The following is a 115,343-nucleotide window of genomic DNA, read 5'->3' as shown; positions in this document are numbered from 1 at the left end:
AGCCCGTTTTAAGTGTTGGATAAATGTAATCACTTACCATTTCATCTTTTAAATCAACTACGTAACATTCTGAAGCACCTGAAGCGATTGCTTTAGCTTCTACGCCTTCAAGTTCTTCTGCGCCTTGACCTACATCCGCTACAAACGCAACAACTTCACAACCGTAGTTTTCTTTTAACCATGGCACGATAGCCGATGTATCAAGACCACCTGAATAGGCTAAAACGACTTTTTTAATTGAACTCATAGGTGTTCCTTAACAAAATTTGGATTTAGTAATGTAACTAGCAAAGCATTTTGCGCGTGCATGCGATTCTCTGCTTGTTGAATAATTTTCGATGCTGGACCATCCATTACCTCAGAGGTAATTTCAAATTCACGGTGTGCCGGTTGGCAATGTAATACCGTAGTTGCACCTGTTTGATCTAGCAATGCCTGATTTAATTGATAAGGCATATATTTTTCTTTAACTTGCTCAAGCGGTGTTGTATCACCCATTGATACCCATGTATCTGCATATACTACGTTTGCACCCACAGCCGCTTCAACACGGTCACTTACCATCACTGATGCGCCATTCATTGCCGCTATTTGCTCTGCCTTTTTAAGGATTTGCGAATCAGGCGAGCTACCTTTTGGCGTTACAGCAACAAAATCAGTGCCAAGCGTTGCAGCTAAAAGCATTAATGAATGAGTTACATTGTTGCCCTCACCTAAGTAAGCCACTTTAAGCTCGCTCACATCGCCGTGAACTTCTTGAAGCGTTAAAAAATCAGCAAGAGCTTGGCATGGGTGGTATAAATCACACAAACTATTTACTACCGGTACTGATGCGTATTCACCTAATGTAGTTAATGTGCTGTGCTGATTTACGCGTGCAACAATACCATCAGCCCAAGTAGAAATATTAAGTGCGAAATCTTTAATTGATTCACGTGCACCCATAGCGCCATTTTGCTGATCTAAATAAACTGCATGGCCACCAAGACGGTTAATACCTATATCAAACGATAAGCGAGTACGTAAACTTTGTTTTTCAAACAATGTTACGATTGATTTTCCCGCTAATACATTGCTGTATTTTTCTGGTTTTGCTTTTATATCTTGCGCTAACTTTAATAAATTAAGTGCGCCTTCTTGGTCTAACTCTAAACCCGTTAAAAAATTCTCAAACATAATAAACCTATGGTGTAATCTTAGTTCCGACATGCTCGCCTTGTAGCAGAGCAGTTAAATTTTCTGGCTTTTGCCAGCTGGAAATATACACACCGCGTCGTAAATGTTGGGCAGCGTGAAGGCTGGTCTTAACTTTGACCTCCATCCCGCCCACAATTACTCCATTTGTAATTAAAGTATCAATGTGTTTTGTGTCAAGTTGATGTAACGGCTGTTTATTTTCGTCAAGCACTGCTTCAACATCCGTCATAAAAATAAGCTCAGCATTTAAGTTACTAGCAATAGCCGCTGCTGCTTCATCTGCATTTACGTTGTACCAAAGCCCTTGCTCATCAAAGCCTATAGAGCTAACAATGGGTAGGCGACCGATTTTAAGTAAATCATTAACAATAGAATCGTCGTTGCTTTTACATTTACCCACCAAGCAAAGCGCTTTTAGCTTTTGAGTGGCAGTAACACCTGCCTCAAAAAGGCTTAAGCCGACAGGCTTGTGCCCAGCACTAATAGCTTGAGTCATTAATTGTTTATTAGCGCAACCTGCAAGCGCACCCACTATATAAGGCATTTGCTCTGCTGGGCTAATACGTAATCCTTGGTGTTTAGCACTGGCAAAACCCGCTTGTTTTAACCATGTATCAACTAAAGCGCCACCGCCATGTACAATGACAAATTCATCATTTGTTTGCTCATTTAATACATCAAACAACGCTTTTGCTGCATTTTCTGTATTAAGTACTGCACCACCTAGTTTAATTACCCACGTTTTTTTACTCATTTAAAACGCTCCTTTTAATCCAGTGGTATGATCTAAATTCATAGAAATATTAATACACTGCAAAGCTTGTCCAGCAGCGCCTTTTAATAAGTTATCAATAGCAGACATAACAATTAACTGCGTTCCTTGTTGCTGCCAGCCAATATCAACAAATGGCTGCTTAGCTACACCTTTAATTGAAGGTACTTTATCGCCTAATAAACGAATTAATGGCTCGCTCGAAAGTACTTGATAAGCCGATGCAACGTTTTCCTTGGTAACGCCTGGCTTAAGCTGTACATAAATAGTTTCTAAAATACCGCGCGGAAAATTACCTAAGTGCGGTGTAAACAACACTTTGTGGCCAAGGTGTTGTTCAATTTCAGGGCCGTGGCGATGGTTAAACAAACCATAAGGTGCAAGCGACACTTCACAAAAATGCGTTCCTACACTGGCTTTACGCCCTGCGCCTGTAACGCCCGAAACCGCATTAATAATAATACTTTCGCTGCTCAATAAGCCTGCTTGCTTAAGCGGTTTTAGCGCATTAAGCGCTGCTGTTGGGTAACAGCCTGCAACAGCAATTAGCTTTGCATTAGCGATAGCATCATGGTTCCACTCAGCTAGACCGTAAGCCGCTTCATTTAAAAGCTCTGGATGTTGATGCTCAAAACCATAGTAAGTAACGTAGTCGTCATTGCTTGCTAAACGATAGCCACCAGATAAATCAAATACCTTTTTACCCATAGCTAAAAATTGCGGAGCTAGATCAACACTTACTTTGTGATCGGTACATAAGCATACGTAATCAGCATCACTTTGAATGTCATCAAAAGCTGATACGCTAAGAGGAAGTAAAGGACAGTCTAGTAAGCCAAGGTGCTCTGGGTATAAATCACTTAGCAATTTATTTTTATCTAAGCTACCCTCAGATACGTAACAGCCTGTTAAAGTTAAGTTTGGATGCTTAGCAACTAAACTTGCTAACTCTGCGCCGCTGTATCCGCTTGCGCCAATAATCACTACATTCATTTGTTACTCGTTATCTTAAAATTAATTACTACTTATCTATAATGTTCGCTTAAACTAGCTTAGACGCTAATTAAGTCTTTTTTATTAATGAATTTTGATTATCGTCGCATTATTTTCATGGCGTTACTTTTAATATATTTATGCTTAAAAAGTGAATTGATATTCATCATAAATACTTTTATATTGTTATGCAATTAAATTGAATAATAATTTTGGATTTTTTTATGCCTTTGCCTTCGTTTATTTCCATGTACCAACAATTGATTGCAGCCCCTTCTATTAGTGCTATTGAAGACGACCTGTGTATGAGCAATAAAAACGTAATTGAACTCCTAGCCAGTTGGTGCGAAACAATCGGTTTTACGTGTGAAATTATAGAATTAGAAGGAGGTAAAGGACGCTATAATTTATTAGCAAAACGCGGAGAAGGTGATGGCGGATTAATGCTAGCAGGTCATACCGACACAGTGCCTTTTGATGACAGTCGTTGGAACCATAATCCATTTAAACTTACCGAACTCGATAACAAATTGTATGGGCTAGGAAGTATTGATATGAAAGGCTTTTTTGCTTTTGTATTACAAGCGATTAGTGAACTTGATGAAAAGCAGCAAACTCAGCCTATTTTAATCCTTGCCACCGCCGACGAAGAAACAACGATGGCTGGTGCACAACAAATATGTAAGCACCCGAATTTAAAACCTGCGCGCTGTATAATAGGCGAACCTACTGATATGACGCCAGTATTTATGCACAAAGGCCATATGAGTACAGCAATAAGAGTGGTTGGTCGCTCTGGGCATAGCTCCGATCCCGAACGTGGTCTTAACGCCATTGAAGTAATGCATAAAGTGATTACAAAATTGATGATCTTAAAAGAACAATTAAAGCATAAGTATTCAATAAACCACTTCGAAATCCCTTATCCAACATTAAACTTAGGTAATATTCATGGCGGCGATAACGCGAATAGAATTTGTGGTTGCTGTGAAATGCATATAGATATGCGCCCATTACCAGGTTTAAGTGTACAAGAACTACAAGCATTAGTACTCGATGCAACGAAAGAGATAAATCAGCAATACCCAAATGCGGTGAGCGTTATTGATTTACATGAACCAATACCGGCATTTAGTGGGAGCACCGACAGTGCTTTAGTAAAAATGGCTGAAAAAATAGCGGGGCAAAAAGCGGTCGCGGTAAATTACTGCACTGAAGCGCCGTTTATCCAGCAACTCGGTTGTGAAACGATTGTAATGGGCCCAGGCTCAATTAACCAAGCACATCAGCCTGATGAATTTTTAGCGATGGAAAAAATAAAATCATCACAACAAATAATCACTGATCTTATAAAAGCAAATTGCTTTAGCTAATAAGATTACAATAAAGGCGCCAATTGGCGCCTTTATTAATACAGAACTAAGGCCTAATCACCTTTAACTTCTAAGTTAATAAACTTAACTAGTTCTTCAGGTTGCCCTACTAGCATCATAACTTGTTGGTTAATTTCCATCATAGTTTTACCTTCAGGTAGCTTTGCAGACACACTGAATGAATTTAAACCTTTCGCAAAGCTAGTTAAAGCCTCTGCAATATCTTCAGTTACAGGAGCTTGTTGTAACTGTTGTTCTAGCGTCATTTCCATTTGCTCAAGCGTCATACCTTGCTTTTCAAGCTCGCTTGATAGTAAATCTTTTAATTTACCTTGGTTATTTAAGGCAAAGCTAACATTACGCGGCTCTAATTTACTCATTGCTTGCATAACAAGTGTTTGCTGCTGTAATTCTTGTTCATACGTCAGCGGTTGATCACCCGCTTCTTGCTGCGCCTTGCTAATAGCCAATGAAGCATCCATTAACGCTTTTGAATTAGCTAAACCCATATCCATATTAAAACTAACAATGTCTTTTGCATCAAGCTTAACTACTACATCACTATTGCCAGACTCTTCATCGTAATCAAGTGATGAATGTAAGTCGTAACTTGCCGACGCTAACATTTCATTTTTATCAGCTGGTAATTTTGATACGAAGCTTTTATCAAACTGAAAGCTTTTTACATCAAATGATGTATGTGATGATATTTTATCCGGCTCGTAGCCAGTTATTTCAATGCTTTGAATATTAGCAACATTGTCACCTTCAGGGCTTATTACTTCCATGTTTGTTATTTCTACACTCTTTGAAATAACACTTGCCGATAAACCAGCGTATTTAAATGTAGCGCCAGTTTGCTCGCTTACTAAAGCAAGTTGCTTATCTACTTCTGCACGCACTTCTTGAGTTGCTACGTAGTTTGCGTAACTAACACCACCCACGCCTGCGGCCACAAGAGCTGCCACTATAACTAATTTTTTCATGTCATTTCCTTATTTAATTCTTTCTATAAAGTGTCTCAACTTAAGAGTAACACTGAAGAACATCACCGATAAGTGTTAATTAATCAAACTAAGTAACTCATGTACAGTTTTTACAGGGGTAATTTTAGCGCCTAGCCCCTCCATCGATTTATGGTAATTGCGAAATGGAATATATATTTCTGTAAAACCATGTTGTGCAGCCTCTTTAACACGCGGTACACCACTGTCTATTGGGCGTACATCACCGTTTAAGCTAAGTTCTCCCATAATACACGTGGTACGAGGTACAACAAATTCGTTTAAACTGCTAAGTAACGCGGTTACTAATGCTAAATCGATGCAGGTTTCTGTCTCATCAATTCTTAAACCACCCACAATATTAAAAAACGTATCGTGAAATATTTTAGTTTTAGTATGCTTACGTAATATACCGGTCAGCATTTTTATACGATTCATATTTAAACCAACACAAACACGCTGCGGAAATTCAGCTTCTGTTTCGGTAGTTAAACATTGAATCTCAAGCAATAAATTACGATTCCCTTTACGAATACAGGTAATAGTAGAGCCAGGTGAGTCAGTGGTTGAACCCGATAAAAATATTTCACTTGGATTATCAACACTTAACATCCCACGTTCACACATTTTAAAAATGCCAACAGTATCAATATCACCAAAGCGGTTTTTATTTGCCCTAAGGGTTCGTATTTGCCCATCGTTGGTATCTATGTGTAAAAGCGCATCAACAATATGTACAAGTGTTTGAGGGCCTGCTATTTCGTTATTTTTATTTACGTGAGCAATAATGAACATGGTTACATCATTTTGCTTACAGTACTGAGTTAATGCTTGGGCGGCGCTTTTTACTTGCGAAGGCGAACCTGGGCTACCATTTGCCGTATCGGTTACAACAGCTTGAATAGAGTCAATAACAGCAAACTTAATTTTATTTTTCTCGAGCTCTTCGATGATGGTTTCAACGCTCGTTTCTGAAAGTAAATAAAGCTCTTCCGGGTTATAGTTTAACTTTAAACGATTTACCCTGTTTTTAAACTGCGATAAAGATTCTTCTGCCGTACAGTAAAGTGACGGCATCCGTTGTGACATTCTCGCAACTAAGTCAGATAGCAAAGTTGTCTTACCCGCCCCCGGATCGCCCGAAATTATATTAACAGAGCCAGTAGTCACCCCGCCGCTTAGTACGCGATCAAGCTCGCCGATTTCAGTTAGCTGCTTTTCAGCCTCTGATGTAGCAATATCATTGATTTTTTTAGAGCCACCACCAACACCACCAGCATAACCACCAACGTTCGCTCGTATTGATGCTTTTTTACTGTGCCCTGCTGAAGGCTTAAATTCCGCTAATGTGTTCCACGCACCGCAGCGACATTGACCCTGCCAACGTTGATAGTTCATGCCACATTCGGTACAAACAAATTCTACTTTTGCCGCTTTAGCCATTGATAACTTTACCTACTATTCTTTAATTAAAAAAATTCTTACTATGAAGCGCTTATTTTGCCATTTCAGGCATTTACTTAGCAACAAACTCTTGCCTGCTTAAAAATCTAGCGTCACAATCAATAAATACACATGGTGTTTCTTTTTAGCTATAATTTAGGGCATACTTTTTGCTTTGTAATAGTTTAAAGTAACTTGCCAATAAAATGGCAAATAACACATACATAACAAGAGCTAAACAGTAGTAACTCAAATAATCGTACCTATATTAATAACATAGCGCGATTTAACGTTTATTGAACTTCTAATAAATGGACTTAACAGTATACCTACTTTTTCAATTAGACGGTGATGGTTTTATAAATGGCTGATGACATAATGCTCAAACACGAAGACCTCGTGAATGAGTTAAAAACATATTTAGGCAACGCTAAATTTGATCTAATTTTCAAATCAAAAACCGCAGGGTTAACTAAACCTGAGCAATTTTTAATGAAAATGGAAATGTCGCGTTTATCTCAGCCAGTGGCACGTTTTGTTGATCTTCGTGGATTAGTGACAGGCCAAGTAAAACCATATGAGCATAACGGCAAGCAACACTTTATGGATGACACAGCCATTGAAGTGTTTGAAAAAGCGCTTAAACAACATGGTGAATACACCTTAGCTGTTTACGAAGCCGTAATGAATACAGAAAATAACCACCGCGTATTACAAAAACAAGCAGCCGAAAAATCAGAGTTACAAGAGTTAGAAAATAACTTAAACACTGAAGTAATTAAGTTTGCCTCTTACGAGAGCCGCCGTGAAGAACGGATGAATTACTCAATAAAAGTAACGATTGATTACAAAGATAAAAAGAACATTGCTGCTAGCACCTCAGATATATCTTTAAGCGGTTGTAAAGTTAAGCTTGCAACGCGCTACTCTATAAAAAAAGGTGAGCTCATCGCAATGCGCTTAGTAGGCCTTGAGCAAGACTTTGAACTTGGCCTAAAAAACGGTATTCAATACGAAGTTGTTGCAGTAGAAAATATCTCTCGTGAATTTAATCACATCCGCTTAAAGCGCACTTATATAGAAAACAACGATGCCTTTAATGACTTTTTAGAAAGTTTTATTCATGGTAATAAGCGTCGTTATAAAGTAAATCTAGATAATACGCTCGATGCTGTAGTATCAAAGGGGTATGAGCAGTACTACATTCCTCGCGTAACGTCTTTATATGTATTTTTAAGTAAAAAAGATGAGCAATATTACCCAAGCCTTAGCCTTACCACTGAAAATAATATTTTTATTCAGCGCTACTTTACCGATGAAAGAAAAATACCGTGTTTGTACAATATACTTAATCATCAGCGTATTACACAATTACTAACTCAAATTACCGCAGTAAAAGAAGATTACCTCTATACATTTACACATATATCATCAGGTAAAATTTATTACTACTCAGCGACGCGTACAGAGTTAAATAACAACCCTAAATTACGTGATCTATTTTTAGGTTTTGGTAGCCAAAAAGAGAGCTGGCAGTGCTTTAAAATACAAATAATGCCAAGTCATCCAGATGATTCTTTTATACCGCTTTCACTACCTAATAGTGCCGGTGAAAACATAGAAAAATTAAATAAGCCACCTTCACCTCGTGTAAAAGGCCTTATAAAGGATGTTAAGTATATTGTTGTACTTACAAATATTGGCAATAAAACTGAACAAGCAAATTATAAACAACTTACTTTTGATAAAGCATTAGTAAATCAGCTTAAGCACTTTGGCCACGCAAAACACAAAACACCACCCTACTTAGATATTGTGCCACTTGAATACGTAAATTTACGCTCGCATAAGCGCTATCTTTATAAAACACCAGTTAGTGTTACTATTAATGATGAGGTATTTAACGGCTATACACGTGACTTTTCGGTAATGGGTTTACAGTTAGAGTGCGAACAAACTGCCACATTTAAAAAAGGCGATATAGTACTTTTAGCATTCCCTGAACTTCAAAAAATAACTAAAAAGCATAAGCTTAGTGAACTAAAGTACGAAGTAATGGCCATCAGTAAGTCATTTACTACTATTAACCTAAAAGCAAATCGTATTGCTGATTTACCCCATGCTGGCGTGACCTTTTTCACTCAGCTAATAGAAGGTAATAAAGACAAACTTAAAGTATCTGAAGAAGCACCTAAAGTAGAAGGCTTATCTACCGCACTTAGAAATATGGTAACAAAAAGCGTTTGCCAATTTCCGCTATATTTACACAAAGAAGCCGCACACTTTAAAACGGGTGCAATTGGATATGGGTTATACGCCAGCCCTATGCACGTAATTTTGCAAAACTTTGGTTTATTAAGTAACAAAACTGACTTTTCGAGCATTCTGACTGAAGAGCAAATTATTAATGTAATAACACCAAATATCAAAGATCGCAGCCGCCAAGATGCACCACTTGCTTTTACACTTGCTATTAACTTCGACCCTCGAAAAGGCAGTATTGAAGAGGCTATTGTTAGCCAATGCGCTTTAGGTGAAGACTACTCAAGCTTTTATAAACAAATTAGTAAAGGTATTACATCGCAACTTATATTCGTAATGCGTTTGTATATATCGCGCACAGGTCGCCCCGATACTGATTACCTTTCTAATGAGCTAAAATACGTAAGTCAGTACGCAATGCACAAAGCTAAAGATTTAGAAGAAGCCTTATGGGCCGTAGCTGGTGTGGGTGATGTAGTAGATATAACTGAAGAAGCGCTAAGCCATTTAGAACTTAAAAAAGAGCAAGTTGCACAAATGAGCCGCCGTAAGCTAATTTGGTTAAACCGCTTACGTTAAGCGGTTTAACTTAATTTATTTTAAAGTGTTGGTTGTTTTTCTAACGGAATAGCCAACATATACAACAATTGCAATAATGACCCTTCACAAATAGCCGCTTGTGCTTGCTCAACCACTTTAGGCTTACCATGCACGGCCACACCTAGGCCTGCTTTTGCCATCATCACTAAATCATTTGCGCCATCTCCAATAGCTACAGTTTGTGCTTTTTTAAGCCCTAGCTTTTGCTGAAGCACCTCTAAAACGACCGCTTTTTGCTGCGCATCGACAATCGTACCCAGTACTTTACCTGTTAGCTTGTCGTCTTTAAATTCGAGCACATTAGCGTGCACTTCATCTAAATTAATCAGCTCTTGTACACGCTCTGCAAAAGGCACAAAACCACCTGAGGCAATCGCCAAATACCAGTTATGTTGCTTTAAAATTTGGCACAGTATTTTAATACCAGGCATCAATGGTAATGAACTTTTCAGTTCTTCAATTAAGCTTTTTTCAATACCTTCAAGCTTAGCTACACGCTGATATAAACTCTCACTAAAATCAAGTTTACCCGCCATTGCAAGTGCAGTTACAGAGGCAACTTCATCGTATACGTTCGCAAGGCGTGCTATTTCGTCTATGCACTCAATAGTTATTGCAGTTGAATCCATATCCATAACCAATAAACCAGGCTCATATAAATTAGGCGGAGTAGTAACTTGCACTAATTGACAATCAAGCGTGTTTGAAAATTCTTGTAGTACTAACGGGTTTATAGTTTTATCTGCATTTTGCGCGTAAAAACACAGTGCTGGTGCAAGCCCTAAATCAGGTTGGTATTGGCATATAGCGGTGACTTTTTGGTTATGTGTCGCTAAAAAGTCAACAATATTGGCAATGTGTTTTTCTGCAAAATCACCTGCAAATGCGATGCTAAATAACCCTAATGCTTTGTTTGGAATATAATCGAGAGGTGTAGATACACCACCACTATAGCTAAACCATTTATTTAGAGTTAAGTGTTGTAATGGTTGCTCAGCAGCTTGCTGTGCCATGTTGATTTGCGACATGGGATCTCCGTGTTTATTTTTATTTTCCTGATAGTTGGCATCTCAAAACTGCTATTCTCAACACTAAATTCGCCATCAGGTGGGGTTTAAGGTTATAGTTAGTGTAGTTGTAACATCAAATCAAAATGCTGTCAGTAGCATAAACGGTGACTATGAAAAATAACCATATTAAAAACCCTATAAGCGCATCCCAAAGAAAGCGACTCGTTCGCTTAATTCTTGCGGCTGGCTGTTTTGTATTACTAAGCTGGGTGGGTGTTAATAGTAGTTTTCAGAGTCACCAGTTACTTTACGATAGCGCCGACAGCACCGCAAAAAGCCTCACTCAGTTTATGGCTTTAAATGTTAAAACACCTTTAATCGAAAAAAATAAACCCCAGCTCAATGCAATTTGTAACGATATAAGTAAAGATGAGTTCGTGCTTTCGGCCACTATTTACGATCAACAGGGTATTTTATTAGCCAGTAGCGACAATTGGCAGTCACACCATATTTATGGTCAACTTTCTGATTCTACCCCCGGAATAAGTAAGTTAAAAACACCTTTTATGGAACCTGTTATAAGCGATGATGACCGCCCTATAGGTTTTGTATCTATTACTTATTTAACTCGCGCTGCAATATCCGATAGCCATAATCATTTTCATGACTTAGGCAGGCAGGTTTTACTAATGCTAGTGATTGCTTGTATTTTTACGTGGCAGTTAGGCCGTGGATTAAAGCGCTGGCAGGTAAATCGTTATATGCAAAAAACATCTGAACAAGAATCATAAAGCTGCTTTGCAAGCGTCTCTTTTTCGCTGTGTGGCTTTAAATCACATAGTGCGTCAAACACATCAGGTAAATGCAATGGCGTGTTAACCTCCCCTTGGTAGCCACTTAACGGCATTGAAGGTGAATCCGTTTCAAGCACTAAGTGCTCGGGCTCAATAGCGGCAATAACAGCACGGGTTTTAGCTGCACGTTCATAGGTAATAACACCGCCTACGCCAAGCTTAAAGCCCTGTTTGATATAATACTTCGCTTGTTGGATTGAACCTGAAAATGCATGAATAACTCCCCCATTTTTTGGCTTACAACGTTTAAACGCTTGCGCAATTAAATCATGGCTTTGCCTGTGATGTACAATGAGCGGTAAGCTTAGCTCGTTAGAAAGCTTTATTTGCTGTTCAAATAAATAAGTTTGTTTAGAGAGGTTTTCAATGTTTCTATCAAGCCCACACTCACCAATGGCCACTAACTGATGCTTATTTGTAGTTGCAAACTCGAATAATGCTTCTATGTGCGATTCTTTATGTTGATCTAAGAAGTAAGGATGTAGCCCTGCCGCTATTTTTATACTTGGATAGGTTGCTTTGAGCTCTATAAGAGTATGCGATTGAGCAAGCGTAATACCCGGTACAACAAACTGATTAACTCCCTTTGCTACACACTCGGTTATGAGCGATTCACGACTTGAATCAAACTCACTAAAATCGAGGTGGCAATGAGAGTCAATAAATTGCACGGTTACTTACTCATCTATTTATTAAGGGTTTAAGCGTGTAATTTGCCAGCTGTTATCTGCTTGGCGCTGATACATAAAACGGTCATGTAAACGATGCGCCCCACCTTGCCAAAACTCAATTTTAGTGGGCACTACACAATAACCGCCCCAAAAATCAGGTAATGGAATTTCACCTTTAGCAAACTTGTTTTTCATATTAGCAAAGGTTTCCATGAGTACTTTACGTGATGACACCGGACGACTTTGCGCTGATGCCCACGCTGCTAATTGGCTTTCTTTAGGACGAGATAAAAAGTACTTTGCCACAGCAGAAGTTGGTAATGGTTTAGCCTCGCCATAAACAATAACTTGGCGTTCCATGTGATGCCACGGAAAGTGCAAGGAAATTTTGTTATTGCCTTTAAGCTCCTGCGCTTTACGCGAACCTGTATTGGTAAAAAATACAAAGCCGTTATCATCCAGATGCTTTAAAAGCACTATACGCTGTGAAGGCTGACCGGTTTCATCAACAGTTGCTACAACCATCGCTGTTGGATCGGGTAATTGGCTTGCTACAGCATGCTCAAGCCATGTTTCAAACTGCTTGAATGGGTCATCTTGCAAGTTATCTTCGCTTAACGCGTCTTGCAGGTATTCACGGCGGATATCTTCGAGTTTCATAACAAATCCTTTAAATAAAGACTTAGAAAAGAGCTTAGAGTAGCGAGCTTAAAACAATAGATATTGAGTAGTAACAAGTATTAAGATTCAGGTATATGTGATAGCAATAACACCGAGTCTCGAGTGTATTCGATAGCAATAAACACAGAGCCTCAGTGTATCGTTGGGTTTCGTTTCACTCAACCCAACCTACAACGCAAACTACACAGCTCAGATATCTGCAAGTGTAGGAGTGCTAGCAAGGCGGTAAAACTATTTATGCCAAGGAGCATACGGTTTGTATGTGACTTAGGCTAAATAGTTTTACCAACGCAGCTAGAGCGAACTACACGCAGCAGACGGTTCACCTAAGTAGTTTTGCCTAAGACAAGGCATCCACCCCGACTTATCCCTATGAGCATACGGTTTGTATGTGATTAGGGTAAGTCGGGGTGGATAAAGCAGTATTAGGTTAAAATACGACGGTGATTACATTTGCTCCATAACTTCAATGCCAAGTAAGTCTAATCCCGTTTCTAATGTTCTTGAAACCAAATTACACAACACTAAACGGCTATCGCGCACGCTTGGCTCTACGCCTTCTTTAAGTACTGGGCAGGCTTCGTAAAATGTCATGTATAAGCTTGCAAGCTCGTATAAGTAACCACATAGTACGTGCGGTGTTGCTTCGCTGATCATTAAATCAAGTACTTCTTCGAGCTGTAGTAGCTTAAGTGCAAGTGCTTTTTCTTGAGGCTCAACAATTGCAACGTCTGAATTTAATGTAGCAGCATCAACGCCTGACTTACGGAAAATACTGCGTACGCGTGTATAAGCATATTGTAAGTAAGGAGCTGTTGCGCCTTCAAAACTTAGCATGCTGTCCCAGTTAAAAATGTAATCACTGGTACGGTGCTTAGAAAGGTCGGCATATTTAACTGCGCCAATACCTACTTTACGGGCAATTTCGCTGCGATCGCTATCACTTAAATCAGACTCACGTTCAGCTAATTTTGCTGCTGCGCGGTTAATTGACTCTTCTAATAAATCAGCAAGTTTTACTGTGCCACCAGTACGTGTTTTAAATGGTTTATTATCGGCGCCCATCATGGTGCCAAACGGGCAAAACTCGTAGCTTGTTTCGTCTCTTAATAAACCAGCTTTACGCGCTGTTAGCTCTACTTGGTTAAAGTGTAGATTTTGACGTGCATCTACAAAAATTAAGATGCGATCAGCACCTAATTTATTTGAACGGTAGTCACATGCCGCTAAGTCTGTTGTTGCATATAAAAAACCACCGCCAGATTTTTGTACGATAAACGCTGATGGCTCGCCATCTTTATTAGCTAGCTCATCTAAAAACACCACTTGCGCGCCTTGCGACTCTACGGCAATGTTTTTATCTTTAAGTAGGCTAATAATATCGTTAAGCTCTGCATTGTATGCGCTTTCAGCCATAATATCGGCTTGGGTAAGCGTTACATTTAAACGCTTGTATACTTCTTCAGAGTGTTTAACTGAGGTGGCTATAAATAGTTTCCAAAGTTTTTCACAGTGCGCATCGCCGCCTTGTAATTTAACAACGTAGTCACGTGCTTTATCTGCAAAGCCTTCTTCGTCGTCAAAGCGTTTTTTAGCATCGCGGTAAAAAGTTTCTAAATCAGCAAGCGCAACAGTATCTAAGTCAACGCCTTGACTAATTTGATCTTCTAAATGCGCGATTAACATACCAAATTGCGTACCCCAATCACCCATATGATTTTGGCGCACAACCGTATCGCCTCTAAATTCAAGCGCACGTACAATTGAGTCACCAATAATAGTTGAACGTAAATGACCTACGTGCATTTCTTTAGCTAGGTTTGGTGATGAATAATCAACAACAACTTTTTGTGGCTTAGCGTGCTCGTTTACAGCTAGTTTTGCATCATTGTTAGCCGCTTTAACGCTTTGCGCTAAAAACTCAGGCTTTAAATGGATATTAATAAAACCAGGACCCGCAATTTCAGTCTTTTGTGCAATATCGCTTACATCAAGGTTATCAATAATTTTTTGTGCAAGCTCACGCGGGTTGCTTTTCATTTTTTTAGCTGCGCCCATGGCTGCATTAATTTGGTAATCACCAAATTGTGGACGCGTGCTTTGCGTTACTGCCGGGTTTGTGTCTTCAGGTAAGCCTGCACCGACCATAGCTGCAATGGCTTTTTCAATTAAAATAGTACGAATATTCATATTTTTTTACCTTTATAAACCCGCCAAAGCAGGTTTTCTTTTAATTCTTGTAAATGGGCTCTAGTTTTCGCGTGTATGGCTAAACGTTACTTCTGGGTAACGCTCTACCGATAAGTTAAGGTTTACACGGCTCGGTGCAATGTAAGTTAAGTTATCACCGCCATCGAGAGCTAAATTGCTTTCGCATTTACGTTTAAATTCTTCAAACTTTTTAACGTCATCACTGCTTACCCAGCGTGCCGTATTCACGTTTACGCCTTCATAAATAGCATCAACGTTATATTCTGCTTTTAAACGCGCTACAACCACATCAAACTGAAGTACGCCTACCGCGCCTACTATTAAGTCGTTATTAATAAGTGGTCTAAATACCTGTACAGCCCCTTCTTCAGAAAGCTGTACTAAACCTTTTAGCAATTGCTTTTGCTTAAGCGGATCGCGAAGGCGAATACGACGAAATAGTTCAGGGGCGAAGTTAGGAATACCACTAAATTTAAGTTTTTCGCCTTGCGTGAACGTATCACCAATTTGAATTGTACCGTGGTTATGCAAGCCAATAATGTCGCCAGCGAAAGCATCTGCGGCACGTTCACGATCGCCCGCCATAAAGGTTACCGCATCAGAAATGCTCACTTGCTTGCCAATTCGCACGTGATTCATTTTCATGCCTTGGCTGTACTTACCCGATACAATACGCATAAATGCAATACGGTCACGGTGTTTAGGGTCCATGTTGGCCTGAATTTTAAATACAAACCCGGTAAAGTTTTCTTCAGTTGCAACAATTAGTCTGTCTTCGGTTTCACGTGGTAATGGCGTTGGCGCCCACTTAGTTAAACCATCTAACACGTGATCAACACCAAAGTTACCAAGTGCGGTACCGTAATAAACTGGCGAAAGCTCACCGGCTAAAAACAGATCTAAATCAAATTCGTTTGATGCACCAATAACAAGCTCAAGCTCATCACGTAACTGCGCAGCTAAGTCTTCACCAATGGCTATATCTAACTCTGGATTATCAAGGCCTTTAATTGTGCGAACATCTTGAATTTTATGACCTTGGCCCGTTTTATATAAAACAGCTTCATCATTATGAATGTGATAAACACCTTTGAACTCTTTACCACAACCAATTGGCCAAGTAATGGGTGCACAGGCAATATTTAGCTCTGTTTCAACTTCGTCCAGCACTTCCATTGGGTCGCGAATATCACGGTCACATTTGTTCATAAATGTAACAATAGGTGTGGTACGCAGGCGTGTAACTTCCATTAGCTTACGGGTACGGTCTTCTACACCTTTAGCCGCATCAATAACCATTAAGCACGAATCTACTGCTGTTAATGTACGGTACGTATCTTCAGAGAAATCTTCGTGTCCTGGCGTATCAAGTAAATTAACAAGTGCGTCGTTATATGGAAATTGCATTACAGACGTAGTAACTGATATACCACGCTCTTTTTCCATTTCCATCCAGTCAGATTTAGCATGCTGGTTAGAGCCGCGACCTTTTACAGTACCAGCTCTTTGAATAGCTTGTCCGAATAACAATACTTTTTCGGTAATCGTTGTTTTACCAGCATCCGGGTGAGAGATGATAGCAAAGGTCCTTCGCTTGCTGATTTCATTGATAATAGTCTGGTCTGCCATTGATAAATTCTTTTAGTTTATATGCGGGGTTGAATGCATTTTAATAAGCGTCTGCGAGTAAACCCGTTATGTTGATCGTAATTAACTACTATTCTCGCTGATTTTCACGTTGCAAACAGCTGACAATAAAGCGTCAATAGTTGATTTTTTAATAATGGCAATTGTAACAGGAGTCGGTATAAAAGTGTGCTATCTACTTAAAAATATCTTAGCTTTAAAATAAATGTGTACAGCAAGCGATATTTAAACGACCTACAATTTAGTCGTAGATCGTTTAAATAAAAATGAGTAGTTACTTAACAACATCAATAGTAGGTACAACCGACATTCCAACACGTAGTTGACTAAGTAAAGGCTGCTTAGCATCTAAACTAATCTTTACCGGTAGGCGCTGCGCTATTTTAGTAAAGTTGCCTGTTGCATTATGCGCACCAATAGTGGAGTAACTTACACCACTTGCTGGACTTAGACTGTCAACGTGTCCTTTTGATGTCACGCCTGGCAATGCATCAACTTTAGTTATTGACTTTAAAAGATGTAAAACTATGTAAGTTTTTAAACACTGAATTGATATTATTCAGTGTGATTTGTTAAATTGAAATAACTTAAATATAAAAAAAGAGCTAAAGATCATGCAACTAATGATTGTAATTTAGCCACCAAGACCGCTATAAGCTTGTGTAATCAGGTCGTAACGCATATTATTGGCAGATTGCATGGAGGATAAGTCGTTTGGTCATGAAAACCAGTAAGTTAAGTATAAGATTATTATGGTATATAACACCTCTTGTTATTCTACCACTGCTATTTTTAGGTGGCTTTACGCTCACCAATGTCACTAATTCAACACAAAAACAAGCTGATTTAATAATGAGCCGTTTTGTTGAGCAACAACAGCAAAAAATATTCAACTATATCGACTCTTTTCACTCTACTGCAAAACTACTTTCAAATTCGCCAGTACTTAGTGACTTTTTAGCAAACGATATTAGTGCCAACGGTAATTACACCCGAAAACTTGGCGCGCTTATGGATGTATTTGCCAGTTACAGCGAAGCTTATCCAGATATAATTAGCATTAATTTGGTTTCAGCAAGTGGGAAAAGTGATGCCTACTACTCTAATAACCTAACAACAGCACCTAAAAGCTATCCATTTTTTAATCAAGTATTGCAAAGTAATTTAAGTACACAGCAATTTATGATTCAAAAGGACGATGGCACCACGAGCTTATATTTCATTCAACGAATTGACAGCGTTGATTACTACTTGAAACGTCCACAGCAGCTTGGTTTTATTGTAATACATATAGAGCCTTCAATACTCAACTCCAGTATTTTAGAAGCGCCATATAACAACACACTTAATTTAATGTTGACCAAAGACGGGAAAATTTTATTTAGCTCCGACTACAACATGCGCGGCCAATACATAAGCGAATATGAACTTAACCAAGTACACGATCTTGCCGATATAGGCATGCTTTCTACCATTGAACTCTCAAGCATAGATAAAATAGAGCGTATGATTTTTGCCGTACAAATGCCCGGTGGATATTATTACGTTTCAACCATTCCCAAAGGTGTGCTTTATCAATCTGGTAAAGCCATAAGCTTAATAACAGGCTTAATTGTTATTATTTCGATAATCACCCTGCCAATATTAATTTTTATAGTGGTACGTAATTTATTACTTAACCCAATTGAATTATTAGGTGCTGCAAGCCACCGTGTTGGTGATGGCGATTTGTCGGTGCACTTACCAGCTCATACAAATGACGAAGTGGGTGTTTTGTTTAACGACTTTAACCACATGGTTAATCAAATTAGACACTACCAGCAGCAGCTTGAAGAATATAAACACCACCTTGAAGATAAAGTAGAAAGTCGTACTAAAGCACTTGAAGCCATGAACAGCCAACTAGAGCTTGCAATTGGCCAAGCCGAGCAAGCTAATCAGCTTAAAAGTCGTTTTTTAGCTAATATGAGTCACGAAATACGAACGCCACTTACGGCTATTATGGGCTTTACAGAGCAATTACTCCACAACGACAAAGTAGCCAACGACAAACAACATCTAAGCACTATTTTACGTAATTCAAAACACTTACTAGAGTTAATAAATAACATACTCGACTTATCTAAAATTGAAGCTGAAAAGCTAGCTGTCGATTTGTCTGCGTTAAACGTAGTGCAGCTTGTGCATGACATTGAATCAATTATTCAACCACTGGCACAAGAAAAACAATTAACCCTTAATATTGATTACCAACTGCCGCTACCTCGCACAATTTATAGTGATGTGACCCGCTTAAAACAAATACTTATAAATATTGCAAATAACGCTGTTAAATTTACCGAAAATGGCAGTGTGTCTATTTGCGTGCATTATTTACAAGCAAGTCAAAAGCTAGAATTTGTAATTAAAGATACCGGCATTGGTATGTCTGAGCATCAAATAGAGCGTGTGTTTAAACCGTTTGAGCAAGCCGATGCCACAACCACACGTCGTTTTGGTGGTACAGGCCTTGGGTTGTGTATTTCTAAAAATTTAGCACTGTTACTTGGTGGCGATGTAACGCTTGAAAGTGAAGTTGGCGTTGGTAGCCGCTTTACAATTAGGGTGTCGTGTCAGTTATCTGATGATCAACCAATGCTTGAGTTTTTAACGCAAGAAAGCCAGTTAATACCAGAGAAAGACCCTCTCTTATCGTTTGCGACCAATAACTTTGAGGCTAATATTTTAGTCGCTGAGGATAACCCTGATAACCAACTATTAATTAAATTATTACTGCAAACTTGGGGCCTTGAACCCGATATTGCTAGTAATGGCGCACAAGCTGTAGAAATGGCACTCGTTAATGACTACCAGCTTATTATAATGGATATGCAAATGCCTGTAATGGGCGGATTAGAAGCGACTAAAATGCTTCGTCATGCAGCATACGATGGCCCCATTATTGCCCTTACTGCTAATGTTATGAACCACGATATAGGTACTTACCTAGAAGCTGGTTGCAACAAAGCACTCGCTAAACCCATTGATAAAGATGCTCTGGAAAATGTACTCGTAAGCTACCTACATCTTGAAAAGGATAATCAAAATAAGTGGGACAGCTTATTAAAAAGCGAAAAGTTTCAGCAAATTACTGATAACTATTTAGCCAACTTACCTACTTATTTAGAAGAAGTTAAAACTCTGCAACATTGTAATGACTGGGAAGCATTAAGAAGTATAGCGCACAGTATTAAAGGTAGTTCTGGGTGCTTTAATTTTGATGAAATTTATCACAGCGCTGCGGCACTTGAAGAAAATTTAAAAAGTAACAATAAAGTGCCAAGAGACGAGCTAGTAAATAAATTAATAGCAGCCATTGAGCAAGCAATTAGTGGCAAAGTAACCTAAAAGAAAACTTACAAAATAGTACAAGTTCGGTGTGTTAGTGCTCTATGCTTAAAACGCTAACCACCGACTTTAATTATGAAAAGTTCAAACCTAATGCCATGCCCATTAAAATAGCGTCTTCAAAGCCATTTTTGGCCGGATTATCACTTGGATAGTAGTTTTTACGCACTGACATCTCTGTAAAGCCAGCGTTCTCGTATAGCGCAATAGCCCGCGTATTAGATTCACGTACTTCTAAAAAGAGGTTTTCAGCATTTTGCTGTTCACCATATTCAATAAACTGGGCTAACAACTGCCTTGCAATACCCTTACCCTGCTGGCTTGGTGTTACACAAATATCCATAAGCGTAAAATCAGGCCCTGCTTTTTCACCAATATAAAAACCAATCATGCTCACCTCATCAAATGCGGCAACATTAAAATAGCGCCCGCCTATACATGAACTCATTGTATTTAAAGTCCACGGATGGCTATGACATGCTGTTTCGATGGCCATTAATTGAGGTATTGCAGTTTCATCTACTGATTTAAAGTTTATCAAGGTGTTCACTCATTAAAGCCCATAAAGCACGCTTCTCAGAGGCGTTGAGCTGTGGGGTTGGCAATGTAAGCTGATTGTCGTTTAATTGCATCTCACTACCCTGTACAACGCTATTTATAATAATAGCCCCTGCACTGAACTTAATGTCTGCAAATAGTTGCTCATTTAGCGTTAAAGAACTAGCTATCGTGCTTTGCGATAAAGTATTAGCTTGATCATTTGCTTGAGAACAATAATGCTGATTGAGTTCAAGATTTTCTATATCAAAAATAGCTGCGTAACGTGGATGCATAACAACTCAGTAGATTAGACATTTGAACAATATAAGAAGTAATAAAAACGATGTAAAGAAGAAATGGCAGGGGCGGAGAGATTCGAACTCCCAACCATCGGTTTTGGAGACCGCTGTTCTACCAATTGGAACTACGCCCCTGCAATGACGACGAATTATAGAGAAGTTTCGCCAAAGGTAAAGAGAAAAATCACTCTTTTAGTTCAACTGCTTTTTAAATAAACAAAACGGCGAATTAGCATGCTAATTCGCCGTTTTTTAATCACTTAAAATTAGTTAATTAAAACTAAAATTAATTATTCCCATTCGATAGTTGCAGGTGGTTTACCTGAAATATCGTAAACTACACGAGAAATACCATCTATTTCGTTAATGATACGGTTTGAAACCACACCTAAAAACTCATATGGTAAATGTGACCAGCGTGCTGTCATAAAGTCGATTGTTTCTACACAACGAAGTGATACAACCCAATCGTACTTACGTGCATCGCCCATAACCCCTACCGATTTAACTGGTAAGAATACAGTAAACGCTTGGCTTACTTTATGATAAAGCTCAGCTTTGTGTAGCTCTTCGATGAAAATCGCATCTGCGCGGCGTAGTAAATCACAGTACTCTTTTTTGATTTCGCCAAGCACACGTACACCTAAACCTGGTCCAGGGAAAGGATGACGGTAAAGCATGTCGTACGGTAAACCTAGCTCTAGACCAATTTTACGTACTTCATCTTTGAATAATTCACGCAATGGCTCAACAAGGCCCATTTTCATGTCATCTGGTAATCCGCCCACATTGTGGTGAGATTTAATAACATGCGCTTTACCTGTGGCAGATGCCGCAGATTCAATGACGTCAGGATAAATTGTACCTTGTGCTAACCATTTCGCATTTTTAAGCTTTTTGGCTTGCTCATCAAATACATTAATAAACGTGTGACCAATGGCTTTACGTTTATCTTCTGGGTCTGATTTACCAGCTAAATCATTTAAAAACTGCTCTTCAGCTTCAACTTTAACAATGTTTAAGCCAAATTTATTACCAAACATGTCCATCACTTGCTGGCCTTCGTTTAAACGAAGTAAACCATTGTCAACAAATACACATGTTAGCTTTGCGCCAATTGCACGGTGAATAAGCATAGCCACAACTGATGAATCAACACCACCAGATAGACCTAAAATAACTTCGTCATCACCTACAGTTTCTTTAATACGCTCAATAGCATCATCAATGATTTTTGCAGGAGTCCATAATTTTTCACAGCCACAAATATCAATAGCGAAACGCTCAAGCAAACGTAACCCTTGATGAGTATGCGTTACTTCTGGGTGAAATTGTACGCCGTAAAAACGCTTTTCTTCGTTAGACATTGCAGCATGTGGACAAGTAGATGTTTTAGCTGTTGTTGTAAAATCAGCTGGAATGTCCATTACTTTATCGCCATGGCTCATCCATACGTCAAGTATGCCGTTGCCGCCATCAGTAATATGGTCTTCAATTGCATCAAATAATGCACAGCTGCCTACTTTTTCAACTTGTGCGTAGCCAAACTCTTTTTTATCAGAGCTGTGTACACTTCCACCAAGTTGAGCTGCCATTGTTTGCATACCGTAGCAAATACCTAGCACAGGCACGCCTGCATTAAATACATACTCAGGAGCGCGCGGGCTGTTTTCAAGTGTTGTTGATTCTGGGCCACCAGAAAGAATAATACCTTGTGGGTTGAACTCGCGGATTTGCTCTTCAGTCACATCCCATGCCCAAAGTTCACAGTAAACACCAATTTCACGCACACGACGGGCGATTAATTGAGTGTATTGTGAACCAAAGTCTAAAATGAGAATTCGTGAATCGTGAATATCTTTGCTCATGGAGTATCTCGTAAAGTCTGATGCTAAATGCCGTTTGTTAATGTAAACGACTAAAAAGAGGGCTTGCAAAGCAAGCCCAGTATATTAAATTAATTACGCTGCTTAACCTAAGCGGTAATTTGGTGCTTCTTTAGTGATTTGCACATCATGAACATGCGACTCACCCATACCTGCTGAAGTAACACGGACAAATTGTGGTTTTGTATTTAGCTCTTCAATTGTTGCACAACCCGTTAAGCCCATAGCACTACGTAAGCCACCTACTTGCTGATGAATAATCGTTGCAATAGGACCTTTGTAAGCTACGCGACCTTCAATACCTTCAGGTACTAACTTGTCTGCTTCGTTTGATTTTTGGAAGTAACGATCTGATGAACCTTCTTTTTGATCCATCGCGCCCAATGAGCCCATACCACGGTAAGATTTGTAATAACGGCCTTGGTACAATTCAACTTCACCTGGTGCTTCTTCTGTACCAGCAAGAAGAGAACCCACCATTACACACGATGCACCAGCAACAAGTGCTTTAACAATATCACCAGAAAAACGAATGCCACCATCAGCAATAACAGGAATGTCGCGACCTTTTAAGCCTTCAACAGCATCTGAAATAGCGGTAATTTGTGGAACGCCACAACCGGTAACAATACGTGTAGTACAGATAGAACCAGGGCCGATACCTACTTTAACTGCATCCGCTCCGGCATCAGCTAGTGCAATCGCACCTTCAGCCGTTGCAATGTTACCTGCAATAATTTGTAAGTCTGGGTACTCTTTGCGAGTTTTAGTAACACGGTCAATAACGCCTTGAGAGTGACCATGCGATGTATCGATAAGTAAAACATCAATACCCGCTTCTACTAATGCAGCAATACGCTCATCAGTACCTGCGCCAACACTTACAGCAGCACCTACACGTAAACGACCTTGGTCATCTTTACATGCGTCAGGTTTGTCTTGGGCTTTTTGGTAATCTTTTACTGTGATCATGCCTTTGAGTTTAAATTCATCATCAACAACAAGGATTTTTTCAATGCGGTGTTCGTGCATTAAGCCTAAAATTTCTTCGCGTGCTGCGCCCTCTTTAACGGTAACAAGCTTTTCTTTTTTGGTCATAACGGTAGAAACAGGCTGTTCAAGCTTAGTTTCAAAACGCATATCACGACTAGTAACAATGCCTACAAGCACATTATTGCTGTCGGTAACCGGAAAGCCTGAAAAACCTTTGTCGTGCGAAAGCTCAATTGCATCTGCAATTGTTAAATCGGCAGTGACCGTTACAGGGTATGAAACAATACCTGCTTCGAAGGTTTTAACTTTACGTACGTTTTTCGCTTGTTCTTCAATAGTCATGTTTTTATGAATAAAACCAAGACCACCTTCTTGCGCAAGGGCAATAGCTAAACGAGCTTCTGTAACAGTATCCATAGATGCTGAAATAAGCGGCAAGTTAAGTTTGATACCACGCGTTAAGCGAGTTGAAATATTTGCCGTGTGTGGCAAAACAGTAGAATGACCAGGTACTAAAAGTACGTCATCAAAGGTAAGAGCTTCTTTAGCGATTCTAAGCATTTTGGCAACTTCTCACATGTGGATCTAAGATAAGGAATTGCGGCCAAATTTTAACAGCGTTGTTGGCATGAGTAAATAATATTTCGCAAATATTTATGATAATATAGGGTCTATTAGCCTTTCAAGGTTAAATTTGCAGCAGTTTGTTAGGTATTTAGGCAAGGCAGAGCCTATGCAGTGTGGTTATTCCCCATAAATAGGCGATAACGTAGCATCAATTCCAAACAAGCGCTGCCCAAAGGGTTCAGCCTAGGGGCGATTAACTCTTTGTTACTCGGTTTTTACTTAGCCCACTAGGTTACAAACCTCGCGCCGCGATTAAATCGCCCCTAGTTTGAACAAATTTTAATCTACAAAGGTCAATAGACCCTTGCTTTATAAATAGTTTTAGGTTGTTTTTTATGTTTTCGAAGCCTTCGCAGGCGGTTTACACCGTTTCACGCCTTAATAGAGAAATTCGCACAATTCTTGAGCAAGGTTTTGCATCTTTAGTGCTCACGGGCGAAATTTCTAACTTTATTACCCCTGCATCTGGACATTGGTACTTTTCGTTAAAAGACGATAAAGCACAAATTAAAGCCGCTATGTGGCGTGGGAATAATCGCAACCAAAGCTATCGCCCTGCAAATGGCGCGCAAGTTACAGTAAAAGCGCGTGTATCACTTTATGAACCTCGCGGTGACTACCAGCTTATTGTTGAGCATATGGAACCGGCCGGCGAAGGTCAGCTAAAACAAGAATTCGATGCACTTAAAATGCGTTTGGCCGCCGAAGGATTATTTAGCTCTGCGTATAAAAAACCACTTCCGCAAAACATTAATCGTATTGGTGTTATTACCTCTGCAACCGGCGCTGCTATAAAAGATATTTTAACGGTACTTAAACGCCGTGCGCCGCAGCTAGAGGTAATCATTTACCCTGCTATGGTACAAGGCAAAGAAGCACACCTACATTTAATTAATCAAATTGAATTAGCTAATGCTCGTGATGAAGTTGACGTACTTATTTTAGGACGAGGCGGCGGATCACTTGAAGATTTATGGTGTTTTAATCACGAACAGCTCGCACGAGCTATTTTTGAAAGTGAATTACCGATAGTAAGTGCAGTAGGCCATGAAATAGATACAACCATTAGCGATTACGTTGCTGATGTTCGTGCAGCCACTCCATCAGCCGCATCTGAGCTTGTAAGCCCAAATACGCAAGAGTTACACAACAAAGTAACACAATTAGTTAATCGTTTATCTAACGCGTTTAAGCACGGTATTGCCGATAAACGCGCATTAGCAACGCAGTTACAACACCGCCTTAATTTGTGTCATCCGCGTAATCAGCTTAGTCAAAAATCACAACGTTTGGATGAGCTAAGCATTGCGCTGCAACAAGCTATGCGTAATCGTTTTTACCAACAAGAACGCACACTCAATAACTTAACGCCGCGTTTGATGCGCCAATCACCTGATAAAAAACTCGCTTCAGCAAGCCATCAACTCTCGCAATTACAAGCTAGGCTAAACCAAGCTATACAGCATCAGTTACAACAAGCGAATAATAGCTTAGCACTGCAAGCAAGCAGGTTAGATTCAGTAAGTCCGCTTAATGTTTTAGCGCGCGGTTATAGCATCACTAAAACACAGCAAGGAAAAGTAGTTAAATCTGTGGGGCAAATTAAAACAGGCGATGTGTTAATTACAGAGCTCGTTGATGGCTCTGTAGAATCGCAGGTCATACCTATTACTTAATACTGATACAGTTTAAAGCTCTGTACTTAGCAACATTTTAAGTTCGCTATCGCTCGATGTGGAGGTAGTGCTTTTAAATTGTTGCCAAAACTCTTGTTCCATCAACTTATCGTTTAGCTCTCGCCATTGAGCATTACCAAATGTGTCGTTATCAGTAGGAGCGGCAAGTTCAAATTCACATACTGTTTTTTTACATTTTGCACTAACAACGTCAGGAATAATTGATAAATCAGCTGTTAATAAAAAATCTTGTAATGCCATTTCAGTACGATAAGCCCATTCTTCGTCGCGCGTTTGATTTTCAAATTTATCACGTAAAATCTGCTCAAAATCTGAAGGGCTCCTCATTTTCTTTAAAACACTTTTGAGCGCCGCTTTCTGTTCGGCGAGTTGCTGCTTAAGCTGAGTTACTTGCTCTTCTAAAGGTAGTTCATCAAGCATTTGGGTTTCTGAATTGGTTGTAGGCGTGTCTTCAGTGGGCTCTATACTAGCGACTTGCTCAGGTACTGCAGAGTCTGCATTACTCAATACCTCATTACTTTGTTGTTCAGTATGAAGCTTTTGCTGTTTTTCATAACTTGGCTGCGACTTAACAGATTCTGGATGACTTGAAGCTGCATTAAAGTAGCTCCAAGTTAAACCTACACCCGCAATAAACCCAATCCCTAGAGCCAATAAACTATTTTTGTTCATGTTAATTCCTTTTAAGTTTTATTATTTTTAATTACCTATAGCATTGCACTCGTGTGCGATTCGTTTTCAGGCTCAGGATTTGCTAAAAAGTTTTGGTTCATACTTTGCGCCGGACACTCACAATCCGGTCGACCAATAATTTTAGCGGGTACGCCAACAGCGGTTGTGTGTGGTGGAACATTGCTAAGTACAACTGAGCCCGCGCCAATTCGTGCGCCCTCACCTACTTCAATATTACCAAGTACTTTAGCGCCGGCGCCAATTAATACGCCCGCTCTAATTTTGGGATGACGATCGCCCTGCTCATTGCCTGTACCGCCAAGCGTTACAGATTGCAAAATTGATACGTTATCTTCAATTACCGCTGTTTCACCAATAACAATACCGGTTGCGTGGTCAAACATAATGCCTTTACCCACTTTACATGCTGGGTGAATATCGACCCCAAACACTTCAGAGTTACGGCTTTGGATAAAGCGCGCTAGCTCTTTGCGATTTTGTTGCCACAAACAATTAGCCAAACGGTGCGCCTGAATAGCATGAAAACCTTTTAGATTTAATATAACCGTAAGATAGGTTTCTGATGCAGGGTCGCGGTCTTTTACCGCTTTAATATCCTCAGCAACAAAAGATAGCATACGGTCACATTTTACAAATGCTTGATCGAACAGCTCTCGGATAGTGAATGCAGATACCACCGCATCAGCCAACTTATTAGCAACAATAAAGCTCAATGCCGAACCTAAACAATCATGATTTAAAACACATGAATAAACATGACTTGCTAATAATGGTTCACGTTTTACTACATCGTTAGCTTCGTCGCGAAGCTGTTGCCAAATTGCATGACGCATAATACTGCACTGCCTTAAGTTGATATAAAATAGCCTTTTCCCAAGTCTAACGGATTTAGCCACAAAGGTGTTAATCCCTTAGTTATTTGTTCTGGTTATTAGATATAACTAGTACTCAGAAATGATATTTTAAACACTTACCTATTTTTTAGATTAAGTTATACGACAGTAGCTAAAATGAACAATACAGACTTAAAATATAATAAATTAATAAAAATCAAAAGCTAACAACATATGACAGTTCATCTGTCATATGCCAAAATACATACTGGCGTACAGCTGACGGCGTAAATAACAAAAACAAACGCTAAATTAGCATCATCAACTCAACAAGGATAACGATGATGAAAAACGATATATTAAATACAAAAAAATTAGGTTACAAATTTTACTTTCAAGATGGCGACAACCAAATAGCCTGTTTTGGAAGCTACTTTACAGGCAAAGAAGAAATCTACGTTAACGATGATTTAGTTAGTAGTAAGCGTAGCGTTGGTAGAAAAAGCACGCATACATTTGAGTTTAAAGAACATAACTACCAAGTTAAATATCACATGCTAAATATCATCACTGGCAAGCTTGAATGTACTTTTTTTAAGAATAATGAGCAAATAAAGCAGCAAGAACAAACTGTACTTCCTTTTATTAAAGATCCGAAAAGAGCTGTCCTCTTTTTTTCTGCCTGTGTACTTGCCGGATACTTAGGTGGGTATTCAACCTTCATGCTAATTGACTTAGTGATGGGTAAATAAACGCATGCAACTTAACTCTAAAACAATAAAAAAACTTAGGCAGCAATTTAATTGGACGCAGCAGCAACTTGCCGATGCCTGCGGTGTAAGCTTACGTACCGTTCAGCGTGTAGAAAAAGAAGGTGCGGCATCAAAAGAAACCACAATGGCTTTATGCGCAGTATTTGAAGTGCGACAAGGCGAGCTTATAAAATTGGACGACTTAGAAGTAGATGAAACGGTTAAAGCCCAATCAACGCAAAAGTTTATTGTAGCTATTGCTATAAGCTCTTTAATTAGCTTTACACTTGGAGTTAGCTGTATGCTATTAATAACGAGCTTATGATATTAATAACAAGCCTATGCTTTGGCTTAGAGTATTAATATAAAATGCCCCAGAGCTTTAAGCACTGGGGCATTTTTTATACATTTAAAGATAGTTTAAAAACACTTAAATTATTGAAATACTTTATCGACTTTCATCACTTCAATATTTTTTGCAGGAATTGCCAGTTTATAATCAGCAATCACTTTATCCTCAGCAACCAACTCAGCAGGTTTATTAGTGTTGTAAACCATTGGTGAGGTTTGCTGCGATGCTAAACGTTTTTGCATATCAGCGCCGTCACCAGTAATAAATACATAGTGAACATTGTCTGTTTGTAAGTTTTCTTTAATAACGCGATTAACATCAGCAAGCGTTAGCGTTTTAAGTTTATTAGTTACGTAACTTACAAAGTTATCAGTGTTGTAAAATTCGCTATCAAGCGCGTAACCTAATTGGCGATTTTGACTTGCAACCATTTGCGGCACAAAGTTAATTAAAAAATTACGCGTAGCTTCAAAGTCATCTTCGCTCATACCATTTTTAATTAGCTTATCTAGCTCAAACAAGGCGGTACGTGTTGCAAAGTGCGCATCGTTATTAGAGCGAAGTGGGCGTAACCACACTTGAAATATTTGCTCTGAGCGCCCTAGGTTTGCATCTGGCTTGGTTTGAAACATACCACGTGGAAAGTATTCAATATATGCGTAATCGCCATAGTTCATGCCGCGAGTTTCACGAATGCGCTCATATAAAAAGCTGTTAGAACTACGGTGCTCACCAAAGTACGAACGCACAAGCCAAAGGGCTGTCCAGTCTTCGCTACTTCTAATTGTATCAATAGGGAAACCAAACGATACCGCTGTCGATTGCGCTGACTTTTCTACAATAGTTGCATGATGACCTTTAAGCGCTGGCGCATCAGGAATACTTAAACGGCTTTGCTCACCCTTTGGTAGCGTTGCAAAATCGCTCATCATTTTAGCTTTAAGGTTTGCAGGCACAGCCCCAATTAAGCCAACCGTGAGTTTAGATTGCGTAAGCTCGCTGTTATAAAACGCTTTAACATCATCTAGCGTCAACGCTTCTAAATCCGAAATATCACCGTAGTTGTAACTTTCGTAAGGGTGATTTTTGTAAAGTGCACTGTATAGCACTTCTTTGCCTAGCTCTTCATCGTTAGATGCTTTTAAGCCTGATTTAATACCATCGATCATTTCTTTTTTAAGGCGTTTAAAGTCATCGTCTCTAAAGCCTGGGTTTAATAATTGATCGCTCACAAGTGAATACCACTGCGCTGCATTGTCTTTATGAATACGCCCTTGAAACGACAGCATTTCTTTATCTATTTGATAACCAAAGCTACCTGCAAGCGGATAAAGTGCTTTTTGAATATCTTTATAGCTTGTCGCCTCTGAGCCACCTTGTGCAAGCATAGCCGCAGTGAGCGCAGCAACACCTTTTTTGCCTTGAGGGTCGGCAGCCGCGCCGGTATTGAATAAAAAGTTAACATCGATTAACGGCGAGCTATTGGTTTTATCAAGTACTTTAAATGCAGGCTTCGCAGGTGCTTGTTCAAGCTTTGCAGTAAGCGCATTTAAATTAACTTCTTGCTCAAAACCTGGGGCTTTATCAAGTGCCGACATTGTTAATGTGGTACGTGCCTTATCAGTAAAGTATTTATTAGCAACGGCTTTAATATCTGCGCTGGTGATGTTATCTGCCGATTTATACAGCTGGTTTATAACCTCAGGATCGCGCTCAAAATGCATGTAGCTGGCAAGGGTTGATGCAATCGCTTGCGACGAATCTAAGCCATTAATAAAGCTGTATTTAAGATTCGATTTTAAATCACTGAGCTTTTGCTCATCAACAAGCTCAGTGCGTGCTTTTGCATAAGTTCGATTAATGGCATCGCGCGCAGTGGCTAAATCGTCTGCGTTTTCTACTTTAACAAATACGTGTAATAAACCCGGATCTTTAGTCTCTGGGTTATAGGTAAACATTTGGCTGGCAATTTGTTTGTCGACCACTAGCTCTTGATATAAATCTGAATTATTTGAAAAATAAAGCTGTGAGATTAAATCGAGTGCCGCTCTGTCTTTTTTAGCAGGCTCCCACGCAGCGCCTTTGTACGATACAAGTAACCAATGCCCTGGTAGCGCTTCATCTTGCTGGTGCAAATATTTTGGTGCTTGTTGAACAGGTTCTGCTTTAATGTCAGCAACATAGTTACCCTTTTCCCAGCTGCCCCAATGCTTTTTAACCATTGCCATTGTTGCTTGTGGGTCTACATCGCCCACGATGACAAGTGACACATACTCAGGCTTATAAAACTTAGCAAAAAACTCTTTACCATAGGCCATTTGATCAGGCATGGCTTCTATGTCTTTAAAAAAGCCCATAGTGGTGTGTTTATACGTGTGCTTATCAAACGCTTCTTCGCGTACAGCGCTTAATAATTTACGAATTGGGCTCGCGTTGTTTTTTAAGTACTCACCTTTTACCGTTTGTGCTTCTGTTCTAAATTGCTCTTCGGTGTAGGTTAAGTTTTGAAAAATATCAGCTTCAAGCTCAAGTACTTTATCAAGATGCTGCTTTGAAAAGTTTAAATGGTAATTTGTGTAATCGTTTGTTGTATAAGCGCGGTTATCAACACCTGAATTTTTTAATATGTCTGAGTACACATCTTCAGGGTATTTTTTTGAGCCTTTAAACATCATGTGTTCAAAAAAGTGAGCAAAGCCTGTTTTGCCCTCTTCAACTTCGTTACGAGATCCAACCGATACCGGAATTTGCAGCGACACGACATCAGGGTAATCGGTTTTAACAACCATGACACGCAAGCCGTTTTCTAGCTCTTCAATTAAGTAATCTTGTGAAAAAACACGGTCATCAGCTTTATTTACTTGTTCTTGTTGTGCTGTTGTTTGCGTGCTTTGGTTTTGTTGCATGGCGCAACCTGTTAACGCCAGCGATACCGCTAAGCTGGTTGCTAATAATTTAAATTTCATTGTTGTCCCTTTTTAAATTGAGCAAATTTGTTGTCAGATTTAACTCTTTAATTATGCCCCATAGCCAATAAATATAAGAGCCCCAAGGGAATTTATTATGTAAACAACTGTGTCAATTATAAATTATGGGAACAAGCACTATGAATAAACATCATGTTAATTGAAAAACTTTCATTAAATAAATCTATCTAGACGTCTAAATGGCTGCTATATTAAATCCATCAAAACAAACTTAGCTGGAATGAGGATTATGGCTTTATCACTAAAAGAGAAGATAGTGGACACCAATCAAGGTGTTTATCTTATTGGTACTACCCCGCCTAAAATTGGCACCGATAAAGCGCAATTAAAAACCATTGCAGAAAAGCTATTAGGTCGCTTACACGAAATTGAATACGACGGCGTGATAATTTACGACATTCAAGACGAAAGCAGCCGAACTAACCAAGACCGCCCATTTGCGTTTAAACAAACCGTTGATCCGCGTGAATACAGCCATTTACTTCGTAATTTATCTGCACAAGATGTAATTACTTATAAAAGTGTGGCGCAGCGTGGTGTAGGCGAATTTAAAGATTGGCTAAGTGAAACTAAAAACGACTACGATTTACAAAATGTTGTTTTAGTAGGTAGCCCATCATCGATAGGCGATATAAAGCTAAGCTTGCCAGATGCTTATAAAGCGATGGCTGAGCAATCAGATGATTTCTTTTTAGGTGGCGTTACGATTGCCGAGCGCCATTCAAGTAAACAAAATGAGCACGAACGATTAATAGAAAAAACAGCACAAGGTTGTCAGTTTTTTATATCGCAAGCTGTTTACGATGCACAAGCTACCATAGAGCTAATTACTAGCTACGCACGTACATGTAAAGCACAGGGTATTACACCTCAACGTATTATATTAACGTTTACCCCGTGCGGCGGCGAAAAAACCTTAGAGTTTATGCAATGGTTGGGTATCTCAGTGCCAGAGGCAACAAAATGGCGCATGCTTGATGCAGACAATACATTAAGCGAATCGGTCCGTATTTGCCGCGAAAACCTCGACTTAATACTTAAAAGCTGTGCGCATTTAGATGTACCGCTGGGCTTAAATATTGAAAGCTTAACAAACCGTAAAGAAGAAATTGATGCATCAATTAACTTATACCGTTTATTAAAAGCTATTATGGAATTAAACCTTGCTGAAAAGCTAATAGCTTAAAGGCTAGGTAAGAGCTAATTAACACCCTTCTTGGCAAGCCTCATGGCTTGCTTTTTTATGTCCGTACTTTGAAAAATAAATTAAGAAGTACAAGTAAAAATTTGCAGCTTAAGCTATTCATTGAAGCTATTTTTGGTTATTACTCTCAAGCCTTTTTAAGGCAAACCCCATAGAGGAGCACATAACACCAAAAATAAAACCTATCGCAGAAAAAACTAGCCAAGTTTTTGAGGCATGAGTCATGACGAACTTCCTTTTATTATTTTGCTTTTTTAGCGAGCCTATACGCTTGTTTATTTTTATACATTGCGTGGTCTGCATCATTTAATAGCGCTTCAAAGGGCTGCTTTTGTTTATTAGTAAAACTATAACCTATGCTGAGCGATAAATCGCAAACCTCTTCTTTGAGTAAAGCTTTTGAATACTCAGAGGATATTTTATCCATGATGTAGCTAATTTTACTTTTATCGCTTAATTGCATTACTGCAACAAACTCATCACCACCTAAACGCCCTACTATATCGGCATCTCTTAAATGTTTTTTTAGCGTATCTGCCAATATAATTAAGGCTTTGTCGCCCACTTCATGTCCGCAGGTGTCGTTTAATTTTTTAAAGTCGTTTATATCAATAAACAAGCAACATACGTCGAAGCCCAAACGCAGTGCTAAATTAAGCTTTTGCTGAGCTAGTAAGTTAAGTGCTCGGCGATTATAAATACTCGTTAATGAGTCTAACATGGCTATTTCGCGCATTTGCTCATAGCTATACACAAGCGCTAGGTCGTCTTCAATTAAATCGCGTAGTTGCTCTATGAGCTCAAAGTATTCATCGGTATAGCTAGTTATTTTAGTGTCTTTTAAGCATAGCGTGCCAAATACTTCACCTTCTGGCCAATGAATAGGTAAGCCTAAGTAGGATTCAACACCGTCCTCAACTACTTCTGGGAGGGTGTTCCATGCATCGTTATTGCTTGCATCATTAACATATAAAATATTATTAGTTTCAGCGACGTGCCGACAAAAAAGAGGTGTTTGAGGAGGAAGTATCGGGTTGGTTTCAAAGCTTGAGCCACCTTCGTTATTTCTAATAACAACGCGATAGCCTTTGCTTGTTGCCTGAACTATATAACCAGACGGGGCTGAAAAAAGCCCCGTGATAAGGTCCATTGTTTTTTGCCATTTATGCAAAGATATTTGGCCATCAACACCAGAGAATGCCCATTTATCAGTTTCAAACATTAACTTTACCTCGGCTATTTAATAGCTCCAGTATAGGCAAAAAAGTAAAGTAAAAGCTATTATTTACGGCGTCTACTTGGCTCTCTTTTACCCGTAATGCGTTTTTTATCGCGATCTTTTCGAGATTTATTAGTATTTTTACGATTATCTTTGGGCTTTTTATTTAAGTCAGGCTCGTAACCTTCTAACCACTGCGGCGTTAAACGCGTATCGAGTAATACTTCAATTTCTTCTAGCAGCCATTGCTCATCAAGACTTACCAATGACATAGCAAGTCCTTGTTCACCAGCACGACCTGTACGGCCAATACGGTGCACGTAATCTTCGGCAATGTAAGGCAGTTCAAAATTAATTACGTATCTAAGTGTAGAAATATCTAAACCACGCGCAGCGACGTCGGTTGCAACAAGTACGCGTGTAATACCCTCTTTAAAGTTTTGCAATGCACGGTCACGTGCGCCTTGCGATTTATCGCCATGGATTGATTCGGTTTTTAACCCATCTTTACACATTTCTTTAGCGAGCTTATCAGCCATTTGTTTTGTGCGAGTAAAAATAAGCACTTGGCGCCAGTTTTTCATGCCAATCATGTGCGATACAAGTTCGCGCTTACGGTCTTCATCTACAGCGTAAATAACTTGCTCTACTTCAACCGCAGCTGAGTTACGTTTATCAACTTCAATTAGTTCTGGGTTTTTTAGTAGTTTTTTACTGAGTTCAAACACGCTGTCATCAAACGTAGCTGAAAAGAGTAAAGTTTGGCGATCGCCCGGTATATGTCGCAATATACGTCTAATTTCATCAATAAAGCCCATATCAAGCATGCGGTCGGCTTCGTCAAACACTAAAGAGTCTACGCTTGAAAGTACCACACTGCCTTTAACTATATGATCAAGCAAACGCCCTGGTGTGGCCACTATAACTTGTGCTGTTTTAAGTGCTTTAATTTGAGGGCCAATACTTGCACCACCATAGGCTAAAGCACCATTGATATTAGTGCCTTGTGCGTACTTTTCAAAGCTGGCAAATACTTGCTGAGCAAGCTCTCGTGTTGGCGTTAAAATTACAACGCGGGCAAGGCCTTGCTCATCTTTTTTAGGGGTATTTAAAAGCTTATGTAATAGAGGTAAAACAAAGGCGGCGGTTTTACCCGTACCTGTTTGCGCGCTGCCCATTACATCACTTCCAGCTAGAATAGGCGGAATAGTTTTAATCTGAATTGCGGTAGGTTGAGTGTAATTATTTTGCTCAATCGCTGTTAATAATAACGGGTCGAGATTAAGTGATGAGAACGTAGTGGCAGACATAGGCTTAGCTTTAAAATAACAAAGAGCGCTATTGTACGCATATTACTGTACTGCGTAAATTAACCAGTCCAGAAAAGTATTTAATCCCTCGGCTAATCTAGCTGTACTCTTAAAACCAATAAAAAAGGCGCTAAATAACAGTTGTATTTAGCGCCTTTTATAATTTTATGTAGCTTTAAGCTGGCTTTAGTGTTGCTTTACGTTCGTTGTAAAACGCTATTAAATCGTCAACTGTTGCTTGGCAGTATTCGCGAATACCCGAAACTACCATGTGCTTTTCACCACTACCCACTTTAACGCCGTTTTCTAACAGGTTAAAACGTAGTGTAATTTTTCCGCGCTTACCAGTGTACTCAAAGCTTGGCTCTGCAAATTCAAGTATTGGCGCTGTTATATCAAGATTATCAAGATTAATAAGCATTGATTCGTAAATTATCATCGGACGAGCAGGGTTTATCATTACCTCTTGCTTGCCCATTAATGGGATAATTACATGCGGAAAGGTAGTACCAGAAAACTCAACATAATTTTTTATTAGACTATTAGTTAGTGCTGGGCATTGGCTGGTTTTACCGCTGCGCTTTACCTTTAAAATGACTTTTTCGCCATTGGTTACATCAAACTCATCGGCTCCCTCAGGGAAATGAAGTTTGGTGTTTTCATCAACCATACCGGCAAAAGTAAATTCCATTTGTTCACTAATACCGTAGCGGTCTAGTACCAATGAAAAAAGTAAGTCTCCTGGCGCGCAAAACTTTTTGGCATCTTTGTCATGAAGTGGATTGTAATCGTCAGCAACGCATTTAGCGAAGCGAGAACCCTGCTCACGAGAGATAGAAACATAATCAGCATGCTGCTGAAAAAAAGGACTTAACATAGTTTGTTCACTGCTTAAACTGCTTATAACCTATCTATATTACCAGAAAAAAAATATTGAGAGGTCGAATCTGTTAGATTAATGGCTAAATAAAACAGAGTAATAAAAAACAATGGCCTTTTATTTATTAGCACTATCAATCATATGTGTTTTTCCGTACTGCAAAATATCAATAATGCGGCAACCCCTTTGGCACTACTTAATGGCTTTAAGTGTAGTAAGTGGGTATTTTCAAGGTTATATAAATTTGTATGCTCTGCTCAGCACTGGGCTTTACGTTGTTTTATACTACTGCGCACTAAATGCAAAGCGGGCAATAATACGCGCTATTTTAGGTACTGTTTTTATAATTTCCTCACTGGCATTAGCACTTCATTGGGTGCCTGGTTTTAATAACCTCCCTATTGTTATAGATGAGCGTATTACAAGCGATGCGATTGCTTTTACCCTTTATGCTAATTTTGATAAAGCTATGGCTGGGTTATTCCTTTGTGCTTACTTTTATTCGAATAAAAAAGCTTTAAAAGCAGACTCTAATAAAGCAGGCCCATTAAACGTTAAACAACCCATTTTAATAGTTATTACTACTGTTTTAGCTTCGCTCACTGCGGCTTTAACACTTGGACTTGTAAGCTTTAACCCAAAAGTGCCCAACTTTTGGTTAGCCTTTATTGCTATTAATCTTTTATTTACCTGTGTAGCTGAGGAAGCTTTATTTCGAGGTTTATTACAAACCAAACTTAGTCAAATAATCACATCTACTCGCCTAGCGCTACTTGCCCCAATAATGACAGCTGCAGTGTTTGCTTTGGCGCATTTTGCTGGAGGATTTAACTATGTATTGGTCTCATTTATTGCAGGCTTAGGATATAGCTATATTTTTTATAAAACGCAGCGCTTAGCGTGGGCTATTTTATGCCATTGGTTAGTTAATCTTTGCCACTTCTTTTGGTTTACTTACCCTATGCTCAGTAAAATCTAAATACATTTACAAATGCTAACAATTTACTTAGTAGTAAACATTGCCCGCATTTAATTTTGTTAGTAATTTACTATTTCAAATAATAAATTAAGGGACTAATAAGTATGCTACGTTTTATAATGGCAATAACAGTGCTGGCCACAATAACTGGTTGTTCAGGCATGACTTATCATACAGATATAGACAACGGTATTTTATCTCAAGAAATTGGCACCTACGTTAATAAAAGAGATTTACAGCAATTTTATAGCGACCAAGAAGCACACGAAAGTGGCGCAACACTTTTAGGCCGAATAGAAGGTGGAAGTTGTGATGGCGACGGTATGGGCAGCAATAATGTAAGTTACAATCGCTCTAAATCAAACGCGATTGATTTACTTAAAGCTGATGCTATGCGCAGAGGCGGGAATGCTTTTACTATTAATTCCTGTAGTGAAACCTCTGTATCGTACTGCGACCTATCTGTTTTATGCACCGGACAGGCCTACGACTATTAATAAGCAAAAGTGCAAATTATATATTAAGCGCAAAGCTCAGTAGTACGCGCTTTCCAGACTCGATTTTAGATACGCTGTGTTCGTACTTATCGGGTCTGAACAAATACACGCGATTAAATAAATTTATAATGTATTTTGAGCATTTAAATACACCACCCGCTTTAGGTTTCTCTAATACAAAATTAAGCTTGTAATAGCGCCCTTGCTGCACAGGGTCAATATGGTTCATTACGCTATGATTGGTTGGGTAAGTAACAAGGTTTATCGAGAATGTATTACTGCTAAAAATAGCTTTGTTTTTAACGGTTGCAATCATACTGCCTCCTATGAGTTTATATGCCTTATTGTAGCATTTAGTAAATTATGAATACTTAGGCTAAACAATATCAAAACGCGATGGCATATAGCCAAACAGCCTGAAACAAAAAAGCCGAACTTATTTTACTAAGCTCGGCTTTTAAAAGTACATTGTTTAGCAATTATGCACTTGGGTATTCGCGGTACGCACGCTCTATATTTTTAGCCTGCTTTTTAGAAATACCTAAATGAGCAAGCGCTACACGTAAACGAGCACGTGATAAGTCAGAGCCTAATATCTCCATTGCATCAAGCACCGACGTACTTGATGTTTTGCCTGTAATTGCAACAAAAATTGGCTCTAAAAAGTCTTTAATTTTAAGCTCGTGGAATGTAGCCACTTCTTTTGCAATTGCAAAAATAGCGGGCTTATCAAAGCTACGTAAGCCTTCTAGCTGCCATACAAAAAACTGTAGTGCTTGGCGTATTACGTTTTCGTCTGCTTTACCAGCTGTTAATAGCGCAGGGTCGTAAGTTGGAATACCACCTACAAAGTGCCCTGCCAGCTCAACCATATCCGAAAGGGTATTAATACGCGTTTTAGCCTCAGGTAAAACTTTAGCTAACATTTCACCGTTAAACTTCCAATCAACAAAGCGCTGAATTAATTGCTCGTCGGTTAGATTTTCGCGGATCCACATGCCGTTTAACCAGCTTAATTTATCCACGTCGAATACTGGGCCACCAAGCGATACGCGCTTCATGTCAAAGTTTTCAATCATTTCATTAAGTGTGAACTTTTCACGCTCATCTGGCATTGACCAACCCATACGACCTAAGTAGTTAAGCACGGCTTCTGGTAGGTAACCCATTTCTTTATAGTAGTTAATAGACGTTGGATTTTTACGCTTAGATAGCTTTGATTTATCTGGGTTACGTAGTAATGGTAAATGACCAAGTACCGGCGCTTCCCAACCAAAATCTTCGTAAAGTTTTAATAACTTAGGTGCTGAGTTAATCCACTCTTCGCCACGGAAAATATGACTAATTTGCATATGGTGGTCATCAACTACGTTCGCTAAAAAGTACGTTGGGAAACCATCCGCTTTTAAAAGCACTTGCATGTCTACGTTTTCCCACGGGATCTCAATTTCATCTCGTAGGTAGTCGTTAAACTTAAATGTGCCTTCGCTTGGGATTTTCATACGTATAACGTAAGGTTTGCCTGCAGCTAAGTTTGCTTTAATTTCTTCATCTGTATGGTTTAAACCACGACCGTCGTATTTAGGGCGCAATCCTTCTGCCATTTGCTCTTCACGCATTTGATCAAGCTCTTCGCTTGTTGCAAAGCAGTAAAACGCTTTACCATCGTCAACTAATTGATGCGCGTATTTTTTATATAAATCGCTACGCTCAGATTGACGGTAAGGACCAAATTCGCCACCCACATCAGGACCATGATCCCACTCAAGCCCTAACCAGCGTAAGCTATCCATAATCGCAAGTTCAGACTCTGGCGTGCTACGTACTTGGTCTGTATCTTCTATACGAAGTACAAATTCACCGCCTTGTTGTTTAGCAAAACAGTAGTTAAATAAGGCGATATAAGCGGTGCCAAGATGCGGGTCACCAGTTGGCGACGGGGCAACACGGGTGCGAATTGTCATGGTAAATTCTCTTTAAATAAGTGAGATAATAAAAGTGGTTTATGCAGCTACTTTGTTTAAGTAAGCAATAATATCGTTTGATTCATACAGCCATTGTACTTGGCCATTTTTCTCTATACGCAGGCAAGGCACTTTAACTTTGCCGCCTTGCTCAAGAAGCTCTTGACGATATTGCTCATTATTTTTTGCATCACGCGTTTCTATGTTTAAGCCTTCGCGCTTAATAGCGCGGCGTACTTTTACACAAAACGGGCATGCTTTAAATTGGTACAGTTTAAATTGTGAGGTTTGCTGATCAAGCTGTGCTTGCTCGTCGCTTGCACGCTTTTTACTGCGAGGAGTAAATACAAAATTAAAGAATAAGATTATACAACCTAAAAACCAACGAACTAATTTCATGTTCTGTGCTCTGCTTACAACAATTTAAGGAGCCAGATTTTAGCACAAATTTACAATCAAAAAAGCTCAATACTGTTATCTATCTTTGGTTCGTTATTAACTTCTAATTCACTGTAGGAGGTAACTCTATTACGGCCAGTATTTTTAGAGTAGTAAAGCGCTAAATCAGCCTGATTTACAATACTCGATACAGTATCAATACTCACTAACTCTAAAAAACCAATGCTAATGGTTAATTGGCCAATTTGTGGAAAGGGGTATTGGGCAACATTAAGGCGTAACCGGTTAAGTGCAACATGTGCATCAGCCTCTGTTTTTGTTTGAAATAACATTGCAAATTCTTCACCGCCATACCTAAATACATAGTCTTCTATTCTAAAATTATTTTTTAGTAGCCGTGCAACAAGTAAAATAACCTCATCGCCAATTACATGCCCGTAGTTATCATTAATATTTTTAAAGTTGTCGATATCGGCAATAGCTAAATACCAACGTCGCTCTTTATTGTTATCATTTCTTGGTAACAAAAAACCGTTACCCGATACAATCTCAATTACTTTTTTATCAAATGTTTGCCTATTTAAAAGCTCTGTAAGTGGATCTAACCGCGACTTATATAATAGCCCAAGCTGATTAGCATAAATATTTAAAATATGCACAGCTAACATAGTTGTTCGTTCTGGTAATTCTTGCTCGGTTTCTATTAATAAAGTGCCGACTACTTTTCCAAAATGATAAATAGGCACGTAACTTGTAGTACTACTAAAGGCATAGCTCACCCTAATTTTATTTTGAGTGACCTTTTGTAATAATAATGATGCTTCATCTGGGCTTAATTGCTCTAAATTACTATTTGGATTAATAAGAGTAGGGGGTATGGGGGCAGAAAAATTTTTATTGACGTAAATGGCAAAATTATCAACTTCGAGCAAGTCGCTAATTATTTGTATTAATGCGCTATCTAAATCATTTTCTTCCTCTTGCTGGGTAAGCTTAATAATCCATTCGTGCCCACACTTATTTGCCTTCATTACACTGCCTAAACTAATTAAACTTATATTAGTCTAGACAATACTCATGAATTTACTAAGTTATGAGGTAATACTTATTAACTAATCCTTTAGAATAGGTATTAAAGTAATACTAAGTCGTCGCGATGCAATACTTCTGCACCACTATCGTATTCAAGTAACTCACCTATTTGATTTGAGTGTGCGCCTTTAATTTTATTTACCTCGGTACTGCTAAAACGCGTTAAGCCACGCGCAATTACTTGATTTTTAGTATCTATTAAATCAATTAAATCGCCTCTTTCAAAACGTCCAAATGCATTAGTAACGCCTTTAGCAAGTAAGCTTGCACCTTTATTTTGAAGGGCACTAATAGCACCTGTATCTATAACAATTTGGCCGGTGCTTTTAGGCCCCGCTAGTAGCCATTTTTTACGGCCATCTTTTGGGGCGGTGAGTTTTAAAAAGCGTGTACCAGGTAACTCGTCACTCATGCATTTTAAAATAACGTTTTTACCTGCGCCTTTAGCAATAATAACTTCAACGCCTGCACGCCTTGCGATGTCGGCTGCTTGTAATTTGGTTGCCATGCCGCCAGTACCTAAGTTTGTTCCACTGCCACCAGCAAGTTGGCGCAGCTCATCGTTTATATGTGTTACTTCACCAATGAGGGTAGCATCGGCATTGGTGCGCGGATCGCTGGTAAATAACCCTTCTTGATCGGTAAGTAGCAATAATTTATTAGCATTAGCCAAAATAGCGACAAGTGCCGATAAATTATCGTTGTCGCCTACTTTTATTTCACTGGTAGCGACTGCGTCATTTTCGTTAATGATGGGCACAACGTCGTAATTTAATAACGCATTGAGTGTATCGCGGGCATTAAGGTAGCGCTCTCTGTCGTCTACATCAGCGCGAGTAAGCAGCATTTGCCCTACATTTACCCCATATAAAGCAAACAAGCTCTGCCAAATATGAATAAGTTGACCTTGTCCAATTGCAGCAAGCATTTGTTTATCAATTAAGCTTCTGCCACAGGGTTTTAATAGTTGTTCGCGCCCAGCAGCTACCGCGCCGCTCGATACTAAAATAACCTGGTGGCCTTGCTTTTTAAGCTCGCAGCATTGGCGTACTAATTCAACCATATGTGCTTTGTCTAGCTTATCGGTGCCGCCAGTTAGTACGCTTGTACCAAGCTTTACAACTATTACCTGTTCCCTTTGCATGTGCTTTTTACTATTGATTAATTAAAGATGAATTAATTTATACCAGCTCGGTATTTTTGAACAAGTTAAAAATTTTCATGCTAGGATCTGATTTTATTAAATTAAGTAAATTACTCTCTATGCCTGCCAGTTTATGTTTAATTATTGCCACCTTTTTATGGGGCAGCTCTTTTATTGCGCTCAAATACGCCATTGCTATTTACGACCCTGCATTGGTGATATTTTTACGCATGCTCACCACGTTAGTTTTGTCGCTTTGTTTATGGCGCTACGTTATTCGGTTTGAGTATTTAAAAGGTGACTGGAAGTATTTAGTGGGTATGTCGCTTGCTGAGCCTTGCTTATACTTTTTATTTGAAGGCCATGCAATGGAATACACATCAGCCTCGCAGGCCGGTGTTATTGTCTCTTGCTTACCTATTATTATTGCGTTGCTTGCCTTTGTATTACTTAAAGAGCATATAAGCAAAGCCATTGTTGTCGGTTTTACGCTGTGTATTGGCGGCAGTATTTTACTTACGCTTCTTTCACCAAGTACCGACCAAGCACCTAATCCGTTACTAGGTAACTTTTTAGAGCTTATGGCGATGGTGTGCGCTGCATTTTATACCGTAAGTATTAAACATTTAGCTAATCGCTACTCACCCCTGACTTTAATTGCGTTGCAAGGTATTAGCGGCAGCTTGTTTTTTGCGCCGTTTTTATTTTTTATCGACCTACCAAGCGAAAACCAACACGACTTAACTGCGCTCATGAGCATTTTGTATTTAGGTTCGTGTGTAACCCTTGGCGGCTACGGCATGTACAACTATGCAATTAGCAAAGTATCAGTATTAACCGCTGCTGCGTACTCTAATTTAATTCCTATTTTTACACTTATTTTGTCAGCTATTATTTTGGGCGAAGTGCTCAACGTTTGGCAATGGCTGAGCATATTTGTGGTATTTATTGGCGTAATGATAAGCCAGCGCCATCAAGAACTCGTGGTTGATATACCGCTTAGTGAATCGGGCGAAGACATTTGCGCAGATACAAGCAACCTTAAATCAGTACCCGAGGCAAGCGAATCAAAAGGGTAACAGGTAAGCAAATACAGCCCAGGTGTTTGTAAAAATGAGTTTTGGGATTGATGAATAACCTCAATCCCCGTTACCTTATAATTTTGAATCACCCCACTTTGCAGTTGCAAAGTAAACGCCTCCCCCACTTTTGCGTGTTGTAAAAATGCAAAGTGGGTGTCGTTATGCCCTGCTATTAGCGCGCCTTTTTCGTTTCCAAATTCTTTTCCGCCCAGCTCCCCTGCAGGTAAAAATTGGCTTGGCGCAAACGCTAAATTACGACCACTCGCTCCAGCCAATACACTTAATGTTTTATTATGGCTTGGCCAATCAAGCTTTGCAGTCACGTAGCTGTCGGCGTAATACCACGGTTTTACTTTAGTGTCGGGTGATTTAAGTGCCTCTTGCCATGCTTGCTCAATTAATACTTGAGCAAGCCACGCTTTTGCCTGCATATAAGCGCCGTGACCAAATAATCCAAGCCCAGCTATTAGTAAGCCCACGCTTAGCCACTTTTTCATTTACGTGCCCTGCTTAACTTAAATGATCGGTTTATTTTAAGGGCGCCAAATCCCAATAATAAAATACAGCCTAGTAATATATGTAACCTGCTTTGCCCATCGGTTTGCGGTAAACGCATTGCCATACCTTGTGGTACTGCATTAGTAGCTTGCGCCGTTTGCTCTGCCACTTCTTTTATTTGAGTTTGTTCAATCGCTATAAAAGCAGTAAACGGGCTAAGTAATTGATGAGTAAGCGCAAGCTCCTGTACTTCATCTTTAACCACACTTTGCTCGTTGTATAAAAGTAATGACTTGATTTTTTGGCGCGCCCACAGTTTTGCTATACCTTGAGCGTTTGAGCTATTTTGTGTGCTTAATTTAATACTTAAAGGCCCTTGTGCTGTTTGCCCAGAAAGTACCAAATTTTTAGCATTATTAAGTTTTATAGCGACCATGATAGGCTCACCAAAATATAAATCAGGTAGTGGTGATGGCCAAAAATCTAAGCTGTTACCGCTTTCATCGCTTAGCGCCAAGTTAGTAATAGCCGGATGTGCAAGCTTATCAAACAACTGCTGCATTTTAGGTTGCACCTCGCTTGTGCTGCCTATAAAAGTAAATGAGCCTTTACCTATATCTGCCGCTCGGCGCATAAAAAAGCTATTCGGTGCGCTGCCAATACCCACTGTAAATAAGCGGCTATCGCCTAACTTACTTTGAATGTTTTTAAACAATGCGTCTTCATTACTTACGCTGCCATCAGTTAAAAATACAACTTGGCGTACAAAACCATCAAACTCGCTGCCATCTAGTACGGCATTAAGCGCACCTTGTATTTCAGTGCCACCGTCTGCTTCTAGGCTATAAATAAATCGCTCTGCACGGCGTAAATTAAAGTCACTGGCTATAAGTGGTTTATCGCTCATTGGAGTCACTATGTTGTCAAAACCAATAATGTTAAAGCTGTCGTCGCTATCAAGTAATGAAAGTGCATAAAACAACGCTTTTTTAGCTTGCTCCATAGATTGCCCGTGCATAGAGCCAGACGTATCAACTACAAATACCATTTCGCGAGGTAATCGCTGAGTTTGTGTAAAGTGATCCCCTGGTGGCATAAGCATAGCAAGCCCGTATCGGTCACCATTTTCAAACTGCTGAGTAAAAAATGCGGCCTGAGCTTGATCTTTTTGCAGCGGTTTAAACTCTAGTAAAAAGTCGCGATTAACTGCATTTGTCTCATTTAATGCTATTTTATATTGTCCAAACGCGGTGTTTTGTACATCAACATTATGAAATTTAGAACTGATATCCACCAGCTCTAAGCCTACATCTATATCAATGTTTAAGGTAAATTGGCTGCTTGGTACGTTATCATTTTGAGTACTGCTTTTAATGCTGTAAACAGGGCTTAACCATCCCGTTGGGAGTGAGTTAACGTGCGCTTGATTTTGAGTACTAACCTCAACCTCACCACTAATCGCGTGATAACGCGGTGTAATGGTAGTAGGAAATCTAATAGCGAATGTACCGCTGCTGTAGTCAATTATTTCTTGATACTCAAGCTCAATAATCACTTGCTCACCGGGGCCAATATTAGCCACATTCGTAATAAACATATTCGCACGTTGTTGGCGTACTAGGGCCGCTTGCTTGCCTGCTTTTTTAGCTTCCTCGTATTTTTTTTCGGCCTCTACCTTTTTATCAATTTGGCCTTTAATAACTCGCTCACCTATACGCATTGTCATGGCGTGCACGGCGCTTTCATCTGGCAATGGAAAAACGTAGCGCGCGTTAACTGCAAACGGGTTTTCGTTTTGATAGGTTTGCGTAACTACAACATGATTAATTAGGCCAGTTAAGGTCATATTGGCGCCGCTTTTTAATATTATTGCTGGGCCTGCTGGCGCACCATTACCATCAAAAAGCTCTAACTTAGGTGATTGCGCATGGCTTTTAAAGCTCGCTAACAGCACAATCGCTATGAATATAAAAATGCTTACTTTAGTAAGCATTTTGGTCGGTTTACTCAACATAAAATCACTCCATCGAACGCTTTGCTTTACTTAGATTCAGTTAGATTTAGTTACTCGCCGTTTGGCCATTTGCTGGGCTCATTGAGCGAGTGGTAAGCGTTACGCGTCTATCAAAAAAGTTATCTTCCACCGTGTCGCTGTTAGCCAATGTTTGCTGCTCGCCAAATGCCTGCGTGCTTAAACGTTTGTGGCTCACACCGTGTTTTATTAAATAGCTTTGCACGGCATTTACTCGCGCTTTAGAAAGTAAAAGGTTGGCTTGCTCATCGCCGCGCTGATCGGCAAAGCCACTTAAATCAAGTGCGAGTTGTGGTTGGTTGTTTAACAAGGTAACTAGTTGGTCTAACTGCAATGCAAAATGCGGGGCAATAACACTTGAACCTGTTTTAAATTGCACCGTCATCGCCAATAAGTTATTAATTTGAACTTGAGTTAACTGCTCATTTTGATTGGCAAGTACTTCTAACTGCTGCTCTAACATATTGTTGTGGTTAAGCACGTGTTGGTAATCGTTGGTTTTTTCTTTCATGACCGTAATTGCACGCTCTTGCTCTGCAATTTTGTTATCAGCTACTTTTGAATCACCTATTAAACCACCGGCAAATGCCACAATAAACGCACCAATTGGCCCGCCCACTACGCCGCCAATAATAGCGCCTGCACCTAGCCCAATAGCCGTTTCTTTATGGGCTTCTTTTGATGGCGTGTTAGATGTTGAGGCAATTGCTGGAGTACAAAAACTAGCAACGAGTGTTAACGCAATTAATGTCTTCTTCATGATTTGATCCTTAAACTTACTTTTTAATTTGTGATGTTTTGTTTTGATGGGTGTATTAAAACAAGCTCAAGTGGCAGCAAAGGGGAGCAAAAATGGCAAACTGCTGAGCAATTGTGGCAAAAAAATGGCAATTGCCTTTTTAACCTTACTTAGCTTAAAAACTTCGATATAGTGCACAACAGAGCCGATAGGATAATGATTAAAATGAAAAAAATAGCCATCGTTGAAGATGAACCCGCAATCCGCGAAAACTACATAGAAATGCTGAGCGCACAGGGCTACCAAGTCAGTGGCTTTGAAAATCGCGCCAGCGCTGAAGCTGCATTTAAAAATGCCCTGCCCGATTTAGCCATTGTTGATATTGGCTTAGGCCATGAAATAGATGGTGGTTTTTTACTGTGCCAAACATTGCGTTCGCTTTCTAAAACGCTGCCTATTATTTTTTTAACCGCCCGCGATAGCGAAATAGATACCGTATGCGGCCTACGCATGGGCGCCGACGACTACCTAACAAAAGACATTAGCTTGGCTCACTTGGCTGCACGTATTGGGGCGCTGTTTCGCCGAATGGAAGCACTTGAACAACCCGCTGATGCAAACGCCCTCATAACACGCGGGCAGTTAACGCTCGACACGCAACGTATGCAGGTATTTTGGCAGCAACAATTAGTTGATTTAACCGTAACCGAATTTTGGATGCTGCATTCACTCGCCCAGCGACCAGGCCATGTTAAAAGCCGTAACGAATTAATGAGCGATGCAAAAATTTATGTAGACGACAGCACCATTACTTCACACGTAAAACGTATTCGTAAAAAGTTTATAGCACTCGACAGCTCCTTCGATTGCATAGATACCGTGTATGGCATGGGCTATCGGTGGGAACAACACTAATGCTACGATTTGGTCTGCGCAGTAAATTTATATTACTTTCATGTTTTTTGTTTTTGCTACCGTGGCTTGGCTACGAGTACGTATGGGAAATGGAAAAGTTTTTACGCCAAGGCCAAGAAAAAACTCTCGTAGGCACCACTCGAGCACTTGCTACAGCATTACATGAGCGCCCCGCATTATTTGACGAGCAAACCAACTTTTTAGACCAAGTAGTAAAAGGCCGCGATTTATACGCTTATAATCTTAAAAACCCTATTCAGCTCGACGGTAAACTTAACGATTGGGACAGCTATCAACCGCTATTTTGGCATTACGATAAACGCTACTTACAAAAAACAGATAACAAACATCAAGCCCGTGACTTATCGTTTGATCATATGGTGGGAAAATTTGATAACTACTTATACGCCGTATTTAAAGTCACCGACAATACTCTTATTTTTCGCGCTAAAAATAGCTTAAGTATTACCAATAACGATTATTTACAAATTGGCCTAAAAACGCCTAACGGCCAGTTTAATACTTACATTATTGCGCCACGCCAAGACGGCTGGGTTAATGCGTTTGATGCAAATAACAAAGCCCCTTTTACAAAAATTCAGGGCTATTTTGAAAGTACCGAATCAGGTTATAACGTAGAGCTGCGCTTTCCAATTAGCATGCTGGGCAACAAGCTTGGCTTTGCTATTGTTGACATTGATAGTAAAGAGACATTGCTAGAGCCTAAAATAATGTCGACCTCAAACTTAAATAACCCAAACGATTTAGGCTCGGTATTAGTCCCTTCCCCAGAAATTAGCCGTATTTTAAAAGGTATGGGCCACAGCGGTAGCCGCATTTGGGTGGTTGATAACCATCATCGTGTACTTGCCCAATCGGGTACTATTCAAAATGCAGATGGCGTATGGGCTGATGGACTTGCTAATAAAGCACCTGAAACTTGGTGGCAACGCTTTGAGCAAAATTACTTACACCCAATTTACTATAAAGTATTAACGCGCCCCGAAAATGAGTTTTTAGATACCCTGCACGATGTAGCTTCTATGCAGGGCACACATTTAGCGAAAGCATTAAAAGGACAACCAGCATCGTCTTGGCGCTTAACTCCTGACAGTAAAGCCGTTATTTTATCGGCCGCTTACCCTATTTGGATTCAAGACCAAGTAATTGGCGCGGTAATAGCAGAGGAAACCACAAACGGTGTACGTACGCTGCGTAACAAATCGCTCGAAAAACTGTTTAACGTTATTTTAGCTGTGATGCTAATTGGTACTGTCACCTTGTTCTTTTTTGCCTCACGTATATCAAACCGAATTAGGCGACTGCGCGATACAGCTGAGCAAGCAATTGATGCACAAGGGCGTGTTACCGGCAGTATTAATTACAGCGATGCTAACGATGAAATTGGCGATCTGTCTCGTAGTTTTTCAAATATTGTAAGCCGACTTGGCGGCTATACCGATTACTTAGAAAATATGTCGTCACGGTTGTCGCATGAGCTGCGCACGCCAGTTGCAGTAGTGCGCTCATCACTCGAAAACTTGCAAAGCTTGCCACAAAACGAGCTGAGTCAAAAATACCTCGACCGCGCCAGTGAAGGCGTTGAACGCTTAGGTAAAATAATAACCACCATGAGCGAAGCCACCCGCCTTGAGCAGAGTATTCAAAGCAACGAGTCTGAGCCTTTTGATTTACAAAAAGTAATAAATGGCTGTATGCAAGGCTATCAGCTTACTTACCCAAACCAGTTATTTACGCTTGATGTATGCCAAAGAAAATTACCTATGCAAGGTGCACCGGAGTTTATAGCTCAGCTGCTTGATAAACTTATTAGTAACGCGCTGGAGTTCAGCAAAGCCAATACGGCTATTAATGTAAGCCTTAAGCAGAGCGAAAATAAAGCAACATTAACAGTGAGGAACACAGGCCCTGCTTTACCTGAAGGATTAACTGAGCATATTTTTGACTCTATGGTGTCGGTACGTAGCCAGCAAATGCAGCAACAGCCACATTTGGGATTAGGGCTTTATATTGTAAGGCTGGTGTGCGATTACCATAAAGGCAGTGTAACCGCGCAAAACAACGAGCAAGGTAATGGTGTCGTGTTTACCGTAACACTGCCGTTAGCTAATGGTTAGGGCTGTATTTATACCGTTATATTTGTACCGTTATATTTATAGCCCCAGCATTATATGCAAATAGTAAGTACGCAATAAGTTAAATTCAGCTGTATATTTTTAGTAAAAAAGAGCTACTTTAATTTACCTTAACTCCATATAAATTAACAAATAACCCCCTCTCATCCCTCAAAACCTGCCGGTTACAATTTAGTACAACTTCATATGTAACTATTCACTTTTAATTCAGTCGAATGACCATACCCTACATCATATTAAAGTATTAAATTGAAGGAATACCCATGAAACCATCACTAGAGCGTGAAGAACTAGACTTTATTTTTGACTTATACAGGCCCTCTAAAAAACCTGAGCCTGAAGAGATAAAACCAAAAAGCACCAATTACAAAGAGCTAAGAAAGCACGACGCGACTAAAAACCAAGGCGTATCGCACTACTTAGTCTAATTTTATTACGCTTGGGACTTCTCATGTTCTAAAAATGCTTTAATGCAGTTTATTTCTGCAAGTTTTACTTCTTCGCCTATTTCAGGGCCTTTTTTGCCATTTTTAAGTGCATCTTGCACTACTTGTTTCTTATCCATTTTTTGCAGTTCAGTATGAATTGCTCGCAGTTTAGCTGCTTGCGGGTATGGCTTATCTACCAGTGTTTCACCACGCCCTTGTGCATCGCATTGGCATGCTTGGGTAAACGCTATAAAACGTTCTGGGTGTACCAACGCATTTAAGTTAGTCACTATTAGCTTGTGAATGGTTTGCGGCCTTAACTGATCAACTGTATGGCAAAGGGTGTGATTATCACTGGTGAGTACACCAATATCGCGAAAACGGTTAGGCACTTTTAAGCGCTCACAAAACGCCTCAATAACTGCAACGCCTTCGCGTTCATGCCCCCGTAGGTTTCCATATTTTTTAAAACTAAGCGCTTTTCCAAAATCATGGGTAAGTGCAGCAAAACGTGCTTCCAAGTTAAAATTTAAATCGGCTGCACGCCTAAGTACCAACATAGTATGCACGAATACATCCCCTTCAGGATGATGGTTTGCCGGTTGCGGTACATTAACCATGCGCTCAAGTTCTGGAAAAATACCCAAGCCTTGCAATGCTTCAAAATAAAGCTCAGGGTGCTTTTCACCCAGTGCTTTTTCGGTTTCAAGCCACACGCGCTCAGGTACTAAATGATTGAGCTCACCTTTATTTTTAAGCTCGCGCATTAATGCATAGGTACTTGGGTGAATACGCCAATCACTGCCATAGCGCGCTAAAAAACGGGCAATACGCAGTACTCGAACAGGGTCTTCTACAAATGCCTCAGTGGTGTGGCGCAGTGTTTTATTTTGTAAGTCAGTTTGGCCATTAAACGGGTCAATAATATTACCGTGTTCATCAAGCGCCATTGAATTTATGGTTAAATCACGCCTTGCTAAATCTTCTTCTAGCGTAACGGTTGGGCTGGCATCAACCACAAAGCCTGTATAGCCTTTGCCACTTTTACGCTCTGTGCGCCCTAGTGCATATTCTTCTTTTGTTTTTGGGTGTAAGTAAACCGGAAAGTCACTACCTATTGGCACAAAACCAAGCGATTCCATCGTTTTTGGTGTTTCCCCAATCACTACATAGTCGTTATCTTTTGATTTTATATTTAGCAGTTTGTCGCGCACTGCACCGCCAACGAGGTAAACTTGTTTTAAGTTACTTTTCACTTTATTCCCAATAACACTTGCCCAATTGTTTGACGCTAATCATATCATTAATTAAAAAATTCTGCGGTATTTGCCAAGCTTAAGTAAGCTCATTACAATGGCGCATTATTTTTAGCTATAGCCTCACAATTAATGAAAAACCATTCATCAAAAAAAGAACTCATGTTACTACCCATTTTATTAGTGGTTATTTTGATGTGTGTGGCGGGTCACTTTTTACTACAAGCAAATTTTCAAGACAGTAATGTGGTTGAATACATGTTGGCAGCACTGCCGTTTGCTATGTTTGGGTTGGTTATTGTGGCGTTTAAAATGGCGGCTAAAAGCGAAAAGGATGAACAAAACGAGCTGGACTCTTAATCCTACTCTGTTTTAGCTACTTATTATAATTTAAAGTATGTGATAGCCAAACCAATCTGGCTTTATCGGCTGCGATATACCGCTGGGCGTGAGCTTAATGTTTAGCTGGCTGTCGAGTAAATCAATGGCAAAGCAATCGTCTACATCATGTAAATCATCTTTATGAATATGACTAAGTCCTGCGAGCAAATCGTTTTTAGCGCGCTCTTTAGCTTCATGGCTACTGCTTGCAACATACAGTGCAAAGTCATGTTGCTCAGCCATGGAATCACTTCTGTAAGCGCCTAAATTTACAAAATAGAGTTGTTTATTTTGCTCCACATAGCTATCAACAACTTCTACTTTAAAGCCATCAATATGATTAATTGCCATGTAGCTATCCATGTGAACACTACTTCTGTCGCCTACCCATTGGCTTTTTAACTTTGAGTAGGTTTGCTCTATATTCTCCCCTACTACAAAACGAATATCATGCATTTCAATGTGGCAACCTTGAATCCGGCCACCTAAATACACCATAAATAACTGCATGCTTTTCCTTAACCTAAATTATCAACATCAATATTATGCTTTTTAATCAACTTATAAAAATCTGAGCGGTTGCGCTTGGCAAGCTTAGCGCCTTCAGCTACGTTACCACCTGCCATTTTTAAAGTGTTAATTACATAGTCGCGCTCAAACTCTTTTTTAGCGTCGTTTAGTGATAATGGTTCTACGTTTGTTTCGTTACTATTTAGCGCAGCTAACACTAAATGCTCTGAAATAACATCGCTTGGCGTTAATGCTACAACCTGCTCTACTACATTTTGTAATTGGCGGATATTACCTGGCCAGTCGTAACGTACAAGCGCATGCATAGCATCGCTTGCAAAGTGTTTTTCAGTTTGGTTCATGCGCTTAGCAATGCTTGCACTAAAGTGCTGTGCTAATAAGCTTATATCTTCGCGGCGCTCACACAGTGGCGGTAATTTTAAATTAACTACGTTTAAGCGATAGTATAAATCTTCTCTAAATTGCTGGTTTAAAATAGCTTCAGGAAGATTTTTATGTGTTGCCGACACTATGCGTACATCAATTGCTATCTCTTCTTGAAAACCTACTGGGCGAATTGTTTTTTCTTGTAATACGCGCAGTAACTTAACCTGTAAGTTAAGCGGCATATCGCCAATTTCGTCTAAAAATAACGTGCCACCCTGTGCTTGTTGAAACAAACCTTGGTGATCTTTAATTGCACCCGTAAACGAGCCTTTTTTATGACCAAATAATTCGGACTCTAAAAGCTCCCCTGGTACAGCGCCGCAGTTAATTGCAACAAAAGGGCCACCGCTTACATGGCTATGCTGGTGAATCGCCTGTGCGAGTAATTCTTTACCAGTACCACTAGCCCCCGAAATAAGTACATTAACTTGGGTTGGCCCAAGTAGTTTTACTTGCTCTAACAAGTGCAGCATGGCACCACTGCGCGTAACTATATTACTTTTAGGTGCAGCTTCATCGGCGTTAACACCATGAATTTCTATCGCTTTTGCAAGGCTGTCAAATAGCTCGTCTTTATCCACTGGTTTAGTTATAAATGCAAAAATGCCCTGCTTAGTTGCCTCTACGGCATCAGGAATTGAGCCGTGCGCTGTCATCATAATGACAGGTAATGCAGGGTAGCGGCTTTGCAGCTGACGATGCAATGCCATACCATCCATTTCATCCATGCGTAAGTCGGTTATAACGGCATCAAACACTTGGCTTTTAAGTATTTGTAGTGCAGTTAAGCCGCTTTCGCAGGTTGTTACTTCGTATCCTTTTGATTCAATACGAATAGCGAGCAGTTTTAATAAGCTAGCGTCGTCGTCTACGAGTAATACTTTTGCACCTTGTACTTTAGTTGCGGCCATCGTTACTGCTCCTTCGTTTCTTCTCGTAGTAAAAGTTGCTGCTCAATCGTTGCTAACGATGAGAGGGTTTCTTGCATTTTATTATTAAGTGCTTGCTGCTCTTTTTTAGCATTTATTTGCATAGTTACTTGCTGCTTTTGAAGCCATAAATATTGCTTTATGTCATCAGGCCAAAAGTAAGCAAGATCGAGCTTTAGCAACTGAGTCATTACCGTATTTGGATCATCATTTATGTTTAAGCACATAAATTTAAAAAAGCGTTTAAGCTCGTTTTCGCCTGTAAAAACATCTTTGCTAGGTACCAATTTAAACCCGCCACACTGATTAGCGTGCCATGCAATAACTTGCTCTGCAGGAGGATAGCTTGGTTCAATTTTTGGTCTAGGTTTTGGACTAGGGTTACTGTTTTTGTCGGTCGTTTTTTTTGTATCGACCACATGTGCAGGTGTAATTGACACACGCTCTTCTTGCCCATTATTAATTTCACAACCTGATATAACCATGCTGCTACTGAGCACACATAAAATAGCGATTAAACGCAAGCGCATGTTAATTAACTCCTAGATTTTTTGTTATGGGAATTTTAATTGAAAACCGGCAACCATGTGGCTCGTTATGCTCAACACTAAGTGTACCTCTTAGCTGTTCAACAGACTCTTTTACAATAGTTAAACCCAGTCCACTGCCTTGCAGCGTAACATTTTTACTGTGTTTACCTTGATAAAATGCGCTGAAAATTTGAGTTTTTTCTTGCTCTTTAATACCACACCCTTTATCAAGTACAACGATACAAAGCTGGTTTTGCTCAAGCGCTAAATTAATAGTAACGCTTTGCTTATCTTCTGAAAATTTTAAGCCATTTGAAATAAGCTGAATTAAAATCATCTCAATAAGCTCACTAGGTAAAGCAAGCGGTTTATTCGGTAAAGTATTTTGCCACTGCAGAGCTTGCTGACGCGCAGTTAAGCGATGCTCAAAATGGCTATTAATTTTATTAATAAGAAGACTAAACTCAACTTCGCTTAAGCTGTCTTTACTGGTGCGAATCGCATTATAACTCAGCAAACTGTCAATCATTGTGCGAAGGCGCACCATAGATTGGCTTATAAGCTCAAGCACCGCTTTTTGCTCAGCAGTAATTGGACCTACTATTTCATCAGTTAATAAGTCAGTGCCTTCAACCATTGAAGCAAGCGGCGTTTTTAGCTCATGAGTTACATGGCGTAAAAAAGTATCTTTTTGCTGCTCAAGCATATGAAGCTGTTCTTGTACCCATTGGAGCTTTTCTCCTAGCTCAACAAGCTCAGCTGAACCTTTCACAGATATTTTTTGCTGCCAATGCCCCTGCCCAAGCTTATCAATAACCGTAGTTAACCCTTTTAGCCGCCCACTTATACGCCATAAAAAGCCTCCCCCAACAATTAAAGTCAGTGGAATAAGTGCCACCAGCCAGTTTATAAATGACGCTTGCAGGCTTGTAAGCTCATTTTGGTTATTGGTAATTTGCGCTTCGTTTTTATCACGTAACCATAAAGTAAGCTCAGCAACTAAATCGCTCACTGGCACAAATAGCTCAGCTTGTTGTTGTTTTTGCTCAACGAGTTTTACATGCGCGGTTTGTAAGGTGGTATATAAGCGTTGCCATTGGTGGATATACTCTTTATTCGTGTTTACAAATTTGAGTTCATCAATGCTTTGTAGGGATGATTGCCATTTATCAACAATGAGCTTATCTAGCGATTCACTTTTTAATACCCAGTTTTGCCTAGTAGCGCGTTCAAGGCTGTTGAGTTCTTGCTTTAAAGTGTTAAACGATTTGGTAACTTGGTAGTTACTACTCACAATACTTTGAGTAACCGCTAATTGCTTATTAAGCGCATTTAAAAATACAATCACCACTATAGAAAGCGGCAGTAACGAAAGCAGCATACTCATTGCAAATTGCCCAATTAAATTAGGCCGCCAGTTAAGCATTGCTTGGTATTTTTTAGCTATGGTTGCTGGCATTTCGTTTAGTCCTTTTAAGTTAAGCGCTCTATTATTAAGTGCTTACCTTATACACTAGCTGAACCAGCAATTATATTTAATACGATTAACAGCCAGCACTATAAAACAATGTGTCGCCAAATAGAGACAGCGTAACTCGTTGATTTTAATAAACTCCCTTTCAACCCCGCTAAATAGTGTTGCAAAAGGCGCACAAAAATTACAATAAACCCAGTAAAAACTTCTCACTGGCTTAAAGCAAAAATAATAACCAATTGAAAAATAACAACAATTATTATTGGCACCATTTTTGTAATAGGAGTAATAACTTTAATCAATAAGGAAATAATTATGAACAAACGCATTTTAGTAATTTCATCATTACTGGCTTTAGGCTTTTTAGGCGCTAATGCACACGCAATGGACGTTCACGCGACTTTTAACGAACTTGATAAAGACAGTAACGGCACATTAAGTGAAGCCGAAGCAGGTGAAGATGCTGTGTTACACGAGAATTTTTCTCAAATTGATACTAATCAAGATGGGCAATTGTCGCTAGATGAATTCAAAAAATTTATTCAATAAACTCATTTAATAAGGAACGTGATTATGAAACAACTTATAGCCGCTTTTTCATTAATGTTTTTAGCAATTAGTGCCACCGTAATTGCATCGCCAACAAATGTGCGTTTTGCCCACTTAGATAAAGATATGGACGGACAAATATCAATTGCAGAAGCCAAGGAAGACAAAGAAGTAATGAGACAATTTGCCGACTTAGATGAAGACGATGATGAAAAAGTTTCAAAAAAAGAATTTGAAAGCTTTAAACCTTAATGAGTAATTACTGATTAAGCTTTACTTAAGCTTGTTATAGGTAAACTGGAATTAAAAGCATTTGCCATAATCCCTGAGGGAGTGTGTAAAAGGATTTAATGTTGGGAGTTAAATTACGGCAAGTGCTTTTTCCTTTTCACTTTATTTTAGCCACAAACTTTAAATACATCTTTTGGAAGGAACACCATGAAGATACTTCCCCTTATTATAAGCATCTTAATGCTATTAAGCTTTGATGCCTCTGCACTTGATGTAAAGCAACGCTTTGATCACCTCGATAGCGACAAAAGTGGCTATTTAACGCATGACGAACTTGCTCCCCAACCACAACTATTAAATACATTCGTAAAATGGGACAAAAACCAAGATAACCAAATTTCGTTAATCGAATTTAAAAATTACCTTACCAATAACCTCTACTGAGTATTTTTCATGAAAAAAACAAGCTATATAGCGCTTTTTGCGTTTAGTATTTTTAGCACATTAGGCTTTGCTGCAAGCAACACTGTTGCAGAGCAATTTGAAAAACTTGATAGAAACCAGGATGGTTTTTTAACACGTTCAGAAACCGCTGTAGACCCTGCTTTGTGGTCTCGGTTTTCAAGCTACGATCAAGACAAAGACGGCAAGCTAACGCTAAGTGAATACAGTTTATACGCTAGTAAATAAACCCTTTCAAAAGCTAGATATTTTATGTTCTAGCTTTACTGCTTTTTTCTTCATCATAATTTGTCTCACATATTGGTATTATAAAGTTGGGTTTGCTAGTGTTAACGCACTAACAATAAAAAATAATGCCTTATGTCGCTCAAAAAAATAATAAAACCACTCATACTAGCCAGCCTTTGCGCTGGTTCTAGTTACACTATTGCAAAAACAAAAGTAATTTATAATGCCAACGGTTATACCCCTTTATATCAAGGTGAAGTACAGCAGTTTACTACCCTCGTTATTAAAAATGGCAAGGTAGTAAAACTAGGTAGCGATACACTTAAAGATAGCTACCCAGATGCCAAGCTAATTGACGCGCACGGTAATACCTTATTACCAGGCTTAATTGATGCTCATGGGCACGTTATTGGCCTTGGCGATAATTTATCGCAACTTGATGTACGCGGTGCAAAATCGGTTGATGAAGTAACGAATAAACTAAAAGTATTTGCCGATAACAAACAAGGTTGGATTATAGGGCGAGGTTGGAACCAAGAGCTATGGCCTGATACACGCTTTCCTACGGCTAAAGATTTAGACAAAGTAGTTAACGATCGACCTGTGGTGCTTTCTCGAGTTGATAGCCATGCCATTTGGGTTAATTCAAAAGCGCTCGAACTTGCAGGTATTACCGCCCAAACAAAAGCACCTGAAGGCGGTGAGATAATTAAAGACGAATTTGGCAATCCTACGGGTATTTTTGTAGACAAAGCAGAATCGCTAATTACACAGCATATGCCAGCCCCTTCAAAACAAGATATAAGTGACTCACTAGATGCAGCTGGTAAACATTTATTAAGTTTAGGCATTACCTCTACTCACGATGCAGGTATTGATAAAACCACATGGGAGGTTTACAAAGAGCGCGGCGACCTTGGTAATTTACCACTGCGTATTGTGGCAATGTTAAGTGGTGCAAGCCCTGATTTAGACACAATGTTAAAGGCAGGCCGGTACCACGACAAAAATGACTTTATGGAAATTCGCAGTGTTAAAGTTTATGCCGATGGCGCACTGGGCTCTCGTGGTGCAGCACTTATTGAAGAATATGCAGACAGACCTGGTCACCATGGTTTAATGCTTGAAACACAAGAGAAACTCGAAGCACTCTTTACACAAAGCTTTAAAAGCGGCTTTAGCGCAAATACTCACGCCATTGGCGACAAAGCAAATAAAGTAGTACTTGATGCCTATCAAAATGTGTTTAAAAAAACGGGCGGTATATTACTGCGAAACCGAATAGAGCACGCCCAAATTGTAACCCCTGATGATATCCCTCGCTTTAAAGCGTTAAAAATAATCCCTTCAATGCAGCCGGTGCATGCCACTTCTGATATGCATATGGCAGAGCAGCGTTTAACTGAAAAACAACTAAGCGGCGCCTACGCGTGGCAAACATTTTTACAGCAAGGTTCGGTGGTTGCTGCGGGCTCTGATTACCCTGTAGAGCTTGCAAATCCATTTGATGGTTTGTATTCAGCCATTACACGCATGGATCATAACAAACTACCGGAAAACGGCTGGCGCGCAAGTGAAGTACTAAGCCGCGAAGATGCATTACGTGCATTTACTCTTGGTGGCGCCTATGCAGCTCATCAAGAATTTAAGGTGGGTAGTTTAGAAAAAGGTAAATGGGCCGACTTTATTTTAATTGATAAAGACTACTTTAAAGTGCCTGTTGAGGAGATATACAAAACAAACGTACTGCAAACATGGGTAGCAGGAATAAAGCGATACGAAAAAACTAAAACAGAAAATACCACCGAAAAATAAAACTAAAAAAGGGTTAACGCAAGTTAACCCTTTTTTAGTTGTGTAGGAAGGCACTTTTAGCTAAACATGTTTTTCACATCTTTTAGCATGTCGTTGTACTCATCACTTGTGAATAGCTGCATAGACGGTATAACGCCTTTGTCTATATACGTTTGCAGCGCTGCAGACTTATCAGAAACTTGTAACGTGCCCTCTAAAATAGCCCCTACTCGAATAAAATCCACGTAACTTACTTTTTCAGGTTTGTAACTTGGGTCAGCCCAGCTCTGAGCTACATCAACAAACTCTTTAGGGAATTCCCACGCTTGCATAATAGATGAGCCAACCTTTCCGCTAAGCTTTTGAATTGCATGAGCCAAAAAGCTTGGATTAGCAAATACCTCTGGGTGGCGCTCAGCTTCAGTTAAAATTGGTAATACACCAATATTATAAACAAGTGCGGCTAGTGTAATAGAATCGCGGTTTAGTGACGTGTGCTTACTATTTTTTAAATAAAACTCCATGAGTGATATTGAATGGCTAGCAACGGTTAATGTTTTTTGCCATGCCTTACCCATGTAGCCTTTAATTAGCTCATTATTTGATACAAATAATTGTTCCATAGCCATAGCTGTAGCAATGTTTTTAATTTGACGTAATCCAATACGAGTCACTGCTTGTTGTAAATTAGATACTTTTACAGAACGTCCCATAATCGCACTATTAGCTACTTTTATCATACGAGCTGAAAGCGCTGGATCTTGTGAGATTACATCTGACATTTGGATTAAATTCACATCTGGGTTATCTGCAGCTTGGCGAACCTTAATCGCTACTTCAGGTAGCGTTGGTAAAACCAACGTATCGTTATTTATTCTATCGACTAGAATCGTTAATAAAGCGTTTTCTGTAGACATAAAGCTGCCATCCTTTTGTGTTCAGCCTGTAAAGTAACTGCAAACTCAGGCATTTAATTTTCGTATTAGTAATATAATTAGTATTGTCTAACTTACCGATAAAGTTAAGAAAATTATAGAAGTTTATTTTTATTTATAATGCTTTACCGCTCATGCTTGCCTTACAACGCCAAATACTTGCTATTTACCATTTAGTTTTGCTTTAATGCACTCACAATAAGGAAGCGTTTGTACATACTTAATATTTTAACTAAAGCAGTACAAATTATTAAACTTACTTTTTAACAGGCAATATAATGATCTTAAATAAAATTAGCCAAGCAATTATGCTCTCTGGTGTTGTTTTTCTTAGCGCATGTTCTGAAAAAGCGCCGTCTTCTACCGACAACACAGCCGTAGAGCTTGCTCAAAAAAGCAGTGCACAGTCAGGCCCTAAGCTTATTAATGCAGATAAACAACGTTTAGATATTTACACCGACTTTAGCTTACAAAGTGATTTATCGCACTTAAGCGATAATCAACGAGCAATGGTTGCAAAGCTTATTGACGCTTCAAAAATAATGGATGAGTTATTTTGGAAGCAAGCATTTGGTGAAAATAAAGATGCTTTTTTAGCAAAACTAAACGATGGAAAAGTACGTAAATTTGCTGATATTAACTATGGTCCATGGGATCGTTTAAATGGTGATGAAGCATTTTTATCCAGCTATAAAGAAAAACCTCTTGGCGCACAGTTTTACCCTGCTGATATAACCAAAGAAGAGTTAAACAATGCAGACGTTGAAGACAAAACAGGGCTTTATTCTGTAATTAAGCGTGATGAGCAAGGCAAGCTTTACAGCGTGCCATATTCAAAAGAATACGCTGATGAGCTTGCAAAAGCCGCTGATATTTTACGTGAAGCAAGCAAGCTTGCTGACGATAAAGAATTTGCTAACTATCTAAACTTGCGTGCCGATGCCCTACAAAAAGATGACTTTCAAGTATCTGACTTTGCTTGGATGGATATGAAAAATAACCCAGTAGATGTGGTTATTGGTCCAATTGAAACTTATGAAGATCAATTATTTGGTTACCGCGCAGCTTATGAATCTTACGTACTTATTAAAGATTTAAAATGGAGCGAACGCTTAGCTAAATTTGCAGCATTTTTACCTGAGCTTCAAAAAGGCTTACCTGTAGATGCTAAGTACAAACAAGAAGTACCAGGCTCTGACGCCGACCTAAATGCATATGATGTTGTTTACTACGCTGGGCATTCAAACGCGGGTAGTAAAACTATTGCAATTAACTTACCAAACGATGAGCAAGTACAGCTCGAAAAAGGAACTCGTCGTCTGCAACTTAAAAACGCAATGCGTGCTAAATTTGATAAAATTTTAGTGCCAATTTCAGAGCAGTTAATTGTACCAGGGCAGCGTAAACACATTACTTTTGATGCATTTTTTGCCAATACGATGTTCCATGAAGTGGCTCACGGTTTAGGTATTAAAAATACAATCACAGGTAAAGGTACTGTTCGTCAATCACTACAAGAACACGCAAGTGCCCTTGAAGAAGGTAAAGCCGATATTTTAGGTCTATACATGATTGAACAGTTACTTAAAAAAGGCGAAATTACTGAAGGCACTATTGAAGATTATTACACGACCTTCATGGCTGGTATATTCCGCTCAGTTCGTTTTGGCGCATCAAGCGCGCATGGTAAAGCAAATATGATCCGCTTTAACTTTTTTGCTCAAGAAGGTGCTTTTTCTAAAAATGAAGAAGGCTTATACCGCGTTAATATGGAAAAAATGAGCATTGCAATGGCCAAGCTTTCTCGCTTAATTTTAACCTTACAAGGTGATGGCGATTACGAAAAAGTAGATCAACTAATTGCAACGCATGGCGACATTAAAGAAGAACTTGCTAAAGACTTAGAAAAACTAAGTAAAGCTAATATCCCTGTAGATGTAACATTTAAGCAAGGTAAAGAGGTACTAGGGCTTAAATAAGTTTAGTTAAACTTAGTTAAACCCTAAAAAAGCGTTGCGGCTTAAAACTGCAGCGCTTTTTTTAGCTCTGTGATTTGTACATCTGTATACGGCACTGCTGGGTGCTTACCCCATATTGGCGCAGGCCATGCAGCATCACTCGTAAAACGCGCAATATGATGAATATGCAATTGCGGCACCATATTCCCTAAAGCCGCTATGTTTAATTTATCTGGTTTAAATACATCCATTAATAATTTACTTAGCTTGGCTGACTCTTTTAAATAAACAATTTGATCATCCTCAGATAAATCAATTATCTCTTTTAAGTTAGCCTGCCTAGGCACTAATACAAACCACGGATACAAGCTGTCGTTCAGTAAAAGCACTTTACACAATGGCCAATCGGCAAGTTCTATACAGTCGCGTTTAAGTTCTGGCGCTAGTTTAAATTCAGGGTGAGTCATTGCTATGTCCTACTTTGTCTTTGATAATCGCCACTTTATAGCATTTAGTTGCAGTTGCACACGCTTGGCTTTACCATCAAAGCAATATTTATAATAAGCTAAGGCAACCTTGTGCTAAAAAAAATAAAACACCTCTCACTAGCTATACCGTTAATGGTTGGCGCTATTAGTGTTCAAGCAAAACCTTTATCGCTGGAGCGAATTTTTGACGATCCGAGCCTTTCTGGTAAATCGCCTGTACAACTTAAATTTTCGCCTGATGGCAGCCGTGTAACTTACCTACAAGGCAAAAGCGATGACTACAACCGCTACGATTTATGGGAATACAATCTAAAAGATAACACCAACCGTGTGCTAGTTGATTCAGCAAAGTTATTTTCAGGCCCAGAAAACCTATCAGATGAAGAAAAAGCACGCCGCGAACGCCAACGTATTTTTGGTAAAGGCATACTTGAATACAAATGGTCTAAAGATGGCAAAGCACTTTTATTCCCACTCAATGGTGACCTTTATTATTACGATTTAGCCTCAGCTAAAAGTAAAAAACTAACCGACACTGAAGCATTTGAAACCGATGCACGCTTTTCACCTAAAGGTAACTACGTATCGTTTATTCGAGAGCAAAACCTTTATGCTTTAGAGCTTGAATCAGGTAAAGAGATTCAGCTTAGTAAAGATGGCGGCGGCGTAATTAAAAACGGAATGGCCGAATTTGTTGCTCAAGAAGAAATGAGCCGTATGACAGGTTACTGGTGGTCAGGTGATGAAACTAAAATTGCCTATACCCGCGTTGACGAAACCCCTGTAAAAGAAGCTATCCGTAACGAAATTTACGCTGACGAAGTTAAATTATTTAACCAGCGCTACCCGTTTACAGGTACCGATAATGTTAAAATTCAACTTGGTGTGGTTAAGCTAAACGACCAAAAAGTAGATTGGATTGATTTAGGTAAAGATGAAGACATTTATATCGCGCGTGCTAAATGGCTAAAAGACGGCAATACACTGTCGTACCAATGGCAAAATCGCTCGCAACATAAATTAGAACTGCGTTTTTATAACAGCGAAACTAAAGCCCAAAAAGTAGCGCTGACCGAAAACAGTGAAACGTGGATAAACCTACATTTTGATCTTGAGTTTTTAAAAGACAAAAAACACTTTGTATGGGCATCTGAACGCGACGGCTTTAAACATTTATATCTGTATCGTACAAACGGTCAACTTGTTCGCCAAATTACCTCAGGTGACTGGGCTGTTGATAGCTTAAAAGGTATTGATGAGAAAAAAGGCATTGTTTACTTTGCCGGCCGAAAAGATACACCGCTTGAAAGCCATTTATACAGCGCGCCTTTATTTAAAAAAGGCGATGCCAAACGTATTACCGAAAAAGGTCAGTACCACAATGTTGTGCTAGCAAAGGACAGCAAAACCTTTATCGATAATAGCTCTTCTGATAATAAACCAAACTCAGCAGCACTTCGTAAAGTAAACGGCGAATTCATTACCTGGCTTGAAGAAAATAAGCTTGATAGTAGCCACCCCCTTACTCCTTATTTAAGCGACTTAACAAAACCAGAATACGGCACAATTAAAGCCGATGATGGTCAAGTTATGCATTACCGTTTATTTAAGCCTAGCACCATTGCTGATGGCAAAAAGCACCCTGTTATTGTTAACGTATACGGCGGCCCGCATGCTCAACGAGTGACGAATAGCTGGCGCAGTAAAAACTTGTACTTTCAGTACATGGCGCAACAAGGTTATGTAATTTTTCAACTGGATAACCGTGGTTCGTACAACCGTGGTAAAAAGTTTGAAGATGCTATTTATAAACATTTAGGTGTGGTTGAAGTTGCCGATCAAATTAAAGGCGTAGAGTTTTTACGTACACTTGATTACGTTGATCCACAACGCATCGGTGTTTATGGCCACAGCTACGGCGGCTACATGGCGCTTATGACTATGTTTAAAGCGGGCGATTACTTTCAAGCCGGCGTATCAGGTGCTCCAGTAACCGATTGGGCTCTATACGATACACATTACACAGAGCGTTATTTAGGTCACCCCGATACAAATGCTAAAGGCTATGAAGACAGCGCAGTATTTCCATATGCTGATGGCTTAAAAGGCCCATTAATGATTTACCATGGAATGGCTGATGACAACGTATTGTTTACGCATTCAACTAAGTTGTTTAAACAACTGCAAGATAACGAAAAACAGTTTGAAATGATGACCTACCCAGGCTCTAAGCACAGCCTACGCGGTAAACAAGTGCAAACACACTTACATCAAACAATTACAAACTTCTTTAATCGCCATTTTGACGTTAAATAAGCAAGTAAAGTAATAACAGACTAAAGGCTGATTGATAAATCAGCCTTTTTTTTGCATTAATAGGCGTTAAGCCTAGATTAAACTCTTTTTTTAGCTACGCTTATTCTATGCGCTGAAGCGCACACTTTTTGAGGATAAATGTATGCCTAATCTACGAAGTTTTAGTATATCCCAGCGTTTTTCACTGTTAATAGCCATCGTTGTATTTGGACTAATAATACTTAGTATATCGAGCCTAACTCATCAATATAGTTCGCTAAAAGACGAGCAATACATAAAAACACAAAATGTAGTAGAAACGGCGTACAGTATAATCGAGCACTATTATGCGCTTGAACAAGATAACACTCTCACTCAACAACAAGCTCAATCACAAGCACTTAATGCAATAAAAGCACTGCGCTACGACAAAACCAATTACTTTTGGATTAACAATTACCAGCCAACAATGGTTATGCACCCTATAAAACCTGCGCTTGATGGAAAAGATTTAACTAATAACAAGGACCCTGACGGCAAAGCATTGTTTGTTGATATGGTAAATATAGTTAAACGCTCTGGCGAGGGATTTATCCCTTATAAATGGCCAAAACCAGGTAAAGATAAACCGGTTGAAAAAATCGCATTTGTTAAAGGTTTTAATCAATGGCAGTGGATTATTGGCTCGGGTGTTTACCTTGATTCAATTGACGAAGCATTTAGCGAGCAACGTAACCTTATAGTCATCAGTGCAATAATTATGATTATTGCTGTTATTTTACTTAGTTACTTTATAGGTAAGAGTATTTTAATACCGACTCGCTTAGCAGCCGATATGATGAAAGACATTTCTCAAGGCGAAGGCGATTTAACCCGTAAATTAAATGAATCCGGTAATGATGAAATATCTGAACTATCACGTTCATTTAATTTATTTGCTCTAAAAATGCGAGAGTCACTTGTTCATGTAGCACAAAGTGCAAACGATGTAAGCGAACATGCGCATACAGTTGACGACTCAAGTAGAACAAGCCACTCATTTATTGAGCTTCAAAACGATAGTTCAACCCAAGTTGCAGCTGCCATGGAGCAAATGACTCACCAAATACACGATGTGAGCCGTAACGCTGAAGCCGCAGAGCAAGCAGCTAAGGATGCAGCACAAAATGCATCAACGGGTAAAAATGTGGTTGCGCAAACAATTACAGCAATAGAAACACTCTCAAGCAACATTGAAACAGTCAGCCGTGTAACAGAAGATTTAGCCAACGAGAGCCATAATATAGGCTCTGTGCTTGATGTAATAAGAAGCATATCAGAACAGACAAACTTACTGGCATTAAACGCTGCCATTGAAGCTGCTCGCGCAGGAGAGCATGGTCGAGGATTTGCTGTTGTTGCAGATGAAGTAAGAACATTGGCCAGTCGTACAGGGCAAAGTACTGACGAAATTCAAACCATGATCACTAAACTACAAGAAGGTGCAAAAGCAGCAGTAGAAGCAGTTAAATCAAGCCAAGCACTTTCAGTTTCTACTGTAGAGCAGGCGTCATCAGCCAATACTTCACTTAATGAAATAGAACGACTTGTTTCAATTATTACCGAAATGAACAGCCAAATAGCACGTGCCACAGAGCAACAAACGCAAGCTGCCGACGAGGTTAATTTGCGTATAAATGAGCTATCTCAATCAACTGAGCAATCATTAAATAATACTAAGCAGCTTACCGATGCCAGTGATAATCTCAAACAAAGTAGCGAAGGTCTTTCGAGCGTAGTTAATCGTTTTAAATTAGATTAATCGATAGCGTTCTCATAAAATGCAAAAGCCCTGAATTAACAGGGCTTTTTTATTACATGTAAGTTTTTAGCTTACAAACAATAACGTGCAAACAAGCTCGTTACTGATGCAGCTGTTGGCTTACCATGCTGCCAATCACCGCCTTCAACACCGCTACCTGCTATATCCATATGAACATAAGGTAGAGGCTGTGCAGAGTCATTACCGTGCTTATCAAGCCCACCAACAATAGCCATAAACGCCATAGGGAACTGATGTCCACGAGCAGTAACGGCAGATGCTGCGTTATTGCTAGATAAAACATCGTCAGCTAGCGTACGTGGTTTAATAAAGTCGTAGTCTTCACGGCGTGAACGCGATACTTCAGCGCCATCGGCCCACAAATCTCCAAGGTCAGCTATTTGACGTGAGACACCAGCACTACGAGCTGGACCATTTTCAACATACGCACCGTAAGGACCCATTGCACGTGCCGCATGACCCGTTAATGTAGCAACAGTAAACAGCGTTGGGTTAATCTCACCTTTAGCTAAATCTTTCATTTCGCTAAGCAGGTCGCCCATTGCTAAACGCCCTTCTGCATCGGTATTACCAATACGTACACGAACACCTTCACGGCTAGTAATAATTTCATCTGGCACAAAACAATCTGAGCCAATAGAGTTGCGAACAACAGCTAAGTACGATACCACTTTAACGCCTTTAGGCTGATAATCAGCAACGGCTTTCATAAAGCCCGCAACAGAAGCTGCGCCGCCTTTATCACGACTCATGCCTGCCATATGGCCGCCTACTTTTAAATCTGCACCGCCTGTATCGTATACAAGGCCCTTACCTACAAACATAAGTGTGCGAGTAATTTCGCCCTCTGGTACATATTCAAGCTTAACAACACGTGGGTGATGGCGCTCAACTGCATACGATGCGCGAGCAACAGTACTTAGCATTGGGTAGTTTTTATCAATAGCTGCAATATCATCAATTACGTCAACTGCAATGTTTGAGCCTTTAAACAATTCAACGCAGTAATCAGCAAAACGTGGGGGAGCCATACGCTCAGGTTCAGTGCCACACAGGTCACGCGCTGCATATTGGCCAGCTGCAATTGCATTAACAGCTTTAATAGTTTGCTCGCTTGCGCCAACTAAACCAATCTGTGTAATTGGTTCAATGCTTTCACCGTGATATTCACGCGCTTCTAATGGCTGCCATAAGGCTTGGCAAGCGCCTAAATAAGCAACTTCTAAAGCATGCTGATAACGGCTATCGCCATTTAAATTTGTTAAAAATAATGCAGGGTTAACACTGCCCGACGCTTTTGCTTCGTTAATTGCTAATTTAGCAGCATCAAAATAACGACGCACGTCGTCGTAATCTCTATTTAACGGACCGGTTGGCGCAAGTACAACGCGCTTGTTTTCAATTACTAATAAAGTAACTTGCTTACCGATGCGAGAATCTACGTTTGCTTGAGCTAAAATAGCATCACGTAATGAGTTATTTGGTAACTGAGAAAAGTCATTACTAATAATAATAAGCGCATCATGAGATGTGCATTCAAGGCTTGCACTAACCGCTTGAGGGTATGCCATAAATAAGGTCCTGTTAGAAAACATAAGCCCCTATTATCGTCGATTTAAATATTGAAGACCAGTAAGGAGCGATGAGCTAAACACATAACCTGTCAATAAATGGCAACTTGGAGTTACAGGCTTTACAGGCTTTACAGCTTAATCGAGAATACTAAGTTGGAAGTTTTGCTCTGGCTCGTTTTTAATGCCAACGCCTATGCCAAGTAATCTTACAGGCTGTTGTAGCCCACGCTGGTAGGCCTTAGTAAGTAGTTGAACAAATATTTCTGTATTTAGCTCGTGATATACCTGATCGGCTGAGGTCACTACAAAATTTGCAAACTTCACCTTAACACTCAATTTATTAATACGGTTTTGTAACTGCTGTTTATTTAGCCTTAAAACTAATTCCTCTAACAATCTTGGCAGCTCATCTAAGCACTCTTGCAAACTTGTTTTGTTGTACTCGTAGGTATGTTCAACACTCAGCGATTTTCTTATACGATCCGTGGATACTTTACCAACATACTCACCTGCACATTTTTGATAAAGCGACACACCAAAATTACCCACATGTTGCTGCATCCAGTTAACGCCTTTTTCACGTACATCCTTGCCAGTATATAAGCCTTTTAAATTTAGCTTTTCGAGCGTTACTTTGCCCACTCCTGGAATTTTCCCCAGCGGTAATTGCGCTAAGAAGTCATCAATCTCATCAGGCAAAACGACAAATTGACCATTCGGTTTGTTTTCGTCACTGGCTATTTTGGCAATAAATTTAATCGGTGCAATACCTGCTGATGCAGTGAGCCCTGTAGCATTGTAAATATCGGCTCTTATTTGCTGTGCAATAAGTGTGGCACTGCCTTTACAAGCGGTGCTGTCTGTTACATCTAGGTAGGCTTCGTCTAAAGAAAGGGGTTCAATTAAGTCTGTGTAGCGGCTAAATACTTCACGTATTTGGTTTGAAGCTTCTTTATATACAGCCATGCGCCCTGGGACAATAACTAAATCGGGGCATAATTGTTTAGCATGATAGTTCGACATAGCCGATCGCACGCCATACTCTCTAGCTATATAGTTAGCGGTTGAGAGCACGCCTCGTCGGCTATTGCCTCCAATAGCAAGCGGTACAGATGCAAGTTTTGGATTATCTCGCATTTCTACTGCTGCATAAAAGCAATCCATGTCTATGTGAATAAACTTTTTCATCACCACAATAATAACTGGTTATTTATACAGTCATTATTATAGAATCACATGCGATAAGCAAGCCTAGGGCCTGTTTATCTTTCGAGGTTAAATTTGCAGAAGTATGTTTGGTATTTAGGCAAGGCAGAGCCTATGTAGTGTGGTTATTCCCCATAAATAGGCGATAACGTAGCACAAATGCCAAACATACGCTGCCCGAAGGGTTCTGCCTAGGGGCAATGTACTCTTTGTTGCCTACATGGATGTAGGTAAGGGGCGTGAGCAGGACGCGGAAGCTTTGCTCGGTTTTTACTTAGCCCACTAGGTCACAAACCTCGCGCCGCGATTAAATAGCCCCTAGATTGAACAAATTTTAATCCTGAAAGGTCAACAGGCCCTAGTTAACGATTAAAAAAAGTGTTTATTGTCCTCTGATCTCTTATAACCACGTAGCCAATACATAACCTCAAATAAAAATCCTGCCAACATTAAAATGATAGCGCCAGATTCATTCCCCATCGCGTAACAGGTAAAAGAGGCTATAAAAACCAAACAAGCTAAGGACCAATTAATTATATTCTGCATATTTTTACCTTTGTGTGTGTTTTTGTGTGTCTGTGTAATTTAACTGTAGACCTAAAATTAAACAGGTACAATCATCTTATAAAAAAACATGCCATTAATTACCTTGAGCTCGTAACATCATGTTGATAATCTAAGTACTTTAAAAATCAAGGGCCAATAAATAATGCAAACGTTTAAAGATCAGCACCCTATTCATACCGATATCACCGTAGCATGGGCTGATATGGATGCGCTACAACACGTAAATAATGTAGTGTATTTACGTTACTTTGAAATAGCCCGAATCGACTTTTTAAATAAAATAAATCTGTTCGACACAATAAGCCCAAACGGTGTGGGGCCAGTAATAAGCGAAAATAACGTTCGCTATAAACGCCCAGTAACGTTTCCCGACACACTCACTGTAGGCGTTACAATTACAGATCTTAAAACAGATCGCTTTACCATGAACTACACCGTTTACAGCCATGCACAAAAAGCAATAACGACTACGGGTGCATCTAAAGTTGTAATGTTTGATTTTACTACAGGGCAAAAAGCCCCAATCTCCGAGCCTCTTTTATCGGCTTTAATCAGCCATGCTCAAAACTAATTTAGTTAAGGAATTTTTATGCAATACAACCCACTAGGTAGCAGTGGCGTAAACGTATCTCGAGTGTGCCTAGGGAGTATGACATGGGGTAAACAAAATACTCAAAGCGACGCTGATGAACAAATAGCCTACGCGCTAGCGCAAGGCGTAAACTTTATTGATACAGCCGAAATGTATGCTGTGCCTCCTTCGCCAGAGACCTATGGTAAAACCGAGGAAATTATTGGCAATTGGCTATCGCGTAATCAGCAAAAGCGCAGCGATTTGGTACTAGCTACAAAAATTGCAGGCAATGGATTATCGTGGGTACGTGATGGCGGCAATATTACTCGTCAAACAGTAATAGAAGCCGTGGATAATTCACTTAAGCGACTTCAAACAGACTACATTGATTTATATCAACTGCATTGGCCAAACCGCTCTACCCCTCACTTTGGCAGACAATGGCCCGGCACTCTTAAATTTACCGACGTAAATACACAAGAGCAACAAGCTAGTATGCTTGATATTCTAGAAGGCCTTAATGAATGTGTTAAAGCAGGTAAAATTAAACACTGCGGTTTATCTGACGATACGCCATGGGGTATAAGCCAGTTTTTAAGTTTGGCCAAAGAGCATAACTTACCGCGTATGGTATCTATTCAAAATGAGTTTAGCTTAGCGCACGCTAAAGACTGGCCGTATTTAATAGAACAATGTGTACACGAAGATATTGCCTACTTACCGTGGTCGCCTTTAGCAGCCGGTTTATTAACGGGTAAATATCTAAATGGAGCTCGCCCTGAAGGCTCTCGTTGGACCTTCATGCAGCGCAACGGTATTTTTAGAGATACACCCAATGCAGAGCAAGCCACTAAGCAGTATGTTGAGCTGGCTCATGCAAAAAATATAACTCCAGCACAACTAGCCTTAGCATGGTGTAACCAAGTAGATGGCGTAACTTCTTCAATTATTGGAGCAACATCTATAGCTCAACTAAAGGAAGATATAGACGCATTTAGCATAACGCTAAACGACGAAATTCTTAGTGAAATTAACACCATATTTAGAAACCATCCGATGCCTTATTAAGCATGTATGAGTTAAAAGCAGCCTTGAATGAGGTTGCTTTTAACTAAAATATTTGACCCTACTACAACCAACACTATACTTTTATTAAGTTTTCTTAATTCAACGAACACTTATCAATGCTGAAAAACGGATACTATGCATTTTGCTTATTAATTGTATTTAACGCGCACGCCGTTGAGCAAAAAGTACAGCCTCTAGAAGAAATTATTTGGCTGCAAAGTTACACGCCCCCTTTTCATATAGCTAAAAGCGAAAGCGCACCACAAGGCGGAATTTGCGACAACCTAACCGAGCAACTCATCAGAACCATAACTGATGTAAAACATACTCGCTTAATTGTTCCTCAGCAGCGTATAAATAAATATTTAAATGAAGGGAAAAATGTATGTTTTCCGTGTGTTATTTATAAAAAAAATAATAACCAACAACTTAACTACTCAAATCCAACAACGGTATATCCCCCATTTTCAATTATCACGACTAAAGAGCTAAAGCCGCAATTAGAAGAAAAGCACGGCTCGCCTATTCACCTTATTAATTTATTAACCGACCCGCAATATGTATACGGGCAAGCGGCTGCACGTAAATTTACAACTAAAATTAATACAATTATTGAAAATACAAAACGAGATAAAGAGTCTTCGTTAAGTTGGAGTAGCGAAAATGAAAGTCAGGCTGTTATAGCACGCTTGAGTCACGGCTTTTTAGACTACTCTATTGATTACCCGTTTATGGCTGATTACTTTAATAAACAAGGGGAGTATACAAATATAGAAAGTGTGCCAATTGCAGAAAATGACATTCAATTTATAAGAGGAGCAATAGGCTGTGCGGCTAAAGCACCTAATAATTTTGCAGAGCAAGCCCTTAAAAAAATTAACCGCGCATTAAAAAATAATGTACTTCAATCGCCTGAGTATCAACAAAGTCAGCATAATTGGCTTAAAACCACCTTTACTGACTTTGATAAACACTACCAACAGCAAGTCATTAATTTTTACTTACTTGCCACTGATGCTCAAGCAAACACTGATCATTAACATAAAGCGCCACTGCAAAAATACTTTTAGCTGTTACCTCACCTACGCCCGACGGTGTACCTGTCATTATTACATCACCGTCTTCTAAGCTCATAAATTCACTAATTTCTTGTAAAATTGAGTCAGGGTTGTGCAGCATAAAATGAGTATCACCTCGCTGAATCACTTCATTATTAATTTTAAGTTCAAAGGTAAAGTGCTTCATTGCATCAGTTAGCGCTACAAAATCAGTTAAAATTACAGAGCCGTCGAACGCTTTAGCGCGCTCCCATGGAAGCCCTTTATTTTTTAATTTACTTTGCACAGTACGCTTAGTTAAATCAAGGCCGAGTCCAACACCTGCAAATTTTTTATCTTTAACTACAAAACATAGCTCGGTTTCATAATGCAGCGTATCGCCGTTGTGAGCTGCAAATAACGTATTAGTAATTGCGCTATTTGGCTTATTAAATAAGACCATTTGATCTGGCGTTTCGTTATTTAGCTCTGCAATGTGTGCGGTATAATTACGGCCAACACACACTACTTTTGATGGTGTTAATTCTTCAGATACTAACTTTATTGAATGCATATAAATAATGTCTCAGTTATTGGACCTGTTGACCTTTCAGGATTAAAATTTGTTCAATCTAGGGGCTATTTAATCGCGGCGCGAGATTTGTAACCTAGTGGGCTCGATAACTGCTCCTGCGTTATTCTACTGACTTACATCCCTGTAAGAATAAGTAAAAACCGAGCAACAAAGAGTAAATAGCCCCTAGGCAGAACCCTTCGGGCAGCGCATGTTTGGCATTTGTGCTACGTTATCGCCTATTTATGGGGAATAGCCACACTACACAGGCTCTGCCTTGCCTAAATACCAAACATTCTGCTGCAAATTTAACCTCGAAAGATAAACCGGCCCTAGCTAATAAGCGTTTCAAGTAAGCTCAAATTAATAGGTTTAAGTAAAACTCGGTCAATATTTAAATCTTTTATTTCTCTTGGATCTGGCTCTGCGCCACTTACAATCACTAAACGTAATTCAGGATATCGTTCATTAATTTGCTGACCTAAGTCAACGCCACGACCATCAGGTAAATGCATATCTAACAATACCTTATTAAATTGCTGGTCGTGATTAAGTATTTGCAAACATTGTGCGCAGCTAGACGCAATGACGGTTTCAACACCTAAACTTTCTAAAAGTAGTTGCGTAATTTGCGCTGCATCATGATCGTCTTCCACAAGTAAAAAGCGCTGCTTTTTCTCGGTTAAGCCATTACTACAATTTATATCTTTAGCTTGCGGTGCATGCTCTGGCGCTACCAAGTAATCTTGCAAACATTGATATAAAGCCGCGCTATCAACAGGCTTTGGTATTACATCGTTAAAACCAAGTGCAGCAAGCTCCTCATGTATGCCTTTCATAGTAGCGGCAGTGAGCGCAATTATTGGGCCTTTGTAGCCCATTTTTCTAAGCTCTATGGTAGCTTCCTTGCCGCCCATTACAGGCATATGAATATCAATAAAAATAATATCGTAAGGCGCTTTATACGCATCTGCTATGCGTACTTTTTCAAGTGCTTGCTGGCCATGTTCGGCATAATCTACGCGCGCACCACAGGTACTGATCATATGACCAACTAGCATGCGTAAATCACGTAAATCATCAACCACTAATACTCGCCCATGCACTTTGCATGGAGCCGATTTACTTTGTAATTGTGGGGCACTACTAAAATTAAGTACTTGTCGTTCTACTTCGCTAATATCACCTGGATATACCGAAATCGTAAATGTAGAACCTTTGCCTATTTCAGAGTGCAAACTAATATCACCGTGCATACGCGCTAACAATTCAGCACATATTGCCAAACCTAAGCCTGCGCCACCTACAGAGCGTGATTCTACATCAGCTATCTGTTCAAATGGCTTAAATATGAGTTCTTGTTTTTCAGGGGCAATGCCCATACCTGAATCTTTAATGCTAAAAAATAGCATTTCGCGATCATCAACCCATTGCGTCCACGCATTAACAACAATTTCGCCTTTATCGGTAAATTTAACCGCATTGTTTATTAGATTTATTAAAATTTGACGAACTCTTGTTGCATCCAGTCGTGCAACCAAAGGTAATGGCTGATGAGATTCAAAGCGCAGCGTAAGGCCCTTATCAAGAACCGATACGCGCATTAGCGTGTATACATCGGCAAGCATGCTATCAAGGTTAACTTCGCTTAGGGTAAGTTCCAGTTTATCGGCAGCTATTTTAGATAAGTCGAGCACGTCGTTTAACAAGCTCAATAAATGTTTACCATTTCGATAAATAACACCCAATTCATTTTCAGCTTGCTGACTAAAATCGCTCTGCATTAACAGTTCGGTGTAGCCTAAAATAGACGATAGAGGAGTACGTAACTCATGGCTCAAATGAGCTAAAAATCGATCTTTTGAACGGTTTTCGGCCTCAGCTTTTAAGCGCTCTACTCTCTCGCCTTCAACATCTTTACGTGCCAAAGCATAACGAATAGCACGCGCAAAGCGGCTCGAACTCATTTCTGTTTTAATTAAGTAATCTACTGCACCGGCATCAAGCGCCGCCGAGTCTAACTCGTCGTTTGACTGCCCGGTAAGCATAATAATCGGTCCGCTAAAGCCATTGGCAATTGCTTCTTTTAATACATCTAAACCATTCGATGCACCCAAGCGGTAATCAAGCAGGCAAATGTCGTGCTCATTTTTACTAAGCGTTGCAATTGCCTGCTCTGGGGAGCTTATCCATTGAATGTTAAACGTGTGTGAATCCAATTGGTCCAGATAGTCGCAGGTGAGTATGTAATCATCTTCATCGTCTTCTACAAGCAGCAACTGAGTCACTTTATCTAACATACAATCTCCATTAATCGTTAAATGTTGTCGGTAGCTCTACAAATTCTACCCAGTATTTTCCTAGCGTTTTCATCAAATCAACCAAACCATCAAACGTTACTGGTTTTGTAATGTAAGATGCAGCACCTAAGTTATACCCTTTAACCATGTCTTCTTCTTGTTTAGACGTAGTTAATATAACAACCGGAATTCCCTTTAAGTTAGGGTTTCCTTTTATAGCTTCAAGCGCTTCACGGCCATCCATTCTAGGCATATTTAAATCAAGTAATATAAGTCCAGGACGCGGCGAAACTGCTTTGTCTTCAAACTTACCTTTACGCTCTAAATACTCAAGCAACTCAACGCCATCTTCAACAAAATGAAGCTCGTTAAGTACACGACTTTCAGCAAGGGCATCTTGTGTTAACAAACGATCATCTTCATCGTCGTCTGCCATTAAAATAGTAATCGGTTTTACTTTTGAATAGGGCATTTAAGCCTCTCCTTGCAATGTGAAAAGCTCAGCTTCCACAGGTAGTTTTATAATAAAGGTTGCACCTTCACCGTCTTTACTTTGGGCTGTAATTGTTCCGCCGTGGCGCTCCACAATACGCCTACATACAGAAAGGCCAATACCCGTGCCTTTATATTGTGAGCGTCCATGCAAGCGCTGAAACGGTACAAATATTTTATCGGCATAGTCTTGTGAAAAACCAATACCGTTATCTTCTATGGTAATAACTTGAAAACTTAAATGAGTATTATGATCAGAGCTGAAAATATCTTCATCTTGATAACTAATTTTTATGTGTGGGTTTACGTTGGGACACCTAAATTTAACAGCGTTCGACAACAAATTTAAAAACAGCTGCTGCATTTGGCTTTTATCTGCCTGAATAACTGGCAAATCATCTACATCAATTTGTGCTTCAGACTCTTTTATCGCTATCTCTAAATCACTTAATATATCAGCTACAACTTCATTTAAATTCGTGTCATCAAAATCTTTACCACGCGTTGTAATTCGCGAAAACTCTAATAAGTCGTTTATTAAATTAGACATACGCTGCGCTGCATTTTTCATGCGCCCAATGTAATCCATCCCCTTTTCACCCAATTCATCTTTAAACATGGTTTCAAGACGGTCGCTAAAGGCTTGGATTTTTCTAAGAGGTTCTTGTAAATCATGGCTTGCTACAAAAGCAAACTCTTCAAGCTCTCGGTTACTACGGCTCAATTCATCTGAATATAATGTTAGCTCTTGTGTCCGTTCAGAAACCTTCATTGCTAATGTTTCGTTTTGTTTTTCAAGCTCAAAACGATATTGTGCTGCATTTCTTAAATTAAGGCGCGTCATAATAAACATACCAATAATCAGTAACGCACTCGTTATTGCTGTTATAGCGAATGTAATTTTAGCTTCATTTTTAATCTGTGCTAATTTAGAAAAATGGCTTACTTTAAAGAGTAATTCACGGTCTTGAATTTCATTAACATACTCTCTAATTTGCTTATAAAGCTTTCTTCCTTTATGCGTATTTAATACATACAACGCACGTCTTTCTTTGTCATCTAGCGCAAGGTTTACAGTTTGTTTTAATTCTTTAATTTTACTATCTACAAGAACTAACAACTGGGCTATACGCTCAGCTTGACCGTCAATCTCAGAGTGAAGCGACTTGACATGATCTGTTTGCGCTTCAATTTGGCCTACAGCATCGTAATACGGCGTTAAATAGTCAGCCTCTTCTGTCAATAAATAACCACGCTGTCCTGACTCAGCCTGCACTATGGATAGATGCAGCTTCTCAATTGCAGTGGTTAGCATGCTAGTGTTGTCTAAACTTTTTTGGGTTTGTGTTAAGCCTTGAATCGTATTCAATGCTAAAAATGCGTTGCCCACAATAATACCTAGCACAACCACCATAAATGTTGCCCAAGTGATATTCGCCTTACCTTGCTGTTTTTTCTTGCTCATTTAGCTTCCCGAATTAAAGTTTATACAACACTTAATATTTATTGAGAGTCTGATATTTTTTGCAAACTTTCGCTGCACTGTTGGCAATTATTGATAATTTTATCAAGTGCATCTAACGCTTTTTCTTTTGGCATATCGTTTTCAAGTACCAATTTAATCAGCTCAGCATTCATCGAAATACGATTTAGCGGCCCTCTTGCATCGTGCACTAATTTATTGAGTTGCTCTGTTTGGTTATCGGATGTCATGCCCTTCCTCAAATCTATTTATATTCGCCAATACCGCCATATGCATTAAGGCGGTTATAAAGTGTTTTAGTACTAATACCCAGCATTTGTGCAGCAAGCGTTTTATTACCTTGCACCTTATCAAGCGTTGCATGAATAAGTTCTTTTTCAACTTCTTCAATTGTTTGCCCTGCTGATACAGGCTTTTCGGCAGCTTGATTATTAACGCGCGAAAAAGGTGACTCTAAGTTATCAGGTAAAATAATGTCGCTGGTTTGTGGGTCGCTCATAATAAATGCACGGTGTATAGCATGGCGGAGCTCTCGCACATTACCCGGCCATTCATAGCTTTGCAGCTCTTTGAGCTGTGCGGCAGTCCAACTAAAGGCAGTGCCGTTTTCGTCATTAAGTTGATCTAAAAAGGCTTTTGCTAATAAAGGTACATCTTCTTTTCTATCGCGAAGTGGCGGTATATCAATAGGAAAAACAGCCAACCTAAAGTAAATATCTTCACGAATAACATTATTTTGTGCTAAATCGGTAAGCGAGCGGTTAGTAGCTGAAATAACACGGCAATTAGTTGGTATTTCTCTGTTACCACCTACGCGTGTTACCTTTTTAGTTTCAAGCACTCGTAGTAAATTTGGCTGCATATCAATTGGCATTTCAGTTACTTCATCTAAAAACAAAGTACCGTTATTTGATTGCTCAAATACACCTTCTTTACGTGCAATTGCGCCTGTAAATGCGCCTTTTTCGTGGCCAAATAACTCACTACCAATTAACTCTTTGGAAAGTGCGCCACAGTTGCTAGCAACTAATGGCCCTTCGCACTGGCTTGCGTTATGAATAGCTTGAGCCACTACTTCTTTACCTGCACCACTTTCACCCATAAGCATCACGTTAGCATTTGTTTTAGCTACACGTTCAATCATGCTGTAAAGCTTTTGCATTGGCTCAGATTCACCAATCAAACCGCCAAAGTGGCGTACAATACCGCTCGACTTTGCTTTTTTAACTGCTTTTTTAGGGCCATTTAAAACGAGTTCTAAATCTTCACGTTGTAATGGTTTTAATAAATGCCCTACATTTGGCTCACACATATCAGCTAAAATACCTTTAACTGAAGGATGGCCCGAAATAAGTGTAATTTTTGGAGATTGCCCAATCGTTTTTAAGTGATCAAGTAAGTGCAAACCGCTACCATCAGGCAGCATAAAATCAAGCAGCACATGATCAAAGGCATTATTTTCAAACCATTGATGTGCTTCTTTTAAACTGGTAGCTGTGCTTATATTGTGGCCGAGGAATTCGACTATGTGGCAAACAACGTCACTAAATTCAACGTCGTCATCTACTAAAAGTATGTCTAACATGATAAATCCCTATTCTTTTTCCTTATTCTACGCATCCTAGATATTAATTTAAAGGTGCGCACAGAATCTAATTTTTAAAATAAACTTAAGCGATTAAATGCTATTAATGTTACCAACCTAATATTTACGTATGCTGAAAAAAATCGATCATAAATTATGATTAATAATTAAAATCGTTTCTATTTATAGAATGCTAGCAACTATTATTATTATTAAAAACCTAAAAAAGGAGACGAAATGCAGCAATTAAAAACCTTAATACATTCAGGTATTAATATTGACCAAGGCACTCAATTTACACGCTTAACAGCTCGCGCCATTGTAATTAAAAATAATAAAATACTTTTAATGTATACAAACCGTTATGAAGACTACAGCCTACCCGGCGGTGGAGTAGATGACGGCGAAAGTATTGAGCAAGGCTTAATTCGCGAACTAAGCGAGGAAACCGGTGCACAACAAATAAGTGTAGTTAAAGCTTATGGACTCTATGAAGAGTATCGTCCTTGGTATAAAGACGATTTTGATATTATTCATATTAAATCGTATTGCTTTGTATGCAGTATTGCCGACGAGTTTGGCAAAGCGCAGTTAGAGCATTACGAGCAGCAAAATGGCATGACAGCCAAATGGGTTGATATTAACGACGCAATTGCACATAACGAGCGCACCATTGCTAACAGTGAAAAACAAGGGCTTTCTATTTTACGAGAAACTTACTTATTAAAGCGCATTGCAAAGGAGCTAATATAAAGCTCTGTGTTTGTCCCAGAGGGTGTTGTAAATTTTGCAACGCCCAGAATATTTTACTACCTCGAGCACCTCAATTTTTATATTTAAAAAATACCCCTTCAGCAAAAATATAAATTTAACTAATAAAATCAGATGGATAAAAACAAAAGCAACTTTTTTAAAAACTGGCTCTAGCCTTGCACCTTTTGAATAACTAAATTTGTAAGGAGATAGAAATGAGTAACACAGTTAAAACGATTAACCCCGCAACTGAGCAAACCATTGAAACCTACACGCTACTTTCTCAAAAGGAAGCAGAACAGGTAATCGAAAAATCTCACGAAACATATTTAAAATGGCGATTAACGTCATTCACTGAACGTGCAAAATACCTTAATAAGTTAGCATCGCTATTTGAAGATCAAAAAGAAGCTATTGCAAAACTCATGACCGAAGAAATGGGTAAAGTTTACGAGCAAGGCTTTCAAGAAGTTGAACTATGTGCAGGAATTTGTCGTTATACAGCCGAACAAGGCCCACAAGTACTTGCTGACGAAGAACGTGATATGGACGGCGGCCGCGCAATTATCAGCTACCAACCAACAGGTGTACTATTAGGTATTCAACCGTGGAACTTTCCGCTTTATCAGGTAATTCGCTACAGTGCTGCTAACATCATGGCGGGTAACACAACCGTATTAAAACATGCTGGTAACGTATTTGGCATGGCTGAAAAAATAGAAGAGCTATTTAAACAAGCTGGTTTCCCAGAGTATTGCTTTAACAATCTACTTATCGACGGCAAAACAGCCAGTTCTTTAATTTCGCACAAAGCAATTAGCGGCGTAACCTTTACCGGTAGTGATGCGACAGGTAAAAAAGTAGCAGAAGAAGCAGGTAAACACGTTAAGAAAACGGTGTTAGAGCTTGGTAGTAACGACGCTTACTTAGTACTTGATGATGCAGACCTAGAGCTTGCAGTTAAAACCTGTGTAACTGGGCGCATGATCAATAACGGTGAAACGTGTGTTTCAGCTAAACGTTTCGTTGTTGTAGAGTCACTTTACGATGACTTTAAAGCGCAAATTAAAGAGCAATTTGAAGCCATGAAAATGGGCGATCCAATGGCTGATGACACAGACTTAGGTCCAATGGCACGTGAAGACTTACGCGACGGTATTCACGACCAAGTAATGGAATCAGTTAAAGCAGGTGCAAACATAGTAACGGGCGGCGAAATACCTTCGCAAACAGGCTATTACTACCCACCTACTCTACTAGATAACTTAGCCCCTGGTATGCCAGCCTACGACGACGAATTATTTGGCCCAGTAGCTTCGCTTATTAAAGCCAAAGACAACGACGATGCAATGCGCATCGCTAACGACTCTCGCTACGGTTTAGGCGGCGGTATTTTCTCTAAAGATGAGAAAAAAGCCATTGAACTAGCTAAAAAGTACTTTGACACAGGCATGATCAATATTAACGGCTACGGTTTAGCACAACCTAACCTACCGTTTGGTGGTGTTAAAGAAAGTGGCTACGGCCGAGAGCACGGCGGCTTTGGTATGCGCGAATTTGTGAATATCAAATGTATTATGATCAATAGCTAATTTAACCTTAAATACTAATACATTAAAAAACCTAAAAGTGGGTAACCGCTTTTAGGTTTTTTTAACTTTAAGATTAGATTACAGAAGAGCTTAGTCTTTACTAAGTTCAAACCACAAAGCAACTACACAGTAATAACTGTAAATGAGCAGTTGGCTTTTTAATCATTATCAATATAAAAGAATAATATAATAAATTCAGAGGCACTAATTGCAGCTAGCTGCATTATCAGCAAAAACATAATACCAATCCCAGCCTGAGGGTCAGGTTCAATACCAAAGACAAGTACTGGCGCTAAAGTAATAGTACATAATGCAGCTATAATTCTAATAAAAATGAGCCGTTTATTTTTATAGTTTTTAGCGTTAGCTAAAAAATATAGAAGCAAATAAGGCAACAGCATAAACGCAAAGCCAATTTCAGTTGGCATCCAGTACTTAATAGCAACAGCAACTAAAGATAAAACAGCAAGCACCTTAACTGGGTAGTATATTTTTTTATAATTCACATGCTTTCCTTTGCACGCAGTGCTTTATTAGCACCAAATAAAATATTGCCGAACAATATAAAAACTTTAATTATGCAATGCAATCTATTTCACTAGACTTAACCTGACAGGCAACAATGAGCGAGAAGCGGTCGCTCAGATGAGTCATTTTTAACTTAATAAGAATAAGAGGACGCTTTCCTCTTTTTACATATTTATATAAGCTACAGTAAGCATAATATTTATAGCTAGCATAAGCTTACACTATTTGCTATTAATATAAGTCCATTAAATAAGGATGTTTTCGCGCTAAAATAGGGAAAGTGTCCTCTGATAAAGTTGTTATGTAAATAGAGGTTCCAATGAACTGTGGAAGTTGCCAATACTTTAAAGATCTTACTTTTTTCAACATGGGTTTACGGTGTATGAATAAATCAAACAGCCCTACCGTTGGAGATTTTAAGATCTTGAATAATGAAAATTATTCGTGTGGACATTACAAAGTTTATCATCCAAATAATCGCTTTGAGTGGGATAAAAATAAAAATGAGAGCAACCAAAAAAAACACAAAATAGGATTTGAACGAATTCATGATCTATATAATGATAAGTTTATGCTCCAAATGGTTGTTCAAACTGAAAAATGGGAGGATGTTAGTAACTTACCTCCTCATGTGGAAAGAAATGAAGGTAACATTGACCCGATCAGAGCTAAACTAATCGGAGAAATTGATGGAAAGATTTATACTGCAATATATACCTTTCGAGGCGGCGTAGGTGATATGAAATATCGCATTATCTCCTTACGAAGAGCTGATAAAAATGATTGCAACTCTTATGAAACTTTTAAGAATTCAAAATAGAATTTACATAACAAAGGCATTAATGCGGCGTTACCAATGTCCGCCGTTGGCACTTTCTAGCCACTCGACAACATAAACGTGGTAGTCGTGTTGTTGCTAGCCAATTCATTATTTTTGTCGGATGGCGTGGCTTCGCCACTTATCCGACCTACACTGCCTAATAGCTATAACTTTTCCTCAAACCTCGGCACTTTTCGCTTGTCTGCCTTATTCATAGCAAGCTCTTGGATTTCTTCATGCTTTAGATCTTCGGGTTTATCTTCTAGTGACTCCTGATTAGCGTTCTCAAAAGAAAGCTCAGTCAGTAGCGCAAAGTGATCAGAGCCATACTTAGCTAAGCGCTTAATACGTTTTACTTTAAAGCCTTCGCTGTGAAATAAGTGATCGAGCGGCCAACGCATAAAAAAGTAGCTTGCATGAAAGGTGTTATAAAAACCACGGCCTTTTCGAGGGTCTAAAAAGCCACTTATTTGCATAAACAAACGGGTGCTACGCGACCATGCTACGTCGTTTAAATCACCGGCAACTATGGTAGGTCGTGTTGGGTTTTTAAGTGCTTTAGCCACCATTATTAGCTCAGAGTCGCGAGGACGTGATGAGTCTTCCTCTGTCGGGCTTGGTGGTGCGGGGTGAATAAAGTGACCTTGCATTTGCAGGCCTTCATCATTTTCAAACAGAATATGAATTGAAGGAATATCTTCTTCTATTAGCTCACATATTTGTGCATCGAGTATTTTAAATTTGCTGTATAAGTGCATGCCATAACGATTGTCTTTAGGGCATTCTATGTAATACGGGTAATTTTTTTTAATGACTGATAATTTATTTTCCCACCAGCTATCGCTCTCAAGCGTAATAAGTAGGTCGGGTTGATGCTCATCTACAAGGCTAATTAGCTGCTCACTTTTATGGTTCGACATAAGTACATTTGCCGACATAATTCGTACGCTGTGGTCTATATGCTTTGGTGCGCTTTGCACTTCTTTTTTAGCAAGCCACGTATACGGGTAAATCCATTTACCTTGTAAAATCATTATAAATAATGAGGTTAAGGCTATAAATACATAACCTATTGCGCTACTTTGCCATAATAAAAACAACGATGTAACGGCTACAAAACTGGCAATATAAAATACTTGTAAGCGCACAAAGTCGCAGCTACGCACTAAGTAATGCTGGCTGTACGACATAGGCAACAAGGTAACCAGTAAAAAAAAGCCAATAATTATAGCCAGCGCAATAAGCATTTTAATATCCTTATAAAGTTAGTTTAGCGACTTAAAATTGAAAGTATTTCTCGGGTGTCGTGCACCATGTGAATAACTGTACGGTCTATTTCTATACTCACTGTACCATTATCTCTAGAGCGTTCAATCACTCTACCTCGTTTATATAAATCACGATCTAAATAGTCGCCTCGGTGGTAGCTTTTACTTAGCCCTGGTGGCGTCCAACCTGCGCGAATTAACTGCTTTGCCTCTTTTTTAGAAAGGTAGTCATTGTCGTTGTGTTTATGTGAATGATGCTTATTATGGCCGTGTTTATGACCATGCTTATCTTTATGCGGTTTCGCATCTGCGCTTATTGAAAATAAAGCCAATGCTATTAGTGCTGTGTATGTTAGTGCTCTCATAAATAATCTCTAGCGTAATTAATAGCTAAAGGTTAACAAACACGGCTGAACATCATATGAAACAGCTTACACTTATTTAACGTTGTTTATATTGTGTTTTACAGTGGCTTCGCATAATAGCGGGATCGCGTAATTTTAAGTGTTTTGTTTTACGACCAGCATGGCGTTTACGCCACACTTTAAAACTGCCTTTTGAAATATGTTCGCGCATAAATACCACCAGCTGCGGGTATTTTAATCCGTATAACTGCTCTATTGCCTCAAAAGGGGTTCTATCTTCCCACGCCATTTCGATAATGCGTGACTGCTGCTCTGCGTTAAACATGGTATATCTCACAAAATTTAACTTATACGCTAGGTAAAAATACTTAGATCAATGCAATTAAGCTCAGTAACTGTATAATTGGCGTTCAATTTATGTATTTTAAAAGATATCGAATTTTTATTTATGCGCGCAATATTTCTGTTTTTAGCTTTAACTTTACCTTCATTATTACTTGCAGCGCCAAGTAAAACCCTGCGCTGCGTAACAACTCACTACCCGCCTTTTACTATATTTGATGAGAAAAGCGATACGTTCACAGGTTTAGATATTGAATACTTAACCTTTATTGAGCGTAATTTAAATCTTAAAATTGACGTAATTCATCTGCCATGGGCGCGCGTTAAAAAAGAAATGGCGCTGGGCTACTACGACTGCTATTTCTCTTTGGCCAATACAGAGGAACGAGCAAAGTATTTAGATTTTACAAGCGTGCCCTTGCATACTACTAAGTATGGTTTATTTGCTTTAAACAAAGATAAATTGCTCACTGACGATTTATCAAATACCCCAATAGCAATGCTGCGCGGCGTTCCTGTGCCTGAGGTTATTGCTAAAAAGTATAACCTTGATGAGAATAATCTGCTTCGTTCACTTTCAACTAAAGACACTTTTGAGCTGCTAGAAAAAAATCGCGTTGAATACGCAATAACTAACTATCAAGCGGGTTTGTGGTACTCAAAGGAATATAAAAACGTATCCGCTAGGCAGCTCAATGAGTTTACGTTTCCTACTTACATTGCTTTTAAGCGTGGCGTAATAGATACAAAATTAGTTGATGAGCAAATAAAGCGTTTTAAAACACAAACTCAATAATTAACACCGCACACGTTAAGAGATAACCAATGTTTACAAAACTACCAAAGTGGGTTGAATATGGCGCGTTTACGCTCGCATTTATAGCGGGGATAGTAAACGCTGTAGGCTTATTATGATTTGAGCACCAGGCTATTTCGCATGTATCTGGCTCTGTTACTTTACTTGGTATTAAAGCAATAACTAATTCTAGTACTGCCTTATTGTTACTTTCAATAATTGTTAGCTTTATGTTGGGTTCGGCACTGTCGGGCTTTTTGCTCTCTGGTGGCTCATTAAAACTTGGTCGTCATTACGACACTTTGCTTTTTATTGAAGGATTGCTACTACTTGCGAGTGCTTATTTACTCAAAAACACATTCGTTTACGGCATTGTATTAACGTCAGCTGCGTGTGGGTTACAAAATGCGCTAGCAACTAATTACAGTGGTGCTGTTATACGTACGACACATTTAACCGGTATTTTTACTGACCTTGGTTTAATGCTAGGTAAAGCGCTTAAAGGTGAGCAATTTGATACCCGTAAAGGCGTTATGTTTTTACTCATTATTGCAGGCTTTTTAATAGGCGGTATAACCGGCTACGTTTTATTTAAGCATTACTTAGTGCTGGCTTTGGTGTTTCCTGCTGTGGCTTGCTTTGTTTTATCAATTACGTATCGGGTTTACAGGTTACGTACGCTTTAACGCAACAAGTTTAAATGCATATTAAAACCGCATATTATAGAGGCAATGCAATATAGATTACTTTCAAGGAATGTATGAAACCTTATTTTTTGCCGCTGATATTACCCTTTAGCCACACTGCGTTTGCCAATAATCAAAACAACGATGCAATAGAAACCATAACAACTACGGCATCACGTATTGAAGCGCTATCTACCCCAATGCCTTTATCAATAAGTACACTCAGCGAAGCGCAGCTAAATAGCATAGCGCCTACCCATATTGAAGAAGCCCTGCAACGTGTAGCGGGTGCTAATATTCAACGCGGAAATGGCCAAGAATATTTACCCGCACTTCGCTCCCCGGTACTTTCGGGCGCTGGCGCATGTGGTGGCATATTGACTTTGGAGGATGGCATACCACTGAGAGCCGCTGGGTTTTGTAACATAAACGAGCTATTTGAGGCGCACAGCGAAATGGCGCAGCGCATTGAAGTGCTAAAAGGCCCTGGCTCTGCACTTTATGGTTCAAACGCTGTACATGGTGTTATTAATGTAATAACACCCGACACCACTCAAGGCGGTGGTTTAGTTGGTTTAGACTATGGCTCGTACGGCTATACCCGCTACAAATTACGTGCAGGACAAGATTACGGCAACAGCGGTATCGGCATTAACGCAAGTGTTACCGACGATAGCGGTTACCGCGACGACGAAAGCGTAGAGCAACAAAAAGTAAATATTCGCCATCGCTATTCAAATAATAATTTATTACTTACCTCTGGGCTTACTTACACAAATCTTAATCAGCAAACGGCTGGATTTATTACAGGCTTTGAAAGTTATAAAAACGAAGACCTCGCGCAAAAAAACTTTGACCCTGACGCATTTAGAAAAGCACGCGCATTTAGAGCATGGAGCAACGCTACATGGCAATTAAATAACGATGATGTGCTCTCTACTACGTTATATTTTCGCGACCAAAGCATGGACTTTTTTAAGCACTTTTTACCCGGCACACCGCTTGAAAAAAACAGCCAAACAGGTTTTGGCGTACAATCACTTTATCAACATAATTTACAAAGTAATATAAAAATAAACCTAGGGCTTGATGGCGAATACACGCTAGCCGATTTTACTCAAAGCCAAAATGAGCCAACTCAAGGTTCGGCATTTTTAGTTGCTACAGTACCCCAAGGTAAGCATTACGATTACGATGTAAACGCCACGCTTTATGCTCCTTTTGCATCTATTGATTGGCAATTAAATAAGTGGTTACTTACCGCAGGTGTGCGCTACGAGCATATGCAGTACGACTACACCAATAATATGCTAGCAGGTAGAACAAAAGACGATGGCACAGAATGCGGCTTTGGTGGCTGCCGATACAGCCGCCCTGAAAGTGGAAAAAATAGTTTTAGTAATCTATCGCCAAAGCTTGGGGTTAGTTATCAGTACAATACAAATAACACGCTTTATGCAAACTTTTCTCGCGGTTATAGAGCGCCTCAAGCGGCTGAGCTATACCAATTACAACGCGAGCAAACCACTGCAAATTTAAGCGCCGAAATAGCAAATAACGCAGAGTTTGGTATTAAAGGGGTTTACGAAAAGCTACGTTATGGCGTGTCACTTTACGCTATGAGTAAACACAATACGATTTACCGCGATAGTGACTTTTTTACGGTAAATAATGGCAGCTCTCGCCATCGTGGTATTGAGCTTGAGCTTGACTACCAGCTCACTAAGTCGCTTGCGCTTAACTTTGCAGGCACTCACGCAAAGCATACTTATACTAACAACCAAATACTTAACGGTTTAAATATAAACGGCAACGACATAGATACCGCGCCGCGTAATATTGCTAATCTCGATTTAACATGGCAGGCATTAAACAACGCGCAATTTGCTTTGCAGTGGCACCGCGTTGGTAACTACTACACCGACCCAGAAAACTTAAATAAATACCAAGGGCATGATGTTTTAAGCCTACGCGCACAGTGGCAAGTTACTAATAACCTTGAAGTGCTTGCCCGCATTATTAATTTAACTAATGAGGCTTATGCAGAGCGCGCCGATTACACCAGTTTCACCGGCGACAGGTACTTTCCTGGCAAACCACGTAACGCGATGCTTTCGGCAACTTACACGTGGTAATGCTTACTTAAAGGCTAAACTTATTTAAGAGCTAAGCTAATTTAACTGATTTAGGTCGCTCATGTATTTCATGGGCGACTTTTTCATTACCTTTTTAAACATAGTAATAAACGCACTCACCGAGTCATACCCTAATAACTCCGACACCTGCTGCACACTTTGCTTATCAGAAAGCGCTTTTAAGGCTGTAATTATATGTAATTGCGTACGCCACTTTCCAAATGTCATGCCTGTTTCTTTTTTAATTAACCGCGCTAATGTGCGCTCAGTTAATGCAAACTGCTTAGCCCATTGTGGTAGTGTTTTTCGGTTATTTGGCATATTTATAAGCTGATCGCTCATGGTTTGAATTACCTCGTTTTTAGATAATACAAAATCCAGTGGTTGTACAGGCATTTCAATAAGTTGATCAAATAACACCTGCGCTAAACGCGCTGTTTTACTATTTAAAGTATAGTGCTGATTATGCCCAGCCAACTCACACATTAGCTCTTTAACCAGCGGCGTAATGGCTAACGTACAGGTATTTAACGGCATACCTTTTTTACTACTATCAATAAATAAATGACAAAGCTGCGCGTTATCAGACGCCCTATTGCTATGCACCTTTTGTGCTGGGATCCAAATTGCACTGTGCGTAGGCACCATCCACATTTTTGCCGACACTTCACACGTTACATAACCATGTAGCGCTAAAATTAATTGCCCTTTTGGATGGGTATGCAGTGGTATTTCGTGACTTGCATGGGCATGCTCTATTTTGGCTATTATGGGCTGCGCCATAGTTTCAAAATTTTTAATGTCGTCCCAACCAATTGCATCAAACATAGTTTTGTCTGTTTTTAGTTATTTAATGTCATTATCTCTAAATTATAGTTTTTACTAAGCCTTTATACTAGCGCCCATTAAGTATTAGCTTTAATGGTCTTCCCTTTTGTTAAATAACACACCTAAATCACGCTTTGCTGGCATATTACTTGTGCTTGGCATATTACTTATTGCCGCAAATTTACGCGCTACATTTACAGGTATTGCACCTGTGCTTGAACAAATTATTAATCACTTTGGGCTTAGCGCATCGCAAGCTGGTTTTTTAACAACATTGCCACTCATTGCCTTTGCGGTTGTATCGCCAATGGCCGCAACCCTTGCTAAAAAGCAAGGGTTAGAGCGCACCTTGTTTTTGGCTTTGTTATTTATACTTGCAGGGGTTGCAGCGCGGGTAATAAATACCTCAGCTATGCTTTTTGTAGGCACCGCTATTATTGGTGTGGGCATTGCCATCGCAAACGTATTATTACCAAGTTTAATTAAGCGCGACTTCCCTGCAAAGGTTGCGTTAATGACCTCAGCCTACGTGCTTACTATGGGCGTGGTATCGGGTGGGTTTTCTACTTTAGTATTTCCACTTAGTCAGTTAAACGGATTAGGATGGCAACTTGCGCTGGGCTCATCAGCTCTTATTACTTTGGCGAGTATTATTGTATGGATGTCGCAATTAAGTAAGCACACAAAACCCGCGAGTATTGCTCAACACACTGACACGTCAAAAAGTGTATGGCGTTATTTACTAGCATGGCAAATTACCCTACTGCTGGGCTTAAACTCGTTTTTAAATTATATAATTATTACGTGGTTACCAAGCATATTAACCGAAACCGGTCACTCAGCTACCCAAGCAGGTGCTTATCATGGTGCTTTTCAAATAGCGACTGCATTACCGGGTTTAATATTAATCCCCCTATTGGCAAAATTAAAAGATCAAAGCGCGCTTAGCTTTATTTTAGCCATGTTGAGTGCACTCAGTGCATTGGGGCTGCTTTACATGCCTAGCTTTGCTTTTGTTTGGACCCTAATGCTGGGCTTTTGCTCTGGGGCATGTTTTATATTGGGGCTGTCGTTTATTAGTTTACGAACCGATGATTCGCAACAAGCAGCGTCGCTTTCAGGTATGTCGCAAAGCGTAGGTTATTTGCTCGCGGCTATTGGTCCTATGCTAGCTGGTGCATTACACACTACAACAGGCAGTTGGAGTGCGCCATTATGGCTGTGCGCTATTGCAGGAGTACTGTGTGCTTTATGTGGTTTGGGCAGTGGTAAAAACACCACTTTAGCTAAATCAGCTAACTAGCTGCTGTAACCACGAAAATAAACCAGACGAAGGTTTACTACTCGCATGCTTTTGCTCATAGCGTTTATTCGTTGCTTCGCGCTGTTCACGGCGCTCTTGTGCTAAATTAGCTTTTGCAGCAAAACGCAAGCGCTGCTCTTGAGTAAGCTCATCATTAAAGCTAATGGCTGACTTTTTAACGGCTAGGCTACTTTTAGGTGAACTACACATATATTTCTCCACATGACGGTCTTATAAATAGACAGTCATGTAGGAAAAAAATTTCAATAATCGTTTGTCATATCCATTGGTTGTTTCGTTTTTAGCATTTAACGCACCTAATTTAATACGGCGAGGTAGAGCGACATGCTTCTATTTCATCGGTGGTCGGTTTTTTTAAAAATTTAACGCTGTGGCTCTTTTCGTCAATTTTAACTATATCCATTGCGGCCATTTTTTTTAGCCAACCAAACATAGGTAAAAATTGCCACTTTTTTGCAAATGTATTGGCGTTGTTACAAATATCTTCGGTGTAATTTAAAGGTGGCGTAAACTTATCGTGGTACTGGTGCAATACCCAGTCATCAATGTAATTAAGCTTTATATTGCTTACTTTGCACTGCATTGCAAAGTCGGTGTCTTCTGCGCCGTAACCAATAAACTGCTCATCAAAACCATTAACTTTATTAAAGTCACGTTTGTTAATCACAAAAATTAAAGACCAAAAAGTTAAAAAATCTACCTCTTCGTTTATAGGTAAGTTTTTGCGTTTAGGGTGATCAACAGCTTCCTCCACTAATAATTCATAGTTACCGCTTTTGGGCACATACGGTAAATACTTTGCTTTAGCACTGACCACTAATCCGTGCGTTAGTTTAGCAAGTAAACTTTCAAAAAGTGTTGGGGAGCAAATGCAATCTACGTCTATAAATATAACGTCGTTTTGCTGCGCATTTTTAACCCCCGTGTTGCGCGCTTTAGCAAGGGGTAAGCCGTTTTCTTGTATGTACACATTTTTAGTCACAAAAGACGTGTTTGGGGTAACATTATGGCTGTTTTTTTCATCCATCCACACCACCACCATATCAGATGGGCGAAGCGTGCTATTTTCTATACTGTGGATAAGGTTAGCAAGCTGCTGGTGGCGGCCTTTTACAATAGTAACGATTGAAAAATTATGACTCAATTGCAACCTCCTTAACTAATTCTACAAACTCGCTGGTAAACTGTTCTGTAGCATTTATTATTTGTGTTTTACTTGTTTGGGTTTTTCTTACATTAACCAACGCAGCCTCTATTTGGGCATTGTTGTGCTGTAAAAACGCTGAAAAAGGCAAATGCACTGCGAGGTTATTTTTAGCTAACATGCGCGCTTTTTCATCTTGCTCTTGGTAGGGTCGGTTTTCGGGTATAACAATCAGCTTTTTCCCCAGTGATAACAACTGTGATACTGCGTTATTGCCACCACTTGTTACAACCACATTTGCTGAAATCGCTTGATCTATATTGCTCACTTTGCCTTTGTAGGTTACTCCTTCAATGGCTTCACCTTGGCAACCAATAACCTCAACGTGTTCGGTGTACTTAATCAGTGTACGGGCAATTAATGCCGCGCTTTGGGCATCGGTCATTAGCAAAGTAATACAGCTGCCAAAATCTGTATTGGTGGCGCTTTCACAACCTGTGTATTTTGATATAAATCCTAAATAATGAGTTTTATTAAAATAGCTGTAGTGAGGTGTTTCTAGCTGCTTTGGGTACGGGGCATATAGTTTAGTCGCGCATTCGTAAGCAAACACTTGCGTGGGATCGCCACTAATATCACCCGAATGGCGCTGCATTAAAACAGGTAAACCAATGCTTCTGGCCATAATGGTCAGTTCGGCCGATACATCACTGATAAATAGTACCGGTTTGTATTGCTGCGCCAATAGGTTAAAGGTTATGGAGCGTTCAAGTGGCGCTTCACTATATTCGATTCCTTCAAATGCAGTGTTATAGTTTCTTTGTACAGCGCTTTGGCCTGTCCATTTTGAAGGTAGCTTTTCAAAAATGCTCCGCTTACACACTTTATTCAAAGCAATTTTTACGTTTAAATCACCATAAAGCACCACTACGTTATAGCTATTTTGTAACTTAGTAATAAGTAACTCAGCACGTGTAATGTGGCCCGCGCCATGATGGTGAACATAAAAAAATACAGTCGGTAAATTTGGCTCATATAAGTGCTGCATATTCGGCCTCATAATTTGAAACAGTCACGTTAAAGTCGAAGTTTTTAGCAAAAGATTGGCACGCTTGCGGCGATACTTTGCCTAGCTTTTTAATGGCTGATACAGCTTCATCCACATTGTTTAGTGCAGTACACACGTTAGAAAATCGTAGTTCTTCTGGTATGGCTGTTTTAAAGCCTACAACAGGTATACCATGAGCAAGCGCTTCAATAGTGGTTAGGCCAAAAGGTTCATTCCACTTAGAGGTAGCTAAAAACAAACAAGATTTAGCAAGCTGTGTAAACAATTCATCGTGTTTTAAATGCCCAATATAATAAATGGAGTCTGTAAGTAGCGGTTCGACGTGAGCATTAAAGTATTCCCTATCCTCAACGGGGCCAGCTATGCATAATTTGCGCTGTAATTTTTGCGCTATTTTAATCGCCGATACTAGGTCTTTTTCGGCGTTAATACGTCCCATCCAAAATAAATCGTGGGTTTTATTAATTTTTTGCACACACTCACTTTTGGGTAGAGTAACGCCATTTGAAATCACTTTAATGGCACTACCTAGATGAGCCTCCCACTCTTTGCATAACCTGTTAGATACGGCAATATAGCGGTGATCGCTACGCGCTTTATGCAGCTTATGTATTAAGCCTAACTTTGGTGATACCGGGGCATGTAAAGTAATTACGCTTTTTATATTATGAAGTAATGCTACATCATAGAGTGCATGGTAGTAACTGTGGTAATGCACAACGTCGTAATACGAATTATCTATTAGCGCAAATTGGGCAGCCTGGTACAGCTTTTGGCCTTCTTCCTCTGTGGTTATGTTGTCTTTCATGCGCAGTGGGGATTCGTCTAACTGTAAAATGTTAAACTCGTTTTCTTCATCAGCATCTTTACACAACACATCAACAGTGTGGCCTTTTTTACATAATGCGTTAGCTAAATTAGCAACAAAGGCTTCTGTGCCCCCTTTAAAGGGCTGCCTTAAAGAGACTATTGGGCTTGCGACCATCAGTATTCTCATGCAATTCTCCCCAGTATATTGCTATATTCGCTACACATTTTTGCAATAGGAAAATTACGAGCGCTTTTAATTACATCGCTTTGATTTAGTGAGAATGAAGCTTCAAGCGCGGCGGCTAAACTATTTACATTATTGCCCTTAGCAAGCACGCCTGCGCCTTCACTGACTATTTCAGCAAATGCACCGCGATTAAACGACACCACAGGCGTACCTGTTGCCATAGCTTCTAAAGTAGAAAGCCCAAAAGGCTCATCCCATCGGGTGCCAAATACTGCAGCTTTGGCATGAGCCAATTGGTGTTTGATACTATGGTGATCAAGGTGCCCTAAATAGGTATCGCAGGGTTTTAGTAAAGGCCGCACTACGTCATCCATATAGTGTTGATCGGCTATGGGGCCGGCAAATTTAATAGCAATCCCCATTTGCTGAGCTGTAGATATTGCTATATCAATGCCCTTACTTGGTAATATTCGACCATACGTAAACACATAATCTTGCGGCTTTTTTGTTACCTGCCAGCGTTTAAGGTCTATACCATTGTAGGTCACTTCTACTTTATCGTTTATAAAAGGCTCCCACGCTTCTGCTAAAGAGTGCGACACTGCAGTAAAGTGTATAAATGGCGAGTAAGAAGCCAGCCCTACCACCGCTTTTAATTTTGAGTAAGGCGGTGTGTGCAACGTGGTTAACATAGGAATATTATTTTTACTGGCCCACAGTATGGGAATCGGGTTAAGGGAGTTGTTATGCACTACGTCAAACTGCTCTTTAGTTATATCGTCCATTACCTTGAGCATAAAATCGTTTTCAACTATATCGGGGTATTGTTGATATTGGCTGTTATCTATCGGGAACGATTTTAATTTACAGTCAACCTCACTGTCTGGGTGAGCATATAAAGTAACCTCATAAACTGATTGGTAGTATTCAACTAATGCGCCAGTAAAAGCTTCTAGCCCACCAGCATAGGGAGATTTAATAGGAAATCGGGGATGCGCTATTATTGCTAGTTTCATACAGCAAGCTCCTCGCGACCATGCGGTTTTTTATACAAAAGAACGAGTGGCACTTCCTTTTTGCTTTTTGTAGCAAACATCTTTTTCATTAGCTGCCAATCGCTGCTTGGGGCTGTTTTAAAAGGTAAAAACGCTAATAATGAATTCTTTTTAAATACCAGGGTTTCTATCGGTCTTTGATAAGTGTGCTCTACTTTTTTTGTATTATCAAAGTAATAGGGAGTAAAAACAAAGTCCTCTTCAAAGCCTTCGTTTATTAGTTTAAAAGTGTGCTTTTCATCAAATACATCGTCGTCAGTACGAAAAACAACAAAATCACTCAACGTTGTTTGCAGCCCCACGTTATAAGCCGTAAACCGACAGTTTAGTGTGTGATCAATATAAATAATGTTGGGGTCAATCGCCTTTAATCTTAGGCGTAAGTTATACCTTTGTTTGTACTTTTGTGTTGAGTTATCAACAATCGTGATGATGTAATTACTGGCGTATTTTTGTATTTCTTTAACGCGCTCTATAACACCTTCATTGCAGTGGTAAGTTACTAGCACGATGGCCGTTTTACAGTACCTTTTGCTTTTCATTGTTTTTCCTTAGCCATATTATTTAAAACCGCTTAAACAAGGGGATTAATTTCCATATCTATTACGCTAATAAATCAAACGCTAACTTTTGTATTCGTTAAAGTAAGCGCTTAGTTGTTTTAAGCGCAGCTCTAAGGCTAACTTTTCAGAGAGTTTCCAGTGGGGTAATTTTTTTAAACGTGATTTGGCTGCTTCTAATTCAGCCCCTACTTCGCTCGTGGATAAAATTCTCATTCGTTTCACCTCATCATTAATATGTAGTCCGTGGTGTTTATCAGCAATTAACAAGCCAAATAGGTACATATAAAAATAAACTTTATTTTTATATGTATCATGAGCTTAAATACAAAAACTGAGGTGAGGTATTACTACAAATGAGCATATAGGCATATATTTCAATAAAATATGAAAATAATTCACAAAGTCATTTGGCCTACAAATACTTTAATTTTTATATAAAGAGGAGTTAAAAGGAGGGAGTAAAATGCAGCTAGCGAGATTTTTCCCACTAGCAAAGCATAGCTAATTAGCTGTTTTATTTTCTCAACGCTCACAGCACTTATGATTGAGGTGTAGTTTCAAAAGCAGGCACCTGGTGTAAATCATTTAGCCATTTAAGCGTTGATTGCGACCAAATTTGTGCAGCTGGGGTAAATTCATCTCGCTGATCAACAGCACCTATACGCAGGCCGTACACTCTATCGGCCTTTGCTTCATTAGTTGCGTAAAGTGTAGTGCCGCACGTACCACAAAAGCCTTGCGCACGTTTATTGCCGCTCTGTGCTGTTTTAACATACTCTTTTGGCTCGCCTTTAGTAAAAACGACTGAGTTAGGCTCTGCAATTATGACTGCTCTAAATGGGCCGCTCGACATACGTTGGCAATCGCTACAATGGCAAACAAGTGCGTTGTTATTTTGAGACTTTGCTTGGTATTTAATTTCACCACAGTAACAGCTTCCAGTAATTTCCATTATTTAAATCCTTAATGCTTATGAAGATTGAATTGAGATATAAGACCGGCAATATCGATTCATTATTTTTAAAATATAAAAAAACTGCTCGCCGGTTCATTTGTATGTTCGGTTAGATTTTTAATTTTTAGAGTGATTTTTTAAAAGTTGAGCAAGTGCTAAAAACATGATCCGATGTTTTAAATAAAACAGCAATACCACGTTAAGCTAATAGCGTAACGTGGTGTGTTTAAGCTATCTTTTATGTGCGTTTAAATAATCAACAGCTAACAGGCTAAGCGCCTTAGTGCCTACTTTAAACGATGATTCGTCGGCATAAAAATAAGGTGAGTGATTACTAGCCACTGTATTTAAATCTTGCTCACTTGGTGTACCGCCTAAAAATACAAATACACTCGGCACTTCTAATGCGTAAAACGAAAAATCTTCTGCGCCGGTTATTTTACCCATTTCTTGCACGTTTTGTTTACCGGCTGCTTTTTCAAGACTCGGTAACATTTGCGCAGTTAACTTTGGGTTATTAATCGTTACCGGATAACCTTCGTGAATGTGTACCTCTGCAGTAGCACCTGATGATTTAGCAATGTGCGTGGCTGTGGTTTTTATTTTTTCAAATATTTGTGCTCGGTTATCCATATCAAAGTTACGAATTGTGCCTACCATTTCGACTTCTTCAGGAATAATATTATTACGTACCCCACCCGCTATCTTACCAAACGAGACAATAGCAGGCTCTTTGGTAATGTTGATTTGGCGACTAACAATATGATTTACGCCTGTTACTATTTGCGCAGCTGCGGCAATGGGGTCAATCCCAGTCCACGGTGCAGAGCCGTGTGCCTGCTTGCCATGTACAGTTATTTCAAATCGGTCTGCACTGGCCATTGCAGGGCCACTTCTATAACCAATTTTACCGCTGTGCAAACTAGATGTTATGTGTAACCCAAAAGCAGCTTCTGGTTTGTATTGTTTAAATATGCCTTCTTTAAGCATTAGCTCAGCGCCACCTTCTTCCCCCTCTGGTGCGCCTTCTTCTGCAGGCTGAAATACAAACATAATATTACCGTGTAGCTCATCTTTCATGTTTGCAAGCACTTGTGCAGCGCCCATTAGCATAGCCACGTGCGTGTCGTGCCCACAAGCATGCATTATGCCTACATCTACACCACGATAATTAGTGGTTTTAGTTGATTTAAAATCAACATCGGCTTTTTCAGTAACTGGCAGCGCGTCCATATCCGCGCGTAGCATTACTGTCGGGCCTGGCTTTGCACCTTTTAATAGCCCCACAACACCTGTATAAGCAATCTCCGTTTGTACTTCCATACCCAGCGACTTTAAGTGCTTAGCGACAATACCTGCTGTGCGGGTTTCGCGATTCCCAAGCTCAGGGTTTTGATGAAAATCACGTCGCCAGTCAATAACCTGTTGCTCTATCTTTTTAACTTGCTGATCAATGTTTGCATTGGCATTAAACGCACTAAGGGCAGCAAAGCCCAACGCTATTGAAATTAGTGATTTTTTCATCCTGTTTGTCCTTTTTATATTTATTGGTTTTATAATATTGATGAGCACGAGCCCTTATGTATTATTGAGAACATAATTAGTTTGCTCTATAACCACTATTACTGAAGGCTCTACAATAATCAATCCCATTTAAGCTAGATGCCCAACTATGGGGGGCTTTATCTATTTTTAGTGTGAAGATTTAGCGCTAATTAAGGCTACCATTTTTGCTTTTGTTGATTTAAAAATGGCATTGAATAGTCAACCAACGCACGTAAAGTGAGTTTTAATAAGCGCGGTGGTGGATAGAAGAAGCTAGAGAGTAATAGGCTTGGTACATAATTGCTATTCAGATTATAAGATAAGAATAGCAATGTAAGGCCTCCTAATGTTGGAGGTAATTATTTATAAGCATTCGCATTTTTAATGCTGTCAAAATCGTTAAAGCGCACGTTGTGTTGTGCCATTACTTTAAGTATTTTTTCACTTAGCATTTGGCGTAAATAAAATGGCTGATTTGGCAAAAAATGATGAATGGTATGCGTTTTACCAAAGTTAAAACAAAACAAGTGAAACGGCATAAATAAACGACTCGTTAGCACGTGTGTTTGCTCAAGCATGTTATTAACGCCGCCATAGTAATGCATGCTTGAGGTAACAAAATTAAGCGAACTTGAACGAATAATATTAGGCACAATGAGCACAACCATCAAAAATTCGAACACGTTCATTATACTTAGTACCCAGCTAGGCGAATTAAGCGAAAGTGGTATAAATAAATCAACAATATGAAATACAATAACGCTATATAAAATAGCGAAATACGCAGTCGCTATCGGAAACCCCGCATTAAAAACACTCGAAAAACTAAAGCCATTAATTTCTTTTCTAAAACGTTTAGTAGAAATAATTAGCCCTAATAACCCATCTACAATAACTAGCGCACGTAAAAATGGATTTTTAATACCGTTTCCCACCAAGCGTTCTTCTAGGTCTTGTTGTGTGCCTGAGGTTTTATGATGGTGTAAATGTATTTTGCGTCGGTACCATGGACTAATAGTATTTGGCCGCATTAACCATACTGTTAGCATCATAAAATTATGCATAAACGGCTGGTTACTAAAGTATTGTTTATGTATAAGGTCGTGCTCTAACTCATGGGAAATAGATGCAGCAATGGCCGCAAGTACTATACACGCCCAAGCAGGTATAATGGCTAAATAATATAAAACACCAACACCAATTAATGCGCTAAGCGATAGCAATAAAATGATCAACCCTAAGGTGTTTTGATGGGCAAGTAATGGATGCTTTTGACGAAGTAATGCTTCTTCTGCCTTAATAGCTTTTACAATCGCTTGAATGTTCTGTTTGGCAGTTAATTGGGTCATATATAATGCCTTAAAAACTTTGTTGTACAAATAATACCTGAATTAAACGCAAAATCGGCATAAAGCAGGAATAACTATTATAATACGATTCACTATCATCAATAGTTCAATTGCTCATTTATTCAATCGCATAACAGTTTAATAGCACTCATAACCCAAAATATTCGCTTTATATATCAGCCCAAAAAGACTTAAAAAATTTGCCGGTGGAGTCTCCTTGCTATAAACGATTAATTATCAATCAGTTGTTATTACAAACAAAAGAAAATGCTTGCCGCCCCCTCTTTTGTTTGTATAATGCGGATACAGAATAAGAGGTATATAAGTATCCTTTTTATTTTAAGTGGTTTTTCTTTATCTTTTTATGCTTAAAAGATTAAAGAAAAATTATGCCAGCGTGATGAAATTGGTAGACATGGGGGATTCAAAATCCCCTTCCGAAAGGAGTGCCGGTTCGAGTCCGGCCGCTGGTACCACTTTTTGAACCTCAGCTAATTATTGGCTGAGGTTTTTTTATGCCTAAAATTTAACTAGTAATCTATACCAACTCACTTTACTAAGTGAGCTACTTTTAGGTAAGAAAACCGTGTCGATAACAAGGCAAAACCTAGTTAAGTTGAAGCAAAAGCCACAAGCCTTCCATTAAAGCCATCAACGTAAGTAGAAAGCTACATAAATCTAATTAGCATGCGAGTTATGCGTCTTGCTCTTGATTTGTTATATTCCCAATTCGATTATTTAACTCTTCGTCACTAACATCTTCTTTGTGTGTACCAATGATCCATATATGACCAAATGGGTCTTGTAGCGTGCCGGTCCTATCACCATAAAACTGATCATGTACAGGTCTTATTTCTGTTGCACCAAGCTCAATTGCTTTTTTAAACACGGTATCAACATCTTCAACATAAAGCATAAGGCTTAGCGCTGTACCACCGAGTTCTTTTGGGTTTTTTAAATGCTCTTCAGAACCATTATCTGAAAGCATAATATGCGAATCACCAATTATTATTTCTGCATGTGCTATTCCACCATCAGGTAAAGGCATCTGCATTACGTGTTCAGCACTAAATGCATCACAATAAAAATCTATCGCTTTTTGTGCGTCATTCATAATTAAATAGGGTGTAACTGAATGAAACCCTTTTGGTATTGCTGAGACTGCCATAATATTCTCCTTTACTTACGCGGTGATTTTTAATATTTAATTAACTAAATATGCGTTTAATTGCCCCTAAATTTAAGCTTAGCTCATACAAAAAATTGCGTTACTTTTCGAGGTTTAAACGCTTATGCCAAGCAGCAATACTTTCATCAGCGTATTCTTCAAACTGCTTGTCACCTTCATTAATGGGCGCATTTACCCAATTTGCTTTACTACCAAGCATTAAATGAGTGCGCTCTGGCGGTATGGGTAACTCACTATCTATTGCACCTGCAAAGGGGTGAACTTGCTCAGGCCAACGTGCATCGTATAACCACAAGTTAGCACTACAATGCTTACAAAAATGACGCTCTGCAGGGCTGATTTTATCGCCTATTTTTGCATGATAAATAGTTATGTGTTCACGCCCTGTAACCTCAAGCGTGCTGTATTGCGCGTTTAAATTAATAACAAACCCGCCACTCCCTGCGGTTTTACGGCATATAGAGCAGTAACATAAATAGAGCAGTAACATAAATTGTAAGGATAAGGGTGTTTTGAGTTGACCTTAAATACCACTTTGCCACAGTGACAAGCGCCATTAAGCTTCATAATATATCCAATTTTATTGTTGGCTTGAACTAATACCTTAACTAGGTGAGCTAAAAAAAACCACAACTATTACATGCTGTGGTTTTTTTAATTATTGAGCTTACTAACGCTCCCAATATCTTAAATTACGCAATGTATTTATAAATTTATCGCCTGAATGTGCCTCTAAATCTATCCAACCATCATCTACTTTTCCATCAAGGCCTGCCGCTTTAAATAAGGGCTTAGCCTCATTTGTAAAGCCTATAAATTTCATATGTGCGTACGCATCACTTACAAAGTCTTTAGCTTCTGCTATTGCAGCTAGTTTTTCAGCTCCATCTTCGGTGGTGAGTACAAGTACCGCATCGTATAAAACCGATGGACCACCATTAATAACCTGATCAGCTTTAAAATGCTTACCTTTACTGCATTTAGCACCGCCAACTTGCGGGGCAATAATTTCAAAGTTTGCACCTTCACTTTTAAGTGCATTGGTAACCGATTCAAAAATTTCTGCATTAAAGCCATCACTTACTAAAATACCTAATTTACGGCCTTTGAAGGTGTTGGGCGCATTTTTCAAAATACTTAACGCATCAGATACAGGTAAGTCTTTACGTGTTGGCATTGCAGCTTCAGCTGGAGCTGGCATTTCTTGCAAGCCAAGTCCTTCGGCAACTTTATTTGCGAGGGTTTCGTCAATATTTAACAAGTGCGATACCAAACGTTCTCGTATTGGCAAATGCTCAACTTTAGACAGCTCAAACACGTACGCAGATTGAATATGCGCCTGCTCTACCTCTGTTTGACTTAAATAAAATTGACGAGCTTGACTGTAATGATCGCTGAATGTTTCTGAGCGATAACGCAGTTTATCACCGCCACTTACCTCAGGTTCGCTTGAGCTTTTAAAGCCATGTACTGGGCATTCGCGCGGGTTGTTTTCATCGCCGCTCCATGAGTTTGGCTCATAATTAACACGTCCTTTTGGATTGTGCATTGCCATGTGGCCATCTTGCTGAAAATGACGCATTGGGCATTTAGGCGCATTAACCGGAATATGCGTAAAGTTAGGACCACCTAAACGCTTGGTTTGAGTATCTAAGTATGAAAAGTTACGACCTTGCAGTAGCGGGTCGGGTGTAAAGTCGAGCCCTGGTACAATGTTTTGAGTACAAAATGCTACTTGCTCTGTTTCTGCAAAAAAGTTGTCTACAACACGGTCAAGCACCATACGGCCAACAATTTGCACTGGTACTTGCTCTTCAGGTATAAGCTTGGTGGCATCAAAAACATCAAATTCAAATTCATCAGCAAATTGCAGATCAAACACCTGCACACCTAGCTCCCACTCTGGGAAGTCGCCGTTGCCAATAGATTCCCACATGTCTCTGCGATGAAAATCAGGGTCCGCGCCGTTTAGCTTAAGTGCTTCGTTCCATACTACAGATTGCATTCCGCCTTTTGGTTTCCAATGAAATTTAACAAATTTCTCATCACCTTTGGCATTAATAAATTTAAAGGTATGAACACCAAAACCTTCCATAAAGCGTAAAGAGCGTGGAATAGCTCTATCAGACATTGCCCACATAACCATGTGCATTGACTCAGGTGACAAGCTCACGAAGTCCCAAAAGTTATCATGTGCTGTTTGCGCTTGTGGAAAACCACGATCAGGCTCGGCTTTAGCTGAATGAACTAAGTCTGGAAACTTCATCGCATCTTGAATAAAGAATACCGGTATATTGTTACCCACTAAATCCCAGTTTCCTTCTTGGGTATAAAATTTTACCGCAAAACCGCGTACATCACGTGCTAAATCTGGAGACCCTTTATTACCTGCAACCGTAGAGAAGCGAGTAAACACAGGCGTTTTTTCACCTTTTCGCTGAAAAATATCTGCACAGGTTAAATCTTCAAGCGTGTCGTAAGTTTCAAAATATCCGTGTGCACCATAGCCTCTAGCGTGCACTACACGCTCAGGAATGCGTTCGTGATCAAAGTGAAAGATTTTCTCGCGCATTATGTGATCTTCTAATAATCCGGGGCCACGCTCTCCTGCACGTAATGAGTTTTGATCGTCACTTACAGGGCAGCCCTGCGCGGTGGTCATGGTAGGGTGTTCATCCGACGCTTTTTGATGCAATTCACCGCCATGCCCTTTATTACCTGAGTATTTAAATGATTCAGCCATGTTTAGTCCTTCATACAGTTTGATTTAATGGGTCGATAGTTTTTATGAGCTTTAAAACTAAAAGTGACTATGCAAATGCAAAATAAAGACCAGCCATCTAACCTAGTAAAAAAGGGCTGTACAGATAACAATGTAGTATTTGAGGTGATTTATAAAAGAAAAGGTTACACAGGTATGTAACTTTTTCACACAAAAAAAGAGCACTTAAAAGTGCTCTTAGGTTTAAACCGTTTTAAATTTAGTTAATCTTTGCTTTCGTTAACTAAAATAACTTTACGATGTGGGAAAGGTATTTCGATGTTGTTTTCATCAAGTGCTTTTTTAATTAACTCTGGCACCGTGTAAAGAATATCGAAGTAATGCTCGCCCTTACAAAAAGGCCTTACTAAAAAATCTACTGAACTGTTGTTAAGAGTTTCTACTTCAACAAAAGGCGCTGGATCTTTTAGTATGTGTGGGTGCGCTGCAAGTACCCCATCTATAACTTTACGTACAGCCGTTGTATCTTCACCGTAAGCAACACCAAAATTCATATCCACACCACGAATTGGATGATGTGAATGGTTTATAATTTGTGCGCCCCAAATTTGACTATTTGGTATAATAACCTGTTGGTTATCGAACGTTTGTAAAATAGTAGTGAACATATCTACTTCTGTTACTTTACCAAAACGCCCTGCTGCCTCAATAAAGTCATTCACTTTATAAGGCCTGAAAACAAGCAACATAACGCCCGCGGCAAGGTTCGACATTGCACCTTGTAACGCCAAGCCTATAGCAAGCCCCGCAGCACCGAGTAAAGCAATAATAGAGGCTGTTTGTACACCAAAGCGATTTAACACAGCAATAATAACGAACGCTAATATGATGTAGCGAGCCATGCTGCCTAAAAAGCGAATCGTCAAGATGAGTGTATTTATGACACAAGCCAATAATTAAATTGCGTACTTTGCCCACTAAGTTGTTGCCATTGCTAGTAATATGTTGGTTGCCCACGTGATTGCAGCGGGTAAATATTGATTAATATCAATGTTGTTTATTATGTCTTCCATTGTTTTTCCTGTTTTTAAAGCTTTTAACTAATTTTAGCTAGTTTTGCTATATCAAGCGCAACAGTTTAACAAAAAATCAACCAAAGTACGGATATAGGTTCAGTTTTACATGTATAAGCACTTTGAAGGATGGATTTCTTAACTACTGCTTTTAAAACTATGGATTGATAAAATATAATTTTAAGCCCTATTTAGCGCCAATTTTTAATTAAAGATTATACTCAGTAATATCTTGCTATAACGCAGTTTGGCTCATATAGTCAGCAAATTATCTCACCTTATTTTGAACATCTTTGTTTATGAAATCTTCTGCTCCTGCTAGTGATTTTGGTACTTTATTAGGTTATGCACCTGGTAATGTTGCTGTTTACTCATCTGATTATGATACGGCTGATGAAAGCATTTATCCTAATCGTAGTGCCTATCGTAGTTACCTAGACGGTATTTACATGGGCTATAAATGGCAATGCGTTGAATTTGCCCGTAGATGGATGTACCTCAATCATGGTTATATTTTTGATGACATAGCTATGGCTTACGATATTTTTGAGCTGCGTTCAGTGCGCGATGTAAATAGCCAAAACAGATTGCCACTAAACGCGTTTAAAAATGGTGCTAAACATCACCCTCAAGTAGGTAGTTTACTTATATGGGAAGAAGGCGGCGAGTTTGAAGAAACAGGCCATGTTGCTGTCATTGTTGAAGTGCATGAAGATAAAATACGTCTTGCTGAGCAAAATGTAGGGCATCAAATATGGCCAACAAATCAAAACTGGTGCCGTGAACTAAAAGCAAAAGTAACTAAAGATGGCGACTATTGGATTGAGTGCTCTTACAGCGACGCCACTATTTTAGGTTGGATGACACAAACTGATGAAACAGAATATGCTGAGCCAACGTTTGAGCTAAACACTGACTTATTTACTATAGAAGCCCATAAAGCAGCAGATACAGGCCAAGCAAACAAGTCATGGTTAAATATTGCGAATGACGATGAAGCTGCCTACGTAGAAATGATGCAAGGCCATAAACTTACATCCGTAGATGAAGATCAGCATAATTACTTTGCAATATCTCAAACGGCGCAGCAAAGCATTGAGCATGCAACAAATGAGCTGCATGGTTTATTTATGCATGCAACCGACTATGTACTGCAGCACCCTGAGTTATTAAAAAAGTTTAATTTACCCGATGTTGTACTTAATAAAATTCGCCAATCGTGGGATAACCGCTTAAACCAATTAATTACCAGTCGGTTTGACTTTGCCTTAACAGCAGCAGGTTTAAAAGTTTACGAATACAATTGCGATTCGGCATCGTGTTACATGGAAAGCGGCAAAGTTCAGGGAAAGTGGGCAAAACACTTTAGTGTTAAAACAGGTGTAGATGCAGGCCAAAATTTATTTAAAGATCTCGTAAAAGCATGGTGTAAAAGTGAGGTAAAAGGTCTTGTTCATATTCTGCAAGATGATGAACCAGAAGAACATTACCACGCATTATTTATGAAAGAAGCTATTGAAGCCGCAGGCTTTGAATGTAAGCTAGTAATTGGCTTAAGCACACTTCGCTGGAATGATTCAGGCAACATAGTAGATACTGATGGCGCACAACTGAGTTACGTATGGAAAACCTGGTCGTGGGAAACCGCACTTGATCAAATTCGTGAAGAATGCGAAGCCGACCAATCATTAGGTGATAACTTTGAACCACAATTCAAAGCTGGTGAAACGCCACGCTTAGTCGATGTATTACTGCGTAAAAATGTCATGGTGTTTGAACCGCTGTGGACATTAATTCCTAGTAACAAGGCTATTTTGCCAATACTGTGGAGCTTATTCCCTAATCATGAATATTTACTTAATACCGCGTTTGAGCTTAACGACGAGTTATTACAAACCGGTTATGTAGTTAAACCAATAGTAGGACGTTGTGGTGCTAATATTCAACTTGTTGATGAACAGCAGCAAGTTATAGAAAAAACAATGGGGCACTTTGCCGAGCAAGACCAAATATACCAACAGCTATTTGCATTGCCTAAAGTAGATGATTACTTTATACAAATATGTAGTTTTACAGCCGCCGGTAAATACTCCGGTGGTGGCGTGCGTGTTGATAAAAGCATGATCATAAACGGCCATAGCGATTGTATGGCGCTGCGTATTAAATAATAAACAATACTAAGCCCGCAATTTGCTGCGGGCTTAAGTTTGTGTAGCCCTTCCCTCTTTTAAGTTTTATAGCTATCTCAAGCGAGTTACTCCTGATAGAGTAAATTTATTAAACACCACTAATTAAGGTATTTCATGGCGAATCAATTTAATGTACTCGGCACACGCTTAAAACTATGTTGCGGTAATGGTGGCTACACACGTGAAGGGTTTTGTTATGTACCAGAATCAGATCTTGGCAATCACAGTGTGTGTGCAATTATGACTGATGAGTTTTTACAATTTTCAAAATCACAAGGTAACGATTTAATAAGCCCGAACCCTCTTTACGATTTTGAAGGTTTAAAAGCCGGTGATAAATGGTGCTTGTGTGCGCTAAGATGGCTTCATGCTATTTCAGCAAACGTTGCGCCACCGGTGGTACTTGAATCCACAAATAAAAAATCATTAGAAATAGTGCCGCTCGATGTTTTAAAAGCGCACGAATATAAAGCCAACGTTTAAATACACTTAAAAGTAACTAGATCGAAGTCTGCATATTTTACAAATATATGCAGGCTTTTCAAAAATCCAATCTCCTCTGCAGCCTTAAAAACTTTAATTTAAAATATAACCAATTGTTTTTTAATCACTTTTAAAATAAAGCAACTTACGGCATAGCAGTTGCTTTATTAAGCTTAAGTCACGCTCATCACGCAACACATTATATGAGCTACACATTACTTAAGTAGGAGAAATTATGAGTAACAATAACGAATCAAACAAAACAACTAAATTTACCGCGCCAGGTATGAGTGACGAATCAGCCCAAAAAACAATAGCTACCCTCGATAACCGCATGGTTGCATTGATAGATTTACAGCTTACTTTAAAACATATTCATTGGAACGTAGTGGGACCTAACTTTATTGGCGTACACGAAATGATAGACCCGCAAGTAGACATTGTACGCGAAATGACAGATACAATTGCAGAGCGAATTGCGACACTTGGTGCAGTACCTGTTGGCACACCAAAATCAATTGTAGATCGCCGTACTTGGGACGAATACTCTGTAGGCAAAGGCCTAGTCACCGAGCATTTGGCTGCGCTTGATAAAGTATATAACGGCGTTAATGCCGATCACCGTAAAGCAATTGAGACTCTTTCTGAGCTAGATCCGGTCTCTGAAGATATGATCACCAGCCAACTAGCCGATTTAGAGCAATTTCAGTGGTTCATACGAGCACATTTAGAATCATCTACAGGCGAATTACAGAGCTAATACATCTAAGGTAAGAAAGCCCAGCATTATTATGCTGGGCTTTTTTTTGCGTAAAAATCTATTTATCGCTACCTAGTGTATCGCCCCCACCCCAGCTAGTACAAAATCAATATAAAAACAATAGAAAATTGGTATTACCAAATAATTTTTAATTATTTTAACCTCTCCACTATTTCGCAAATTTATAAATCATTTAGAACTTTTAATGGTCGCTCTTCCAAGTCAATATCACTTAAAAAGTAAACTAAACACGTATAAAAGTACGCATAAAATTTAAAAATAGTACTAACAAATGTATTAAATAGTACAAATAACATATAAAAATGCCTTTGGTAAAGATACTTCAATAAAATTCATTCAAAATACAAAAAATAAAAACACACTATAAGCCTTTAAATTTATTAAATATATGCAAAATAAAAGAGGTTTTTGTAATACACATTGTGAAATTTTGGTAAACAAAGGTTGTAAATAAAGTTGAATTGGATTAATTTCAACCATACCACCTGTATGACACGATACAGGAAATAAACAGTTAAATTGGTTAACCAAGCCAAGTAACAACACACACAATGACGCAAGTCGTACCCAAACGGGAGAGATACATGAAACTCAATCAAATTACTTCAACATTAATTAATAAACATAAAAGAAGTAACTCTACAGCAATCAGTGCCGCAGCCCTTTTATTAATGGCTTCTTCAAATATTGCAGCGCAAGAGGCTCCCGCAGCTTCAGAAACGGCAGCTGCAGACATTGAAGTTATTGAAGTAAAAGGCATGCTAGGTAGTATGAAAGCCGCCGCTATGCTTAAGCGTACTGACGGACGTATTGTAGATGCAATTGTTGCTGAAGACATTGGTAAGTTACCTGATAATAATATTGCAGAAGCGTTGCAACGAATTACTGGCGTATCTATTAATACCGATTTTGGTGTGGGTGACAGTGTTTCTATTCGTGGCTTACCTCAAAACCGTGTTGAATTAAATGGTCGCTCTACTATTGGTGACTCTCGTGACGGCATTAGCTTGCAAGATTACCCATCAAGCTTCTTAAAAACAGTAGAAGTAGTTAAGTCTCCTACTGCCGATATGATTGAGGGTGCATTAGGCGGAACAGTTAGTTTAAAGACAGTTCGCCCATTAGAGTTAGATAAACTAACTGGCGCAGTTTCATTAGATGGCGAATACGCTGATAAAACAGAAAATGTAGCTCCTATTTTTAGTGGTTCAATTGGTAACAACTGGGACTTTGATGAAATGGGTACCTTTGGTGCCATTGCTATGTTTTCATTCCAAGATCGCGAAATTCGCCAAGATGAAACATCTAGCCGTGTTAAACCTCAAGATATCGAAATTAATGGCCAAGAAGGTAATACACCTAGTGGCAACGCTATCGTAAGAGACGAGCACAGTGTTGAACAATATGTAGAACAACGTAAACGAACTGCTGTAAATTTATCTCTTCAATGGGCACCACAATCAGGTAATGGCATGGTGTATCTTGATTTAAGCGGCACAAAGCGCTCAGGTGAACAAGCTGGTAACTCTATTTTAGGTGTCGCAGGTTCACTATCAACAGATGCAAATACAACTCAAGATGCTAACGGCGTAAATAATTACACGTTAACAAACGAATTTGGTATTCCTAAAACATACAGTGACTTTCGTGAAACTGACTCGTTTTCAAATGCACTTGGTGCAGAGTGGAACCTTACTGACAGCATCAAAATCTCTGGTGAAATTGCGGTAGCATCATCAGAAAGCGTAAGACCTGATTCTGAATTTACACTTCGCCCAATCGAAAAATCAACATTTGAAGCAAGTGGCGGAACTCAGCTAACAAATCATTTATATGATGGTGCATTCTCTCAAGACGGTAATAAATTACCAAGCATCATTCATTCAGATCCTAATGCATTTACTGACCCACAAAACTTAGCACTTCGTACGTTTAAAAGTGAAGATAGAAGAACAGACAATGACGAAACAGCTATTCGTTTTGATGTTGAAATGTTTGAGCCACTCAGCAGCTTAAGCTGGGTATCTAAAGTAAAAGCGGGTGTACGTGTTACTAACCGCGATTACGAATATGAGCAATACAAAGTAGAAATTAAAGACATTTATAAAAATGCATTTAACGACTCAGACGGTTCGTTAGCCACTTTATGGGTTGATGACTACAACGCTGCTTTTTCAAATAGCTTTACAACAGTTAGCCACGACAACTCTTTTGACCAACTAGGTCATTCGGGACAAAACGACCTACTAACCTTTTTAAGCTACAACGGTTTATCTAACCCGGCCAATACTTACGCTCAACTTCAGCAGTTACTTGCAGGTACGAACTTAGCGTCAACAGGTAGTCTTTCAGATAACCAAGAGTTCCAAGAAAGCGCATACCGTAACGTAGTTGAAGATACAGCTGCCGTGTATATATCAGCCTACTTAGACTTTGATAACATCACTGCAATTGTGGGTGGTCGTTATGTAACTACGGATTTAGAATCAAGCGTATTTCTTAATGGCGAAAAAGTAACTGGCGACAATGACTACAGCGACTTTTTACCAAGCTTAAACGTAACGTATAACTACTCAGACGAAACATTATTCCGCTTTGCTGCTGCAAAAGTTATGCGCCGCGCTGACTTTAGCGAACTAAGCCCTGCATTTGACGTTAATAACGACATTACAGGTGCAACGCAAGGCTCTATTGATTTAGAACCATATCGTGCAACGCAATACGACTTATCTGTAGAGCATTACTTTGACCAAGGTAACGTAATTTCTTTCGCAGTATTTTATAAAGATGTTGAATCTTTCTTAAGTAACGAAAGTAGCTGTGTGGCGGCATCAAGCACTTCAACAGGCCAAAACGTAACTCAATGGAACCAAGTATGTCAGCTTGACGTTGCAGGTGTTTCACAAGATAACCTAGTTTACTCGGATGCAACTGACTTCCCAGTAGATGCTGATGGCTTTAACCATGTAGCAGGCTTACGTGACGCAGGACTAACGGGTATCGATACTGTTAAAAATGTAAACGGTGAAAACGGCTCAGTACAAGGCTTTGAAGTTGGTTATCAACAGTTCTTTACAGACCTACCTGGCGCATTTTCTGGCTTAGGCATTAACGCAAACTACACATACGCAGACAGCGAGCAACCAAACGGTAACCCGTTATTAGATATTTCTAAAAATACGTATAACTTACAAGTATTTTGGGAATACGAAGGTTTCTCTACTCGTCTAGCTTATAACTACCGTGACAGTTTCTTAGATACTGAAAACGAGAAACGTGTAGAAAATATTAACTCAGACGGCAGTATTTCAGCAGAAGGTACTGTTTACGGTAATAACTACCGTGACGACAGAGGCCAGTTAGACTTCTCTGCAAGCTGGGATATTAACGAAAACGTGACCTTAGTAGGTAATGCGACCAACTTAACGGGTGAGCCTTCTATTTACCTATCTGAACTAGGTGGTGCTTGGAAGTACACTGAAGCGGATCGCCGTTACAGCTTTGGTATTCGCGCTAAATTTTAATTTTCCCTAAAACTAAAGCCTGCTTTTATGCAGGCTTTTTCACGTCTATAAAAAAGTGGCACTTGTGTTAAAACATCGCACAATTTTTATAACTAAATATTTATTTAAAGCAATAAAATTATCATTGAATAATACTCCAAACTAAAATTTAGATACCGCTTAAACAATACCAACCTCCCGCACTTCACTTTTAGCGCACAAACTAAGCACCATACATTGCACTAAAAACCAAGCAACCTTGCAGCTTGGTTATAAAATGTCTAGTATTCTAAAGCTGTACTTATAATTGGTACGAAAAAAGGATTAACAATGTCTCTAAAATACATAACAACAATATCAATCACATTATCATTACTATTATTAACAGCATGCGGCTCTGGGGGAAGTAAAACAAAAGAGGCTGAAAGCATTAAAATACCACAATCAAAAGCGGTTATTAATAACAGTCCCTTAAGTGACTACAAAATAATTATCTATGGTAATAGCCATAGTTCACAGTTAGGGGGCTTATTAGAAATAATTATTACAAGCCAGTTACCTAGCACTTCAGTCAAAATAACGACTGTTAGTGGTCGATTTTTAGATGAAATAGTCGCAGTAAATGCGAATGTCGATAAATTAAAAAGTGATAACTGGAGTCATGCAATTTTTCAAGGCCAAAAGTACTCACAATCAGGTTCGACTGACTACCCTACAAGCGCAACTGAGCGATTAATCTCGAACGCAAAAGAGCATAAAATTACACCTATTTTATTTCCAGAGCATCCTCAAAAAGGGGATCCCGCAGAAGCAAAGCAGGTTTACGACCTCCATTTAGCAATCAGTCAAAAACAACCTAGCTGCATAGCGCCTGTTGGCTTTGTATGGAATCGAGTATTAGAAATAATGCCTAGTATAAACCTTCATAGTGCCGACGGTAATCATGCATCCTATGCTGGGAATGTCCTTACAGCGATGACTTTTTATCAAATCATTACCTCGGAATTAACAGACACAATGCCATTTATTCCTGCTATAGATTTAACACAGCAAGAACAAGCCTTATTTGGACAAGTAGTAACAGAGGTACTTGAGTTATATCCGGCATGTGGTGCTAAATAATCTTAAAAATTTAAAACTAGATTTTAGATTTAGTGATTTCCTGAGGTGCTCAATATCAGTACATTAATACTACGCACATAAGCTGATTAAAAGACACCTCAGGAAAATTCAATTTTCACTTTTTTACCAAATTATAAATTTAATATCTTGATAAATAATCACCTGCAATTTATTAAAATAACCGTCGTCCTAGCTATACTTATTTGAATATTAAATTTACTATCAAAACGTTGTAACTATTAGCAGGAAAACTAAAGTGCTGTCGCGTTTATATAATTTTATGCCCGGTTTAAATACACTACTGCACTATGAACGCCAATGGTTTGCTGATGATGTAAGGGCGGCGCTATCAGTAGCTGCAGTGGCTTTACCTGTTGCCATTGCTTACGCACAACTAACCGGTGTTAACGCCGCCGTAGGGTTATATTCTTGCATACTGCCAATGATGCTATATGCACTTTTTGGTACTTCAAAACAATTAATAGTCGGCCCTGATGCCGCAACCTGCGCCGTTATTGCCGCTGTAGTAACACCTCTTGCTGCAGGTGACAGCTTTAAGCATTGGCAACTTGTTGTCACCATGACCGCTATGACCGGCTTTTGGTGCTTTATAGCCAGTAAATTTAAGTTAGGTGTATTAGCCGACTTTTTATCTAAACCTATTTTAATGGGCTTACTAAACGGCGTAGCCATCACTATTATTGTTGGTCAATTTTCTAAAGTATTTGGTTTTACTTTTGATGAGCGCTACTTACTTGAACGCCTCGGTGGTGTGCCCACATACCTAGCGCAAACACACGTTCCCACCTTATTAATGGCTTTGTTTACACTGGCGGTCTATTTTGCCATGAAACGGATAAAGCCCACGTGGCCTGCATCTATGTTTGCTATTACCTTTGGTGCGCTTTTGGTATGGATTTTTGATTTAAAACAATTTGATATAAAAACCATTGGCACCGTAACTGGCGGGCTCCCCGTTTTTAATACCCCTGTTTTTGATTTAGGGATTATTCGTGAGCTGGTGGTACCCGCACTTAACTTAGCCATCGTGAGCTTTGTTAGTATGATGCTAACTGCCCGCAGCTTTGCTGCTAAAAATGGCTACGACATAGACGCCGATAAAGAATTTAGAGCGTTGGGTATTGCCAATATAGCGTCAGCTCTATCGCAAGGTTTTGCCGTCAGTGGCGCCGACTCACGCACCGCTGTTAACGATGCAACAGGTGGTAAAACGCAGTTAGTATCAATAATAGCAGCAGCTATTATTGCGCTCATAGCTGTATTTTTAACAGCCCCACTTGAATTTATTCCAAGCGCAGCGCTAGGTATTGTACTTATTATTGCCTCTGTACACTTACTCGATTTAAAAGCTGTTTGGCAATTAAAACGAAAAGACAAACAGGCATTTTATCTCGCCTCAGCCACCTTACTTGCGGTGTTATTTATTGGCGTTATACCAGGGATCACACTTGCTGTATTACTAGGGTTATTTCAATTTATTCGCACTGTTATGCGCCCAACAGACAACATATTAGGCGTAGATGTTAACGGTGTAGTAAGAAGTTTAGACGCCACAGATAAAGCAAAAGCAGTGCAAGGTGTGTTCATCTATCGCTTTAATTCACCTTTAACTTACTTTAATGCCAGCTACTTTAAACGCAGATTACTTGAGCAATATGCAAGGCAAAAAGGCGACACTCAATGTGTAATAATTGACGCTGTGCCCTGCTTTACTCATTTAGATTTAAGCGTAATGGCCATGCTTGCAGATCTCGACGTTATATTTAAAAAGCGTGATATAAGGCTTGAGCTTGCAGGTAGAAAACGCCAGTTACTTTCGTGGTTTGATATTGCAGGAATGAAGTCAGGAAAAGCAGGTATATATATTCACTCAGACTTATACATCGCCCTAAAAAGAAATAGCGTAAGCCAGCACACGCAAGAGGTTAGCTTGTTTGAGTCAGACGAAAATAAAGAACCGCTCACACAGCAATAAAATACAATAAGCAGATCAGCTAACTGATCTGCTGTTTAGTATTAAGTACTTTTTATACTTTAGGGTAATTTGAAGGGAAAAACGCTTTTTTAGCGTCTTCATCAAACTCTTTTTTAAAGGCTATATCAGTACCAATTGCGCGTGCACGTGCAACCGCTGGGCGGCTATCAATGCTTTCAAACCAACGCTTAAGATTTGGGTACGGTGCTAAACCCTCTTCACCTAATACAACCGGTGCTTTATCAATCCAGCCCCATGCAGATACATCAGCAATGGTATACGTATCACCCACTATAAAGTCACGACCTTCAAGGTGAGTATCAAGTACTTCGTAATGGCGCTGCGCTTCACGTAAATAACGATTAACCGCGTAATCAAGCCCTTCTGGCGCCATGTGTCTAAAGTGAACACTTTGCCCTGAATACGGACCTAAACCCGATGCGATAAACATTAACCACGACAGCATTTCAGCGCGGTCCTCGCCCTTGCCTTCAAGCTTCCCATACTTTTCAGAAAGGTACATTAAAATAGCATTCGAATCGAACACACGCGTTTCACCATCAACAATTGCTGGCGCTTTAGCGTTTGGATTAATTGCTTTAAATTCAGGTGTATGTTGCTCACCTTTTAAAGTATCAAGAGGAACAAGTTCAAACGGTAAGCCTGTTTCTTCTAAAAAGAGCGCAACCTTCATTGGGTTAGGCGTATGGTGAAAATAAAATTTAATCATGTAAAGTTCCTCAATAATTGAGCAACGATTAAAGCACAACTTGAGCGGGTGTTCAAATTAAGTTTTAACTAAGTGAAATACACAGTTAAAACGTGATTTAATTGTGAGAATTTCGTGATACTTCATTCGTAAATATCACTTATGCCAAGGAAAATATCAGCCTTTTCGAGCCATCACATGCTTTTAGAAGCTTATGATTCACAAGGTTGCAGAATTTGCCCACCAGCAGAGCTGCTGAGTTTCAAAATTTACAGATGATGTAAAACTATAGACTGGTTTAATCCCTATTAATTCCGATCTTAATTACTGAGAGTGTTCAGTATGGAAAGATCCTTTTTACTTTCGCTGGTTTTATAAAAACTTCAATAAAGTAATAATAGAGTAGCAAAA

The 115,343-nt window shown here is 39.4% G+C and carries 101 protein-coding genes, 2 tRNA genes and 3 pseudogenes (1 of these 106 cut by a window edge); 40 read left to right on the top strand and 66 right to left on the bottom strand.

From position 1 onward, the window contains the following. The 4 genes in view from AC5NT5_RS03905 to argC are tightly spaced (at most 7 nt apart) and all read right to left on the bottom strand, a layout consistent with a single transcriptional unit that may run on beyond the window. On the bottom strand, positions 1 to 247 hold the 5' portion of the coding sequence (locus AC5NT5_RS03905; RefSeq protein ID WP_182673348.1) for an argininosuccinate synthase. The gene continues 956 nt to the left of window position 1, outside the view; only the first 247 of its 1,203 coding nucleotides appear in the window; its start codon is at positions 245 to 247; its stop codon lies beyond the left edge, outside the window. After that, positions 244 to 1,176 carry an ornithine carbamoyltransferase gene (locus tag AC5NT5_RS03900; protein ID WP_002958764.1) on the bottom strand — a complete coding sequence of 311 codons (933 nt, stop codon included), beginning with the start codon at positions 1,174 to 1,176 and terminating at the stop codon, positions 244 to 246. The genes AC5NT5_RS03905 and AC5NT5_RS03900 overlap by 4 nt, the downstream gene beginning before the upstream one ends. A 7-nt stretch (positions 1,177 to 1,183) precedes the next feature. Continuing rightward, positions 1,184 to 1,951 (bottom strand): acetylglutamate kinase, encoded by a 768-nt coding sequence (gene argB, locus AC5NT5_RS03895; RefSeq protein WP_002958765.1) that lies wholly within the window; start codon positions 1,949 to 1,951, stop codon positions 1,184 to 1,186. Then, on the bottom strand, positions 1,952 to 2,962 hold the full coding sequence (argC, locus tag AC5NT5_RS03890; protein WP_024596072.1) for an N-acetyl-gamma-glutamyl-phosphate reductase: 1,011 nt from the start codon (positions 2,960 to 2,962) through the stop codon (positions 1,952 to 1,954). A gap of 224 nt (positions 2,963 to 3,186) precedes the next feature. On the opposite strand from argC, the gene argE reads away from it, so the two are divergent. Continuing rightward, complete coding sequence (gene argE / locus AC5NT5_RS03885) at positions 3,187 to 4,335, top strand: acetylornithine deacetylase (RefSeq protein ID WP_494513424.1); 1,149 nt, start codon at positions 3,187 to 3,189, stop codon at positions 4,333 to 4,335. A 53-nt stretch (positions 4,336 to 4,388) separates the two neighbouring features. Here argE and AC5NT5_RS03880 read toward each other — a convergent pair whose 3' ends face one another. Together AC5NT5_RS03880 and radA are read right to left on the bottom strand one after the other, a co-directional pair. After that, positions 4,389 to 5,321, bottom strand: a complete 933-nt coding sequence (locus AC5NT5_RS03880; protein ID WP_494513423.1) for an aq_1923 C-terminal domain — start codon at positions 5,319 to 5,321, stop codon at positions 4,389 to 4,391. A gap of 75 nt (positions 5,322 to 5,396) precedes the next feature. After that, positions 5,397 to 6,782, bottom strand: a complete 1,386-nt coding sequence (gene radA, locus AC5NT5_RS03875; protein WP_182672976.1) for a DNA repair protein RadA — start codon at positions 6,780 to 6,782, stop codon at positions 5,397 to 5,399. A 363-nt stretch (positions 6,783 to 7,145) separates the two neighbouring features. Between radA and AC5NT5_RS03870 the strand changes: the two genes are divergently transcribed. Further along, complete coding sequence (locus tag AC5NT5_RS03870) at positions 7,146 to 9,623, top strand: PilZ domain-containing protein (protein ID WP_494513422.1); 2,478 nt, start codon at positions 7,146 to 7,148, stop codon at positions 9,621 to 9,623. A 20-nt stretch (positions 9,624 to 9,643) separates the two neighbouring features. On the opposite strand, the gene serB is transcribed toward AC5NT5_RS03870, so the two are convergent. Next, on the bottom strand, positions 9,644 to 10,672 hold the full coding sequence (serB, locus tag AC5NT5_RS03865) for a phosphoserine phosphatase SerB (RefSeq protein WP_494513421.1): 1,029 nt from the start codon (positions 10,670 to 10,672) through the stop codon (positions 9,644 to 9,646). Between the two features lie 152 nt (positions 10,673 to 10,824). On the opposite strand from serB, the gene AC5NT5_RS03860 reads away from it, so the two are divergent. After that, positions 10,825 to 11,445 (top strand): AhpA/YtjB family protein, encoded by a 621-nt coding sequence (locus AC5NT5_RS03860; RefSeq protein WP_182681798.1) that lies wholly within the window; start codon positions 10,825 to 10,827, stop codon positions 11,443 to 11,445. On the opposite strand, the gene AC5NT5_RS03855 is transcribed toward AC5NT5_RS03860, so the two are convergent. The 5 genes from AC5NT5_RS03855 to AC5NT5_RS03835 all read right to left on the bottom strand — a co-directional run bounded on the left by AC5NT5_RS03855 (position 11,412) and on the right by AC5NT5_RS03835 (position 17,196). Next, positions 11,412 to 12,179, bottom strand: a complete 768-nt coding sequence (locus AC5NT5_RS03855) for a TatD family hydrolase (protein WP_494513420.1) — start codon at positions 12,177 to 12,179, stop codon at positions 11,412 to 11,414. The two genes, AC5NT5_RS03860 and AC5NT5_RS03855, sit on opposite strands and share 34 nt — an antisense overlap. 21 nt (positions 12,180 to 12,200) lie before the next feature. Next, on the bottom strand, positions 12,201 to 12,839 hold the full coding sequence (gene pdxH, locus AC5NT5_RS03850; protein ID WP_002958774.1) for a pyridoxamine 5'-phosphate oxidase: 639 nt from the start codon (positions 12,837 to 12,839) through the stop codon (positions 12,201 to 12,203). Between the two features lie 468 nt (positions 12,840 to 13,307). Further along, positions 13,308 to 15,050 (bottom strand): arginine--tRNA ligase, encoded by a 1,743-nt coding sequence (gene argS / locus AC5NT5_RS03845; RefSeq protein WP_002958775.1) that lies wholly within the window; start codon positions 15,048 to 15,050, stop codon positions 13,308 to 13,310. 60 nt (positions 15,051 to 15,110) lie between these two features. After that, complete coding sequence (gene prfC, locus AC5NT5_RS03840) at positions 15,111 to 16,700, bottom strand: peptide chain release factor 3 (RefSeq protein ID WP_002958776.1); 1,590 nt, start codon at positions 16,698 to 16,700, stop codon at positions 15,111 to 15,113. Positions 16,701 to 16,992: 292 nt separating this feature from the next. Then, the gene (locus tag AC5NT5_RS03835) at positions 16,993 to 17,196 is read right to left on the bottom strand and encodes a multidrug transporter (protein ID WP_494513419.1); all 204 of its coding nucleotides are present in this window, start codon (positions 17,194 to 17,196) and stop codon (positions 16,993 to 16,995) included. A gap of 242 nt (positions 17,197 to 17,438) precedes the next feature. Between AC5NT5_RS03835 and AC5NT5_RS03830 the strand changes: the two genes are divergently transcribed. Then, the gene (locus AC5NT5_RS03830; RefSeq protein ID WP_182672969.1) at positions 17,439 to 20,105 is read left to right on the top strand and encodes an ATP-binding protein; all 2,667 of its coding nucleotides are present in this window, start codon (positions 17,439 to 17,441) and stop codon (positions 20,103 to 20,105) included. A gap of 73 nt (positions 20,106 to 20,178) precedes the next feature. On the opposite strand, the gene rimI is transcribed toward AC5NT5_RS03830, so the two are convergent. The 5 genes from rimI to guaB all read right to left on the bottom strand — a co-directional run bounded on the left by rimI (position 20,179) and on the right by guaB (position 24,384). Next, complete coding sequence (gene rimI, locus AC5NT5_RS03825; protein WP_188161413.1) at positions 20,179 to 20,646, bottom strand: ribosomal protein S18-alanine N-acetyltransferase; 468 nt, start codon at positions 20,644 to 20,646, stop codon at positions 20,179 to 20,181. Then, on the bottom strand, positions 20,633 to 20,938 hold the full coding sequence (locus tag AC5NT5_RS03820; protein WP_188161378.1) for a hypothetical protein: 306 nt from the start codon (positions 20,936 to 20,938) through the stop codon (positions 20,633 to 20,635). The genes rimI and AC5NT5_RS03820 overlap by 14 nt, the downstream gene beginning before the upstream one ends. A 64-nt stretch (positions 20,939 to 21,002) precedes the next feature. After that, positions 21,003 to 21,079 (bottom strand) — tRNA-Trp (locus AC5NT5_RS03815). 155 nt (positions 21,080 to 21,234) lie between these two features. Beyond that, the gene (gene guaA / locus AC5NT5_RS03810) at positions 21,235 to 22,812 is read right to left on the bottom strand and encodes a glutamine-hydrolyzing GMP synthase (protein ID WP_002958782.1); all 1,578 of its coding nucleotides are present in this window, start codon (positions 22,810 to 22,812) and stop codon (positions 21,235 to 21,237) included. A 102-nt stretch (positions 22,813 to 22,914) separates the two neighbouring features. Continuing rightward, complete coding sequence (guaB, locus tag AC5NT5_RS03805; RefSeq protein WP_494513418.1) at positions 22,915 to 24,384, bottom strand: IMP dehydrogenase; 1,470 nt, start codon at positions 24,382 to 24,384, stop codon at positions 22,915 to 22,917. A 401-nt stretch (positions 24,385 to 24,785) separates the two neighbouring features. Between guaB and xseA the strand changes: the two genes are divergently transcribed. Continuing rightward, on the top strand, positions 24,786 to 26,126 hold the full coding sequence (gene xseA, locus AC5NT5_RS03800; protein ID WP_494513417.1) for an exodeoxyribonuclease VII large subunit: 1,341 nt from the start codon (positions 24,786 to 24,788) through the stop codon (positions 26,124 to 26,126). Positions 26,127 to 26,138: 12 nt separating this feature from the next. Here the strand turns inward: xseA and AC5NT5_RS03795 are convergent, their stop codons facing one another. Together AC5NT5_RS03795 and cysE are read right to left on the bottom strand one after the other, a co-directional pair. After that, positions 26,139 to 26,819 carry a hypothetical protein gene (locus tag AC5NT5_RS03795; RefSeq protein ID WP_494513416.1) on the bottom strand — a complete coding sequence of 227 codons (681 nt, stop codon included), beginning with the start codon at positions 26,817 to 26,819 and terminating at the stop codon, positions 26,139 to 26,141. 35 nt (positions 26,820 to 26,854) lie between these two features. Next, complete coding sequence (cysE, locus tag AC5NT5_RS03790) at positions 26,855 to 27,673, bottom strand: serine O-acetyltransferase (RefSeq protein ID WP_002958786.1); 819 nt, start codon at positions 27,671 to 27,673, stop codon at positions 26,855 to 26,857. A 344-nt stretch (positions 27,674 to 28,017) separates the two neighbouring features. Here cysE and AC5NT5_RS03785 point away from each other — a divergent pair, with 344 nt between their 5' ends. Next, positions 28,018 to 28,425 (top strand): hypothetical protein, encoded by a 408-nt coding sequence (locus tag AC5NT5_RS03785; protein ID WP_494513497.1) that lies wholly within the window; start codon positions 28,018 to 28,020, stop codon positions 28,423 to 28,425. 4 nt (positions 28,426 to 28,429) lie between these two features. Next, complete coding sequence (locus AC5NT5_RS03780) at positions 28,430 to 28,750, top strand: helix-turn-helix transcriptional regulator (RefSeq protein WP_494513415.1); 321 nt, start codon at positions 28,430 to 28,432, stop codon at positions 28,748 to 28,750. A gap of 110 nt (positions 28,751 to 28,860) precedes the next feature. On the opposite strand, the gene AC5NT5_RS03775 is transcribed toward AC5NT5_RS03780, so the two are convergent. Continuing rightward, the gene (locus AC5NT5_RS03775; RefSeq protein WP_494513414.1) at positions 28,861 to 31,743 is read right to left on the bottom strand and encodes a M16 family metallopeptidase; all 2,883 of its coding nucleotides are present in this window, start codon (positions 31,741 to 31,743) and stop codon (positions 28,861 to 28,863) included. 250 nt (positions 31,744 to 31,993) lie between these two features. On the opposite strand from AC5NT5_RS03775, the gene AC5NT5_RS03770 reads away from it, so the two are divergent. Further along, on the top strand, positions 31,994 to 32,950 hold the full coding sequence (locus tag AC5NT5_RS03770) for a methylenetetrahydrofolate reductase (RefSeq protein ID WP_188161373.1): 957 nt from the start codon (positions 31,994 to 31,996) through the stop codon (positions 32,948 to 32,950). Between the two features lie 259 nt (positions 32,951 to 33,209). Here AC5NT5_RS03770 and AC5NT5_RS03765 read toward each other — a convergent pair whose 3' ends face one another. The 3 genes from AC5NT5_RS03765 to AC5NT5_RS03755 form a co-directional block, all read right to left on the bottom strand. Next, a complete protein-coding gene (locus AC5NT5_RS03765) occupies positions 33,210 to 34,190 on the bottom strand; it encodes a sensor domain-containing diguanylate cyclase (RefSeq protein ID WP_494513413.1) in 981 nt (326 codons plus the stop codon). Between the two features lie 59 nt (positions 34,191 to 34,249). Next, entirely contained in the window at positions 34,250 to 35,497 is a 1,248-nt protein-coding gene (locus AC5NT5_RS03760; protein WP_494513412.1) for a DEAD/DEAH box helicase, read from the bottom strand. A 175-nt stretch (positions 35,498 to 35,672) separates the two neighbouring features. Then, positions 35,673 to 36,374: a DUF3581 domain-containing protein gene (locus AC5NT5_RS03755; RefSeq protein WP_494513411.1), complete on the bottom strand. Its 702-nt coding sequence runs from the start codon at positions 36,372 to 36,374 to the stop codon at positions 35,673 to 35,675. Positions 36,375 to 36,486: 112 nt separating this feature from the next. Between AC5NT5_RS03755 and AC5NT5_RS03750 the strand changes: the two genes are divergently transcribed. Both AC5NT5_RS03750 and AC5NT5_RS03745 read left to right on the top strand, forming a co-directional pair. Then, complete coding sequence (locus AC5NT5_RS03750) at positions 36,487 to 37,356, top strand: CPBP family intramembrane glutamic endopeptidase (protein ID WP_494513410.1); 870 nt, start codon at positions 36,487 to 36,489, stop codon at positions 37,354 to 37,356. A gap of 104 nt (positions 37,357 to 37,460) precedes the next feature. Next, positions 37,461 to 37,853: a hypothetical protein gene (locus AC5NT5_RS03745; RefSeq protein ID WP_494513409.1), complete on the top strand. Its 393-nt coding sequence runs from the start codon at positions 37,461 to 37,463 to the stop codon at positions 37,851 to 37,853. A 16-nt stretch (positions 37,854 to 37,869) separates the two neighbouring features. Here the strand turns inward: AC5NT5_RS03745 and AC5NT5_RS03740 are convergent, their stop codons facing one another. From AC5NT5_RS03740 to proB, 5 genes are all read right to left on the bottom strand, one after another. Beyond that, the gene (locus AC5NT5_RS03740) at positions 37,870 to 38,169 is read right to left on the bottom strand and encodes a 2OG-Fe(II) oxygenase (RefSeq protein ID WP_494513408.1); all 300 of its coding nucleotides are present in this window, start codon (positions 38,167 to 38,169) and stop codon (positions 37,870 to 37,872) included. Positions 38,170 to 38,332: 163 nt separating this feature from the next. Then, on the bottom strand, positions 38,333 to 39,817 hold the full coding sequence (gene gltX, locus AC5NT5_RS03735; protein ID WP_002961608.1) for a glutamate--tRNA ligase: 1,485 nt from the start codon (positions 39,815 to 39,817) through the stop codon (positions 38,333 to 38,335). A 39-nt stretch (positions 39,818 to 39,856) separates the two neighbouring features. Beyond that, positions 39,857 to 40,216: a glutaredoxin family protein gene (locus AC5NT5_RS03730; protein ID WP_002961611.1), complete on the bottom strand. Its 360-nt coding sequence runs from the start codon at positions 40,214 to 40,216 to the stop codon at positions 39,857 to 39,859. 56 nt (positions 40,217 to 40,272) lie between these two features. Continuing rightward, positions 40,273 to 41,247 carry a GGDEF domain-containing protein gene (locus AC5NT5_RS03725; protein ID WP_494513407.1) on the bottom strand — a complete coding sequence of 325 codons (975 nt, stop codon included), beginning with the start codon at positions 41,245 to 41,247 and terminating at the stop codon, positions 40,273 to 40,275. A 101-nt stretch (positions 41,248 to 41,348) separates the two neighbouring features. After that, positions 41,349 to 42,452: a glutamate 5-kinase gene (proB, locus tag AC5NT5_RS03720; protein ID WP_182681788.1), complete on the bottom strand. Its 1,104-nt coding sequence runs from the start codon at positions 42,450 to 42,452 to the stop codon at positions 41,349 to 41,351. Positions 42,453 to 42,571: 119 nt separating this feature from the next. On the opposite strand from proB, the gene AC5NT5_RS03715 reads away from it, so the two are divergent. Continuing rightward, on the top strand, positions 42,572 to 43,531 hold the full coding sequence (locus AC5NT5_RS03715; protein WP_182672864.1) for a DMT family transporter: 960 nt from the start codon (positions 42,572 to 42,574) through the stop codon (positions 43,529 to 43,531). Here AC5NT5_RS03715 and AC5NT5_RS03710 read toward each other — a convergent pair. Genes AC5NT5_RS03710 through pdsO form a run of 3 tightly spaced genes read right to left on the bottom strand, consistent with a single transcriptional unit; the run spans position 43,426 to position 46,824 of the window. After that, positions 43,426 to 44,031 carry a class GN sortase gene (locus AC5NT5_RS03710; RefSeq protein ID WP_494513406.1) on the bottom strand — a complete coding sequence of 202 codons (606 nt, stop codon included), beginning with the start codon at positions 44,029 to 44,031 and terminating at the stop codon, positions 43,426 to 43,428. The genes AC5NT5_RS03715 and AC5NT5_RS03710 overlap by 106 nt on opposite strands. Further along, positions 44,028 to 46,046, bottom strand: coding sequence for a marine proteobacterial sortase target protein (locus AC5NT5_RS03705; protein WP_494513405.1), 2,019 nt, complete (start codon positions 46,044 to 46,046; stop codon positions 44,028 to 44,030). The genes AC5NT5_RS03710 and AC5NT5_RS03705 overlap by 4 nt, the downstream gene beginning before the upstream one ends. Positions 46,047 to 46,092: 46 nt before the next feature. Further along, positions 46,093 to 46,824 (bottom strand): sortase-associated OmpA-like protein PdsO, encoded by a 732-nt coding sequence (pdsO, locus tag AC5NT5_RS03700; protein WP_494513404.1) that lies wholly within the window; start codon positions 46,822 to 46,824, stop codon positions 46,093 to 46,095. A gap of 204 nt (positions 46,825 to 47,028) precedes the next feature. On the opposite strand from pdsO, the gene pdsR reads away from it, so the two are divergent. The 3 genes from pdsR (at position 47,029) to AC5NT5_RS03685 (ending at position 50,302) form a co-directional block, all read left to right on the top strand. Next, on the top strand, positions 47,029 to 47,718 hold the full coding sequence (pdsR, locus tag AC5NT5_RS03695; RefSeq protein ID WP_494513403.1) for a proteobacterial dedicated sortase system response regulator: 690 nt from the start codon (positions 47,029 to 47,031) through the stop codon (positions 47,716 to 47,718). Then, the gene (gene pdsS, locus AC5NT5_RS03690) at positions 47,718 to 49,856 is read left to right on the top strand and encodes a proteobacterial dedicated sortase system histidine kinase (RefSeq protein ID WP_494513402.1); all 2,139 of its coding nucleotides are present in this window, start codon (positions 47,718 to 47,720) and stop codon (positions 49,854 to 49,856) included. Before pdsR ends, pdsS begins: the two co-directional genes overlap by 1 nt. Before the next feature lie 281 nt (positions 49,857 to 50,137). Continuing rightward, positions 50,138 to 50,302 (top strand): hypothetical protein, encoded by a 165-nt coding sequence (locus tag AC5NT5_RS03685; protein WP_164487638.1) that lies wholly within the window; start codon positions 50,138 to 50,140, stop codon positions 50,300 to 50,302. A gap of 5 nt (positions 50,303 to 50,307) precedes the next feature. On the opposite strand, the gene AC5NT5_RS03680 is transcribed toward AC5NT5_RS03685, so the two are convergent. Beyond that, complete coding sequence (locus tag AC5NT5_RS03680) at positions 50,308 to 51,558, bottom strand: multifunctional CCA addition/repair protein (protein ID WP_182692552.1); 1,251 nt, start codon at positions 51,556 to 51,558, stop codon at positions 50,308 to 50,310. 132 nt (positions 51,559 to 51,690) lie between these two features. On the opposite strand from AC5NT5_RS03680, the gene AC5NT5_RS03675 reads away from it, so the two are divergent. Next, positions 51,691 to 51,918: a hypothetical protein gene (locus AC5NT5_RS03675; protein WP_494513401.1), complete on the top strand. Its 228-nt coding sequence runs from the start codon at positions 51,691 to 51,693 to the stop codon at positions 51,916 to 51,918. 30 nt (positions 51,919 to 51,948) lie between these two features. On the opposite strand, the gene AC5NT5_RS03670 is transcribed toward AC5NT5_RS03675, so the two are convergent. Genes AC5NT5_RS03670 through AC5NT5_RS03655 form a run of 4 tightly spaced genes read right to left on the bottom strand, consistent with a single transcriptional unit; the run spans position 51,949 to position 55,814 of the window. Continuing rightward, positions 51,949 to 52,449: a DUF1543 domain-containing protein gene (locus tag AC5NT5_RS03670; RefSeq protein WP_002961636.1), complete on the bottom strand. Its 501-nt coding sequence runs from the start codon at positions 52,447 to 52,449 to the stop codon at positions 51,949 to 51,951. A gap of 8 nt (positions 52,450 to 52,457) precedes the next feature. Beyond that, a complete protein-coding gene (locus tag AC5NT5_RS03665) occupies positions 52,458 to 53,807 on the bottom strand; it encodes a sigma 54-interacting transcriptional regulator (RefSeq protein WP_024597600.1) in 1,350 nt (449 codons plus the stop codon). Positions 53,808 to 53,809: 2 nt separating this feature from the next. Then, complete coding sequence (locus AC5NT5_RS03660) at positions 53,810 to 54,355, bottom strand: hypothetical protein (RefSeq protein WP_494513400.1); 546 nt, start codon at positions 54,353 to 54,355, stop codon at positions 53,810 to 53,812. A 1-nt stretch (position 54,356) separates the two neighbouring features. Continuing rightward, positions 54,357 to 55,814 carry a sensor histidine kinase gene (locus tag AC5NT5_RS03655; protein ID WP_494513399.1) on the bottom strand — a complete coding sequence of 486 codons (1,458 nt, stop codon included), beginning with the start codon at positions 55,812 to 55,814 and terminating at the stop codon, positions 54,357 to 54,359. Positions 55,815 to 56,144: 330 nt separating this feature from the next. Between AC5NT5_RS03655 and AC5NT5_RS03650 the strand changes: the two genes are divergently transcribed. From AC5NT5_RS03650 to AC5NT5_RS03630, 5 genes are all read left to right on the top strand, one after another. Beyond that, entirely contained in the window at positions 56,145 to 56,378 is a 234-nt protein-coding gene (locus AC5NT5_RS03650; protein ID WP_002961641.1) for an EF-hand domain-containing protein, read from the top strand. A 24-nt stretch (positions 56,379 to 56,402) separates the two neighbouring features. Further along, positions 56,403 to 56,630, top strand: coding sequence for an EF-hand domain-containing protein (locus AC5NT5_RS03645; RefSeq protein ID WP_494513398.1), 228 nt, complete (start codon positions 56,403 to 56,405; stop codon positions 56,628 to 56,630). Positions 56,631 to 56,816: 186 nt separating this feature from the next. Then, a complete protein-coding gene (locus tag AC5NT5_RS03640) occupies positions 56,817 to 57,053 on the top strand; it encodes an EF-hand domain-containing protein (protein ID WP_494513397.1) in 237 nt (78 codons plus the stop codon). Between the two features lie 9 nt (positions 57,054 to 57,062). After that, the gene (locus tag AC5NT5_RS03635; RefSeq protein ID WP_182753689.1) at positions 57,063 to 57,299 is read left to right on the top strand and encodes an EF-hand domain-containing protein; all 237 of its coding nucleotides are present in this window, start codon (positions 57,063 to 57,065) and stop codon (positions 57,297 to 57,299) included. Between the two features lie 132 nt (positions 57,300 to 57,431). After that, complete coding sequence (locus AC5NT5_RS03630) at positions 57,432 to 59,114, top strand: amidohydrolase (protein ID WP_494513396.1); 1,683 nt, start codon at positions 57,432 to 57,434, stop codon at positions 59,112 to 59,114. Between the two features lie 56 nt (positions 59,115 to 59,170). Here AC5NT5_RS03630 and AC5NT5_RS03625 read toward each other — a convergent pair whose 3' ends face one another. Continuing rightward, a complete protein-coding gene (locus AC5NT5_RS03625; protein WP_039485043.1) occupies positions 59,171 to 60,010 on the bottom strand; it encodes an HDOD domain-containing protein in 840 nt (279 codons plus the stop codon). A gap of 296 nt (positions 60,011 to 60,306) precedes the next feature. Here AC5NT5_RS03625 and AC5NT5_RS03620 point away from each other — a divergent pair, with 296 nt between their 5' ends. Then, on the top strand, positions 60,307 to 62,007 hold the full coding sequence (locus tag AC5NT5_RS03620) for a DUF8614 domain-containing protein (protein WP_494513395.1): 1,701 nt from the start codon (positions 60,307 to 60,309) through the stop codon (positions 62,005 to 62,007). 41 nt (positions 62,008 to 62,048) lie between these two features. Here AC5NT5_RS03620 and AC5NT5_RS03615 read toward each other — a convergent pair whose 3' ends face one another. Next, entirely contained in the window at positions 62,049 to 62,453 is a 405-nt protein-coding gene (locus AC5NT5_RS03615; protein WP_182681775.1) for an HIT domain-containing protein, read from the bottom strand. A 111-nt stretch (positions 62,454 to 62,564) separates the two neighbouring features. Here AC5NT5_RS03615 and AC5NT5_RS03610 point away from each other — a divergent pair, with 111 nt between their 5' ends. Continuing rightward, a complete protein-coding gene (locus AC5NT5_RS03610; protein WP_182695733.1) occupies positions 62,565 to 64,790 on the top strand; it encodes a S9 family peptidase in 2,226 nt (741 codons plus the stop codon). 142 nt (positions 64,791 to 64,932) lie between these two features. After that, positions 64,933 to 66,570: a methyl-accepting chemotaxis protein gene (locus AC5NT5_RS03605; protein WP_154903475.1), complete on the top strand. Its 1,638-nt coding sequence runs from the start codon at positions 64,933 to 64,935 to the stop codon at positions 66,568 to 66,570. Positions 66,571 to 66,641: 71 nt separating this feature from the next. On the opposite strand, the gene AC5NT5_RS03600 is transcribed toward AC5NT5_RS03605, so the two are convergent. Beyond that, positions 66,642 to 68,162, bottom strand: a complete 1,521-nt coding sequence (locus tag AC5NT5_RS03600; protein WP_154903474.1) for a M17 family metallopeptidase — start codon at positions 68,160 to 68,162, stop codon at positions 66,642 to 66,644. A gap of 138 nt (positions 68,163 to 68,300) precedes the next feature. Then, positions 68,301 to 69,353: a DNA polymerase IV gene (dinB, locus tag AC5NT5_RS03595; protein WP_494513394.1), complete on the bottom strand. Its 1,053-nt coding sequence runs from the start codon at positions 69,351 to 69,353 to the stop codon at positions 68,301 to 68,303. Positions 69,354 to 70,080: 727 nt separating this feature from the next. On the opposite strand from dinB, the gene AC5NT5_RS03590 reads away from it, so the two are divergent. The 3 genes from AC5NT5_RS03590 to AC5NT5_RS03580 all read left to right on the top strand — a co-directional run bounded on the left by AC5NT5_RS03590 (position 70,081) and on the right by AC5NT5_RS03580 (position 72,620). After that, positions 70,081 to 70,509 (top strand): acyl-CoA thioesterase, encoded by a 429-nt coding sequence (locus AC5NT5_RS03590; RefSeq protein ID WP_002958095.1) that lies wholly within the window; start codon positions 70,081 to 70,083, stop codon positions 70,507 to 70,509. A gap of 18 nt (positions 70,510 to 70,527) precedes the next feature. Then, positions 70,528 to 71,580, top strand: a complete 1,053-nt coding sequence (locus AC5NT5_RS03585; protein ID WP_494513393.1) for an aldo/keto reductase — start codon at positions 70,528 to 70,530, stop codon at positions 71,578 to 71,580. Between the two features lie 116 nt (positions 71,581 to 71,696). After that, complete coding sequence (locus AC5NT5_RS03580; RefSeq protein WP_149602191.1) at positions 71,697 to 72,620, top strand: ABC transporter substrate-binding protein; 924 nt, start codon at positions 71,697 to 71,699, stop codon at positions 72,618 to 72,620. Here the strand turns inward: AC5NT5_RS03580 and AC5NT5_RS03575 are convergent. From AC5NT5_RS03575 to AC5NT5_RS03550, 6 genes are all read right to left on the bottom strand, one after another. Then, the gene (locus tag AC5NT5_RS03575) at positions 72,571 to 73,191 is read right to left on the bottom strand and encodes a fumarylacetoacetate hydrolase family protein (protein WP_494513392.1); all 621 of its coding nucleotides are present in this window, start codon (positions 73,189 to 73,191) and stop codon (positions 72,571 to 72,573) included. The two genes, AC5NT5_RS03580 and AC5NT5_RS03575, sit on opposite strands and share 50 nt — an antisense overlap. Positions 73,192 to 73,523: 332 nt before the next feature. After that, positions 73,524 to 75,491 carry a hybrid sensor histidine kinase/response regulator gene (locus AC5NT5_RS03570; RefSeq protein ID WP_039485072.1) on the bottom strand — a complete coding sequence of 656 codons (1,968 nt, stop codon included), beginning with the start codon at positions 75,489 to 75,491 and terminating at the stop codon, positions 73,524 to 73,526. 10 nt (positions 75,492 to 75,501) lie between these two features. Next, complete coding sequence (locus tag AC5NT5_RS03565; protein ID WP_039485075.1) at positions 75,502 to 75,963, bottom strand: response regulator; 462 nt, start codon at positions 75,961 to 75,963, stop codon at positions 75,502 to 75,504. Then, positions 75,964 to 77,448 (bottom strand): sensor histidine kinase, encoded by a 1,485-nt coding sequence (locus AC5NT5_RS03560; RefSeq protein WP_494513391.1) that lies wholly within the window; start codon positions 77,446 to 77,448, stop codon positions 75,964 to 75,966. Positions 77,449 to 77,486: 38 nt separating this feature from the next. Next, positions 77,487 to 77,696 carry a histidine kinase gene (locus AC5NT5_RS03555; protein ID WP_039485081.1) on the bottom strand — a complete coding sequence of 70 codons (210 nt, stop codon included), beginning with the start codon at positions 77,694 to 77,696 and terminating at the stop codon, positions 77,487 to 77,489. 14 nt (positions 77,697 to 77,710) lie between these two features. Next, on the bottom strand, positions 77,711 to 79,051 hold the full coding sequence (locus AC5NT5_RS03550; protein ID WP_182673313.1) for a sigma-54-dependent transcriptional regulator: 1,341 nt from the start codon (positions 79,049 to 79,051) through the stop codon (positions 77,711 to 77,713). Positions 79,052 to 79,288: 237 nt separating this feature from the next. Between AC5NT5_RS03550 and AC5NT5_RS03545 the strand changes: the two genes are divergently transcribed. After that, positions 79,289 to 79,804, top strand: coding sequence for an NUDIX hydrolase (locus AC5NT5_RS03545; RefSeq protein WP_182672850.1), 516 nt, complete (start codon positions 79,289 to 79,291; stop codon positions 79,802 to 79,804). Between the two features lie 215 nt (positions 79,805 to 80,019). Beyond that, positions 80,020 to 81,396, top strand: coding sequence for an NAD-dependent succinate-semialdehyde dehydrogenase (locus tag AC5NT5_RS03540; RefSeq protein WP_182672851.1), 1,377 nt, complete (start codon positions 80,020 to 80,022; stop codon positions 81,394 to 81,396). Positions 81,397 to 81,554: 158 nt separating this feature from the next. Here the strand turns inward: AC5NT5_RS03540 and AC5NT5_RS03535 are convergent, their stop codons facing one another. Then, positions 81,555 to 81,902, bottom strand: coding sequence for a hypothetical protein (locus tag AC5NT5_RS03535; protein ID WP_494513390.1), 348 nt, complete (start codon positions 81,900 to 81,902; stop codon positions 81,555 to 81,557). A gap of 404 nt (positions 81,903 to 82,306) precedes the next feature. Between AC5NT5_RS03535 and AC5NT5_RS03530 the strand changes: the two genes are divergently transcribed. Continuing rightward, a complete protein-coding gene (locus AC5NT5_RS03530) occupies positions 82,307 to 82,744 on the top strand; it encodes a BrnT family toxin (RefSeq protein WP_494513389.1) in 438 nt (145 codons plus the stop codon). Between the two features lie 164 nt (positions 82,745 to 82,908). Here the strand turns inward: AC5NT5_RS03530 and AC5NT5_RS03525 are convergent, their stop codons facing one another. From AC5NT5_RS03525 to AC5NT5_RS03515, 3 genes are all read right to left on the bottom strand, one after another. After that, a complete protein-coding gene (locus AC5NT5_RS03525; protein ID WP_182672854.1) occupies positions 82,909 to 83,991 on the bottom strand; it encodes an endonuclease/exonuclease/phosphatase family protein in 1,083 nt (360 codons plus the stop codon). Between the two features lie 23 nt (positions 83,992 to 84,014). After that, entirely contained in the window at positions 84,015 to 84,377 is a 363-nt protein-coding gene (locus tag AC5NT5_RS03520; RefSeq protein ID WP_188162236.1) for a hypothetical protein, read from the bottom strand. 76 nt (positions 84,378 to 84,453) lie between these two features. Beyond that, complete coding sequence (locus AC5NT5_RS03515; protein WP_024595124.1) at positions 84,454 to 84,702, bottom strand: TIGR03643 family protein; 249 nt, start codon at positions 84,700 to 84,702, stop codon at positions 84,454 to 84,456. A 123-nt stretch (positions 84,703 to 84,825) separates the two neighbouring features. Between AC5NT5_RS03515 and AC5NT5_RS03510 the strand changes: the two genes are divergently transcribed. The 3 genes and pseudogenes from AC5NT5_RS03510 (at position 84,826) to AC5NT5_RS03500 (ending at position 88,336) form a co-directional block, all read left to right on the top strand. After that, on the top strand, positions 84,826 to 85,515 hold the full coding sequence (locus AC5NT5_RS03510) for a substrate-binding periplasmic protein (RefSeq protein WP_494513388.1): 690 nt from the start codon (positions 84,826 to 84,828) through the stop codon (positions 85,513 to 85,515). 29 nt (positions 85,516 to 85,544) lie between these two features. Continuing rightward, positions 85,545 to 86,201, top strand: a pseudogene (locus AC5NT5_RS03505) (YoaK family protein). Positions 86,202 to 86,275: 74 nt separating this feature from the next. Further along, positions 86,276 to 88,336, top strand: coding sequence for a TonB-dependent receptor (locus AC5NT5_RS03500; RefSeq protein ID WP_494513387.1), 2,061 nt, complete (start codon positions 86,276 to 86,278; stop codon positions 88,334 to 88,336). A gap of 36 nt (positions 88,337 to 88,372) precedes the next feature. Here AC5NT5_RS03500 and AC5NT5_RS03495 read toward each other — a convergent pair whose 3' ends face one another. Next, on the bottom strand, positions 88,373 to 89,164 hold the full coding sequence (locus tag AC5NT5_RS03495; protein WP_494513386.1) for an AraC family transcriptional regulator: 792 nt from the start codon (positions 89,162 to 89,164) through the stop codon (positions 88,373 to 88,375). A gap of 106 nt (positions 89,165 to 89,270) precedes the next feature. Here AC5NT5_RS03495 and AC5NT5_RS03490 point away from each other — a divergent pair, with 106 nt between their 5' ends. Further along, the gene (locus AC5NT5_RS03490) at positions 89,271 to 90,467 is read left to right on the top strand and encodes an MFS transporter (protein WP_182673304.1); all 1,197 of its coding nucleotides are present in this window, start codon (positions 89,271 to 89,273) and stop codon (positions 90,465 to 90,467) included. Here AC5NT5_RS03490 and AC5NT5_RS03485 read toward each other — a convergent pair. From AC5NT5_RS03485 to AC5NT5_RS03440, 10 genes are all read right to left on the bottom strand, one after another. Continuing rightward, positions 90,456 to 90,677, bottom strand: coding sequence for a hypothetical protein (locus tag AC5NT5_RS03485; protein ID WP_494513385.1), 222 nt, complete (start codon positions 90,675 to 90,677; stop codon positions 90,456 to 90,458). The two genes, AC5NT5_RS03490 and AC5NT5_RS03485, sit on opposite strands and share 12 nt — an antisense overlap. A gap of 112 nt (positions 90,678 to 90,789) precedes the next feature. Continuing rightward, positions 90,790 to 91,632 carry a glycosyltransferase family 2 protein gene (locus AC5NT5_RS03480; protein WP_182673302.1) on the bottom strand — a complete coding sequence of 281 codons (843 nt, stop codon included), beginning with the start codon at positions 91,630 to 91,632 and terminating at the stop codon, positions 90,790 to 90,792. Next, the gene (locus AC5NT5_RS03475) at positions 91,622 to 92,680 is read right to left on the bottom strand and encodes a glycosyltransferase (RefSeq protein WP_494513384.1); all 1,059 of its coding nucleotides are present in this window, start codon (positions 92,678 to 92,680) and stop codon (positions 91,622 to 91,624) included. The genes AC5NT5_RS03480 and AC5NT5_RS03475 overlap by 11 nt, the downstream gene beginning before the upstream one ends. Further along, entirely contained in the window at positions 92,664 to 93,698 is a 1,035-nt protein-coding gene (locus tag AC5NT5_RS03470; RefSeq protein ID WP_182673301.1) for a glycosyltransferase, read from the bottom strand. The genes AC5NT5_RS03475 and AC5NT5_RS03470 overlap by 17 nt, the downstream gene beginning before the upstream one ends. Beyond that, complete coding sequence (locus AC5NT5_RS03465; protein ID WP_182681762.1) at positions 93,695 to 94,714, bottom strand: glycosyltransferase; 1,020 nt, start codon at positions 94,712 to 94,714, stop codon at positions 93,695 to 93,697. Before AC5NT5_RS03465 ends, AC5NT5_RS03470 begins: the two co-directional genes overlap by 4 nt. Continuing rightward, complete coding sequence (locus tag AC5NT5_RS03460; RefSeq protein WP_182673299.1) at positions 94,711 to 95,295, bottom strand: glycosyltransferase; 585 nt, start codon at positions 95,293 to 95,295, stop codon at positions 94,711 to 94,713. Before AC5NT5_RS03460 ends, AC5NT5_RS03465 begins: the two co-directional genes overlap by 4 nt. Before the next feature lie 81 nt (positions 95,296 to 95,376). Further along, on the bottom strand, positions 95,377 to 95,529 hold the full coding sequence (locus AC5NT5_RS03455) for a hypothetical protein (RefSeq protein ID WP_160318638.1): 153 nt from the start codon (positions 95,527 to 95,529) through the stop codon (positions 95,377 to 95,379). 325 nt (positions 95,530 to 95,854) lie between these two features. Continuing rightward, positions 95,855 to 96,268, bottom strand: coding sequence for a GFA family protein (locus AC5NT5_RS03450; RefSeq protein WP_182672953.1), 414 nt, complete (start codon positions 96,266 to 96,268; stop codon positions 95,855 to 95,857). A 234-nt stretch (positions 96,269 to 96,502) separates the two neighbouring features. After that, on the bottom strand, positions 96,503 to 97,795 hold the full coding sequence (locus AC5NT5_RS03445; RefSeq protein ID WP_494513383.1) for an amidohydrolase: 1,293 nt from the start codon (positions 97,793 to 97,795) through the stop codon (positions 96,503 to 96,505). Positions 97,796 to 98,175: 380 nt separating this feature from the next. After that, entirely contained in the window at positions 98,176 to 99,165 is a 990-nt protein-coding gene (locus AC5NT5_RS03440) for a fatty acid desaturase (protein ID WP_494513382.1), read from the bottom strand. 391 nt (positions 99,166 to 99,556) lie between these two features. Here AC5NT5_RS03440 and AC5NT5_RS03435 point away from each other — a divergent pair. Then, positions 99,557 to 99,641, top strand: a tRNA-Leu gene (locus tag AC5NT5_RS03435). Between the two features lie 218 nt (positions 99,642 to 99,859). Here AC5NT5_RS03435 and AC5NT5_RS03430 read toward each other — a convergent pair. From AC5NT5_RS03430 to AC5NT5_RS03415, 4 genes and pseudogenes are all read right to left on the bottom strand, one after another. Beyond that, positions 99,860 to 100,333 carry a VOC family protein gene (locus AC5NT5_RS03430; protein ID WP_182673298.1) on the bottom strand — a complete coding sequence of 158 codons (474 nt, stop codon included), beginning with the start codon at positions 100,331 to 100,333 and terminating at the stop codon, positions 99,860 to 99,862. Positions 100,334 to 100,433: 100 nt separating this feature from the next. Beyond that, positions 100,434 to 100,921 (bottom strand): annotated as a pseudogene (locus AC5NT5_RS03425) (GFA family protein). A gap of 103 nt (positions 100,922 to 101,024) precedes the next feature. Then, positions 101,025 to 103,097 (bottom strand): catalase, encoded by a 2,073-nt coding sequence (locus AC5NT5_RS03420; RefSeq protein ID WP_494513381.1) that lies wholly within the window; start codon positions 103,095 to 103,097, stop codon positions 101,025 to 101,027. Between the two features lie 242 nt (positions 103,098 to 103,339). Further along, a pseudogene (locus AC5NT5_RS03415) lies at positions 103,340 to 104,149 on the bottom strand (mechanosensitive ion channel family protein). A 299-nt stretch (positions 104,150 to 104,448) separates the two neighbouring features. Between AC5NT5_RS03415 and gss the strand changes: the two are divergent. The 6 genes from gss (at position 104,449) to AC5NT5_RS03385 (ending at position 114,223) form a co-directional block, all read left to right on the top strand. Then, positions 104,449 to 106,317 carry a bifunctional glutathionylspermidine amidase/synthase gene (gene gss, locus AC5NT5_RS03410; protein ID WP_494513380.1) on the top strand — a complete coding sequence of 623 codons (1,869 nt, stop codon included), beginning with the start codon at positions 104,449 to 104,451 and terminating at the stop codon, positions 106,315 to 106,317. Between the two features lie 135 nt (positions 106,318 to 106,452). Continuing rightward, a complete protein-coding gene (locus AC5NT5_RS03405) occupies positions 106,453 to 106,821 on the top strand; it encodes a DUF2237 family protein (RefSeq protein ID WP_494513379.1) in 369 nt (122 codons plus the stop codon). Between the two features lie 235 nt (positions 106,822 to 107,056). Further along, positions 107,057 to 107,581, top strand: a complete 525-nt coding sequence (dps, locus tag AC5NT5_RS03400; protein ID WP_024595435.1) for a DNA starvation/stationary phase protection protein Dps — start codon at positions 107,057 to 107,059, stop codon at positions 107,579 to 107,581. Positions 107,582 to 108,186: 605 nt separating this feature from the next. Then, a complete protein-coding gene (locus AC5NT5_RS03395) occupies positions 108,187 to 111,126 on the top strand; it encodes a TonB-dependent receptor (RefSeq protein ID WP_182681753.1) in 2,940 nt (979 codons plus the stop codon). A gap of 309 nt (positions 111,127 to 111,435) precedes the next feature. Next, positions 111,436 to 112,227, top strand: coding sequence for a hypothetical protein (locus tag AC5NT5_RS03390; RefSeq protein ID WP_494513378.1), 792 nt, complete (start codon positions 111,436 to 111,438; stop codon positions 112,225 to 112,227). Positions 112,228 to 112,483: 256 nt separating this feature from the next. Continuing rightward, the gene (locus tag AC5NT5_RS03385; protein WP_494513377.1) at positions 112,484 to 114,223 is read left to right on the top strand and encodes a SulP family inorganic anion transporter; all 1,740 of its coding nucleotides are present in this window, start codon (positions 112,484 to 112,486) and stop codon (positions 114,221 to 114,223) included. Between the two features lie 52 nt (positions 114,224 to 114,275). Here the strand turns inward: AC5NT5_RS03385 and AC5NT5_RS03380 are convergent, their stop codons facing one another. Then, positions 114,276 to 114,953: a glutathione S-transferase family protein gene (locus AC5NT5_RS03380; protein WP_154903450.1), complete on the bottom strand. Its 678-nt coding sequence runs from the start codon at positions 114,951 to 114,953 to the stop codon at positions 114,276 to 114,278. Positions 114,954 to 115,343: the final 390 nt, after the last annotated feature.

The organism is Pseudoalteromonas sp. J2K-J599, assembly GCF_059295115.2.
Note: the sequence above shows the minus strand (reverse complement) of the source record. Positions and strands in the feature narration are given on the sequence as shown.

What these genes read in the sequence shown, in the direction of transcription:
- AC5NT5_RS03770 (WP_188161373.1), top strand. Translation starts at nt 31,994, where the DNA reads ATGGCTTTATCACTAAAAGAGAAGATAGTGGACACCAATCAAGGTGTT.
- AC5NT5_RS03450 (WP_182672953.1), bottom strand. Translation starts at nt 96,268, where the DNA reads ATGGAAATTACTGGAAGCTGTTACTGTGGTGAAATTAAATACCAAGCA.
- AC5NT5_RS03670 (WP_002961636.1), bottom strand. Translation starts at nt 52,449, where the DNA reads ATGCAGTTATTTATGGTGTATTTAGGTGGCCGGATTCAAGGTTGCCAC.
- pdsS (WP_494513402.1), top strand. Translation starts at nt 47,718, where the DNA reads ATGCTACGATTTGGTCTGCGCAGTAAATTTATATTACTTTCATGTTTT.
- AC5NT5_RS03645 (WP_494513398.1), top strand. Translation starts at nt 56,403, where the DNA reads ATGAAACAACTTATAGCCGCTTTTTCATTAATGTTTTTAGCAATTAGT.
- radA (WP_182672976.1), bottom strand. Translation starts at nt 6,782, where the DNA reads ATGGCTAAAGCGGCAAAAGTAGAATTTGTTTGTACCGAATGTGGCATG.
- argE (WP_494513424.1), top strand. Translation starts at nt 3,187, where the DNA reads ATGCCTTTGCCTTCGTTTATTTCCATGTACCAACAATTGATTGCAGCC.
- AC5NT5_RS03455 (WP_160318638.1), bottom strand. Translation starts at nt 95,529, where the DNA reads ATGAGAATTTTATCCACGAGCGAAGTAGGGGCTGAATTAGAAGCAGCC.
- AC5NT5_RS03580 (WP_149602191.1), top strand. Translation starts at nt 71,697, where the DNA reads ATGCTGAAAAACGGATACTATGCATTTTGCTTATTAATTGTATTTAAC.
- AC5NT5_RS03830 (WP_182672969.1), top strand. Translation starts at nt 17,439, where the DNA reads ATGAAAACCAGTAAGTTAAGTATAAGATTATTATGGTATATAACACCT.
- argB (WP_002958765.1), bottom strand. Translation starts at nt 1,951, where the DNA reads ATGAGTAAAAAAACGTGGGTAATTAAACTAGGTGGTGCAGTACTTAAT.
- AC5NT5_RS03750 (WP_494513410.1), top strand. Translation starts at nt 36,487, where the DNA reads ATGGCCTTTTATTTATTAGCACTATCAATCATATGTGTTTTTCCGTAC.
- AC5NT5_RS03745 (WP_494513409.1), top strand. Translation starts at nt 37,461, where the DNA reads ATGCTACGTTTTATAATGGCAATAACAGTGCTGGCCACAATAACTGGT.
- AC5NT5_RS03820 (WP_188161378.1), bottom strand. Translation starts at nt 20,938, where the DNA reads ATGCATCCACGTTACGCAGCTATTTTTGATATAGAAAATCTTGAACTC.
- AC5NT5_RS03665 (WP_024597600.1), bottom strand. Translation starts at nt 53,807, where the DNA reads ATGGCCGCAACTAAAGTACAAGGTGCAAAAGTATTACTCGTAGACGAC.
- AC5NT5_RS03605 (WP_154903475.1), top strand. Translation starts at nt 64,933, where the DNA reads ATGCCTAATCTACGAAGTTTTAGTATATCCCAGCGTTTTTCACTGTTA.
- prfC (WP_002958776.1), bottom strand. Translation starts at nt 16,700, where the DNA reads ATGGCAGACCAGACTATTATCAATGAAATCAGCAAGCGAAGGACCTTT.
- AC5NT5_RS03550 (WP_182673313.1), bottom strand. Translation starts at nt 79,051, where the DNA reads ATGTTAGACATACTTTTAGTAGATGACGACGTTGAATTTAGTGACGTT.
- pdsO (WP_494513404.1), bottom strand. Translation starts at nt 46,824, where the DNA reads ATGAAGAAGACATTAATTGCGTTAACACTCGTTGCTAGTTTTTGTACT.
- AC5NT5_RS03470 (WP_182673301.1), bottom strand. Translation starts at nt 93,698, where the DNA reads ATGAGAATACTGATGGTCGCAAGCCCAATAGTCTCTTTAAGGCAGCCC.
- AC5NT5_RS03465 (WP_182681762.1), bottom strand. Translation starts at nt 94,714, where the DNA reads ATGAAACTAGCAATAATAGCGCATCCCCGATTTCCTATTAAATCTCCC.
- AC5NT5_RS03380 (WP_154903450.1), bottom strand. Translation starts at nt 114,953, where the DNA reads ATGATTAAATTTTATTTTCACCATACGCCTAACCCAATGAAGGTTGCG.
- AC5NT5_RS03590 (WP_002958095.1), top strand. Translation starts at nt 70,081, where the DNA reads ATGCAAACGTTTAAAGATCAGCACCCTATTCATACCGATATCACCGTA.
- xseA (WP_494513417.1), top strand. Translation starts at nt 24,786, where the DNA reads ATGTTTTCGAAGCCTTCGCAGGCGGTTTACACCGTTTCACGCCTTAAT.
- AC5NT5_RS03685 (WP_164487638.1), top strand. Translation starts at nt 50,138, where the DNA reads ATGAAACCATCACTAGAGCGTGAAGAACTAGACTTTATTTTTGACTTA.
- AC5NT5_RS03765 (WP_494513413.1), bottom strand. Translation starts at nt 34,190, where the DNA reads ATGTTTGAAACTGATAAATGGGCATTCTCTGGTGTTGATGGCCAAATA.
- AC5NT5_RS03515 (WP_024595124.1), bottom strand. Translation starts at nt 84,702, where the DNA reads ATGTTTAACGCAGAGCAGCAGTCACGCATTATCGAAATGGCGTGGGAA.
- AC5NT5_RS03740 (WP_494513408.1), bottom strand. Translation starts at nt 38,169, where the DNA reads ATGATTGCAACCGTTAAAAACAAAGCTATTTTTAGCAGTAATACATTC.
- dps (WP_024595435.1), top strand. Translation starts at nt 107,057, where the DNA reads ATGAGTAACAATAACGAATCAAACAAAACAACTAAATTTACCGCGCCA.
- AC5NT5_RS03780 (WP_494513415.1), top strand. Translation starts at nt 28,430, where the DNA reads ATGCAACTTAACTCTAAAACAATAAAAAAACTTAGGCAGCAATTTAAT.
- AC5NT5_RS03500 (WP_494513387.1), top strand. Translation starts at nt 86,276, where the DNA reads ATGAAACCTTATTTTTTGCCGCTGATATTACCCTTTAGCCACACTGCG.
- AC5NT5_RS03620 (WP_494513395.1), top strand. Translation starts at nt 60,307, where the DNA reads ATGATCTTAAATAAAATTAGCCAAGCAATTATGCTCTCTGGTGTTGTT.
- AC5NT5_RS03565 (WP_039485075.1), bottom strand. Translation starts at nt 75,963, where the DNA reads ATGCCCTATTCAAAAGTAAAACCGATTACTATTTTAATGGCAGACGAC.
- AC5NT5_RS03390 (WP_494513378.1), top strand. Translation starts at nt 111,436, where the DNA reads ATGTCTCTAAAATACATAACAACAATATCAATCACATTATCATTACTA.
- AC5NT5_RS03560 (WP_494513391.1), bottom strand. Translation starts at nt 77,448, where the DNA reads ATGAGCAAGAAAAAACAGCAAGGTAAGGCGAATATCACTTGGGCAACA.
- AC5NT5_RS03555 (WP_039485081.1), bottom strand. Translation starts at nt 77,696, where the DNA reads ATGACATCCGATAACCAAACAGAGCAACTCAATAAATTAGTGCACGAT.
- AC5NT5_RS03630 (WP_494513396.1), top strand. Translation starts at nt 57,432, where the DNA reads ATGTCGCTCAAAAAAATAATAAAACCACTCATACTAGCCAGCCTTTGC.
- AC5NT5_RS03440 (WP_494513382.1), bottom strand. Translation starts at nt 99,165, where the DNA reads ATGACCCAATTAACTGCCAAACAGAACATTCAAGCGATTGTAAAAGCT.
- AC5NT5_RS03755 (WP_494513411.1), bottom strand. Translation starts at nt 36,374, where the DNA reads ATGTTAAGTCCTTTTTTTCAGCAGCATGCTGATTATGTTTCTATCTCT.
- AC5NT5_RS03715 (WP_182672864.1), top strand. Translation starts at nt 42,572, where the DNA reads ATGCCTGCCAGTTTATGTTTAATTATTGCCACCTTTTTATGGGGCAGC.
- AC5NT5_RS03730 (WP_002961611.1), bottom strand. Translation starts at nt 40,216, where the DNA reads ATGAAATTAGTTCGTTGGTTTTTAGGTTGTATAATCTTATTCTTTAAT.
- AC5NT5_RS03510 (WP_494513388.1), top strand. Translation starts at nt 84,826, where the DNA reads ATGCGCGCAATATTTCTGTTTTTAGCTTTAACTTTACCTTCATTATTA.
- guaB (WP_494513418.1), bottom strand. Translation starts at nt 24,384, where the DNA reads ATGCTTAGAATCGCTAAAGAAGCTCTTACCTTTGATGACGTACTTTTA.
- AC5NT5_RS03615 (WP_182681775.1), bottom strand. Translation starts at nt 62,453, where the DNA reads ATGACTCACCCTGAATTTAAACTAGCGCCAGAACTTAAACGCGACTGT.
- AC5NT5_RS03635 (WP_182753689.1), top strand. Translation starts at nt 57,063, where the DNA reads ATGAAAAAAACAAGCTATATAGCGCTTTTTGCGTTTAGTATTTTTAGC.
- cysE (WP_002958786.1), bottom strand. Translation starts at nt 27,673, where the DNA reads ATGCGTCATGCAATTTGGCAACAGCTTCGCGACGAAGCTAACGATGTA.
- AC5NT5_RS03570 (WP_039485072.1), bottom strand. Translation starts at nt 75,491, where the DNA reads ATGTTAGATAAAGTGACTCAGTTGCTGCTTGTAGAAGACGATGAAGAT.
- gss (WP_494513380.1), top strand. Translation starts at nt 104,449, where the DNA reads ATGAAATCTTCTGCTCCTGCTAGTGATTTTGGTACTTTATTAGGTTAT.
- pdxH (WP_002958774.1), bottom strand. Translation starts at nt 12,839, where the DNA reads ATGAAACTCGAAGATATCCGCCGTGAATACCTGCAAGACGCGTTAAGC.
- AC5NT5_RS03870 (WP_494513422.1), top strand. Translation starts at nt 7,146, where the DNA reads ATGGCTGATGACATAATGCTCAAACACGAAGACCTCGTGAATGAGTTA.
- AC5NT5_RS03640 (WP_494513397.1), top strand. Translation starts at nt 56,817, where the DNA reads ATGAAGATACTTCCCCTTATTATAAGCATCTTAATGCTATTAAGCTTT.
- AC5NT5_RS03675 (WP_494513401.1), top strand. Translation starts at nt 51,691, where the DNA reads ATGAAAAACCATTCATCAAAAAAAGAACTCATGTTACTACCCATTTTA.
- AC5NT5_RS03475 (WP_494513384.1), bottom strand. Translation starts at nt 92,680, where the DNA reads ATGCAGCACTTATATGAGCCAAATTTACCGACTGTATTTTTTTATGTT.
- AC5NT5_RS03775 (WP_494513414.1), bottom strand. Translation starts at nt 31,743, where the DNA reads ATGAAATTTAAATTATTAGCAACCAGCTTAGCGGTATCGCTGGCGTTA.
- AC5NT5_RS03785 (WP_494513497.1), top strand. Translation starts at nt 28,018, where the DNA reads ATGAAAAACGATATATTAAATACAAAAAAATTAGGTTACAAATTTTAC.
- AC5NT5_RS03760 (WP_494513412.1), bottom strand. Translation starts at nt 35,497, where the DNA reads ATGTCTGCCACTACGTTCTCATCACTTAATCTCGACCCGTTATTATTA.
- AC5NT5_RS03705 (WP_494513405.1), bottom strand. Translation starts at nt 46,046, where the DNA reads ATGTTGAGTAAACCGACCAAAATGCTTACTAAAGTAAGCATTTTTATA.
- AC5NT5_RS03725 (WP_494513407.1), bottom strand. Translation starts at nt 41,247, where the DNA reads ATGAAGGCAAATAAGTGTGGGCACGAATGGATTATTAAGCTTACCCAG.
- AC5NT5_RS03495 (WP_494513386.1), bottom strand. Translation starts at nt 89,164, where the DNA reads ATGTTTGATGCAATTGGTTGGGACGACATTAAAAATTTTGAAACTATG.
- argC (WP_024596072.1), bottom strand. Translation starts at nt 2,962, where the DNA reads ATGAATGTAGTGATTATTGGCGCAAGCGGATACAGCGGCGCAGAGTTA.
- AC5NT5_RS03600 (WP_154903474.1), bottom strand. Translation starts at nt 68,162, where the DNA reads ATGGCATACCCTCAAGCGGTTAGTGCAAGCCTTGAATGCACATCTCAT.
- AC5NT5_RS03420 (WP_494513381.1), bottom strand. Translation starts at nt 103,097, where the DNA reads ATGGCTGAATCATTTAAATACTCAGGTAATAAAGGGCATGGCGGTGAA.
- AC5NT5_RS03625 (WP_039485043.1), bottom strand. Translation starts at nt 60,010, where the DNA reads ATGTCTACAGAAAACGCTTTATTAACGATTCTAGTCGATAGAATAAAT.
- AC5NT5_RS03540 (WP_182672851.1), top strand. Translation starts at nt 80,020, where the DNA reads ATGAGTAACACAGTTAAAACGATTAACCCCGCAACTGAGCAAACCATT.
- AC5NT5_RS03795 (WP_494513416.1), bottom strand. Translation starts at nt 26,819, where the DNA reads ATGAACAAAAATAGTTTATTGGCTCTAGGGATTGGGTTTATTGCGGGT.
- AC5NT5_RS03710 (WP_494513406.1), bottom strand. Translation starts at nt 44,031, where the DNA reads ATGAAAAAGTGGCTAAGCGTGGGCTTACTAATAGCTGGGCTTGGATTA.
- pdsR (WP_494513403.1), top strand. Translation starts at nt 47,029, where the DNA reads ATGAAAAAAATAGCCATCGTTGAAGATGAACCCGCAATCCGCGAAAAC.
- AC5NT5_RS03460 (WP_182673299.1), bottom strand. Translation starts at nt 95,295, where the DNA reads ATGAAAAGCAAAAGGTACTGTAAAACGGCCATCGTGCTAGTAACTTAC.
- AC5NT5_RS03900 (WP_002958764.1), bottom strand. Translation starts at nt 1,176, where the DNA reads ATGTTTGAGAATTTTTTAACGGGTTTAGAGTTAGACCAAGAAGGCGCA.
- AC5NT5_RS03485 (WP_494513385.1), bottom strand. Translation starts at nt 90,677, where the DNA reads ATGTGTAGTTCACCTAAAAGTAGCCTAGCCGTTAAAAAGTCAGCCATT.
- proB (WP_182681788.1), bottom strand. Translation starts at nt 42,452, where the DNA reads ATGCAAAGGGAACAGGTAATAGTTGTAAAGCTTGGTACAAGCGTACTA.
- AC5NT5_RS03575 (WP_494513392.1), bottom strand. Translation starts at nt 73,191, where the DNA reads ATGCATTCAATAAAGTTAGTATCTGAAGAATTAACACCATCAAAAGTA.
- AC5NT5_RS03585 (WP_494513393.1), top strand. Translation starts at nt 70,528, where the DNA reads ATGCAATACAACCCACTAGGTAGCAGTGGCGTAAACGTATCTCGAGTG.
- AC5NT5_RS03430 (WP_182673298.1), bottom strand. Translation starts at nt 100,333, where the DNA reads ATGGCAGTCTCAGCAATACCAAAAGGGTTTCATTCAGTTACACCCTAT.
- AC5NT5_RS03445 (WP_494513383.1), bottom strand. Translation starts at nt 97,795, where the DNA reads ATGAAAAAATCACTAATTTCAATAGCGTTGGGCTTTGCTGCCCTTAGT.
- gltX (WP_002961608.1), bottom strand. Translation starts at nt 39,817, where the DNA reads ATGACAATTCGCACCCGTGTTGCCCCGTCGCCAACTGGTGACCCGCAT.
- AC5NT5_RS03860 (WP_182681798.1), top strand. Translation starts at nt 10,825, where the DNA reads ATGAAAAATAACCATATTAAAAACCCTATAAGCGCATCCCAAAGAAAG.
- guaA (WP_002958782.1), bottom strand. Translation starts at nt 22,812, where the DNA reads ATGAGCAAAGATATTCACGATTCACGAATTCTCATTTTAGACTTTGGT.
- serB (WP_494513421.1), bottom strand. Translation starts at nt 10,672, where the DNA reads ATGTCGCAAATCAACATGGCACAGCAAGCTGCTGAGCAACCATTACAA.
- AC5NT5_RS03660 (WP_494513400.1), bottom strand. Translation starts at nt 54,355, where the DNA reads ATGCGCTTGCGTTTAATCGCTATTTTATGTGTGCTCAGTAGCAGCATG.
- AC5NT5_RS03545 (WP_182672850.1), top strand. Translation starts at nt 79,289, where the DNA reads ATGCAGCAATTAAAAACCTTAATACATTCAGGTATTAATATTGACCAA.
- dinB (WP_494513394.1), bottom strand. Translation starts at nt 69,353, where the DNA reads ATGAAAAAGTTTATTCACATAGACATGGATTGCTTTTATGCAGCAGTA.
- AC5NT5_RS03655 (WP_494513399.1), bottom strand. Translation starts at nt 55,814, where the DNA reads ATGCCAGCAACCATAGCTAAAAAATACCAAGCAATGCTTAACTGGCGG.
- AC5NT5_RS03520 (WP_188162236.1), bottom strand. Translation starts at nt 84,377, where the DNA reads ATGAGAGCACTAACATACACAGCACTAATAGCATTGGCTTTATTTTCA.
- argS (WP_002958775.1), bottom strand. Translation starts at nt 15,050, where the DNA reads ATGAATATTCGTACTATTTTAATTGAAAAAGCCATTGCAGCTATGGTC.
- AC5NT5_RS03530 (WP_494513389.1), top strand. Translation starts at nt 82,307, where the DNA reads ATGAATAAATCAAACAGCCCTACCGTTGGAGATTTTAAGATCTTGAAT.
- AC5NT5_RS03405 (WP_494513379.1), top strand. Translation starts at nt 106,453, where the DNA reads ATGGCGAATCAATTTAATGTACTCGGCACACGCTTAAAACTATGTTGC.
- AC5NT5_RS03880 (WP_494513423.1), bottom strand. Translation starts at nt 5,321, where the DNA reads ATGAAAAAATTAGTTATAGTGGCAGCTCTTGTGGCCGCAGGCGTGGGT.
- AC5NT5_RS03525 (WP_182672854.1), bottom strand. Translation starts at nt 83,991, where the DNA reads ATGCTTATTGCGCTGGCTATAATTATTGGCTTTTTTTTACTGGTTACC.
- AC5NT5_RS03650 (WP_002961641.1), top strand. Translation starts at nt 56,145, where the DNA reads ATGAACAAACGCATTTTAGTAATTTCATCATTACTGGCTTTAGGCTTT.
- AC5NT5_RS03395 (WP_182681753.1), top strand. Translation starts at nt 108,187, where the DNA reads ATGAAACTCAATCAAATTACTTCAACATTAATTAATAAACATAAAAGA.